Below are 112,666 nucleotides of genomic sequence, written 5' to 3' on the forward strand. Positions count from 1 at the left end.
TCGTTCCCGGTACTGACGCTGCCGCTCTGATCGTCCCCAGCCTGGTCGACTCGCTGACCTCCGTGCTTGACCGGCGCAAACTCCTCGCGGCCAGGATCGAGGAACTGTTGGAGGCCCACCCTCTTTCCCAGGTCCTGACGTCCATGCCCGGCATTGGCGTCAGGACCGGAGCCCGCATCCTCATCGACGTCGGCGACGGATCGAGGTTCCCGTCCGCCGCCCACCTCGCGGCCTACGCAGGCCTGGCACCCGCGACGAGAAGTTCGGGCTCCTCGATCCGAGGCGAACAACCCTCCCGGCGCGGCAACAAGCAGCTCAAGCGAGCGTTCTTCCTGTCCGCGTTCGCAGCCCTGGCCGAACCGGCCTCCAGGACGTACTACGACAAGAAGATCGCCCAGGGAAAGCACCACACCCAAGCCCTCCTCTGCCTCGCGAGACGACGAGCCGACGTGCTCTTCGCCATGCTCCGCGACGGCACCTTCTACGACCCCAAGCCCACCCCCACGGGTTGACGAAACCCATAGGGACACCCCCCGGCGGGGCCGGGTCCAGCAGACGAGTCCCGCCGTGCCCGCCGCGCACGCGCCCCCGTCAGCCGAACTGCCGCTCGATCTCGGCGAGTTTCTCCTCCAGCGAGTCCAGCCGCGGCCCCGCGATACCGGCCGTGCCGTCCTCGCCGCGCACGCCCGCCGCCGTACCGCCGGTCCCTGTCGCGGCGACGGCGCTATCGGCGGTGCCCGGAGCGCCCACGGCACCCGCCGCACCTGCCGCACCTGCCGCACCCACCGCACCTGCCGCACCCGCGGCGACCTCCGCCGCCTGACCCGGCCCCGATTCCACCGCGAGGACTCCGTCCGGCTCGCCGCGGCCTCCGCGGCCCCCGCGGCCTCCGTGTCCGCCGCCACGGGACCCGCGTCCGCGGTGCTGCCTGCCGAGGGCCTTCGCCCTGGCCAGGTCGAGTTTCTGCTGCTCCTTGCGGCGGAGACGTTCCTGCTCGTTCCGGCGCCGGTCCTCCCGTACCTCCTCCACCGCCTGGTCGAGCGACCGTACGCCCTCCAGCAGCATCAGCGACCACGCGCGGAAGGTCTCGCGGGGCGCGCGCAGCCACCGTACGACCCGGATCTGCGGCAACGGCCGCGGAACCAGGCCCTGTTCGCGGAGCGCGGCCCGGCGCGTCTGCTTCAGCGCACGGTCGAAGAGGACGGCCGCCGACAGCGACATCCCGGCGAAGAACTCCGGCGCCCCCGCGTGCGCGTCGCCGCGCGGCGCGTGCACCCAGTTGAACCAGGCCGCGGCGCCCGCGAACGCCCATACCAGCAGCCGCGATCCGAGCGACGCGTCACCGTGGCTCGCCTCCCGTACCGCGATGACGGCCGAGAACATCGCCGCCCCGTCGAGCCCGAACGGGACGAGGTACTCCCAGCCGCCGGCCAGCCGCAGATTCTGCCGTCCGAAACCGACGAGACCGTGGAAGGAGAGCGCCGCGGCCACCGCCGCACAGCAGAAGAGCAGCAGGTAGGCCGCCGTCGCATAGAACGTCTCCTTGCGGCGGCGGCGCTGCTCCGACAGCTCCCAGGAGTCCGAGCCGAAGACCCCCGTACCGCCGCCGTCCGCGCGCTCCGCCCGCCGGCCCGCCCGTCTTGCCCGTACCACCAGCACGACCGCGCAGGCGGCGCCGGCGAGCAGTGCCGCGCCCGCCGCCACTCCGCCCAGCGGTGGATCCGTCAACGTCATCCGATGCCCCTTGCCCCTCGCTGCCCGCCGCCGCGCGCCGGCCGCCCGGTCGCGCCCGCGTGCACGGGCCTGATTTGCGAGGCATCCTGGCCCAGCGGCTGTCGCGGAACGGGGAATTCGCCGTCAATGCATGCCAACGAGGGGCGTCAGCGGGTGAGTTGGGCGTTTCGGGTCGAACTCGTCAGCGAGCCGCGGACAGCCGCGCGACGCGTTCCGAGTCGCACGTACGGGGGCAGGTGACGCAGGTGTCCTCGGGGCGGAGCGTGTAGTAGAGGCAGCAGCTGGCCCGGTCACGGGTGGAGAGCAACTCGCCGTCCGCCCCGGTCAGTTCACGGAATCCGGCGGCCTGTGCGTAGGGGAGCGTGGCGCCTGGAAGCAGCAGCCCGGCCTCGTGCCTGGCGCGCTCCTCCTCGCCGAGCAGATGGCCGAGATACCAGAGCCCCTCGGTGATCTCGTCCGTCGCCATGCCCCACATCGCCCTCGGCCCGCGCCGCATGCGGGGGCGGAAGCCGTCCAGCACCGGCGTGAGGTGCTCCGCGATCGCGGCCCGCACCTCGGCGCGCAGCTCCTCCTCGTCCGCGACGACGCGCGCACCCGGTGCGCCTGCCGCCGAGTCCCCGGGAAGGCACGCGAACTCCTCGATGCATACGGCCAGTTCACCGGGCGTACGGCGGGACGCGACCGCCTCGACGGGCACGCGCGGCACCCGGCGGTGCAGAAACCAGGGGACGGTGACCAGCAGGCACAGCGGCCACGCGTAGCGGTGGAGCCCGAAGGTGGCGACGACGTCCGGACGCGGGCGCCGGCCGTAGTCGCGCAGCGCCTGATCCGCATCCCGGGCGAGGAACTCGTCGAGAAACGGGCCGCCTTCGGCCAGCCGGGTGGCCGGCACCCACTCCGGACCGCCGGGCAGGGCGCCGCCGGGCCCGGTCTCGCGCACCCGCAGCGCCGGGAACACCGCGGTCAGCCGCGCGTACGCCGCCGTGAACGGCGAGACCGCGGCGGGCTCGGCGAAGGCCGGGGTGAACGCGGGCATGGGCATGTGCGGACCACCTATCGAGATCAACAACAGGTTAGGCTTACCTTATCCGATGCCCTGAAGGTTTGATCTCAGGCCCCGCCGCCCTATGGTGCTCAGCGAGACCTGGAGGGCCCATGGAGCAGACCGCAGCGGATGCGCCCGTACGGGCGGAGCGTGCCGCACTCCGAAGCCGAAGCCTCCCTCGTACGGACCCGCCCGTACGGCACCCCGCGGGAGAAGGCGAAGACCAGGTGGCACGGGGCGAGCACGTGCACAGCGAACCCCCGCCGCCGCAGATCCCGGGGGCAGTCGGCACCGGCGCACTCGTGGAGACGGACGGACAGGGGGACGGCCGCGCCGTACCGGACGGGCCGGAGCGGCCGGAAGCGCCCGCCCGCAGGACCCGCGCCGAGGCGAAGCAGCCCGAGCGGCACTCGGTGCGCGCACAGGTGCTCACGGCCCTGCGCGCGGCACTGCTGTCCGGCGAACTCGCCCCGGGCGAGGTCTACTCCGCGCCCGCGCTCGCCGAGCGCCTCGGTGTCTCCGCGACGCCCGTACGGGAGGCGATGCAGCGCCTCGCGTGCGAGGGAGCCGTCAGCACCGTGCCCAACCGCGGCTTCCGCATAGCGCAGTGCAGCGAGCGCGACCTCGCCGAACTGGCCGAGATACGGGTCCTGTTGGAGGTCCCCTCCGTGCTGGAGACGGCCCGCACGATGCCGCCCGAGTGCTGGGAGTGCCTCCGCCCCTACGCGGACGAGGCCCTGGCCGTCGCACGCGGCGGCGACCGTGCCGCCTACGCGGACGCCGACTCCGCCTTCCACCGGGCGCTGCTGGAGCTTACCGGCAACCGCCAACTCGTCGCCGTCTCCGCCGACATACAGCGCCGCACCCAGCGCCGGCCGGCACCCGCCGCCCCCGCGCTGTGCACCGAGGAACTGCTCAGGGACGCCACCGACCACATGGTCCTGCTGGACGCCCTGCGCGCCCGCGACCTCTCCTCCGTCGAAGGCCTCATGCGCGCACACGTGACGGCCTGAAGCGCGGACCCCCTCCAGGGTCCGCGCCTCTCGCGCTCACGGGTGCCGACTGCCGCGTACCGGGTGCCGCGTACCGGGTACCGGGTGTCGACTGCCGCGTACCGGGTGCCGCGTACCGGGTACCGGGTGCCGGCTCCGCGTGCCGCGTGCCGACTGCCGTCAGGCGGCGGGCAGTTGGCCCGCCAGCCAGGTGGGCACACCGCCGAGCAGCCGGAACAGCCGCCCGGCCTCCTCGCGCAGCCGTGTCGCCTCCGGCTCGGGCTCCACGTCCGCGAGCGCCGTGAGCGCGGGCGCCATTCCCACCAGGAAGCCCAACTCCTCGCGCAGCCGCAGCGATTCGGTGAACCCGTGCCGCGCCTCGGCCACTTCGCCGTCCCGCAGCGCGAGCCCCGCCAGATGCCGCCAGGTGAAGGAGCACAGCAGCATGTCGTCGACCGCGGTGGCCGCGGCGTGCGCGCGCCGGTACGCCGCGAGCGCCGACTGCGGGGTGTCACTGAGGTGTTCGGCGAGCAGCCCGCGGCGGTAGTCGAGCATCGCCCGTCCGTGCGCCGTCGGAGGCAGCAGGGCGGCGGCCCTGCCCAGGGCCGCGCGTGCCTCGTCCGATCGGTCGCGTACGTTCAAGACCGTTGCCGTGTAGGCGAGTTGGCCGCGCTCGCAGGCGGCCGCCCCGCGCTCCTCGTCGTCCTGTGCGAGCGCCTCCGCGGCGCGCAGCGCGGACTCCGCCGCGTCCCAGCCGTCGCTCGTGAACATGCACTGCTCGACCAGCAGCGCCGCCCGCCGCAGGGATGCCGCCGTGTCCACCGCCGCATACGGCTCCAGCAGCGCCGCCGCGTCCTCCCAGCAGCCGCGTGAGCGCAACCGCCACACCGCGCCGTCCACCGGCGAGGCCTTGCCGGGTTGGTCAGGCGGTGCGCCACCACCGAACACCGGAGACGGTTCGCCGTCCCCGGTCTCCAGCCGCACCGAACGTGACATGGCGGTTTCCGCCACAGTTGCCCTCCCAAGCGCACCATTGAGCTTCGAGCCGGATGTGAGCGAATCTCAGCACGGAGTGCCGGACCCGGCCAAGGGTTTGCTGTGAATCAGTTCACAAAGTTTTACTCGGCGGGCGTGATTGCCAACCACGGGGCCGTCGCCAGGGCGCCGCCGGGCGACTTCTCCGGTCGCGCGGTCACTCTCCGCATCCATGGGCTCTCTCTCCCCCAGGGAGGCGCGTGCGACCGGCCGGGGCCCGGGCCGCGGTCCGAGACGAGACGGCGCGCAGGAGATCGCCCGCGGTGGAGCCAGTCGCCGCATCCGCGGCCAGGGGTGGTGTCGTAGCTCTCAACACGGGGCAGTACGCGGCAGAAAGCTTGTCGGCCCGTGCCAAATTCCAATGCCTGGAGCGGTATTCCGAACAACGGGCGCTACCGTGACGACGGAAGTGTGAGGGCAATGCCGATCGCAGCCCGGACGGGACGATTCACCCAAAGAGGCGACTGGTTGAACTGCGGAGAACATCGATCGCAGCAGCCGGGCAGAGTCGCACCGGCTGCTCGCTCGAACCGTCCCGGACGGCCCTCTATTGCGGAGCCGGCCACGGAGAAGTGGCGGCCGACCCGTTCGTCAGTGTGTCCGTGGGCTGTCGCACATGACGGCACGCGTTGATCGATGGGGGACATGACCGGATGGAGACAACCGAGCGGTCGTCCGACGCCGAACTGGTTGAACTCGTCCATGTCGGCGGGCAGTCGGCCCGTGCGGCCGTTGGTGAACTGGAAGAGCGTCACTTCGAGGCCGTACGCGATTTCGCCGCCCTGTGCGTGAACAGCTGCCCGGCTGCGGACCAACTGGCCAGGCACGCCTGGCGGTCGGCCCTGAACTCCCATGACGCGAGCGGGGCGGGAGCGGTGCGCCCCCACGCGCTGCGGTCGGTGCTCCACGCCGCCGCCGGATTCGCCGAGACCCATCATCGCGGAGTGCTCGACGCGGGCCTGGCGTCGTGGCTGGCCCCGCATCCGGCCGCGCCGGACGGGAGCTCGCCGGGCGGTGCCCTCCCGGTCTTCTACCGTGACTCCGTCGTCACGCGGGCATTCGACGCGCTGCCGGCCAAATTGCAGACGGTGATGTGGCATCGCCTCGTGGAGGACGCCGGCAACGGCCAGACGGGGCGGCTGCTGGGTTCCGGTTCGGCGGATTCCCAGGAGATCTCCGTACTGATCCGGCGCGCGTACCGGGAGTTCTATCACGCGTACGAGGAAATCCATCAGGACGGAATGGCCGACGAGTGCCGTCGTTTCCATCGCATGCTCATGGCTTACGCCGGGCGCAAGGGCGGCAATTCAGCGGACGTGGTTCCACATCTCCAGCAGTGCGGCTACTGCTCGCGCGCCTTCTCCGATCTCGAGCGCATGGACGGGGATTTGGGAGAGCTTCTGGCAGAGGCGCTGCTTCCGTTCGGAGGGCGCGACTACTTCGCTTCCCGGCGTGCCGAACGGACCGGGGCGACCGTCGCCGTCCCCGGCCAAGCACCGGAGGATCCGCCCCGGGAGCCGGAGGCAGGGCCGAGCGCCCCGCACCCCGGCCGGCACCGCCGCAAGCTCCGCAAGGCGACGCCGGGCGTGCCGGGCGTACCGGGGGAGGGCGTGCCGGTCGCGGCCGCCGCGCCGTCCGGGCAACCTGCCGAGCGGAGGACCGGCGCCCCCGGCAGCATCCGTGCCCGGCGGCTCACGCAGGTCATCGCCTCGCTCGGAGTGTGCTCGCTGGCGGTGGCCTTCGCCTATGCGCAGGGCTTCGGGCAGAGGACGTCCCAACGCACCGGCGGACCGCCGGCGAAGGAGGCCCCCTCCGCTCCGGCACCTTCGAAGTCCGGTGCGTCCGGCCGGTCGGAGTCGCCCACGGACTCACCGTCGCCGAGCGGGTCGTCGGACGGATCGGCGAAGCCGCCTCCCGGCGGCGGCCGGGGCGAGCGCACTCCCGGCCCCGTGGTGCGCGGCGCGGCCCTGGAGTGGCTCTTCGACGGGGTCAAAGACGGTGTGACCGCCGACAGTTCGGGCCACGACAGGGACGGGACCCTTGTGGGCGACCCGCTGCCCAAGCTCCTGAAAAAGGGCGGAATGACGTTCTCCGGGCGGCAGTCGGTGACGTCGGGGAATTCCGTGTTCGACACCGACAGCAGCTTCTCCGTCGCGGCCCGCGTGAAGCTGCGCAACACCGACACGTATCAGACCGTCGCCAGCCAGGACGGCAAGGAGGTCAGCTCCTTCCAGCTCCAGTACGACCCGGTGGAGGAGCGCTGGGAGATGCGCATGCACCGGACCGACGACGGAAGCTCCCGCGCCGACGAGGCCGAATCCGATTCCGCCCCGCGTGCCGGGCGCTGGACCTCGATCGCCGGGATTTACGACGCCGCCGACGAGGAGATCCGGCTGTACGTCGACGGGAAGCTCCAGGACACCGTCCACCGGGACGGAGACCGCAGCTCGGAGGGTGAATTCGCCGTGGGGAGGGCCCGGTTGGGCGACCGGTACATCCGCGGCTTCGAAGGGACCGTCGACACGGTACGGGCGTTCCCCAAGGCGCTCTCGGGCGCGGAAGTCAGGAAGCTCGCGGACGAGGAGTAGCTCGCGCGCGACAGGTGAGGCCTGGGCCCGAACCGGGCGGCGCCTCCGGCCGGTTGCTTGAGCTGCCGCGTGAGAGCAGCGACCGGGGCCGGGGCCGGGACCGGTTGCGTACGGAACGCGTGCCGCGCTCGCCGAGGGCGGCAGCGGCCCGCCCGGCTCTCGATCACGGCCGGTCACGGCCGGCCACGGGTGTGCGGTCAGGTGCCGGCGGGGCTGAAGCCCTCGACGGAGAGCCGGAAGACGTGCTCCGCCTGCGTGGCCGGGTCGGTGTGGTGCTCGGTGGCCAGGGCAATTCCGACGATCAGCGTGAGCAGATCGTGGACGGTGACGTCCGCCCGGACGGCCCGGTCGGCGACGGCCTTGCTCACCAACGGGGCACCGGCTTCCTCGATGTCTGCCGCACAGGAGTCCTGGGTGTCCTCGTCCCCGAGGGGCTCGTAGGACAGAGCGTCGGCCAGGCCTCGTGCGGCGAGCGAGTAGGAGAGCAGCTCGCGCAGCCACTTCAGCAGGGCGCCCCGGCTGTCGTCTTCGCCGGCGAGCGTATGAGCGAGGTCGCACAGGGCGCGGACGCGCTGCTTGAAGACGGCGTCGAGCAGGGCCCTGCGCGAGGAGAAGTGGCGCCGCACGGTCGCCGATCCGACGCCTGCGACGCGGGCGATCTGCTCAAGGGAGGCGTTGGCCCCGTTGGCCGCGACTTCGGCCTCGGCCACGGCGAGGATACGGGCGAAGTTGCGGCGGGCATCCGAGCGCTGGCCGGTCATCGTCTCCCCAACATTGCTAAGTGGCGGGCCCCGCCATATTCTAGCGAACATGAACCGGCGGGCCCCGCCGTTTCTGCGTGCGTGACTGCCGAGGAGATGCACTCATGACCACTGCCGCCACACCCGTCCTCGTCACCGGCGCCACCGGCCGCCAGGGCGGCGCCACCGCCCGCGCCCTGCTCTCGGCGGGAACGCCGGTGCATGCCCTCGTACGGAATCCGCACACGGAGCGGGCACGGGCCGTCGAAGAGCTCGGAGCCCGCCTGATCGTGGGCGACCTGACCGACCCGAGCACTCTTGAGCCCGCAGTGGACGGCGTACGGGCCGTCTTCTCCGTGCAGATGCCCGAATTCACCGAGCAGGGCGTCGACTTCGCCGGTGAGGTCAGGCAGGCGGACAACCTGATGACGGCCGCCAGGGCCGCCGGGGTGGAGCAGTTCGTCCAGTCCTCCACCAGCGGCGTGGGCCAGCACACCCGGGCTCCGGGCTGGACGGAAGGGCGCTGGGCGATGATGGAGGAGCCGCTGGGCACCAAGGCGGCCATCCAGGACCGCCTGCGCGAACTGGACTTCCCCTACTGGACGTTGATCAAGCCGTCGTTCTTCATGGAGAACTTCGAGCCGGCCATGCGGTTCTACTTCCCCCGCGGAGTCGAAGGCGGTCTGGTCACCGTCGTCAAACCCGGCACGCACCTGGCGCTCGTAGCGGCCGCGGACGTGGGCAAGGCAGCGGCGGCCGCCCTCTCCGAGCCCGGCAGGTACCACCGCATGGAACTGGAACTCGCGAGCGACTACCTGACCATGACCCGGATCGCCGAGATCCTCTCGGGCGCTCTCGGCGTCCCGGTGTCGGCGCCGGACATGACCGAGGAGCAGGCCCGTGCCGCAGGCATGCCCGACATGGGCGCCACTCACGAATTCATGGAGGTGGTCGGCCAGCCGGCCCGGCCGCGGTTCGCTCGCGAACTGGGCATCGACCTGACGAGCTTCGAGCAGTGGGCGCACGAACACCTGCGGTCCGCCGCCTGAGCGAGCGTCACGCCGTGGGAGACGTCTCAACTCGCGGGCGGTACAGGTGCGTTCCGGGGAGCGCATCGGGATCGCGGCGCACCTCCGCCGGGTTCGTCTCCGGCAGGAACCAGGCGCTGGCGAAGGTGATGACGCCCATGAGCGCGATGTAGGCCGCGACCAGGGTGGTCGTCCCCGTCTTCGCGATCACGGCGGTCATGAGGATCGGTGTGCCGCCGCTCACGACGATGGCCGACAACTGGTAGGCGAGGGAGGCTCCGGAGTACCGGACGTTCGGCGCGAAGAGCTCACCGAGGAAGGCCGCCGCCGGGCCGTACGTCAGCCCCTGGAAGAGGAATCCCACGGCGACCGCGACGAAGACCCACGGCGCCGACCTTGTCCCCACCAGGGCGAAGTAGGGGAACGCCCAGGCCGCCACCCCGAGCCCGCCCACGAGGATCAGGATCCGCCGCCCGAACCTGTCCGACAGGTGTCCCGAGACGGGAAGGACCGCCGTCATCAGCGCCGCGCTCAGCAGGGTGGCCGTCAGCAGCGAATTCCGCTCCATGTGGAGCGTGGTCGTGCCATAGCTCAGCAGGCCCGTGATGCTCACGTAGAAGAGGCTGTTCGTGGCGGACAGGGTGCCGCAACCCAGCAGGATCCGGCGCCAGTTCTGGCGTACGGCCTGGGTCAGTGGCGCCCGCACCACGGTCTCCTGCTGCTTCCGCGCCGCCTCGTCCTGGAGCCTGCGGAAGTCCGGGGTGTCCTCGACCTTCCGCTGGATGTACAGGACCACCGGGAACATCACCGCGCTGAGCAGGAACGGGATGCGCCAGCCCCAGCTCAGGAAGGCGTCGCTCGGCACGAGGGTGCTGGCCGCGATGAGGATCAGGTTGGCGATGATGACCGCGACCGGGACGCTGGTCTGGCCGAACGTGCCCGCGAAACCCCGGCGTTTGGGAGCGGCCGACTCCGTGAGGAGGAGCGCGATTCCGCCCCACTGGCCGCCGGCCGCGATCCCCTGGAGGAAGCGCAGCGCCACCAGCAGCGTCGGAGCGAGTGCGCCGACGGTCGCGGCGCCCGGCAGGCAGCCGATGAGGAAGGTCGCGGCCGCCATTCCGACGAGGCAGACGACGACCGTGGGCTTGCGCCCGTACTTGTCCCCGAAGTGACCGGCGAGGAGCCCGCCGAGGGGCCGCGCGACGAAGCCCGCCCAGAACGTGCTGAAGGACAGCAACGTGCCCATGAGGGGGGACGAGTGGGGAAAGAAGACGTGCGGGAAGGCCAGCGCCGCCGCCATGCCGTACAGGAAGAAGTCGTACCACTCGATCGAGCTGCCGATCAGCCCGGCGGCGAGCAGCTTCCAGGAGGAGCGACGCGGTGCTGCCGGGGCGGGATCGGAGCCGCTGCCGCTGATGTGCGCCTGCGCGGATGAAGTCATGTGACATTCCTGGGAGTCGGGAAGAGGACGACGGGCGCACGCGGCCGATCGGCCTCTCCGGGTGTTCAGCGGTGCGGTGCCGGGGCGATCGTGACGTGCGTCACGCCTGCGTGACGTGCGCTGAGAGTAGAGCCGCGCGAGCGCTCCCTAGGATGGAAAGTACGTACCCTCCTGGCGACCCCGAGGTGTATGAAAGCTCTACCCCGCCCTTTCCAGAGGGGTATTGATGGCACGCATGGGATACGGCACGCACGGAGCCGCCGACAACGACGAGCTGGCCTCCTACCGGCTGCGGCGCGAGCGCGAGCTGAGCAGCCTCTACGCGACGGCCCGCTCGCTGGCCGCACTCGGCGAGGTCGACGAGGTCCTGCCGTCGATCGTCAAGCAGGCCCACGAGCTGATCGGCAGCGACTTCGTCTACCTGTCGCTCCTGGACGCGGAGGGGAACCTCACCCTCAGAGCCTCGTCCGGCACCATCTCGGCGGAGTTCTCCTCGGCGCGCATGCCTCCGGGGGCCGGTCTGGGCGGGCGCGTGATCGAGTCCAGAGCCCCGTTCTGGGTCAGCAACTACCGTGACGCCCGCGTCCTCCGGCACAGCTCCACCTTCGACCGGCTCGTGCTGAGCGAGGGGCTCACGGCGCTGCTGGGCGTACCTCTCCTGGTCGGCGAGCGGGCGGTCGGTGCCCTCTTCGCCGCCGACCGCACCGAGCGCCCCTTCGAGAATGACGAGGTCGCCCTCTTCAGCGCCTTCGCCGACCACGCCGCGATCGCCCTCAACAACGCGCGGCTGTACGAGGAGAGCCGTTCCTCGCTCCAGCGGCTTCAGAGCGCGTACCGCACGATCGAGGACCAGGTCGCCACGATGGAACGGGCCACCGCCGTCCACGAGGCGCTGACTCACGTGGTGCTGACCGGCGGAGGACCCGGGGACCTCGCACAGTTCCTCGTCGAGCACCTCCAGGGCACGGTGACCGTCCTCGACCGGGACGACAACGTCGTCGCAAGCCGCTCCGCCGACGACGCGGACACCGACCCGGAACCGCCCCGAGCACTGCTCGAGGCGGCACGGAGCACCGGACGGTGCGCCACCGCGGAGGACGGCCACGGGGCCGTCCACAGCGTGGCGGCCATCCAGGCCGGCGGCAGCCACCTCGGTTCGCTGTCCCTGACGCGTAGTGCCGCACCGGTGCCGGCGGACATCCGGATGGTCGAGCGCTCGGCGCAGATCACGGGCCTGCTGATGCTCATGCGCGACGCCCGGGTCGAAGCGGAGGAACGCGTACGCGGCGAGCTGCTGATGGACCTGCTCTCACGTCCGCCGCTCCACCCCGCCCAGCGCGACAGGGCACTCGCCCGAGGGATCGACGTCGACCTCTTCGACGTCCTCGTCGTGGCCGACTGCCCGGGAAAGACCACGAGCGACCTCGCGCGCCAGCTGAACGACCTCTCGCCCGAGTGGTCCGGCCTCGCCGGCGAGTATCTCGGCCGGGCGACGATGCTGCTGCGCGCCGACGACGTGCACGAGGCGGCGAGCGCCGTCCACGATCGGCTGCGCCGCACTCTCGGCACGCCGGTACTCGTGGTCGCCGACCGCATCACGGGGCAGGACCGGTCACGCTCGTTCAGCCTGACGCAGCGCTGCCTCGAAGTGATGCGCTCTCTGGGAGAGACCGACCGCGGCTCGACGACACAGCAGTACGCGATGTACGCGCTCGTCTTCGACCCCGAACGCTCCCACGACCTCGACCGGTTCCTCACCGACACCCTCGGCCCGCTGCTGGCGTACGACCGCCGCCGCTCGACCGACCTCGTCACCACGACCGCCGCGTACTTCGCCAACTCCGGGAACCTGAGCCGGACCGCCCGCTCCCTGCACGTCCACATGAACACCCTGCTGAAGCGCTTGGACCGCATCGGGACCCTGCTCGGCGACGACTGGCGCTCCCCGGACTCCGCCCTGCGCCTCCACATGGCGGTCCGTCTCAATGAACTGCGGGGCGCGCTGGAAGGAGGGGAGGGTCCGGCTCCGGCGCGCTGAATCGAGCGCGTGCTGAGCCGAGTGTGTGCTGAGTCGAGTGCGCCCTGACCGAGCCGAGTGCGCGTTGAACCGGGCCGGTTCGGGGGCCACGCCTGCGGCGGTCCCGGAACGGCCGGGAGCGCGCGTGCTCAACGGCCCTCGTCCCGCCCGTACTCAACAGCCCTCGTGCTCAGCCACCCTCGTCGGCGTTCCGAGTCGCCTTCCGGGCCGCAGTCCGAGCAGCATGCCGGTCCAGAGACAGGGCCGCCGCGTGCAAGTCGTCCAGGGCGGCCAGCGCATGGTGCGCGAGCCCCTTCGTGTCGTCATCCGCGTCGTCATCGCCTTCGGACCACTGGGCGTAGCCCCGCTTGAACGCGAGGACGCCCAACTCGGCGGTGAGCTGTGCGACCGCGTCCGGGAAGCCGCGGGCGGTGAGTGCGGTCGTCATCGCGGCGGCGAGACCGACGCTCTTGAGGGCGTCCCGCTCCTGGAGCTCGGTGCTGGCCGCGACGGCCGCCTTGATCCGCGGGCCGAGCTCGCGGTTGGCCGGTCCCATCGCGCTCGACGCGCGCTCGAGTCCGGCTGCGACCGCCTCCAGCGGGCCGGCATCCGCGGGCGCCTCGGTGATCCCTTCGGCGAGCAGGGTGCTCAGCGTCTCCTGGCCGGCGACGAGGACCTCTCGCTTGTCGGTGAAATGGCGGAAGAAGGTGCTCCTGGTGACCCCGGCACGCTCCGCGATCTGCGCCACCGTCGTGGCGTCGTAGCCCTGCTCGGTGAACAGGTCGACGGCGGCCACGACCATCCGCTCCCGCGCACCCGGTTCCCATCGCGCCATGCGGACATCGTAAGCGATGCGACACATGTACCGTCACTCGGCTAAGGTGATGCGACAGAGGTCCCATCACTGCGAGGAGCAGCCATGTACGTCTTCATCACCGGCGGTACCGGCACCATCGGCTCCGCCGTGGTCGCCGAGCTGATCGGCAACGGCCACACCGTTCTCGCGCTCGCCCGCTCGGACAGTTCGGAGCGGGCCCTGAAGAACGCAGGCGCCGACGTGCTGCGCGGCGAGCTGGCCGACCACGACGTGCTGCGGGCCGGCGTCGCGCAGACCGACGGCGTGATCAGCCTGGCCTTCGGCCGGGACTACAGCACCCCGGAGGCGCTCGCGGCGTCCATCGCCGAGGAGAGCGCCGCGACCGCCACCCTGGGCGAGGCGCTGATCGGCAGCGACCGCCCCGTCGTCACCGTCTCCGGGACGCCCTGGGTGGCAGGCCGTGCCTCCACCGAGTCCGACCCGGTGCCGACCGACGGACCGGTGGGAGGGCGTGGCCGCTCGGTGAACGCGCTGCTGTCGCTGGCCTCGCGCGGGGTGCGCGCCACGGCCGTCCGGATGCCGCGCACGGTCCACAACCGTGGCGAGGGCGGCTTCGCCGGGCTGTTGGCCGACGCCGCCCGCAACTCCGGAATCGCCGGCTACCCGGGCGAAGGCACGCAACGCTGGCCGGCCGTGCACGCCCTGGACGCAGCGGTCCTCTTCCGGCTCGCCCTTGAGTCCGCACCGGCAGGAACGGCATGGCACGCCGTCGCCGACGAGGGGGACGCCGTGCGCGACATCGCAGAGGTCGTGGGCCGGCGGCTCGACCTGCCCGTACGGTCCGTGCCCCAGGAGACCTTCGGGCCGTTCGGCCCCATCTTCGCCATGGACCAGCCGGCATCCAGCGTCCATACCCGCGAAGCCCTCGGGTGGCAGCCGAAGCACCCGGGTCTCCTCGACGACCTGGAGAACCTCCGGCCCTGAGGCGCGCACCGCCGCCGTCGCTGGCCCGAGTATCAGGAACGGCCCGAGCATCGGGAACGGCCCGAGCATCGGGAACGGCCCGAGCATCGGGAACGGCCCGGGCTCGGAGCCGGCGGTGCCGTGCCCGTCGTCGCTCCCTTACGCCTTCTTCTTGGCGCGCTTGACCTCCTGCTTGTACGCGCGGACCTGCTCCAGCGACTCGGGACCCTTGATGTCGGCAGCCGAACGGTGTGCGTCCGCGTCGCCGTACGGGCCCGCCGCCTCGCGCCAGCCCTCCGGGGTCACGCCCATCTGCTTGCCGAGCAGCGCGAGGAAGATCTGCGACTTCTGCTTGCCGTACCCGGGGAGGGCGTTGAGGCGGGCGAGCACCTCCTTGCCGGTCGGCACGTCGCGCCACACCGCGCTCGCGTCGCCGTCGTAGTGGTCGACGAGGTACTGGCACAGCTGCTGTACGCGCTTGGCCATGGAGCCCGGGTAGCGGTGCACCGCGGGCTTCTGCGACAGCAGCGCCGCGAACTCCTCGGGGTCGCGGGCCGCGATCGCGTGTGCGTCGAGATCGTCCTCGCCCATGCGCTGCGCGATGGTGTACGGCCCCGCGAACGCCCACTCCATGGGCACCTGCTGGTCCAGCAGCATGCCCGTCATGGCGGCCAGGGGGCTGCGGCTGAGCAGCTCGTCGGCTTCGGGCTGCTGCGCGAGGCGAAGGGAGATGTTCATGCCCCGATGATCGCGCCCCCGGCGCCTCATCGCACGCCTGCCGCCGCGTCTTTCACAGAGCGTGGCTGATCGATTGTCGTGAGCCAGAGCTGGGATGCCTTGTCGGACGAACTCTGGTGGAGATTCGCTCTACGGCCCTGCGTGCCCTCGGCGGCAAGAGGCACAGGTCATGGGGGCGTTGTACCCGTACCTGTTGATCGGCTCGGAGCACAACATGCAGGGGCCGATCTCCCAGACCCGGCAGCCCAACTCGCGTGCAGCGGTGGCGCGTTCGCTGTCGCTGAGTTGCAGTTGCGCGGGCTGGGACGGGGCGCGCAGCAGGGCAGCGGGGACGGCATCGAAGGTGTGGAGACCGACTGCTGCGTGCCGGTCCCGTTTGCGTTTGGCCGGGCTCTGCGGCTTCGTCGGCTCGCCGTAGCGGCAGGAGCCGTCCACCTCATCGCCGGTGAAGACGACCTCGTCGTCGTCCGGCAATTCCTCTTCGCCTTCTGTCTCTTCGTCGTCTTCGCCCCGGATCTGTCGCCACTGTTCGATGTCGCCCGCTGGCGCCCACAGCCGACTCACGCGGCGGGGGTCGTCAATGTTCCGCGCTATCAGGGGGAGGTGGTGGCGCTCGGCGGTGGAGGCGACGAGTTCGTCCAGCACCGCCGGCGGCTGTGGGGGCAGACACAGTGCGGGTAGGGACCACATCGCGTGGCCGCGTCCGCACCAGCTGCCCTTGTTGTCGCTGCGCGGGCAGGGGCGAGGACTGGACCGGGTGCACTTCCACACCTGTAGGCGCCGCACGCCGCCCCTCTCGAGGAGTTGAAGCCGTGGAGAGAGGAGAGCTTTCCACGGCACGTTGTCGACACGCATCCACGGGGCCCGGTCGATGAGTTCCGATTTCGGGTCCGGAGTCACCCAGAGCGAGGTGATGGTGTTCTCCGCCGCGCGGGTGGTGCGGCGCCGGACCGCGCTGGCGCTGATCGGCGAGTACTGCGCCTCCCAGCCGATCTGGGCGCCGTCCGGTCCGGTGACGAGCACATCGTTGACCACTTTGCGCCGTGACTCGCCTGCTTCGACCCGTACGTCGAGTCCGGCCTGGGACGCAGCGCGAGCGATGCGTTCCTTCATCGCCTTGTGCTTGTCACTCTCTTCCGGAGTCGCGAGGTGAGTGATCGGCAGATGCGCGGGCACCAAGCGCATTCCGTCGGGAAAGCGCTGGCGGCGGATGAACATCCACGGAGTCTTCCCCGCCTCCGCGCAGCGGCAGTCGCCGTTGTTGAAGTCCGTGAGACACCGCAGCAGAGTGCGCTCCCGTTCCGCGACCGGCCGAAGGACTTCCTCCATCAGCCCCGGTTGCAGCTCGGGGTGCCCTAGGTCGGGCTGCGTCAACTTGACGATGATTCCGTATCCGGTGTGATACACCGCGTTGGCCATACACCTGACAATCCAACTCCGGCGCTGACTGGAGGAGGACCGCAAGGGGGGCGCACCCCGTCACCATGGGGGCGCAGCGTCTTCGCCGGTGTGACCCTGGAAAGTACGCAGTTGTTCCCCGGTTGCGGGACCCCACAGCCACATCGTTTCAGCGCGCCCGCCATGCCAACGGAGATCGGGGGTGACTCCGCCGCGTCATGGCGCGTGGACTCGCCCGCCCCGTTGATGCCTTGAGCGGAGACGCGAGTTCAGGGAATTCAACTCGTTTCAGCGGACCGTGACACGTTACGACTTGCGTCCAGTACCGTGGGAAGTCGGCACGGAGTTCGGGACGGTACCTGAGCCACCGCCGGTCTTCTTCGAGGCACGGAGCGTCGGATAGCGCCCTCGCCACCGCCTTCTCACCTTCACCCATGACCGCTGAGCTGTCGGCTGCCAGCGGGCCGAAAGGCATTTCCATGACGATTTACGCCCAGCATGCGAACCGCGGAAAGACACAGATCCTCGCAACCTATGAGGGAGAGGCTGGGGTGGTGGCAGCCACGGTTACCAGCCTCGGTGATCCCGCGCTCACAGCTCCGATTGTGGACGCGCTCAACCAGATCTCCGCGCTCGCCACCGTGCCGGTGAGCGTGCACGATCGCCGAGAGCGGCCCGGGGGCTACTACCCGGCGAAACACCTCGCAGCACTCACCGATCGCACCGCACGCGCTGAGCTCCTGAACGGGGCGCACAGCCTTTGGTACGAGTACGCGTGCCTCGAACTCCATCAAGCACTGGCCGACTTGGACACCGCTCTGGCTGCCGTGCCCGAACCCGTCCGCATAGCAGTGGAAGCGGAACTGGAGACCGAGGCACGTCAGTTGCGAGAGGCTCTCGACGAGTTCTCCGAAGACACTCCTCTTCCCGAGCACCAAGACCGGCGTCGCTGGGACTTCGAGGCCCCCTTCGTGACACCTGACGGGAGGACGGACGACGTGCTCAGCAGCGCTACCCGAGAGCAGCTGGACCACATCGAACGGGGGCTCACTGCCCAGGAGCGTGAGAGGGCGGTCGCGGACTTGAGGGTGATTGGCATGGCCTACGCCCAGTGCTCCGGTGAGGCAGAGGCCCGGATACATCACGACTACGGCGAGGGAATCTTCGCCGAACCATACGATTCGGACGGCCTGTTCGTGTCGATTGATGTACCGAAACCCGGAGGCGAAGGCAACACCTCCTGGACCATCGAGGTCGGCCTCTGGGAACCCGACGACCCGGACGAGGAGGAACTGAGCAGCGCGACCGGTGCCACGATCCGCCGATGCGTCCTTCCCACAGCTCCTGGCGTCGATGAACTCGTCGCTTTCCTGAACCGGATCGCAGACCAGCCGGATGTACTGGCCAAGTGGGCCGAGACTCCCATAGGGCAAGCGCTCGCCGGCACAGACTTCGTCGTCACCCAAGGCCGGGAGGAGTGAGCTGACTCGGCGCACGTGATGTGCTCATGAGGCAACGGCAACCCGCTTCGAACTGTGCTTAAGCACCTTGTTGTGTTGCTACGCGGAGCCAGTCGCCACCGGCGACGGCAGGTGCCCAGAAAGCGCCGGCAAACCGCCGAGCACCGTGCTCGACGCGGTCACGCGCGGGTACGGTCGTCACGTCATGAGCGTGGGAATCGGGCCTGCTGACGGGGATGGAGACGGAAGACCGTGCACGAAGCCGAGACGCTGAGCGGCGACGCCTCGCTGGTGCTGCCGGAGTTCGACGCCCCGCCCGCCGATCCGCTTGTCCTGCTCGGGGAATGGCTGGACGGCGCGGCCCGGCGCGGGGTCCGTGAGCCGTATGCCGCGGTTCTCGCCACGGCTGACGCCGACGGGCACCCGTCGACCCGCGTGTTGCTGGTCAAGGAGTTCGACGGCCGCGGGCTGATCTTCGCCGGCTCCCGCGGCAGCCGTAAGGGCCTCGAACTGGCCGCCAGGCCACGGGCGTCGATGACGTTCTACTGGCGGGAGACGCTTCAGCAGCTCACCCTCGCCGGCCCCGTCGAGCTTCTCGCGGCCGAGGACTCGGACCGGATCTTCGCCGCGCGCCCGCCCGCCGCCCGTGCCGCCTCCGCGACGTCACTTCAGAGCCGGCCGCTGGAGGACGAGGCAGCCCTCAGAGAGCGGGCCGTCGCCCTGCTGGAGAGCCCGGACGAGATCCGGCGCCCGCAGGACTGGACGGGCTGTCGACTGGTGCCGGAGAGCATCGAGTTCTGGCACGGGAGCCCCGACCGCCTGCACCGGCGCCTGCGCTACGACCGCACGGACGCCACGGAATGGACAGCACGACGTCTACAGCCCTGAGGACCGACACATGACCGACGAGACCATCCGTGCCGAACGTCTGCTGCACGCCCAGGCCCAGGCCGCAGAGCTCTTCGGCGAGATAGCGGAGAGGGGCCTGGTCGCCCCGGGCGAGGCCGAGCAGGCGGTCAGCGACCGCGTCCGCGACCTGGCGAACGAGCTGTTCGGCCCCACACGCCACTGGCACAAGCGGATCGTCCGCTCAGGCCCCAACACCCTCCAGCCGTACAAGGAGAACCCGCCGGACCGGGTCATCGGCCAGGACGACATCGCCTTCGCCGACTTCGGCCCCATCTTCGAGGAGTGGGAGGCCGACTTCGGGCGGACCTTCGTCCTCGGCGACGACCCCGTCAAGCACCGGCTGCGCGACGATCTGCCCGAGGTGTTCGCCGCCGGACGTGACGCCTTCGAGGCCGATCCGGACATCACCGGCGCCCGTCTGCACGCCCACGTCGCGCGGCTGGCCGCCGGGCGTGGCTGGGAGCTGGGCGGCTGGCACGCCGGACACCCGGTCGGCGAGTTCCCGCACGAGAAGATCGACGGCGCCGACATCGAGTCGTACATCGCGCCCGGGAACGACACCCCGCTACGGCGGCCGGACCGGGCCGGACGGGTCTGCCACTGGATCCTGGAAGTCCATCTGATCGACCGGGAGCGCGGATTCGGCGGCTTCTACGAGGAGCTTCTCGACCTGCGCTGAACCGCTTGCCGTGCGCTGCATGCGCTACAGAGGCGGTCCGTCGCCGGGCTGCTCCTGGTGGGAGTAGCGCTGTTCCTTCCACGGGTCGGCGAGGTTGTGGTAGCCGCGTTCCTCCCAGAATCCGCGGCGGTCCGCGGTCATGTACTCGATGGCGCGAAGCCACTTGGGGCTCTTGTAGCCGAAGAGTTGGGGCACGACCAGGCGCAGCGGGAAGCCGTGCTCGGCGGTGAGCAGTTCACCGTCGTGGTGCGTGGCCAGGACCGTCCGGTCGGCGGCGAAGTCGGCGAGGCGGAGGTTGGCTGCGAAGCCGTACTCCGCCCACGCCATCACGTGCGTGACCTCCGGCGCCGGCGGCACCAGTTCCAGGACGACCCTGGCGGGGATGCCGAACCACTCGTGGCCGGTCGAGGTGACTCCGGTCGCGCAGTGCAGATCGGCGACGACCGTGACGTGCGGCAGGCCGGGCAGGTCGTCGAAGGACCACAGGGACTCCTCGCCGGACGCCGTGGCCCCGTGGATCCGCAGGTTCCAGCGGTTTGGCCGGAACTTGGGAACGGGACCGTAGTGCGAGACGGGCCATCCCCGTACGTGGCGCTGACCGGGAGGAAGACGCCGGGGCGTGCCCGGTGCGGCAGCGGGCGGGCCGGGCCGGTCGCCTGCCATGGTCTGACCCCTCCTCAGTGTGGACCTGGGTTGCAGGGTAGGTGCCCGGTCCCGGGACCGCCGGGGGAGGGCGTGCTCTGAGACCTCCGTCGACCACGTCCATGGGTTGTGGGTTGCGCGTTGCGGACGGGGCACGGGTCGCGGTCGCGCGCGGGGTGCGGTGGGCTGTGCCGGGCGTGAGCAGCGGGCTGCCGGTGCTCGCCGACGCGACCGCCAGGCGCAGGCCCTGCCCTTGCCCGCCTCTGCCAGGAGTTCCCGGGCCGGAGCGGGTATCTGCGGTGGCCGCTCTGGACTGCGATCGCGCGACAGGCACATGCTGGGGCATGCTGCTTCGCCAGTTGGAATACCTGGTCGCGCTCGCCCGTGAACGGCACTTCGCGCGTGCCGCCGAGGCGTGCTTCGTCTCCCAGCCGGCGCTGTCGGCGGGCATACGGAAGCTGGAGAGCGACCTGGACGTGCCGATCGTCCAGCACGGTGCCCGCTTCGAAGGACTGACCCCTGAAGGAGAGCGGGTCCTGCTCTGGGCGCACCGCATCCTCCGCGAGCGAGACGCGATGCAGCAGGATCTGACAGCCATGCGAGGCCGGCTGACCGGGACTCTGCGCCTGGGCGTCATTCCCACCGCCTCATCCGTAGCGTCCCTGCTCACCACGCCGTTCTGCGAGCAGCATCCGCACGCCAACGTCCGGCTGGAATCGCTGTCTTCGCGCGACATCATGCACCGGCTCACCGAGTTCGAGATCGACGCGGCACTCACTTATCTCGACGACGACGCCTTGCAGGGCGTCCGCAAGATCCCGCTGTACGAGGAGCGGTATCTGCTGCTCACGCCGGCGGACGGACCTCTGGCCGCACAGGAGAAGGTGCGCTGGGCGCAGGTCGCCGGCGTTCCGCTGTGCCTGCTCGACCCGCAGATGCGCAACCGCCGCATCCTGGACGGACTCTTCGCGGCCGACGGGGCCTCGGCCTCGCCCGCCATCGAAGCCGACACGGTCGCCGACCTGTACGCACATCTCGCATCCGGCCGCTGGTCGAGCGTGATCTCCCATGCCTGGCTGCACATGTTCGGCATCCCGGCCGGCATGCGGGTCGTCCGCCTGAGCCTGGACGACACCGGCCAAGGCCCCCGCGTCGGCCTCGTCCTCACCGAGCACGAGCGCGAGTCGGCCATCGTGCGTGCCCTGCTCGAAGTGGCCAGGGGAGCCGGGCTGCGTGATGCGCTGGATGCCCTGCTGGACGCCCATCTGGACTCATAACCCGCCGTTATCCGCGGATTGAAAGTTTTGCTTTGCCCCCCGGCGCCGGCGGCGGGGACCGTGTCGACCATCCCGCACACCCCCTCGACGACGAGGAGCCGTGACATGGCCAAGGTTCTCTGTGTGCTATACGACGACCCGACCGACGGATACCCGGCCTCCTACGCCCGGGACGACCTGCCCCGTATCGACCGCTATCCCGACGGCCAGACCACGCCCACTCCGCAGGGGATCGACTTCACCCCGGACCACCTGCTGGGCAGTGTCTCGGGTGAACTGGGGCTGCGTTCCTTCCTGGAGAGCCGCGGCCACACCCTGGTGGTGACGTCCGACAAGGACGGCGCGGATTCGGAGTTCGACCGCGAACTCGTCGATGCGGACGTGGTGATCTCCCAGCCGTTCTGGCCCGCGTATCTGACGGCCGAGCGCATCGCCAAGGCCCCGAATCTCAAGCTCGCCGTCACCGCGGGCATCGGCTCGGACCATGTCGACCTCGACGCGGCGATCGAGCACGGCGTCACCGTCGCCGAGGTCACCTTCTCCAACAGCATCAGCGTCGCCGAGCACGTGGTGATGATGATCCTCTCCCTGGTGCGCAACTATCTGCCCTCGCACCAGGTCGTCCTGGACGGCGGCTGGAACATCGCCGACTGCGTCCAGCGCGCCTACGACCTGGAGGGGATGCATGTCGGCACGGTCGCCGCGGGCCGTATCGGGCTGGCGGTGCTGCGCAGGCTGGCGCCCTTCGACGTCAAGCTGCACTACACCGACCGTCACCGGCTGCCGGCCGAGGTGGAGGAGGAGCTGGGCCTGACGTTCCACGCATCGGCGGAGGAGATGGCGCCGCGGTGCGATGTGGTGACCATCAACGCTCCGCTGCATCCGGAGACGGAGGGGCTCTTCGGTGACGAGTTGCTGGGCAGCATGAAGCGCGGTGCGTATCTGATCAACACCGCTCGCGGGAAGATCGCCGACCGGGATGCCGTGGTCCGTGCCCTGCGCAGTGGCCAGTTGGCGGGTTACGCGGGTGATGTGTGGTTCCCGCAGCCGGCGCCGCCGGATCATCCGTGGCGGACGATGCCCCACCACGGGATGACGCCGCACATCTCCGGCTCGACTCTGTCGGCTCAGGCGCGTTACGCCGCCGGAACGCGGGAGATCCTCGAGGCCTGGCTGGGCGGGACACCGATCCGCGAGGAGTACCTCATCACGGACGGCAGCGGACTGGCCGGGGCAGGAGCACACTCCTACTCCGTCAACGCGGGCAACAAGTGACACGTAGTCACTAGGGAGCCGGACAGTCTCTTGGCCGGACCCGGCCGGCCGTCCGGGCCGGGTCCGGCCACACCGTCATCGAGGGAGACGCACATGCTGAGCAAGCAGGAAGCCGCCGAAGCCGTACGCCAGGCCAAGGTGAAGACGGGGGTCACGTGGGAGCAACTGGCAGAAGCCGTCGGCAAACCGCTCGCCTGGACCACGGCCGCACTGCTCGGTCAGCACCCGATGGGCAAGGACGAGGCGGCCACAGCGGCGGCACTGCTCGAACTCGGCGCCGACGCGGCACTCGCCTTCCAGCTCCAGCCAACCCGGGGCGCCCTGGACGCGGCGGTCCCCGTGGACCCCACGATCTACCGGCTCTACGAGGTCGTCCAGGTCTACGGGCCGACCATCAAGGAGCTGATCCACGAGCAGTGCGGCGACGGCATCATGAGCGCGATCAACTTCCGGCTCGACGTCCAGCGCGTTCCCGACCCGGCGGGCGACCGGGTCGTGATCACCCTCGACGGTAAGTACCTTCCGTACCAGTGGGACTGAGCGCGACCCGGGCGGGGCGATTCAGCGCCGAGCGGCCCGGGTGCGGTCGAGTGCCGCCAGCCGGTAGGCGTCCATCACGCTGATCGCGTATACGAAGACGCCGCCCGCGTATGTGCCGAGGAACGAGCGGTCCGGGGCGGCGAGATGGGCCGTGATGATGCCGAGCAGCAGGATGTAGAAGACGAACGTCAGCCCGCGGAACGGCCGCCCGATCACCACGTGACCGACGCCGGGCAGCACCGCCGCCGTCAGCAGGACCAGCATCGGCGTGTGCACGAGCCGGCCGAGGGCGCGAGTCAGCACGTTCATGGTGTACGCACCGCCTCATGGGTACGGACGGCGGCGGCAATTGCGTCGCACCGGGCGGTGAGGTGGGTCTCCGCGAGCACCGGCGCGCCGAGATCCGTCCGCCGTCCCACCCGGTACGGCCCGGGGTCCGCCTCTCCGAGGCGGTACACGACGCGGGCGCCGCGAGAGGAGACCGTGACCTCCTTGGTCGACTCCTCTTCCAGCAGTGCCGTCAGCGGACCGAGCACGTGTCCGGCGTCAGCGTCCTGTGACGTGGACGCGGCACGCGCGTGCTCGGGGCACCCCGCGGGCAGCGGCAGTTGGTGCGGGTACTCGCGGTTCCGGGAGAAGAACTCGTTGCCCACCGGCCGCAGCAGCACCGAGACCGGTTCCGGTACGTCCAGGTCGGCGTAGCACGTCACGCACAGCCAGAGCACCGGCAGCTTCCGGAACGTGAGCGAGTCGACGAGCGGTTCCAGCCGCCACCTGTGAGCGTCACGCCGGCCGGTGAGGACGGGGAAGCCGACGTCGTCCTGGGTCACTTCGGCGTCCGTGAACAGGGGCGCGACGTCACGGAACAGCTCGCCGCGAGCACCCCGTACCCGCGCGCGCTTGCGCAGGTGCAGCGCCGCGCCCGCCGCCGCGGTGAGCACGGCGGCGAGCGCGAACGTCAGCAGGTGCGCGTCCATCAGTAGCCACGCGGTCGCGGCAGGGGCGCCGTGAACTGCGCGTCCTTGTCCACGTGCTTGAACCTGCGCAACACGAACCACACGGACGCCAGCAGGTAGAACGCCAGGATGGACAGCAGCGCGACGCCGTACCCGAGGTACGTGGCGAAGAACACCAGCCCGACGAGGAGGATCAGCGTCACCGCCGGCACCGGATGGAACGGCAGCGTGTACTGCCGCGGGACCGAGCCGAGCGGCCAGAGCTTCCTGAACCGGATGAAGTTCGGCCCCATGAACGCGTACATGAGCAGTCCGGACAGGATCGAGAACGTGATGACCGTGGACAGCAGGGTCGGCTTGTTCAGCATGATCGGCAGGATCGCGAACGCGATCGCGATGGGCACGAGGAAGACGATCGAGCGGAACGGCGTGCGGTACCGCGGGTGCACGGCGCCGAACCACTCCGGCAGGTACCGGTCGCGGCCCATCGAGAACCAGGCGCGCGACGCGTCGTTGATGCAGCCGTTCGCGGACGCGAGCGTCGCGAACAGCGTGCCGAACATCAGCAGCAGCATCAGCACGCCGTTGCCCGTCACACGCGCGGCGTCGAACAGCGGCGTGATCGCGGTGCCGAGGTACTGCCAAGGCAGAAGTCCCGCGCACACGTACCAGGTGAGCGTCGCGGCGATGATCAGCGTCATCATGCCCGCCATGCTGCCGAGCGGGATCGAGCGCGGCGCGGACCTGCACTCCTCCGCCGCCTGCGCCGTGCCCTCGATGCCGAGGTAGAACCACATCCCGAACTGGCACGCCGCCACCACGCCGATCCAGCCGTAGGGAAGCCCGTTGGCGATGTGGCCCGACAGCCCCTCCAGCGCCATCGTGCCGGACGGGTTCCAGGCCGCGATGCCTACGAACAGCGCGATGACGGTGAGGAACGCGAAGCCGGTGATCAGGAAGTTCACCGACAGCGTCACGAACACGCCCCGGTAGTTCAGCCACGCCAGCCCGAGGATCGCGAGCACCGCGAACGGGTACGCGCTCAACTCCTGGCCGCTTCCGAGCACTTCCGCCATGGTGGTGAGCAGATAGCCCAGCACGTTGGCGTTCGCGGCCTCCAGCATCGTGTACGCGAGCGTCAGGTACAGCCCGACGTTGAACGCCATCAGCGGGCCGATGGTGTGCTTCGCCTGCGCGTACTGGCCGCCGGCGGCGGGGATGGCGGAGGTGATCTCGGAGTTGATCATCACGATGGACGTGTAGAGCAGGCCGACGACCCAGCACGCCACGAGCGCGCCGTACATGCCGCCCTTCTCCACCGAGAAGTTCCAGCCCATGAACTCGCCGACCAGCACGATGCCGACGCCGAGGCCCCATATGTGGATCGGCGAGAGGACCCGGCGGAGCTGGAGGTGGTCGGTGTTCTCCGTGGCCCGCTCGACGGCGGGCTCGGCGGCTTCGGTGCTCATCCTCCCGCCCCCTCACCCGACAGCTCGTCGATGTCCTCCACCGTGCTGGTGAGGAAGTCCTCGCTGTGCTTGCGGCCCGTGCGCACCAGGTCGGCGACGAGCCACACCGCGATGATCGCGCTGAGGACCCAGGCACCGGACTCGAGCAGAGTGGTCGTACTCATCAACCCACCCCCCTCTTCCCGAATTTGTGATCGATGACCTCGCGGTACTCCTTGAACGACACCCGGTAGACGAAGGCCAGGTAGCCGACGAGCAGCAGCACGGTCGCCAGCAGCGTCAGCGGCTCGATCGGGTACTTGTCCTCGGACGGCGCGTTGTCCGCGACCTGTTGGTTGGCGGTCTTCTTGTCGACCAGCCCTTCGTGGACCATGCTCCGGTACTGCCGCTTCTCGTCCGCGGAGATCGGCAACTCGTGGATCTGCCTGGTCTGCCGGGCGGACGAGCCCGCGTCCTCGGCTGTGGTGCGCTCCACGATCCAGGTGGTCGCGAAGAGCGTGACGAAGAGCAGGACGAGCAGCAGGGCGATGTCGGCGAACTGGCTGCGTCCCGACTGCCGTACGCGTGCGCCGCTCATGAGCTCACCCTCTTCCGGCGTCGCAGGTCGAGGTTGCGCAGGTCCTCGCCGTAGATGGCGACACGGTGCTCCCTGTACCTGCGGACGAGCGCCACCATGGACGCCGTGTTGAACGCGCCGAGCACGGTCATCGCCACGGCGAGCACGACGCGCAGCGCTCCGCCGGGCGCGATCGTCACGACGGTGGCGAAGGTGAAGACCAGGACAAGCCACATGGCACAGGTGAACGTGACGGCACTGGCGATGTCACGCTTCAACATCGCTTCGACTCGTGGGTCAGGATCAGACATCGTCGTCTTCCTTCCTCTGGCCCCCCGCGGTCAGAACAGCGTCAGGTACCTCCTGATCTCCCAGTCGCTGACATCGGCGTGGTACTCGAGGAACTCGCGCCGCTTCACGTCCGCGTAGTAGTCGACGAAGTCGCCGGAACGCACCTTTCCGAGCGCGTCGCGGAGCACCTTGTCCGCGGTCAGCTCCTCCACGGCGTCGGCGAGTGTGGTCGGCAGCCGCTGGATGCCGCGTGCCGCGACCTCCTCCGCGGACAGTGCGAACAGGTCGTCGTTCACCGACTCGCCCGGGTCGAGTCCCCTCTCGACCCCGTCGAGGCCCGCGGCCAGCAGCCCGGCGAAGGCGAGGTACGGGTTGGCGGAGCCGTCCACACCGCGGTGCTCCATGCGCCCGCCCTCGGGGACCCGCAGCATCACCGTGCGGTTGTTACCGCCGTACGCGTTGTAGGCGGGCGCCCACGTGGAGCCGGACTTGGGGGCGCCGACACCGATTCGCTTGTAGGAGTTGACCGTCGGGCAGATCAGCCCCGCCATCGCGGGCCCGTGCTCGATCAGCCCGCCCATGAACTGGTAGGCGCGCTCGCTCAGTCCGAGGCCGCGCTGGTCGTGTTCGGTCTCGAACAGCGGGTTGTCGGCGGTGTCCCACACGCTCAGGTGCGTGTGCATGCCGTTTCCGGTGTTCCACGAGAACGGCTTCGGCATGAACGTCGCCGCCATGCCCGCCTCGTGCGCGACCGTGTGCACCATGTACCGGAAGAAGATCGCACGGTCCGCGGTGGTCAGTGCGTCCGCGTACTCGAAGTTCTGCTCGAACTGCCCGGCGCCGTCCTCGTGGTCGTTGGTGTAGTTGGACCAGCCGAGCCGGTTCATGTAGGTGGAGATCGTGGACAGGTGGTCCCACATGCGGGACAGTCCCTTGGCCTCGTAGCACGGCTTCTCCGCGCCGTCGAGCTCGTCGGCGACCGTGATGCCGCCGTCGGGCGTGCGCCGTACGAGGTTGTACTCGACCTCCACACCGGTCTTCAGCACCCAGCCGCGTTCCTCGCGCAGCCTGTCGAGCTGCCGCTTGAGTATCACGCGCGGGGCATACGGCCAGGGCTCGCCCTCCACATGCGGGTCGCAGTGCAGCACCGCGACCTCGGGTTTCCACGGAAGCCGCGTGTAGGACGAGGGGTCCGGCATGGCGACCAGGTCGGGGTCGGCGGGCGTCTGCCCGATGTCGCCGACGGCGAACCCGGCGAAACCGGCGCCGCCGTCGAGCAGTTGCTCCGCCGCGGAGGCCGGTACCGCCTTCGCGCACGGCTTGCCGTGCATGTCGACGAACATCGCGAGGAAGAACTCGATCCCGTCCTTCTCGGCTTGCTCGAGCATGCTGTCGCGTTCAGCTGCCACTTTGAGTCTCCTTACCAGCCGCTCTTGGGATGTCCCGGGATCCAGTCGGTTCCTGCGAGCGGTACCTGCGCCATCGCCGCCGCCTCCAGGGTGAGCGCCACGAGGTCCTCGGGTTCGAGGTTGTGCACGCTCGACTTCCCGGTGGCCCGCGCCAGCGTCGTGACCTCCATGGTCAGCGCCTTCAGGTAGTTGACGACCCGCTGCGCGCCCCACTCGGGGTCGAGCCGCGACTCCAGCTCGGGGTCCTGGGTGGCGATGCCGACGGGGCAGCGCCCTGTGTGCATGCGGTCGCAGTGCCCCGGGGAGGCACCGATCGCCGCGTAGTCGGCAGTAGCGTCGTGCTCCTTGCCGTCTCTGAAATACGTGCGCGAGTTGCAGCCGAGCGCGACGAGCGGCGCGACGCCGACGGACACCGCGGTGGCGCCTAGTGCCAGCGCCTTGGCCACGTCCGCGCCGGTGCGGATGCCGCCGGAGACGACGAGTTGCACCTCGTCCTCCTTGCCGACCTCGCGCAGCGCCTCGGCCGCCTGCCGGACCGCGGGCAGCGTCGGGATGCCGGCGTGTTCGAGGAAGACGTCCTGCGTCGCGCCCGTACCGCCCTGCATCCCGTCGACCACGACGACGTCGGCGCCGGCCGCGACGGCGAGCTTGACGTCGTTGGCGACCCTGGTGGCGCCGAGCTTGACGTAGATCGGCTTCTCCCACGCCGTCGCCTCGCGCAACTCCTCCAGCTTGATGCGCAGATCGTCCGGGCCCACCCAGTCGGGATGCCGGCTCGCGGAACGCTGGTCGATGCCGGCGGGCAGCGTACGCATGCCGGCGACCCGGTCGCTCACCTTCTGCCCGAGCAGCATGCCGCCCCCGCCGGGCTTGGCGCCCTGGCCGATGACGACCTCGATGGCGTCGGCGGCGCGGACGTCCGCCGGGTTGAACCCGTACCTGGACGGCAGGCACTGGTAGACGAGCGTCTTCGACGCCTTGCGCTCCTCCGGCGTCATGCCGCCGTCGCCGGTCGTCGTCGAGGTGCCCACGGTGGTCGCGGCGCGGCCGAGCGCCTCCTTGGCGTTCGCGGACAGCGCGCCGAAGCTCATGCCGGCGATGGTGACCGGGATGGCCAGCTCCAGCGGCTTGCTCGCGTACCGGCTGCCGAGCACGGTCGTGGTGTCGCAGCGCTCGCGGTAGCCCTCAAGCGGGTAGCGCGACGCGGACGCGGTGAGGAAGACGAGGTCGTCGAAGCCCGGGACGGCGCGCTTGGCGCCCCAGCCGCGGATCTCGTACCTGCCCTCGGTCGCCATCAGGTGGATGTCCCTGATCACGTCCGGCGGGTAGGTGCGGCTGGTGCGTATGCCTTCCGGCGCGCCTTCGTCCATCAGTAGCTCTGTCCCTTCAGCGCGTCGAAGTTGTACAGCTGCTTCGCCGAGGCGACCCTCGTGACGTTCTGCGGGTCGACGTGGTCGAAGCCGGCGGTCTTCAGCAGCCGCTCGACGACGCGCACGTCGTCCTCGGTGAGGTCCTCGACCCGGGCGTCCGACCCGAGGGAGGCGACGCTGCCGGCGACGTAGATGACCGTCTCGTACAGCGAGTCGCCCAGCGCGTGACCTGCGTTCCCGCCGACCAGGACGGTGCCGGCCTGCGCCATGAAACCGCTCATGTGCCCGACGTCGCCGCCGACCACGATCGTGCCGCCCTTCAGCGAGATCCCCGCCCGGGAGGACGCGTCGCCCTCGATGACGAGCAGCCCGCCGTGGCTGGAGGCGCCCGCGCACTCCGAGGCGTTGCCGCGCACCCGGACCGTGCCGCTCATCAGGTTCTCCGCGACCGACCAGCCGACGAAGCCGTCCACGGTGATGTCGGGGCCGTCGCCCAGCCCTCCGAGGTAGTAGCCGGCGTTGCCGTCGACGCGTACGTCGATCCTGTTGGTGAGGCCGACGGCGAGGTTGTGCCGCCCCCAGGGCTCCGTGACGTGCACGACGGAGCCCTCGGGCAGCTCGCCGAGCGCGCGGTTGATCTCCCTCGTGGACAGCTCGCGGCAGTCCAGGGTCAGGGCTTCGGTCACCGCCGCCATACGTGGATCTCCTCCGGCATCGGCTCGAACACGGTCGCGTTCCCGACGTCCGGCAGCGATCCCAGCGCGTGGAACTCCGAACCGAACGCCACGTAGTCGTCGTTCTCCGCCACCACCGCGGGCTTGCAGGCGAACGAGTCGCGCACGACCGCGAATTCGGTCGCCGTCGAGACGAGCAGCGTGTAGAAGCCGTCAAGCTCCTTGAGCACCATCTTGAGCGCGTCCTCGAGGTCCGCGCCGCGGCTCATCTGGAGGGCGATGAACCGCGCGCACACCTCGGAGTCGTTCGCGGTCGTGCACCCGATGCCCTCGCGTTCCAACTTCCTTCGCACGGTGGCGTAGTTGGAGAACGTCCCGTTGTGTACGAGCGCGAGGTCGGAGGCGACGGCGAACGGATGCGAGCCGTCCGTCGTCACGGCGGACTCGGTCGCCATCCTGGTGTGCCCGACGGCCTGGTACGCGGGGCGCTCGGCGATGCCGTACCGGTCGCAGATCGACCGGGGCGACCCGACGTCCTTGAAGACCTCGATCGCGGTGCCGAATCCGACGACCACGGCGTCCATCTCCGCTGCGGTGACCGCCGCTTGAACGGCGTCCTCGTCACCGGCGGAGACGAACGTCGCGCCGTCCGGCCGCACCGACTCGACGAGCACGTCGGAGCCGAGTTCCGCGCCGGCCCTCCGCGCGACGTCGACGGCGTCGGCATGCTCCGGCAGCCGCACCGAGTACCGCTGCCGGCCGGCCGTGAGCGGGTCGGTGTAGAGAGCGAGCCCGGCGGAGTCCGGCCCGCGCGTGGTCATGCACTCCAGCATGGACGCGAGTTGCGCCCCCAGTGGCTGGTGTCCCGAGTCGTTCTTCAGATGGAGACCGACGATCCCACACATGCGGATCGCTCCCCTCAACATAGGACGGACGGCGCCCGCGCATCGCTGAACGGTCTAAGGTACGAACCACGAACCATTGGCATGGGACACCGCGGCCGGTCCGGAGTCAAGGGTTGTGACGCGGAGAGCGGTCCTTGCTCTTGGGGTCCTGTAGGACGATCACGCGGAGCTGTTCCCTGGTGCGTTCGATGTGAGCGGCCATCAGACGGGCCGCTTCCTGGGGGTCCTTCTCCCTGACCGCCTCGTAGATCTCCCTGTGGTCCCGGACGGACTCGGCGATCGGCTCGACGTACTCCAGCAGGTCGTGGGGGCTGAAGAGTTCGCCGCGCACCTGGTCGATGCCGGTCTGGAGCCTGGTGTTCCGCGCGGCCCTGGCGACGGCCGAGTGGAACTGCGAGTCGGACAGCCGGAAGACCGCGCGGCTCTCCGCATTGTCCATCGTGTCTATGGCGTTCCGCAGCTGGTTCAGGTCGTTCCGGTCGCGGCGCTGTGCGGCCAGCCGTGCCGTGTGCTGCTCCAGCGCGATCCTGAAGTCGATGATCTCGTCGACCTCGCCGCGCTGCTGGCGAAGATGCTCGCGCCATTCGCTGAACGGGCGGGACAGCTCGGTGACGAACGTGCCGCCCCGTGCCCCTCGGCGCACGATCACATAGCCGCGTTCCTCAAGCGACTTGATGGCGGCGCGAAGACTGGCACGTGCTACGCCGAGCTCCTCCGCGAGCTCGCGCTCCGGTGGCAGGCGGTCGCCGGGGCCGAGTTCGCCGCGATGAATCATCCCTCTGATGTGCTCGGCGACGCCCTCGGTCAGCTTCATGGAAGTCGGCTGCCGTTCCACCTGGACCCCTCCGTCCCCCTCGGCCTGATCGTCTCCATCAGGCCCTGGACCGACAGACTAAGCCTCGTGCAATAGGCTCCCTCTGACCACCTGGGAGGAGGGGGACGTTGTCGCCGACCCCGCTGGAAGCCGCGCTGGAGAAGGTGATCGCGCAGCGCGTGCGCGAGTTCCGCTCCGGCCTGGGCTGGAGCGTCGCGCACCTGGCGGAACTCAGCGGGCTCTCCAAGAGCATGCTCTCCAAGATCGAGAATGCGAAGTCGTCGGCCAGCCTCAATACGCTCGCCAGGCTCAGCTCCGCGCTCAACGTCCCGGTCACCGCGTTCTTCCGCGGGCTCGACGAGGAGCACGACGTGATCCACATCAAGGCGGGCCGCGGTCTCGACATCGAGCACCGCGGATCGCGGCAGGGATCGCGCTACCAGCTGCTCGGCCGGATGCGGCACCCCTACGACATCCTGGAGCCGGTCCAGGTGACGGTCACCAGACCCACCGAGGTGTTCCCGCTGTTCCAGCACGGCGGCACCGAACTGATCCTCATGCAGGGCGGGATCATGGGTTATTCCGTCGGCGACGACACGTACGTACTGGAGCCCGGCGACTCGCTCCAGTTCGCGGGTGACGTGCCGCACGGGCCGGTCGAACTCCGCGAGCTCCCGGTCGAGTTCGTCACGGTGAAGGCCATCCCCACATCCGGTTGACCGGGCCCACGTCCGGCCCCACGACCGGCCCCACGTCCGGCCGGCCGGACGGGAGCGGCAGCGGAAAAGCACGGGAATCTGTTCACCACCAGTAGACGGCGTTTCCTCTCAGGCATACCCTCGTCCAACCATGAGGGGTTACTCAGCCTGGCGGCTCTTCCGGAACGGCCTGACTCACCGCGAGTGGCCTGCGGCTTGGCGAGCGCACGAGCTCAGGCCGAGCTATGACGTCGTGATCATCGGGGGCGGGGTGCACGGGCTGGCCACGGCCTACTACCTCGCCGTCAACCACGGCATCCGCAACGTCGCGGTGCTCGACAAGAGTTACATCGGCAGTGGCGGATCCGGCCGCAACACCGCGATCATCCGCTCCAACTACCTCACGCCCGAAGGCGTTGCGTTCTACGACCGGTCGCTGCGCCTGTACCAGCAGTTGTCCGCGACGCTGAACTTCAACGTGATGTTCTCCCAGCGCGGCCACATGACGCTGGCGCACAACGACACGTCGCTGCGCACCATGACGTGGCGTGCCGAGGTCAACAAGCTCCAGGACATCGACTCGAAGGTGATCGGCCCGGACGGGGTCAAGCGCCGAGTGCCGTATCTCGACGTCTCGGACGGCGCGCGGTATCCGATCCTCGGCGCGCTCTACCATCCGCCCGGAGGGATCATCAGGCACGACGCCGTCGTGTGGGGCTATGCGCGGGGCGCCGACGCCGCAGGCGTGCACATCCACCAGGAGACCGAGGTCACCGGCATCGAGACGGCCGGCGGCAAGGTGACCGGGGTGCGCACCAACCGCGGCACGATCGCCACCGGCACCGTCGTCAACAGCACGGCGGGCTGGGCGAGCACGGTCTCCGACATGGCCGGCGTGGCGATGCCCGTCCAGACGTTCCCGCTCCAGGCGGCCGTCACCGAGCCGGTGCGCCCGTTCCTCGGGACGGTCATCGTCTCCGGCTCGCTCCACGTGTACGTCAGCCAGACCGACCGCGGTGAGCTGGTGTTCGGCGCGAGCGTCGACCCGTTCGCGTCGTACTCGACCCGCGGGTCGCTCGAGTTCATCGAGGGGCTCGCCGGGCACGTGCTCGAACTGATGCCGTCGCTCGCGAAGATGAGGCTGCTGAGACAGTGGGCCGGGCTCTGCGACATGACGCCGGACTACAGCCCGATCATGGGCTTCACACCGGTCGAGGGCTTCCTCGTCGACGTCGGCTGGGGCACCTACGGGTTCAAGGCGGGTCCGGTGAGCGGCGAGGCGATCGCCGAGTGCATCGCGACGTCCCGCACACCGCAGATCATCGGATCGTTCGGCCTGGAACGCTTCGCGAAGGGCGACCTGGTCGGCGAAAAGGGCGCTGCGGCGGTGGGTCACTGATGATGCTCCTGCCCTGTCCCTGGTGCGGACCGCGCAACGTCTCGGAGTTCACGTACGGCGGCGAGCGCACACCGCGTCCCGACCCGGCGACGGCCACTCCGGCCGAGTGGCGCGACTACCTCTACACCCGGCGCAACACCCGGGGTTGGACGGCCGAGACCTGGTACCACGGCAACGGCTGCCGACAGCACGTCGTCATCGAGCGGCACACCCTGACGAACGAGACCCGGAGCACCTCATGAGCCGACTCGGCAGGCAGCCCGGCGAGCAGATCGACCGCGAATCCCGCCTCTCCTTCACCTGGAACGGCGCCCGCCTGGAGGCCTACGAGGGCGACACGATCGCCTCCGCTCTCGCGGCGTCCGGCGTGCGCCTGATCTCCCGCAGCTTCAAGTACCACCGGCCGCGCGGGCTGCTCACCGCGGACTTCCTCGACCCGGGCTGCGTCGTGCAGGCCGGCGACGAGCCGAACGTCCGCGGCGGCCACCGCCTCGTCACCGACGGGATGCGGGTGAGCTCGCAGAACACCTGGCCGTCGCTGAAGTTCGACGTCAAGGCGGCCAACCGGTTCGCCGGCAGGTTCCTGACCGCCGGCTTCTACTACAAGACCTTCATCAAGCCGCAGCGGCTGTGGCCCGCGTACGAGCGCGTGCTCCAGAGGTTCGTCAACGCCGGCGAGGTCAGTCCGGACACCGAGCACGAGTACTACGACAAGAGGTACGCGCACCCGGACGTGCTGATCGCGGGCGGCGGTCCCGCCGGGCTCGCCGCCGCGGTCTCGGCCGCCGAGGACGGCGCGCGCGTCCTGCTCGTGGAGGAGGAGCACCGGCTGGGCGGGCACCTGCGATGGGGCGGCCGGGAGCAGCTCGACCGGCTCGCCCGACTCCGCCGCCAGATCGCCGAGTTCGACTCGATCGAGGTGATGACCGACGCCACCGTGCTCGGCAGGTACGACGACAACTGGGTCTCGGTCGTGCAGCGCACGGTGCCCGGCGGTGCGCTCGTCCCGACCGAGCGGCTGGTGAAGGCACGCGCCAAGGCGCTCGTCGTCGCCGCGGGCCTGATCGAGCGTCCGTACGTCTTCCAGGGCAACGACCTGCCCGGCGTGATGCTGTCCACGGGCGTACGCAGGCTGATCAACCTGTACGCGGTGAAGCCCGGGCGGCGTGCCGTCGTGCTCACCGCCAACGACGAGGGCGACGCCGCCGCCGAAGACCTCCGCAGGGCCGGTGTCGACGTCGTGCACGTCGAGGACGCCCGCAGCGGCGGGGACATCGTCCGCGCGCACGGCCGCGGCGGGCTGCGCTCCGTCGACCTGGCCGGCGGCGGCAGCGTCGACTGCGACCTGCTGGTCACCGCGACGGGCTGGACCACGCCCACGTCGCTGCTGAACATGGCGGGCGACCGTCCCCAATACGACGCGTCCGCGGCGCGGTTCGTGCCGCAGACCGATGCGCTGCCCGACGGCGTCCTGGCCACGGGAGGCATCGTCGGCGACGGCAACCCCGAGGAGCTGGCGGCCCACGGCGCCGCCGTCGGGCGCGCGGCGGCACGGCAGGCGCGTGCGTTCATGCAGGGCTTCGCGAACGTGCCGACCCGCCCGGACGACGCGTCCCAATTGCCGCCGCCCGGCGACCCGGTGGCGCTCCCGGCGCTCCGGCCCGCCCCGCACCGGGGGATGTTCCTGTCGAAGACGCACGGCTTCGTCGACTTCTCCGAGGACGTCACCACCAAGGACATCAAGCAGGCGGTGGCCGAGGGTTACGACTCGATCGAGCTCGCCAAGCGCTACACCACGGCCACCATGGGCACCATGCAGGGCAAGCTCGAGCTGATGAACACCATCGCCGCGCACGCCCACGTGACCGGGAGCTCCATCGCCGCGACGGGCACGACGACATGGCGGCCCCCGTACGCTCCGGTGAGTCTCGGCGCGCTCGCCGGGCGGGTCTTCGAGCCGGTGCGTCATTCGCCGATGCACGAGTGGCACGAGGAGCACGGGGGCGTGCCGCTGGTCGCCGGCGCATGGATCCGCCCCGACCACTACGGCGATGCCCAGGCCGAGGCGCGCAACGTGCGGGAGAGCGTCGGCGTCATCGACGTCACGCCGATCGGCAAGCTCGACCTGCGCGGTCCCGACGTGCCGAAGCTGCTGGAGCAGCTGTACGTGAACAAGTGGCAGAAGCTCGGCCTGGGGCGTGTGCGGTACGGCGTGATGTGCGCGGAGGACGGCGTCATCCTCGACGACGGGGTCACGGGCCGGCTCGGCGAGGAGCACTACCTGATGAGCACCACCTCCTCGGGTGCTGCGGGCGTCTGGGAGTGGGTCGAGAACTGGCTACAGACCGAGCACCCCGACTGGAGGGTGCACGTCACGCCGGTCACGACCGCGTACGCGAGCATGAACCTCGCCGGTCCCAGGAGCCGCGAGCTGCTGGAACGGCTGGTCGACGACGTCGACCTGTCCACCGAGGCGTTTCCCTACATGCGGGTGCGCACCGGCACCGTCGCCGGCGTGCCGGACTGCGTGTTCTGGCGGATCGGCTTCACCGGCGAGCTCAGCTACGAGCTGCACGTGCCCGCGTCGTACGGACTGCACGTGTGGGAGCAGCTGTTCGCCTACGGCGAGGACCTCGGCATCCGGCCGTTCGGCGTGGAGGCGCAGCGCATCCTGCGCCTGGAGAAGGGGCACTTCATCGTCGGGCAGGACACCGACGGGCTCACCAAGGGCTACAGCGCCGGGCTGGACTGGGCGATCAAGCTCGACAAGGCGGACTTCGCGGGCATGCCCGAGCTGCGCTGGCAGGCGGAGGGCGGCGACTACCCGAAGCTCGTACCGGTGCAGCCCGTCGACCCGGCGGTGGTGCCGGAGGAGGCGTCGCAGATCGTCGAGGGCAGCCGGATCGTCGGCCGCATCACCTCCAGCCGGATGTCGCCGACGCTGCGGCGCTCGATCTGCCTCGCGCAGGTGGAGTCGCGGCTCGCCGAACCCGGCACGCAGTTCACGGTCCTCCTGCCGGACGGCAAGCGCATCGCCGCCCGCGTACACGAAGACCACGCCCACGTCGATCCCGGAGGAGAGAGGCAACGTGTCTGACGCGAAGGCCACGGCGTACGCCGGACCGGCACCCCTGGCGCGCAGCCCGATCCGCGCCCAACACACCGCCGGGGACGGCACGCTGACCCTCACCGACCAGTCGGCGACCGGCAAGCTGCTGGTGCGCGCGCCGGTCGACGGCCCGATGGCGGAGGCCCTGGGCACCAGATTCGGCCGCGCGGGCCGCGAGATCGGCGACGATGCGCTCGTCGTCGGCTCGGGGCCCGGCGAGTGGCTGGTCATCGCACCGCGCGAGGAGCTGCCGAAGTTCACCGCGTGGCTGGAGCAGCGGGGCGAGGCCGGCCCCGGACCCGTATCCGTGGTGGACGTCAGCCACGGCCGGGCCATGATGCGGCTCACCGGGCGCACCGCCGCCGACGTGCTGGCGAAGCTGTGCGCCGTTGACCTGAGCGATGTGGTCGTGCCCGACGGCGGCGCGTTCCGCAGCTCGGTGGCGCGGGTCGCGACCGACGTCGTCCGCGACGACTCAGGTGGCCCCGGTGCGGGTGACTCCGGTGCCGGTGATCCCGGTGCGGGCGACCCAGGTACGGGTGATCCCGGTGCCGGTGACCGGCCCTCGTACGTGCTGCACTGCGAGCGGTCGTCCGGGCAGTACCTGTGGGACGCGGTCGTGGACGCCGGCCGCGAACACGGCGTCACCGTCGCCCCATGAGCCGGCCCTGAGCACGGTTCTCCGCCGCTCCTCCGTGTCCCTCCTCTACTCCTCCGTCTCCCTCTCTCCCCCCCCGTTGCCTCAGCTGCCTCTTCTTCCCAACACCCTTGTAAGGAGCCGATGATGGCGTTTCCCAGCGACCTCGAGATAGCCCGCTCGGCGGCGTTGAAGCCGATCGAGGACGTGGGCAACGCGATGGGCCTGAGCAGCCGGGCGTTGCAGGCCAGCGGCGACGACGTGTGCAAGGTGCGGCTGGAAGCGCTGGACGACCTCGCCGACCGGCCCCGCGGCAAGTACGTGGTCGTCTCCGCGATCACGCCGACGCCGCTGGGCGAGGGCAAGACCACCACGACGGTGGGACTCGGACAGGCCTTCGCGCACATCGGGAAGAAGGCGTCGATCGCGATCCGGCAGCCGTCGATGGGGCCCACGTTCGGAATCAAGGGCGGTGCCGCCGGAGGCGGATACGCCCAAGTCGTGCCCATGGAGCTGCTGAACCTGCATCTGACCGGTGACTCCCACGCGGTGACGGCAGCGCACAACCTCCTGTCGGCCGCTGTCGACAACCACCTCTTCCAGGGCAACGAACTGGACCTGGACCCGCACCAGATCACGTGGCGCCGCGTGCTCGACGTCAACGACCGAGCGCTGCGCAACGTGATCGTCGGGCTGGGCTCGCGGTCGGACGGGGTGCCGCGGCAGACCGGGTTCGACATCACCGCCGCGAGCGAGGTGATGGCGGCGCTGGGGCTGACGACCTCCCTTGCGGATCTGCGGAAGCGCCTGGGGCGGATGGTGGTCGGCTACACCCGCGGCGGCGAGCCGGTCACCGCCGAGGATCTGAACGTGGCCGGGTCGATGGCGGTGATCATGAGGGAGGCGGTAAAGCCCAATCTGCTCCAGACCCTTGAGAACACCCCCGTACTCGTGCACGCCGGCCCGTTCGGCAACATCGCCACCGGCAACTCCTCAGTGGTCGCCGACCTGATCGGCCTGCGCTGTTCCGACTTCCATGTGACCGAGGCCGGGTTCGGCGCGGACATGGGCGCCGAGCGGTTCTTCAACATCAAGTGCCGCGTCTCCGGCCAGGCCCCCGACGCCGCCGTCGTCGTCGCCACCGTCCGCGCCCTCAAAGCGCACTCGGGCAAGTACAAGATCGTCGCCGGGAAGGAGCTGTCCCCGGAACTGCTGGAGGAGAACCCCGACGACGTGCTGCTCGGGGCGGAGAACCTGCGCAAGCAGATCGACAACATCCGGCTGCACGGCGTCCCCGCGGTGGTCGCGATCAACGCGTTCCCCACCGACCACCCCTCCGAGCACCGGGCGATCCAGCAGGTCGCCGAGGAGATGGGCGTGCGGTCGGCCGTGTGCACCCACTTCGCCGACGGCGGACGCGGTGCGACGGGGCTCGCGGAAGCCGTAGCGGAAGCGTGCGAGGAACCGTCGCAGTTCCAGCTGCTCTACCCCGACGACGCCTCGCTGCGGGAGAAGATCGAGGCCGTCGCCACCCGCGTCTACGGAGCCGACGGCGTCGACTACACCCGCGCCGCCCGGCGCCAGCTCGACACCTACGAACGCGCCGGCTTCGGCGAACTGCCCGTCTGCGTCGCGAAGACCCACCTGTCCATCTCCTCGGACCCCACCCTCAAGGGGGCGCCCACCGGCTGGCGGCTTCCCGTACGCGAAGTCCGCGCCTCCGCCGGAGCCGGATTCGTCTACCCCCTGTGCGGAGAGATGCGCACCATGCCCGGCCTCGGCGCCAACCCCGCCGCGGCCCGGATCGATCTCGACGAGAACAGCGACATCGTCGGACTGTCGTGAACGAGCCACATCGTCTGACTGTCGTGAACGCAGGACTGTCGTGAACGAACCGGCCGGCCTCCCGTCCGCGACCGTCCGCGGTTTCCTCGACCAGGTCGCGGCCCGCACCCCCGCGCCGGGCGGCGGCGCGGCGTGTGCCGTCGCGGCCGGTACGGCGGCGGCGCTCGTCGCGATGGCGGCCCGCTTCTCCACGAGGCAACTGCCCGACGCCGCCCGGGTCGCCGCGAGCGCCGACGATCTGCGCGGCGAGGTGCTGCCACTGGCGGACGCCGACGCGGAGGCGTACGGGAAGCTGCTCGCCGCCTTCCGCGACAAGGAGCCGGGCCATCGCGACCGGCTCGCCGACGCATGCCGCGGCGCGTGCGACGTGCCGTTGCGGATCGCGGGTGTGGCCGCCGCCGTCGCCGAACTGGCCGCCCGCGTGGGCACCGACGGCAACTCCAGCCTGCACGGCGACGTGTACACCGCCGTGATGCTCTGCTCCTCGGCCGCGGAGTCGGCGGCTGCCCTGGTGCGGATCAACGTACGGGCGGGCGGGCTCGACGACGGACCGCAGCGCACGGCCGACGGTCACGCGCTCACCGTCGCGGAGGCGGTCGAGGCCTTGCGGCCTATCGGTCACCGCGGCAGAGATCGCTGACGGTGGCTGCCGATCCGCTCGTCGGGACGGGCTGGACGACGTAGCCGGAAGCAGGCCGGTCTCCTCACGCCTTGAGGAGACCGGACAGGGCTGTGACCAGGCGCTCCTTGCCGTACTCCGCCGGTCGTTCGAGCGTGAGCCGGGCGAACTCCTCGATGGTGACGACGAGGACGTGGGCGAGCACGCCGACATCGAGACCGTCGGCGCCCCGTGTCTCCAGGGCTATGGAGAGTCCGCGCTCGATGCGCGCCCTGACGAGGTCACGCGTCTCCTCGATGCGGCGGCGCACCACGGCCGGGGTTCCGTGTACGAGGCCGAGGACCGGCCGCCACACGTCGGGGTCGGCCTGCACGCAGTCCAGGAACCGCGCCACCGACGCCGTCAGCCACTCCTCGAGGTCCTCCGATCCGCTCCCGCTGTTGAGGACCCCGAGCGCCTGCTCGTACGCGCGGTTACGGGTGCGCTCCAGGAGGGCGAGCATCAGCGCCTCCAGTCCGTCGTACGCGCTGTAGACGACGGGTCTGGTCACTCCCGCCTCTTTGGAGATGGCGCCGACGGAGACCTGGTCGTACCCGTCGCGCACCACGATCCGCAGCGCGCAGTCCAGCAGGTGCTCGCGGCGCTGCTCGGGCGGCATGCGGGGGGCGTAGCGGCGTCGGGGCGAGGCGGTGGAGGAGCCGGATGTCATGGGGCGAGGGTACTTCTCACGAAAGCTACTCCCATGTAAATTTCGCGATGCCCCCCGGAGCCGCAAGGAAGCGAGTACGCCCATGCCGGAGAAGACCGCGGAGAAACAGAAGCAGACGAGGCCCCTGCGCTCGTACCTCAAGGTCAAGTCCCGCAAGGGGTGGCAGGAGCACTTCCAGCCCCAGGACGACTACGGGTTCTTCGGACCCGGGTCCGTGTCGTGGAAGGTCTGGGGATACCCGACGTCGTACGTCCTCGGTTTCGCCCGCTCGGTCACCATCGAGCACCTCGACCCGAACCTGGCGGCGGCCGTCGTCCAGTCCGGCGGGGTCAAGTACCGCCCGCACACCCGCTACGGGCGCACCATGCACTACTTCTCCCTGATGGCGTTCGGTGCGTCCCACCCCACGGCGAAGGCGGCCGACGTCCTGGTGAAGGTGCACTCCAAGGCCATCGGCAACGACCCGGTCACCGGCGACACCTACGATGCCAACCGGCCGTCGTCGCAGCTGTGGATCCACATGACGGCCTGGCACTCGATCCTCTACTGCTACGAGAAGTTCGGCCCCGGGCCGCTGAGTTCACAGGAGGAGGCGCAGTACTGGGCCGAGTGCGCGCGCTCCGCCGAACTACAGACCATCGATCCGGAGACGGTGCCGCGCAGCCGTGCCGCCGTCCGCGAGTACCTGGAGGACTGGCGCCCGCACCTCGCCGCATCCGAGGCCGCGCAGGACATGGTGGACTTCATCCTGCCGCTGGACGTCGCCCTGCCGCCGAACCTCAGCCGGGCCGGGCGCATCGCGATCTCACCGATCGTGTGGATGCTCAGCAAGGGCGTGGCCGCCACGTACCCGAAGTACATCCGCAAGATGTTCGGCGTGCGCCAGGGCCGTGCCGTGGATGCGCTGGCCGTGATCCTCAACAAGGGCTACCACGCCCTGATGTACCGGTCGGCCAACATGAAGTTCTTCATGATGAACCTGCTCGCGCCGGGTGCCATGCAGGTCGCCGCGCCCGCGATCCTCGGAATACCGGCGAAGAACCCGGTCACGATGACGCCGCGCGAGGCCCAGGAGAAGTACGGCTTCGCCGAACCGGCCGACGCGCACCCGGACTTCAGGGCCCGGCAGCACGAACGGGTCTTCGGCAAGGGCGAGAAGCCCAGCGACGAGGGTCTCGAGGAGTCCCAGCAGCACTTCGGCGCGATGAACGCCGCGGAGGTCCAGGAGGAGGTCCGCAGGGACGCCGCCGCCTGACGGCCGGGACGAGCGGCCGTCGCCGGGAGACCCACACGCGGAACACGGGGAGGGCAGCCGGTGCCGCCGGCTGCCCTCCCCGCTGTCTTCTTCGCGACCCCGTGCCGGACCGGTGCGGCACGCACGATCTTCGGCGCGGAGCTCGCGGGTTAGGACTGCGTCGGTTCGGCGACCGGCTGCTCCCCGGAAGGCGCTTGCCCGGAGAGATAGCGCGCCGCCACGGCCCTGTTGTACTTGCCGAACATCTCGCCGAGGGTGCGCAGTTCGTCCTCGCCCCAGCCGGCGAGCAGTTCGGCGAGGTCCTCGGCCCGGCGCTGCCGTACGTACGTCATCGTCGCGAGGCCGTCCTGAGTGGCGGTGATCACGCTGCGCCGCCTGTCCGTCTCGCCCGGTGTCCGTAGCACCAGTCCTGCGCCCTGCATCGCGGAGATCTGGCGGCCGGCCGTGGAGGGGTCGACGCCCAGGGTGGCGGCGAGGGTGTTGATGTCCATCGGGCCGCGGTCGTCGAGGGTGCGCAGCAGCAGATAGCCGGCCCGGTCGAGGCTGTCGTGGACGTCGCTGCGGCGGTGCAGCAGCTCGAAGTGCCGTACCAGGACGGCCGCTTGGCGCTCGATGACGTCGATGGCCTCAAAGGTGCTGCTCACGCCGCTCACCAATCAATTACCGGTATCGTACATGCTATTGTATGGAGTCTACATGTATCCCGGCACTCCGTGGGGTCGACGGGTGCACCAGGGGAGGACGGCGTCGGCCCTCGAAGGGTTGGTACGTGGCTGACCTGAGCAGTGGTTCGCGTGGCCGGCTGTCGGAGTTCTGGGACCGGGTGGTGGCCTCCGATCCCGGCTTGAACCGCCTGCGCATGGCGGTGTCGGCGGCTGTGGCGATGAGCAGCACGCTCGCCTTGGAGTACGTCTTCGGGCAGGTCGCCGGTGCGGGCCGGCAGGGCACGACGATCGGGATGCTGCTGGGCGCCATCGTCGCCATGATGGGCTCAATGGCGCTGACCGGCACGGGAGTTCGCACCAAGGCGGTCACGGCGGTGTTCTTCCCGGTGGCCATGGGTGCCGGGATGCTGGCCGGGGTCGTGGTGGCCGGCCACACGGACGTGATGCTGTGCGTTTTCGTGGGCGTCATGTTCGTGGCGGTGTTCGTCCGCAGGTTCGGCATGCGCTTCTTCTTCTACGGATTCATGCTGTGGATGGGCTACTTCTTCGCCGCCTTCCTGAACGCCGAACTCACGATGCTGCCGGGGCTGTTGACGGCCATCGCGGTCGCCAGCGCCTGGGTGCTGCTGCTCTCGGTGACCGTGCTCCGTACGAACGCGCGGCGGACGCTGCGCCGGGTCCGGAGCGCGTTCGGCGCCCGGGCACGGGCGGTCGCCCGGGCGTGCGCCGACCTGCTGGAGGCGGACGAGCAGGACGCCGCACAGCAGGGCCGGCTGCACCGGCGCCTGCATGCGCGTCAACTGCGCCTGGCCGAAGCCGCGTTGATGATCGAGGGCTGGTCGGCCGAGCGGGGCGCGCTGCCGGAGGGCTGGTCGGGCCCCGCGCTGCGGCGGCGGCTCCTCGACGCCCAGCTGGCCATCGACGCGCTGGCCAACGCCGCCGACGCCCTCGCCGGAACGGGGCCGCGGTTCGCGCGGGACGGAGCGCGTATCGCCGCCCACCTGGCGCGCTGGGACTATCGGGCCGCCGAGCAGGCAGCCCGGCCGTTCCTCGACCCGCCCTCCTCCCGTACGGACGGCGGGCCCCACGACAACGCTGACAGGGACAGGGACAGGGACAGGGACAGGGACAAGGACAAGGACGGGGAGGGGGACGGGCAGTGGCCGCTGCACCAACTCGCCTCGGCCGCGGCCGAATTCGTCTCCGTGGTCGCCACATCCGACGTTCCGTCGCTGACCGGGACCGGCCAGAGCGAGGACTTCGAGCCCGTCGTCGCACTTGCTCTGGGCAACCTGCCCGGTTCGGCGTCCGTGGCCGGTGACGTGGCCGCGCGCGGCAGCTGGAATCCGCTGAGCCGTATGAAGCTCACCACCCGCCAGTCGGTTCAGGTGGCCTTCGCCGGTGCGCTGGCGATCGTCCTCGGCCGCCAGATATCCGAGGACCGCTACTACTGGGCGGTCATCGCCGCGTTCATCGCCTTCACCGGGACGGGGACCCGTTCAGAGACCTTCATCAAGGCCACGAACCGTGTGGTGGGCACCGTGGCCGGTCTGGGCGCGGGCATCGGGCTCGCGCATCTGACCGTCGGCCACACGGCGTGGGTGCTGATCGTGATCGTGGTCAGCATGTCCTGCGGCTTCTATCTGGTGCGCGTCTCCTACGCGTTCATGATCTTCTTCGTCACGATCATGGTGAGCCAGCTCTACGGCGTGCTGCACGAGTTGTCCGCCGGGCTGCTGGTGCTGCGGCTGGAGGAGACCGCGGCCGGGGCGGTGGCGGGCATCGTCGTCTCGCTCGTGGTGATACCGACCAGCACCCGGGACACCGCGGGCAGCGCCCAGCGGACCTTCTTCATCGCGCTGGCGGATCTGCTGCGGGCCACGGCGGCGCGGCTCGGGGAAGGCGGCACGGACGAGGCCCCGGCCGGCGCCGCCGCCGGCATCGATACGGGTTCCGGCACCGCCGGGACGGACGAGGAGCACGCGGACCTCGACACGCTGGTCCGGGCGCTGGACCACCGCATGTCCCAACTCGCCCTCGTCTCCCGGCCGTTGACCCGCACTCTGGTGTGGGGCAACGATCCCGGGCTCGTACGGCACCGGCTCACCCTCTGCACCGCAGCGGCCCGCCAGGGCCGAGCCCTCGCGCTGAGCACCGCACGGCTGCCGGCCCCGGTGCCGCCGAACGGGCTCGGACCGATCTGCCACACCCTCGCCGAGGCGGTCACCGCGCTCGCCGGCTCACCGCCGCGCCGCAGCGCGGCCGTCGCCGAGGCCGAACGCCGACTCCAGGACGTGGAGGCGGAGTTGCTCGCCCAGCACCCTCCGTGCGCGGGCCCGTCGCTTCCTCCGGTGACCCGGCCGCTGACGCATCTGCGGCGGCTGGTGCACGAGTTGGCGTGCACGCCGCCCGTGGCACCGGCCAGAGGGCGCCACGCCGGCGGAAGCGGAAGCGGACCGGAGGACCGTCAGCCGCAGGCCGCCGAGGTGATCGTCGCCGACTCCCCGGCCCGCGCGACGCCGGTGCTGGACGCCCGCGCCGAGTTGACGGGACGGTGACGCCGACCGCCGGCGATCCGCCCCGGGAGCCGGCACGTCGAAGTCGGCGGGACCCGGGGCGAGTTCGAGGTCCTTCACGTGCTTCACCGCGGCCGGGGCCTCTGCCCGTGCAACCGCCGCCGTCCCCTGTCCCCATGGCCACGCAGCGGGCTCACTGGCTCGTGGGCCGCTCCAGGGCTTGCAGCGTGCCCGCGGGCAGCCGGTCGTTGCCCCAACTGCGCTCGATGTAGCCGATGATCCGCGCGATGTCCTCGGCGGGCACCCGCTCCGGTTCGCCGCGCTCCAGCGGGTCGGCGTGGAAGATGTAGAGCCGCGAGGCGAACTGGTCGAACGGCAGTGAGGCTTCGCCGAACCGCTCGCCGTTGCCCGCGGTGGAGACGACGACGCCGTCGCCCCAGTCCTGGCCGCTGTCGTTGTTCGGGTTGAAGAAGTAGACGCGCATGACGTCCTGCGGGTCCGGCGCGGCCCGCAGGATCGTGATCGCGTGCCAGCCGACGTAGCGGGCCGCGCTGTCGGTGACGGCGACGCCGGCCGGCTGCGGATGGATCAGCGGCTGCTCGCCGTTGTAGGACGGGTGGTACCCGGCGTGGAACTGCCGCAGGAACCCGTCGAGATCGACCAGGTTCCCGGTCGCGACGTCGACGTTGATGTGGAATCCACGGGCCGCCCACCAGCCGTGGAACTCGGGGTTGACCCACCGGTGCGGGTCTCCCGGCCGCGCGACGCAGTGCCGCCCCATCTCGGCGTAGATCCGGTCCAAGTGCGGTACGACGAGCAGCGATACGGGGTCCAGGTCCATCGGCAGCGTGGTCGCGACTCCGGCCGCGCTGTCCTTCGACGAGATCGGCTGACCCTCGAAGTGCATGAGGATCTCGTCGTCGCGTGCCGCCCAGACCACCATTTGCAGCAGGTAGTCCGGGTCGTTGTAGGACCACATCGACAGCGCGCGGGCCGACTGGCAGGTGGGGTTGTCGCCCTGGCCGACGCCGAGCGGCTGGCCCAGCATCGAGAGCACCCCCGCCACCAGCCGCGCCTGCGGACCCGGCACGTCGCCGAAGACCGTCGTCAACCGCTCCCGCGCGACCGGGGAGAGCTCGAGCCTCAACTGGCGCCACAGCGCGGGCACGATCGGCGGCTCGTAGAGGATGCCGCGGTCGAGCAGCAGCGCCAGCCCGTAGATGCTCTGCGCGGTCTGCGGGTGCACGGCGACATCGATCAGCCGGTGCACCAACTCGCTGTAGCGCAGCAGGCAGTTCCGGCCGGTGTCGGACAGCCCGAGCGCCTCACCGATGAGGTAGTCGCTCTCGCGCAGGAGGAACCGGAGCAGCTCCGCGTGGTACGGCGAGACCAGGCCGGTGTCGTGCATCGCCCGCGCGAACCCCGTCGCCTCGTACTGGAGGCCGCCGGCGTCCATCACCTCCAGCCGGGAGCGGAAGACGTCGACGCCCGGGTCCTCCCGGCACGCCTCGGTCGTCCCGAACAGGCTCGTGATGAGCCGGTCGATGCCCTGCCCCGACGACGCCCCGAGCGCGACGTCCGGGTCGTCGCGGTAGGCCGCGATGCGGGTGATCAGGGACTGCACCGCCTCGACCTGGATCGGGCGCTGGCGCAGGATCCGCCAGATCTCGTCGACGAGGTTGTCCAGGACGCTGTCATAACCGATCTCGTCGGCGAGGTGGCGGAACAGGCCCCGTACGAGCTGCGCGATCCGGCCCTGCTGGGTCCGCTCCGCCTCGCTGGGCGGGGTGAACAGCAGCTCCAGGTTCGTCGCCAGCACCTGGGACAGGAACTGGCGGGCGTCCTCGGCGGGCAGCGTCGGGTGCGCGAAGTCGCCGATGGCGACGGCGAGCATCCGCAGCTCGCTGGTCGCCTCCATGACGACGGTGTCCGCGTCCGCGCTGCGCAGGCCCGGGCTGACCAGCGACGGGATGAGGATCTCCGGTGACGCCCAGTCCGTCTCCTGGAAGAGCCCGGCCTCCTCGAGGGCCTGCGCCCTGGCCTGGACGGCCGCGGCGCCGCCCGGCTGCATGAGCACCCGCCGCAGTGCTTCCAGGACCCGCCGCAGCTTCGTGTGCTTGCCGAAGTCGCGGGTTTCGGCCATGGCCTGGATGGCGTCGTCGAGCGAGGCCACGCGCTTGTCCAGCGTCGTGGACTCACCGCTGACGTCGACGGTCGGTTTCAAAGGGTTTCCCTCGGGTTGGTCTCCTGCGCCCACGGGGTCGTCAGACGTAGAAGTCGAGCTCTTCCTGCCTCTTCAACAGGTCGCGCATCCGGTAAGGGTCTTCACCGAAGAAGTACACCAGGCCCCAGTGGGTGCCGAACGCGGTCCTCTTGGTGACGGTCTCCTCGAGCGGCGTCGAGAGGTCGTGCGACTCGTAGTAGTCGTCGTCCTCGGTCTCCTCCGGGATCTCCAGGCCGCTGACGACGCGGCGGCGCGGATAGACACCGAAGCAGCCGGCGACCCCCGACGCGTCGACGACCTCCTGCGGGAAGAAGGCGTCGATCTCCTCCTCGGTCGTCTTCGGGTCGAAGGCCAGCACCAGCCCATGGTAGGCGTTGAACCCGTACGCCCGCTCCAGCAGTTCGAACACCTTGAAGCCCGGCGGCCGGTAGGCGACCTCGCCGAAGTACATCTCGCCGTCGCTGGTGACGAAGTACTCCGGGTGCACGAAGCCGAACTCGATGTCGAACGTCTTGATGAGCTTCTCGATCTGCGCCGTGATCTGCGGGCGGTACCGCTCCAGTTCGGGGGTCGCCGGCACGAACACCGAGTACCCCAGCGTGACGTACTCGGAGATGTTGAGGAACTTGATCTTCCCGTTGTGCACCCATGCCTCGACGGCGAACTCCCAGCCGTCGAGGTGGGATTCCATGAGGACCGGGAACTCCTCTTCCGGGATCGTGTCGATCTCGTCCGGGGTGCGGATGACGCGGTGCCCGAGGCATCCCGCCTTGTCGAACGCCTTGAGATGGATCGGGTCGTTCGGGTCGCCGTCCAGCTTGAGCAGGGTCTGATTGACGCGCTTGAGGAAGCGGATCACATCGTCCCGGTCGTGGGCCTCCTCGAATATTCCGACCCGGATGCCGCCGAGTTGGGCGCGGCGCTTCATCAGCGCCTTGTCCCGCAGCAGCATGGCCTGGCCGTACAGACGCGGGTTGTCCAGCAGGACGGAGTTGATCGCCCCCGCCCACTCGACCGTCTCCTCGAAGAGCGGGATGGCGACGTCGACGCCCTCGTTCTGAAGGGTCTCGGCGATCTCCATGGAGCGGTCGTTGAGCCGCTCGAAATTCCACGGCACGTAGGGGATGTCGTGCTCGACGCAGTACTCCTCGGCCCACTCCGGCGCCACGACGACGTATCGCCGGTCGAACCGGTCGAGGGCTTCCACCGCGTTGATACTCCAGCCAAGAAGCGCTACGTAGCCTTTGTCCGGGTTCTTGTTGGCGGGCTCGCCCTGTGGCATAGACCGTTTCTCCTTTTTGGCGCGTGCGCGCATCGACGGCGTGGCTGGGATGACCGTACCCGGCGCTTACCCGGCGATCTGCGGCGCAAGCACCTCACTCCCGCAGGCAGGGGTTCGTTGCGAGGGCGGCTTGAACGGCCAAGTCCCTGATCCCGGACGGGCAGACGCGGCATACTCACGAGCCGAACCCGAGACCCCCACCGAAAGGTTCGTTCCGTGTCCCCACGCACGCCTGACCGCCGCGCGCCGTACACCGAATCCGCCGAATCCGCCGAGTCCTCCGCCCGGAGGGTCCGGCGCCGGACGTTCCTCGGAGCGCTCGGGGCGGTCGCCGCCGTCGGCGGGAGCACGGCGGTGGCCTCCGCCGTACTCCCGCCGGAGGAGGGCCGCAAGACCGCCGGGCGTAAGGCCGGCCGTGCCCAACGGCCCCTGTTCGTCGGCACGTCCGGCGGCGGCATCGTCACCGGCTCGTACGACACGTCCAGCGGCGCGATCAGCACGTCCGGTGCGGTGCAGGACGTGACCAGCCCGACGTTCCTCGCGCTGTCCGAGGACGGCAAGGTGCTGTACGCGCTCGATGAGGCGAGCGAGGAGGGCACTGTACGGGCCTACGCGGTGGGCGACGGCGGGAAGTTGAGCCCGCTGGGCGATCCGCAGTCGACCGGCGGGAACGGCGTGACGCATCTGTCCGTGCACGCGAGCGGCAAGTGGCTGCTCAGCGCGAACTACGGCTCGGGCAGCGTCGCCGTGCACCCGGTCAAGGCGGACGGCGCCCTCGGTGCCCGTACCGACCTGGTGCAGCACGAGGGCAAGGGACCGGACCCCGACCGGCAGGAAGGGCCGCACGCGCACCAGATCGTGAGCGACCCGAAGGGCGGCTTCGTGATCGCCGTGGACCTGGGGACCGATTCGCTGTTCTCCTACGAACTGGACACCGGGAAGGGGAAGTTGAAGCGCGTCGCGGAGGCGAAGGCGAAGCCTGGCGCGGGGCCGCGGCATCTGGCGTTCCACCCCGACGGCCGATTCGCCTACGTGACCAACGAGTTGGACAGCACGGTCTCCGTCTACGCCTACGACGCGGGGAGCGGGAAGTTCACGCGCGGGGACAGCATCCCCACGGTGCCCGAGGGCGACGGGTCCGGCGAGCGCAACTATCCGGCGGAGGTGGCCGTCGCGGCCGACGGGCGGACCGTCTACGTCTCCAACCGGGGCCACAACAGCGTCGCCTGGATGTCGGTGGGCGGTGGCGGCGAGTCGCTGAAGATTTCCGGCTCCGTCCCGTGCGGGGGCGACTGGCCGCGGCACATCAGCATCCCGTCCGGCGGGGACGTGCTGTGGGCGGGCAACGAGAAGAGCAGCACGATCGGGGTCTTCTCCGTCGACAAGGAGAGCGGGGCGCTGAAGAAGGCGGGGGAGCCGGTGAAGATGACGAAGCCGGTGTGCGTGCTGCCGGGGTGAGGGCGTGTGCTGGCCGCGGAGGCCCAGCAGAGCGAAGGTGACAGGCGCCGCCTGGTCGGACCGCCGTGATCTCTGCGGGGCTTCGTCCTCACTACGCCATAATGCCGCCATGGATCAGGGGGCGGCAGCGGCGTTCGCGGGGACAGCCGGAGCAGTGGGTGCGGTGGTGGGCGGCCTTGTCACAGGGTTCTTCACACAGCGTGCGGCCCGGCTCGGGGCCCAGAAGACGGGCGAGGCCATGATTGAACAAGTCGAGAGACAAGCAGTGGCCACCCGTGAGGACTGGCTCTTGCAGCACAGACTCGACGCCTACATGGGGCTCATGCAGGCGTACGACCGGTTCGTCGAGCAGGCCAAGCCCTTCATGGAGGCGTTGACCTTCGAGGCCGCGAACCGCTCCGAGCTGTTCGCGATGACCAAAGCGACGGAACTCGCCGTGACGCAGGCGTACTTCAAGGTCCGGGCGTTCGGCCCGGAGGGAGTACGTGAGCCGGCGAATGCGCTGCGGACGGCGGTGAATGAGTTCCGCGGGGCACTGGACGGCTGGGAACTCGCGTTGAGCTCCGGCAGCTTGGACCGAGGGCGGCAGGAGCGGCGTGCTGAAGACCGTCTTCGGACCGCTACTTCGGCGCACGCGGAGTTCGTCACATCCGTCAGGGACGTTGCGGTGTCCGTCGAGAACCGCCCTCGTACGGGAGTCACTTCTTGATCACGAGGTGCGGCCGTTCGCTCGGTCAGGGGCTCCCCGCCGATCCGTCGCTCGGCGTCCGTCGGCGTTCCTCCTACGGGCACGATCCGTTTGTCGACGTCCATCGACACCGTTCGCTAGCCCGGTCCGCCGAAGAGGCCACCGTTGTCGTCACCTCCGCCTTCCGTGTTGCCTTCGGTGTCGTCGGAAGGCGTCTCGGAGGGGGTCTCGCTGGGTTCTCCGGTGGCCTGCCCGGAGCCGTTCCCGCCCGTAGCGCCGCCGTCTCCTCCTCCGTTCACTGACGAGTCGGTGTCCTCCGGGAGAGGCGGGCTGCTCGTCCGGCTTGGGGGAAGCTGCTCCTCGCTCGGAGTCTGCGACTTCTTCGGCTTCTTCGGCTTCTTTTTCGGCTTCTTCGTCGGTGACTCCGAAGAGCTGTCAGCAGGTGCCGTGTTCCGAGGGCTCTCACTCTTGGGCGACTTGGGCTGATCGTCGTACCCGGCCAGGTCGAAGGGTGCGCCCCAGCGAAGGATTGCCATGGTCGCCCCAGCCGCGAGGACGACGAGGACCGCCAGCGCCGCACCCAGCATGGCGCTCTTCGTCGGTGACAGCCGGCGCTTTCCCTCGGCCCCGACGTTCTTCTGATCCTTCTGGGCGGCCTGCTCGTCGACCTCCTGGTCGTCGACGAGGTAGAAGTACCGGGCACGTGACGTGTGGAGTTCGGAAAGGAGCTTGGTGCGCTGCTCCTTCAGTCCGGTGTGCTGCTCTTTCGCATTCTCGTAGCTCTGTTGCAGCACGCGAACGGGAGCTGTCTCAGCGACTTCGGCCGCGGCTGCTTCCGTGCCGGTGCCTGTGTCCACGTCGGCCTCGGAGATCTGCTGGCGCGCCTTCTCGAGCGCGGCGCGGAGATTGTCTCTCTGCTCGCATACGTCCTGTAGTTCCTTCTCTATCTCTTGCAACTCCACCGTCTGCCGGAAGATGCGCAGGAGCAGAGAGTTCTCGTCGCTGCCGTCCTCAGCGGCAACCTGAGCCAGGGTCTCACCGTAGGAGCGGTAGACGTCCTTGGCTTCATCGGCGGTCAGACCTGCCAATCGCGCCTCACGGACAAGGGGATCCAGGAACTCCAAAGGAGGCATCCGCGGTACGTCGCCCCGGCCGTCCTTGTAGTACGAGATCCGCGTGAAGCCGATGTGGTGCCGTGCACCGAACTCCCGCCGGCTCAGGCCCGTCATCGCCACGAGCTCGCTGACCCGCCTGCCGAACGCCCGCAGGGCCAGATCCCTGACCTCCCCTTGATCGAGCTCACTGCTTCCCGGCGCTTCGGGGAGATCCTCGTTGTTCTGCTCCGCTGCCACCTGTTGACCACCGTCACCACTGAAACCGTCAGGAACCCGTATCCTGCCGCACTTCTTCGACATCACGGCAATCGGTCAACGTGAGGCTCAGGCAGCCCAGTTCAGGGGCCGACGAGGTGCCGGCCGCGAAGCGGTCCCTCGTGCTACGTCGCGTCCCCCGTGGTGGATGAGCCGCCGAGGAGCCGCTCCATCGTGGTGAGTTCCTCGGTGAAACCGTCGCGCCGCTGCCGGGTGCCGCAGCCTTCGACCAGGCGCGCGAAGTCCGTTGCCGCGGCGGTGATGCGCTGACCCAGGGCGGTTCCCGCCTGGGCGCCGAAGTCGTCGGTGGCGGCGTAGACGCCGCGCGGCGAGACGATGGCGTGCAGGTAGGAGAACATCGGCCGCAGCGTGTGCTCCAGGACGAGTGAGTGGCGTTCGGTGCCGCCGGTGGCCCCGATCAGCACGGGCATGTCGGAGAAGGTCTCCTCCGGCAGTACGTCGAAGAACGACTTGAACAGCCCGCTGAAGGAGGCGTTGAAGGCGGGCGTGACGGCGATGACGCCGTCCGCTGCGGCGACCGTCTCGAAGGCCTCTTCCAGCGTGTTCGCGGGGAAGCCGGTCAGCATCGCGTCCATGATCGCGCGGCCCAGGGGGCGCAGTTCGACGAACGAGGACCGGACCGTGCGGCCGCGGGCCTCAAGTGCCTTCCGTACGGCGGCCTCCAGGCGGTCGGCGAGGAGGCGGGTCGAGGACGGTTCGCGGATTCCGCCGCTGATGACTGCCAGTTCGGTCATGGTCGTGCTCACTCCCCGGGTCCGTTCGCGGGCCCCGGCCCGGCGTCGGCGGTACCCGGCCCGGCGTCGGCCGTCCCGGTCTCCTGCGCCCGCAGCAGCGAGGCGTGCGTCGGCGCCGCCGGCACCCCGGCGGGCCTGCCGGCGGCGAACTCCTTGCGCAGCACCGGCACCACCTCCTCGCCGAGCAGGTCGAGCTGTTCGAGGACCGTCTTCAGCGGGAGCCCGGCGTGGTCGATGAGGAACAGCTGGCGCTGGTAGTCGCCGGCGTACTCCCGGAACCCCAGCGTCTTCTCCACGACCTGTGCGGGCGAACCGACCGTCAGCGGAGTCAGCGAGGTGAACTCCTCAAGCGACGGGCCGTGACCGTAGACGGGCGCGTTGTCGAAGTACGGCCGGAACTCCTCCACGGCGTCCTGGCTGTTGCGGCGCATGAAGACCTGCCCGCCCAGCCCGACGATCGCCTCTTCCGGCCTGCCGTGGCCGTGGTGCTCGAAGCGGCGGCGGTAGAGGTCCACCATGCGCCGGGTGTGCGAGGAGGGCCAGAAGATGTGGTTCGCGAAGAAGCCGTCCCCGTAGTAGGCCGCCAGCTCGGCGACCTCGGGCGTACGGATGGAGCCGTGCCAGACGAAGGGCGGTACGCCGTCGAGCGGGCGGGGCGCGAGGGTGAAGCCCTGCAACGGAGTGCGGAACTTCCCCTCCCAGTCGACCACTTCCTCACGCCACAGCCGCCGCAGCAGCCCGTAGTGCTCGACGGTCAACGGCACGGCCTGGCGGATGTCCTGGCCGAACCAGGGATAGACCGGGCCCATGTTCCCCCGCCCCAGCATCACGTCGCAGCGGCCGCCGGAGAGGTGCTGAAGCACGCTGAAGTCCTCGGCGATCTTCACCGGGTCGTTCGTCGTGATCAGCGTCGTCGACGTCGAGAGGATCATCCGTTCCGTCCGCGCGGCGATGTAGCCGAGGAGGGTGGTGGGCGAGGAGGGGACGAACGGCGGGTTGTGGTGCTCGCCGGTGGCGAAGACGTCCAGGCCCACCTCCTCGGCCTTCCGGGCGATCGCGAGGGTGTCCCGGATCCGCTGCGCCTCGGTGGGAGTGCCGCCGGTGGTCGGGTCCGGGGTGACGTCACCGACTGTGAAGATGCCGAACTGCATCCCCGTCGCTTCCGCAGGGGCCATGTCTGCCTCCTCCCGTCACCGCCCTGCCGAGGCGCTCTCGGCGCTCGGCACCGGGCGTGCTCTGTCCACCATGGACATGATGCGGTCCGCGACGGGCCGCAGCCCCCCGGACAGCGGTCGGGCGCCGTCCGTCCCGCTCATCGTGGCAGCCATTCAGCGCGGATCTGCTCGACGGCCTCGGCGTCTTCGGCGTCGACTCGGCTCGCCTCGTCGAGGACGCGGGCCAGACTCGCGGCGGGGATGATCACAGCGCCCGCGGCGTCGGCGAATACGTAGTCGCCGGGAGTGACGCAGACTCCCGAGACCTCGACGGCGATGTTCGCCGCGTACGGCATCACGGTGTCCCCGCCCCAGCGGGTCGCCTCTCCTCTGCACCATGCCGCGATGCCCTGGTCTCGCAGCTCGTCGAAGTCCCGAAGCCTGCCGTCCGCCAGCACGCCTGCCAGTCCATGGTTCGCCACGCGGGACAGCTTGGTCCCGCCGCCGTGTGAGGCGTCGGGATACCCGCCGCCGGAAAGGACCAGCACGCGCCCGGCCGGAGAGTCTCCGGCCGCTTCATAGAAGAGCCCGGGGAAGCCGGAACGCGTCTGCGGCAGGTCGTCACGGTAGGGCATGTACGCGATGGTGACCGCCGGGCCGAAAAGCGGCCGCGTGCGGTCCGGGCCGGTGAGGGACAGGATGTGCGCGCGATGGGAGTGGATCCGCCCCATCGCATCAACCAGTGCCGCACAGCCCAGCCGCTTCGCTCTCGCCGCCGGGTCGTCTTCTGCTGTTTCGCTCACTCTTCCTCCAGGTCGAGGATCAAGCCGGCAGCACGCGTTCAGGCCGTACAAGCCGTTCAAGCCGTTCAAGGCGTTCAGGCCGGGTGGTGACGGCGCTTCCAGCGAGCAGGGTCTTGTTCGAGTGCGGAGCGGTCCCAGCCCCCGCCGTCGGCTGCCGCTTCATAGGTGGTCTCCAGGAACCGCAGCAGGTCGTGCTCCGGGTCGGCAGCGGTTCGTACGGCCTCGTACGGCAGCAGGAACTCACCGTATTCCGCGCTGTAGTAGGCCGATTCCGGGGCGATCCGGTGCTCGGCGAATCCAGCGGGGGTGGGGTAGGCGTAGGAGTAGAAGGCGCCCTCCTCCGCTCCGCCCGGCCAGAATCCGCAACTGCTCAGTTCGCGGTCGTAGGCCTCTTCCATGACCCAGTTTGCGAGGTGCGGGGCGCCGCCCGGATGGGGCGGTGCGGTCCTTCCCGAGAAGCGCGTGCAAGCAAGGTCCATGCTTCCCCAGAAGAAGTGCACCGGGCTGGCCTTCCCGACGAAGGAGGACCGGAACTCGTCCATCGTGAGGTGGACCCGCAAGAGCTGACGCCAGAACGTCTGCGCGGCGTCGGGGTCGTACGTCGCGTGGTCGAAGTCGTCGGCGAACTTCACCGCCGGCTCCACCTCGTTCGGGTGCGACTGGATCGCCGCCTCGATTCCCAAGTCGCCCATCGCCCGGAGCACTTCCGCGTGGAAGTCGGCGACCGGCCGGGATGTCAGAGCGATGCTCCGGGAGTCTCCGCCGCTGGTACGGATGCGAAGCCGGTGGTCGAGGAAGTCGAATTCGATGTCGAACACTCCCGAGTGGTACGGAACGGCCGAGGTCGTCAGTCCGCGGGGAGTCACATAGAGACTGACCTGCCACCAGTGGTTCACCATCGGCGCGTGTTTCAGCCGGATCTTTCCGACGATCTGGGCCCACATGTGAAGGGTGTCGCGGGTCGGGGCCCAGTCCGCGACTCGCAGACGCGGCCATACGTCGGAGGAGGTGGCATGTCCTGCGGTCATCTGTCTCCCTCTGGGGCGTCTCGCTGACGGGTACGGGCTGACGGGTACGGGCTGACGGGTACGGAAGGGATCCGGAGGCTCGGTCCCCCATCGTCCGGCCGCCCCGTCGGCCCTTTTCGGGGGCACGCAGACGCACCGGCGATGTTCATCCCACAGGCCCGGTCTCCATCCGCCGTGGCACGACTGCGCCGTTGGCGGCGCATACGTCATCGGTGTTCGGGGTTGGCCGACTCGGGGCGGCAGCCCGCGTCCCATTCGGTGCGCTGGTTTCCGTAGGCGGGAATTCCCCCGGCCCGCCGCAGCATCGCGGCCAGGTGCAGGAGGTTGAAGGTCATGAAGGTGGTGTTGCGGTTGGTGAAGTCGTTGTCCGGACCGCTTGAGCCGGGGTCGAGATAGGAAGGCCCGGGGCCGGCCTCACCGCTCCACCCGGCGTCCGCCTGCGGCGGAATCGTGTATCCCAGGTGCTGCATGCTGTAGAGCAGATTCATGGAGCAGTGCTTGAGGCCGTCCTCGTTGCCGGTGATCAGGCAGCCGCCGACCCGCCCGTAATAGGCGTACTGGCCGGCTTCGTTGAGCAGACTCGAACAGCTGTAGAGACGCTCGATCACCTTCTTCATCACCGAGCTGTTGTCGCCGAGCCAGACCGGGCCGCAGAGCACCAGGATGTCCGCGGCCAGGACGCGTTCGAAGAGAGCCGGCCACGCGTCGTGGGCCCAGCCGTGCTCTGTCATGTCCGGCCACACGCCCGTGGCGATGTCGTGATCGGCCGCCCGGACGACTTCCACCTCGACTCCGTGGTTGCGCATGATTCCGGAACTCAGCCTGACCAGTCCGTCGGTATTGCTGATCTCGGGGGACGGTTTGAGGGAGGCATTGATGAACATCGCGCGCAGCCCCTCGAATTGGGGCGCCGCTGCCGCTTCGGGTTCAGGACTCTCGGGTTCGGACATGACTGCCGCCAATCTGGTGTGGTGAGCCGATACCGCCGCCTCCGGCGCTTGCCGCCTGGAGGGCGATGGGCACGTGTCGTCTCAAGTCGCCTGACGCTGCGGGAGGTTGACGTCGACGTGAGTCATCCGCCGGCCGAGCGCAGGTGGAGCAGGAGCAGGGCGATGTCGTCGCGGGGCGCGGCGGTCTGCGGGCGGTGGCGGATGAGGGCGTCGGCGAGGGCGTCCATGGTCTGGCTCGGGCCCGGTGTGAGCTGTTCGGCGAGTTCGGCTGTGGCCACCTCCAGGTCGCCGCCGGGGGTTTCGATGAGCCCGTCGGTGTACAGAGCCAGCACAGCGCCCGGAGGCAGGGCGACTTCGGCCGCCTCGTAGTCAGCGGTGGGGTCGATGCCGAGCAGGAGCCCGCGCGGCAGGCTGAGGACTTCGGTGGGGGCGTCCGGCGGACGCAGCAGTGGGGGCAGGTGGCCGGCGGAGGCCAGCCGGGCGCGCTGGTTCGCGAGGTCCAGGTGGACGTAGAGACAGCTCGCGAAGAGGCCCGGGTCGAAGTCGGTGAGCAGGCGGTTGGTGCGGGTGAGGACTTCGGCGGGGGAGGCGCCGGCGGTGGCGTGGACGGCGGTGCGGACCTGTCCCATGAGGGCGGCGGCCTTCACGTTGTGGCCCTGGACGTCTCCGATGGCGGCGGCTACGGAGGTGTCGTCGAGGCGGATGAGGTCGTAGAAGTCGCCGCCGACGTCCATGCCACGGGCGGTCGGCAGGTAGCGGGCGGCCACCTCCAGTTCGGGCACCGCCGGGAGGGTGGCCGGGAGCAGGCCCGTCTGTAGCCCGTGGGCGAGTTGGTGCTCGGCGTCGTGGAGAAGGGCGCGGTCGAGGGCCTGGGCGAGCAGTCCGGCGAGCGAGGTGAGGACGGCGCGCTCGTCGGGGGTGAAGGGGTGGGGCTCTTCGTAGGAGATCACGCAGCAGCCGACCGGGCGGCCGGACGCGATCAGCGGCAGGAAGGCCCAGCCTCCCTTCTTCGTCAGCTCCGGGACTTCCGGCTTGAGTTGCCGCATCTCGTGCGGGGAGGCGACGAAGAGCGGCACTCCCGTGGTCAGGACGTGCACGGTGGGGTCTGCTTCGTCCCGGAGGGAGGGAAGGTCGAGACGGTTCATGACCTCGGGCCGGTATCCGCGGTAGCCGACGATACGAAGCCGGCCGCCCTCGGCGACGGACACGACGAAGCCCTGGGAGCCGAAGGCGGGCATGATCTGGTCGGCGGCCAGCTCGACGACGTCCCGCACACCGACCGCCTCGCTCAGCGCGGCCGCCAAGTGCATCAGGTCGAACAGCGAACCCGCCCGGGCCGGCAGGGCGTCGCTCTCACCGTGCCCCGGCACCCGGCGGTCCACGGGGCTGTCGCCGTCGGCCGGAGTGATGACGAGGCTTACGCCGGAGGCGTCCGAGTAGAGCTCGATGTCCAGCCACCGGTCCGGCGGGCACAAGACGGTGGAGGACGTGGGCCGGCGCCCGACCAGCGCCGCCCGGTACTTGTCCTCGAAGGCCGGGTCGTTCAGCCAGGGCAGCGCCTCCCACAGCAGTGCTCCGCGCAGGTTCGGGACGCTGTCACCGACCAGGCCGGCCGCGGCGGCGTTGACGAAAGTGATCCGGCCCTCCGGGTCCAGCGCACAACAGCCCATCGGGAGGCGGTCGACGAAGTCCTGCGCGCCCGGCGCCCGGACGGGCCCCGGCCCGCGGGCAGTCAGCGGGGCCAGCACATGCGGCGCGCGTCCGGGCAGCACCGGGCGCCCGCTCTCGGCGGCGTGCCGGAGGAGCGCACCCATGCGGTCGCTGGCGGCGCGGACCACCTCGCGCTCGTGTGCGCTCAGCTGTGGCGGATGGGAGCCGGGCCACAGCAGCCCCAGCGCGCCCCGGGCCGCGGCGTTCGCGATGACCGGCGTGACCGCCAGGGCGAAGGGGTGGGGCAGCCCGAGTGCCACCCGGGGGTAGTCACGGGCCAGTTCGGCCTGGCTGCCGATCCACACCGAGTGCTCACGTACGGCGTGTGTCATCGGGTTCGCGACCGTCAGCGCCAGCCGGGTCCAGGGCGCGGCGATGTGCGGGGGAACGCCGGTCAGTACCGCCAGCCGCAGCATGTCCTCGCCCGGCGACAGCAGATACAGCAGGCCCGCGGAGGCGTCCGTCTCCCGCATCGCCCGGGCCAGGGCGGGGGCCAGCAGCTCCGGACCGGAGCCCGCGGCGGGGCTGAAGCTGGAGGTGTCGTGGCCATGCACGCTCCAACCCTGCTCGCCGACGTAGGAGGACGGTCTCCGGACACGCCGGGGTCGCCTCCCGGGGGGCTTCTCGCTTCGGCGCCGACCGCACCACCGTCCCCCTGCCGTCGCCTCGTTCCGGCGGACAAAGACCATGGGAAACGACCGGCGCGGGCGGGGAGCGCGACCCGGCGCGCGTGGTGAGCGCGACCCGGCGTGGGCCCGACCGCATCGGTGCCCGCGGACGCCCTCGGAAGCGGGCGGCACCCGGATGGAATGATGGCCCGTGACATGGCGACGGCGGTCCGAGGAAGCCGGTGCGAATCCGGCGCGGTCCCGCCACTGTGATCGGCGAGCGGATCCCGAAAGGCCACTGCCCCGGGCGGGTGGGAAGGCAGGGACGAGCCTCGACCCGAGAGCCAGGAGACTCACGCGGTCGCCTCCTCGACGTACCGGGGCGGATCTCCCCGGAGAGGGGAAGGCTCGGCATGACCGGGACATCGGCCGATCAGGCATCAGACGAAGCGGGGGCAGCGGAGAGGGCGGGCGCTGCGCCGTGCCGGATCGTCGTGTGCCGGGACTGCTGCTGCGGCAGCCCCAAGGTGACCGGGCTGGATCACGCGGCGCAGACGGCTCGCCTGCGTGAAGAGGCACCTGTTCGCGTCTCCGACTGCCTGGACGTATGCGACCAGGCCAACGTCGTCGTCGTACAGCCCTCCGCCGAAGGCCGTGCCGCCGGAGCCCGGCCCGTCTGGCTCGGGCTGGTCAACGACCCGGACGCGACCGAGGACGTCACCGCCTGGGTGCGGGCGGGCGGCCCCGGAGCCGCACCGCTGCCGGACATCCTCGACCTCCACGTCATCGCGCCGCCGCGACGGGGGCTCGCCGCGAATCGCCGCGCTGCGCCGCCGGATCCGTGATCAGGAGCGATGAGACGGCCCCGTCATCGGATATCCGGCGTCACGACTTTCCGTGCAGGACGGGCCGGAACTCAGCCGTCGCTCCGTCCGACTACCTGTCGGCACCCCACGCTCAGGGACCGACGGGAGCACGGAGAGGAACACCATGGCGAGCACCACGGCAACCACGCCGCAGTCGGAGGACCGGCCCGCCGGCGCTCCGGCAGCCGAGCCGACGGACACATGGGCGGGGATACGGGCGCTGTTGCTGCGCCTGCACTTCTACGCCGGAGTCTTCATCGCACCGTTCCTGCTCCTCGCGGCCGTGACCGGTCTCTTCTATACGGCGATGCCTCAGGTGGAGAGGGCCGTGTACCAGCACGAGTTGAAGGTGAGCCCCCGGGGCGAACCGGACTCGCTGGCGGTTCAGGTGCATGCCGCGAAGAAGGCCGTGCCGGACGGCTCTCTGGTCTCCGTGACGACCGGGCCCGGCCCCGGCGACAGCACGCGTGTCGTCTTCGAGGAGCCCGGCCTGAAGGAGGGGTACACGCGGACGGCCTTCGTCGATCCCTACGGCCACTCGGTGCTGGGCACCCTGGAGACCTTCGGGCAGTGGCTCCCGGTGCGCGCCTGGTTCGACGATCTGCACCGCAATCTCCACCTGGGCGAGTTCGGCCGCAACTACAGCGAGATCGCCGCGAGTTGGCTGTGGGTGGAGGTCACCGGCGGGCTCGTGCTGTGGATCGGGATTCGCCGCTCGCGCCGGAGGCTGCGCCGCACCCTGCTTCCGGAGCAGTCGGCTCCCGCCGGGCGCCGGCGGGTGAGGTCCTGGCACGGTGCGGTCGGACTGTGGGCGTCGGCGGCCCTGTTGGGGCTGTCGGCGACGGGGCTGACGTGGTCCGCGCATGCCGGCGCCAACATCACGCAGCTGCGGGAGCAGTTGAACAGCCCAACACCGACGGTGGCGGCCACCGTTCCGCACGCTCACGGCTCCGGGAAGCAGGGCGGCCGGGACATCGGCTTCGACGGCGCCGTACGGGAGGCGCGGCAGGCCGGTCTCGGTGGCGTTCTGGACATCACGCCCCCTGCTGACCGCGGCAGCGGATACGTCGTGAAGGAGAACACGCGCTCCTGGCCGGAGCGGCAGGACTCCGTCGCTGTGGCGCCGGACTCCGGGGAGATCACCGCGACTCTCCGCTTCGACGACTATCCCCTGCTGGCGAAGCTGTCCCGCTGGGGCGTGGACGCCCACATGGGCCTGCTGTTCGGCCTGGTCAACCAGATCGTGCTGGCGCTCGTCGCCCTCGCGCTGATCGGAATGATCGTCTGGGGATACCGGATGTGGTGGCTGCGCCGCCCCACGCGCGGTGCCGCCTCCGCCGGACGGACGCCGCGTCCCGGACGTGCTCCCGCGCGCGGTGCGTGGCGCCGGATCCCGGGACGGGTGCTGGCTCCGGCCGCCCTCGTGACGGCGCTTGTGGCGTACTGGCTTCCGTGGTTCGGTATCCCGCTGCTGCTGTTTCTGGCCGTGGATCTGCTGACGGGCAGGGTGCGCCGGAGGCGGGAGCGCAAGGAGGTGGACGTGTGATCGCCGCTCCCGGTCTGCGCTGGATGTTCACCGCCGCACTGGCTGCGCTGGCGGTCTACGCCCTGTTGCGGGCCGTACGGTCCTCCCGGCCGGCCGGCGGTGTCTCGCACCTGCTGCACGCCACCATGGCGGTGGCGATGGCCGTGATGTGCTGGCCGCAGGGCATGGAGATGCCCGCCGTTCCGCAGGTGGTCTTCTTCGCCGCGGCGGCGCTGTGGTATCCGGTGGCGGCTGCCGCCGGTGGGCCGGGGGGCACGGGCCCGTCCCGTTCGCGGAGGATGCTCGCCGCGCTGCCGCACAGCGCGGTCATGGCGGGGATGGCCTGGATGCTCCACGCGATGAACGAGTCGATGGGCGGCGCCCACCAGGCCTCCGGCGCGACGGGTCACGGCGCGGCGGGCGGCCATCACGGCGCCGCGCCGACGGAGTTGGCGACGATGTCGCTGCACGGCACCGCCCAGCAGACCGTGGCCTGGATCCTGGGCGCCGTCTTCCTGGCCCTGTCGCTGTGGTGGCTGGCCCGGGGACTCGACGCCGCTCGTGGAGCGCTCGGAGCGGCGCCGGTCCCGGCAGGTGGCGGAGGCGGACCGGCCGGCGGGGAGGGACGGGTGTCCGGCGATCTTCTGTGCCACGGAGTGATGGCGCTGGCGATGGCCGTCATGTTCGTACTCGTCACCTGAGCCGCGGTGTACGGGCTGGGAGGACTCCCCCTTTCCCGTTCACGGTGAACGTCGTTCATGGCGAAGGTCGTTCACGGGCGAACCGTGAACGTCCGTTCATGGCGAGGGCGCGTGGCCCGTGTTCGCAGTTTCTGTCCACACGTGAGCGCTTTTCGGCCTCCCGTTTCCGGCCCGCTGAGCAGGTGCGACGATGAGCGGACCATGCATGCGGGAAGCGTCCTCAGAGTGCTGCGCGCCGGAGCGTTCGCGGCCGTCTGCGTGGTGCTCGCGGCATTGGGACATGCGATGACGTCCGGACGTGACGTGCCCGGCTGGATGCTCGTCGTCGGCTGGGCCGGGACCGCGGGCGCCGCCTGGTTCCTGACCGGCAAGGAGCGCGGAGCCCTGCTGGTCGGTGCGCTGACCGTCTTCACACAGGTCTTCCTGCACACGGCGTTCTCGGTCGGCCAGACGTTGAGGGCCCCGATGGCCGCTCCGGCCGGACACGGCCACGGCGCCGGGGAGTCCGCCGGACATGCCGCCTCCCACGGGATGCACGGGATGGATGGAATGCACGGGATGAGTGGGTCGATGTCCGGCCACGCCCACCACATGCAGTCGGCCGTGCACCAGGGCATGGCGGAACACGCGCCGGCGGTGGCGGCGGGCCCGGGTGCGGACGCTCCGATCGCCCTCCACGCCGGGCACGCCGACTCCGCCGGGATGCTCGCCGCCCACCTCCTCGTGGCGCTCCTCAGCGCGTGGTGGATGTGGGGCGGCGAGCGTGCCGTCTTCCAGCTACTGCGCGCCGCGTCCGCGCGGTTCTTCGCGCCACTCGTCTTCGCCCTCGCACCCTCCCTGCCGGCTCCGATTCCCGTACTGCGAGTGGAGCGGTGGGGACAGCGGCGCGCACCGCGGCAGTTGTTCCTGAGCCACGTCATCTGGCTGAGAGGTCCACCGGCAGGACCGGCTGTCTGACGACAGCACGGCCGTAAGCCCCTGCCGGTGCCTGCATGCAGTAAGGCGCCGGCACACCGGGACCGTTCACCGGCTCGCCGCCACCGGCAGCCGGATCACCTGAAGGACCTCAGACGATGACCCCTGCGCATACGCGGGCGCCCGGAGATCGCGGCGCCCCGCCGGGCACGGCACAGAAACAGATCCGTTCAGCAGGCCTCTCGGCCCGAACTCCCCGAACTCCCCGAACTCCCCGAATTCCCCGAACTCCCAGAAACCGTACCGAAGTTGTCGGAGTCCGCCCGCGGAGCGTCCCCCGCGGACTCGGCACCGCCCACGCTCCCGCCGTCGACGGCCCGTTGCAGACGGAGCGCCCCGGCCTCCCACGCACGGCAGCCGGCGCATTCCGCGAGGTGCTCACGCAGCCTTCGCCCGGTGACACCCGGAGGCAGCTCCTCCGCGTCGAGCCGGGCGGAGAGCGCGGTACGGGCGCGGGAGCAGAGCATGCGCCCATCCTCTCCGATCCGTACGAACGGCGGGGATGGGAGCCGCGGCATGGCTGACGACACGGAGGCGACCGCGTTCGCGCTGGCCGCCCGCGCCGGAGACGAGGAGGCCGCGCAGCAGTTCGTCCGGGCGACGCAGCTCGACGTGCGCCGGTTCGTGACGCACCTCAGCGGCGACGCCCAGGCCGCCGACGACCTGGTGCAGGAGACCTATCTGCGGGCGCTGCGGAGTCTGCCGGGGTTCGAGGGCAGGTCCTCGGCCCGTACGTGGCTGCTCACCATCGCCCGGCGGGCCGTGGCCGACCGCATCCGCGCCGGCTCATGCCGTCCCCGTCTCGCGGGTACGGACGACTGGGAGTCGGCGCTGGAGAGGGTGCAGCCGCGTGATCTGCCCGGGTTCGAGGAGGGGATCGCACTGAGCGAACTGCTGGCCGGGATCGACGGCCGGCGGCGCGAGGCGTTCGTCCTCACCCAACTCCTCGGACTGTCCTACGCCCAGGCGGCGGCGGTGCTCGGATGCCCGCTGGGGACCGTGCGCTCCCGGGTCGCCAGGGCGCGCGAGAGCCTGATCTCCTTGCTGGAAGAGGCGGAGCGGGACCGGTCGCCCGGGGACGGGAGCGTCACGGCCCGGACCGGACCGTACGCGGAACCGGATGACTGCCGGGCCGCCTTGGCGGGCTCGGCGGCGTGACGGGAGGGCGGCGGTCCTTGAACGCGCTGTCGCGTGCTCAGGGGCCGCCGCCTCTGCTCTCCGCGGGAGCGGCACCCACCTCTAACCCCCGGCTGCCCATGTCCGTCGCCCGTGGCCGACGACGGGAACCCGCAGCGGTCACAGGCTCCGCTCGGTAGTGTCGCCGCATGGTGCAGAGCAACGCCGAAAGCGTCGACGCGTACCTTGCCGAAGCGGGGGAGGAGCGGCGAGCGGCGCTGCACCGGTTGCGGGAGCTGTGCCGCGAGGAGCTGGACGGATTCACCGAGGTGATGGCGTACGGCATGCCCGCCTATGAACGGGACGGGAAGAGCGAGGTCGCCTTCGCCGGTCAGAAGCAGTACATCTCCTTCTACCTCTTGCGCAGCGATGTCCGCGCGGCCTTCGCCGAGCGGCTCGCCGGGCACGACATGGGCAAGGGCTGTCTGCGGTTCAAGAGGCCCGAGTCGATCGACTTCGACCTCGTACGTGATCTGCTCAGGGCCACTGCGGCAGAGCCGGGGAAGATCTGCTGACCGCCGGGAACCGCCGGCCCCGCAGGCCCCGTCGGGCGACGCGCCTACGGTCTCCGGCCGCCCTTGCGGCTGCGGCTCCGGCCCTGTCCTGACGTGCGCGGCTGTCCCCGCCGTTCCGTGGCCCGCGCCGCGGCCGGTGACAGCAGCTGCGCGACGAGGAGCCCGGCGAGCCAGGTCTCGTAGGCGTCGTCGGTCCATCCGCAGTCGTCGACGCAGCTGAGGTAGAGCTGTGGGCCGGTCAGCACGAAGGCGCGGTCGACGGCCTCCCGCGCGGGCAGCCCCGGCGGCAGGGCGTCCTCGTCCCGCAGGGAATCGATCAGCTCCGACAGGGAGCGGCGGCGGCGCCGGTTCCCCTCCTCGTGCAGCTCTGTCACGGCCGGGTCGCCGGCGCCCCGGTACGCGGCCCGGATCAGCCCGGCTCCGCAGGAGTACAGGTGCCGGCTCCACTGCGCGAAGACGGTGAGCCGCGCGGCGGGGCCGATGCCGGAGTGCAGTCGGGCTCGCCACTCCTCGGCGCCGGCCCGTGCCTCCAGCCCGCTGAGCAGTCTGCGCAGCAGGCCCGCCTTCGACCCGAAGGCCGCGTACACCGTCGGCTGGGCGACTCCGGCGCGCTCCGCGATGGCCGCCACGGAGGTCTCCGCCAGCCCCCGTTCCGTGAACAGCTCCTCCGCGGCCGTGAGGATCGCGCGGCGCGTCCGGGCCGCGCGCTCGGCCCGGCTCGGCGACTCGTACTTCCGGCGGGGGCTTCGTGGAATGTCGCGGCGTGCTGACACGTTCCCAGAGTATTGGATGTAGTCGGCTATAACGAATAGGGGTGGTCGGTGATGGCACGGACGGTCCTCGCCGCGGGCGGCTCTCCGGCTTCCGCGCTGATCGTGGTGGACATGCAGAACGGCTTCATCGCCCCGTACCGCGGTGCCGGTGTGGAAGGCGCCCGGTCGGTGCTCACGGCCGTCAACCGCTGGATCTCCCATGCGCACGAGCGGAGTTGGCCGGTCTTCCTCACCCGTGACATCGATCCGTTCGGCTCCTCCGGGCCCGGGGCGCGGCACGACGTCGCTCTCCATCCCGGACTCGACGCGCGGGGGACGGTCGTCGACAAGGGACCCGGCTCACGGGCGGGCTTCTCCGGCTTCGTCCTCGCCTCCACCGCCACGGAGGGCCCGGGAGCGCCCGGCGGCGGCGGTCTCAGCGAGCTGGCGGGGCTGTTGCTGCGCGAAGGCGTCGAGGACGTGGTCACGGTCGGTCTCGCAGCCGACGTGTGCGTCTCGGCGACCGCGCTCGACGCGCGGCGGCTGGGCTACCGGGTGACCCTGGACCTCGATGCGACGGCGTTCGTGCACGCGCATCCCGACGGCGACGAGGCAGCGGTGGCCGCTCTCGCCGGGGCGGGAGTGACCGTACTCGGCGGGGGGCCCGAGGAGGCGCCATGACCGGCGAGTGGCAGACGGACGCCCTGGACCTGAAGGGCTATCTCGCCCGGATCGGCGAGGAGAGCGGGCCTGCGTCCGGGGCGACTCTGGAGCGGCTGCACCGGGCCCACGTGGCGGCGATACCGTTCGAGAACCTCGATCTCGTACTCGGCCGCGGTGTGAGCGTGGATCTCGAAAGCGTCGAGGCGAAGCTGGTCCACCGCGGCCGCGGCGGCTACTGCTACGAGCACGCGGTGCTCTTCGCCGCGGCGCTGGAACGCCTCGGCTTCGGCGTCGACCGCCTGCTCGCCCGCATCGGCCACCGTCCCGAGCGGCCACGGCCCCGTACGCACATGGCCCTGCACGTGACCGCGCCCGGCGGCGAATGGCTCGCCGACGTCGGCTTCGGTGCGGGGGTGCCGGCGCCCGTCCCGTGGGACGGCCGCGAACATCCGCAGGACGGCTGGGAGTACCGACTGGTCACGGACCGCACCGGCACCCGGCAGCTACAGGAGAGGGGCACCGGGAAGGCCGGGGAGTGGTCCGCGCTCCACAGCTTCACCGACGAACCCCAGCACGCCTCGGACGTGGAGATGGCCAACCACTACACCGCGACCCATCCCGGTTCGCCGTTCCTCGGCCGTGTGGTGGTCATGCAGCGCGCGGACCACCGGCGCACCCGCCTGCTCGGGCGGACGCTGGAGACGAGCCGTCCGGACGGCTCGAAGGACGAGCGCGAGCTCGCGGACGGCGAACTGCCCGGTGTGCTGGGCGGGTTGTTCGGCATCCCGCTCTCCGAGGCGGAGCTGTCGGCTCTCGCGGCACGGCTCCCGCCGGGATGAGTGCACCGAGGGGCGCGGGGTACGGGCGGGGCGGGCGCGGGGTACGGACGGGGCGGTCCAAGGGCTTCTGGGCACCGGCCCGTGCGAGCACAATTCGAGAGCGGAATTCCGTGGACCCCGTCCCCGTACGACGACACAGGAGCGAGCGACGATGAACCGTTTCGAGAAGGGGGTGCACGACTGCATGGTCCCGACCGCCGAGCTTCTCGAGCAGACGGCCAAGCCCCTGCACCGGGCGATCCTGCTCAACTGGTGGCGGCACGTGCACCTGGAGGGTTCCGGCCAGTTCGACAAGATCGTGGCGTCGGACATGATGGTCGACGACCCCGTCTACCGGGTCACTTGGGGAGCCGATCCGGCGGTCATCGAGGGCAAGGAGGGCGTCCTCGGCTTCTACAACAGCGTTGCCGAGACGGTGCTCTGGAACTCCGACGACCGCATCGCCGTCGCCGACTGGGGCGTGGCCGACGAGCTCACGTTCCACCAACTGGCCCGGGGCGCGGACCTCCAGGCCGTCGGCTATGACGTCCCGGACGAGCGGAAGCTCTACCACGCCAGCAGCCGGCAGGTCTTCCTGTGGCCCTACGACGAACGGGCGCGGCTCGCCGGCGAGCACCTCTACGAGGACAAGACCAGCCTCCGGTTCGAGGAGGTCGACCCCGGCGAGGCCATCACCCCGGCACGGGTGCGGGAGATCCACCTGGAGAAGCTGGACGAGCTGGAGGCTGAACGGGGCGAGCGCTTCTGGGTGTTCGAGGGGGCGTGACGCGGGGGCCGCTCCCGCGGGGCGTGACGCGGGGGGCCGCTCCCGCGGCGCGCCCGCCGAACCGAGCCGCGCCGCACCGCGGTTCACCAGCCGATGATCTCCGCGTGCAGTGCGGCGTAGTTGCGCTCGAACCCGGCCGAGAGTTCGAGCATGTGCGCGCGCATCAACTCCTCGGCGTCCGCGCCGTTCCCGTCGAAGATGGCCTGTGCCACGGCCTCGTGCTCGCGGCGGACCTCGGCCCAGCGGGCCGGCGGACGCTCGGCGGCGATCACGCGCTCCGTGTACACCTCTTTCAGCGCCCGGCCGAAGAGGTCCAGCACGCCGTTGCCCGACATCCCGGCGACGACCCCGTGGAAGTCCTGCACCACCGAGAGATACGCCGCCTGGTCGTCGGTGCCCAGTCCCTTGTGGGCTTCCATCGCCTTCGCCAGCTCGGCCAGGCGGTCCTTGTCGCGCCGCTCGGCCGCCAGCCTCGCCATCATGGGCTCCATGATCACGCGTGCCTCGACCAGCTCCCAGAAGCGGGTGCGCCCCATCTGAAGGAAGAGCGTCAGCGTGCGGCCGAAGTTGTACGGGTCGGCCGCACCGACGACCGGTCCGCCGCCCCTGCCGGGCCGCACCCGCACAAGACCGTTGTTCTCCAGGATGCGCAGCGCCTCACGGAGCGTCCCGCGCGCGACGCCGTACATCTCCAGCATCGGCGCCTCGCTGGGCAGGCTCGCACCCGCCGGGAGCTGCCTCTCGACGATGTCCTCGACGATCTCCCTGGCCACGAGCTCGGCCATTTTCGCCGACCGCTGCCGGAACTTCGGCGTCCGCCGGGGTGGGGTGGGCTGCTGCATGAAATCCCCCTCGGCACGGCCCGGCGGGCCACATCCCTGAAAATAGATCCCTGAAAATAGTTAGCAGAGTTTATCACCCGGCATTCCGCCGCCGGCCTGCTCAGCCCGGCAGCAGGATCGTACGGGCAGCGGACGGTTTCCCGCGTGGACCCCGTGCGGATCCGCATGGACCCCGCGTGGATCCACGTGGACCCTTCCCCGCCTCAATTGCCCGCGGGCTGGCTGTACTTGACGGTGGCGCCCCCGTCCACGACGAGCGTCTGCCCGGTGATGAACGCCGCCAGGTCGGAGGCGAGGAATACCGCGGCGTGCGCGACGTCCTGCGGTTCGGCGATCCTGCCCAGCGGGATCGCCGCCCGGTAGACGCCGGCCAGCTCTCCCTCCGCCAGATGCCGGCGGCGCGGAGTGCGAGTGGCGCCCGGAGCCACCGTGTTCACGCGGACCCCCTGCGGAGCCGCCTCGATGGCCAGGCTCCTGGCGAGCGAGACGAGTCCGGCCTTGGCGGCACCGTAGGCGGCGCGCTGCGGTGAGGAACCGAGCGCGTTGATGGAGGAGATGAGCACGATGCTGCCGCGCCCCTGGGCGCTCATCGTGCCGAGGACTTCGCGGGTGACGAGGAACTGCTGGTCGAGGTTGATCTGGAGCACATCCCTCCAGACCTCGTCCGGCATGGTGGCGACGGGCCCGGGCGGCCCCCCGTGTCCCACGACGCTGACGGCCGCGTCGAGGCTTCCGAGCGCGTCCGCCACCTCGGCGACGACGCGCCGCACCTGCTCGGCGCTGCGCAGGTCGCACGTGAACGCGGTCGCCGTGCCGGGGCAGTCCTCGACCGCCTCCGCCGCCTCGGCGGCACGGTCCGGATCGATGTCGACGCAGGCGACATCGGCCCCCAGCCCGGCCAGTACGCGTACGCACGCCAGCCCGATCCCGGGGCCGACCCCGAAGACCACGGCACCCGCGCCTACCAGTCCCGGCGCCCAACCTGCGGTCGGCGCGGGCGAGTCGGTGGGTTCGGGCTCGGGTTCGGGTTCGGGTTCGCTCATGCTGCCTCTCCGGTCCGGGTCCGGGACGGATGCCCGGGGTGCTGCCGGTCGTTGCGGGTCATAGGGCGGGTCATAAGGGAGAGGCCGCTCAGGAGCGGTCGTTCGCAGGGGCCGGGCCCGCGGCCTTCGCGGGACGGTCGCTGTAGAGCACTCCCGCCTTGGAGATGTGCTCCCGGGAGATCTCCTCGATCACGACGGTCACCGTCTCCGGTTCCACGGACAGGGCGTCGACGACCCCGGTGGTGATCGCGCTCACCAGGTGGCGCTTCTGCTCCAGGGACCGGCCCTCGATCGCCTGCACGATGATCCTCGGCATGTGTGCTGCTCCCTTGTCTGTCTGTCGTTCTGTCGTGTGGTGTGCGTGTGCCGTTGCGGGAGACGGACCCGGGTCAGGACAGGGCGCTGGCCAGGACGGTCTCGACGGGGCGGGTGTCGTTGTCGACGCGCCAGGAGGTGTCCTCGTCCCGCCAGCCGCGGCCGATGGGCGCGACGGCGGGCAGCACCTCGCGCGCGAACAGGCAGAGGCTGTCGCGGACTTCGTTGCTGGTCATCTCGCCGGCCTGGTTCATGAGGATGAGGTTGCCGACGCCGGTCCGCTCGTAGAGCCGCTGGATCTGCCGGGTCACCGTGTCCGGGGTGCCGACGAGCATGATGCCCTCGTCGACGAGCCGCTCGAAGCTGTACTTGCGGACCTCGCCGAGCTTGCCGCGCAGCGACGCAACGGCCGCCGCGGTCGAGGAGTACCCGGGCGGATTGGCCGCTCCGAGCCGCAACTTGCCCTGCTTGAGGTACCACAGCAGCTTCCTGCCGGACTCGCGCGCCTGCTCCTCGGTGGGGGCGACATGGCAGAACGCGAGATAGGCGAAGTTCTCCGGAGCGGGCTCCGGAAGGCCCGCCTCCACCGCCGTCTGCCGGTAGAGCCGGAAGGACTTGGCGGTGTCCTCGTGGGTTCCCAGCAGATTGCACAGGGTGTAGCCCTGCCGGGCCGTCCACTCGACGAGCTTCCTCGTGGTGCCGCTGACCCAGATCGGCGGGTGCGGCTGCTGGTAGGGCCGGGGCCAGACGCTCACGTACCGGTAGTGGTAGAAGCGGCCCTCCCAGGAGAAGAGATCACCCCTTGTCCACGCCTCCTTGATGAGGTCGTGGGCCTCGAAGAACATCTCCATGTTGTGGACGGGGTTCTGGTTGGACGGATAGGTCTCGCCCTGGACTCCGCGTACGAAGCCGCAGTTGATGCGCCCCGCGCTGATCGCGTCGAGATAGGCGATCTCTTCGGCCACGCGTACGGGGCTCTCCCTGTGGGGCAGCGGCGTGCCCAGCACGAGAACCCTTCCGTTGCGGGTGCGGGCGAGCACCGACGCGGCGCTGAGGGTCGCGGAGACGTGCAGCGTGGAGGCCGACTGGTGGTGCTCGTTCACCATCAGGTCGAGGCCGAGCTCGTCGGCGAGTTCGTACTCGTCGAGGTAGCGCTGGTAGAGTTCGTAGCCGCGCACGGGATCGTAGTAGCGGCTGGGTATGAAGTACTTCAGGCCGCGGTGCTCCTCCTCGGCCTCCGGTGGGACGTACGGATACGGCATCTCGCTGAAGTGGAAGCACTTCACCGCTCTTCTCCTGTCTTCAGGTGTTCCGACACGAAGGCCGTCACGACGTCGGCGAAGGCCCGGGGCGATTCGAGGTACGGGTAGTGCCCGCTGCCGGGGATCTCCGCGTAGCGCGCCGAGGGGATGAGTTCCGCCAGGGCCCGGCTGTGCTCGGGGGTGACCATCCGGTCCATGCTTCCGGCGACGACCAGCGCCGGCATCGTCAGCACGTGCAGCCAGCGGCGCAGCCGCGGATCGTGGAGGAAGGGCTTCCAGACGAACCGGGAGAGCGCGGCGCGCTCCGCGAACGCCTCCTCGTACTCCCGGTCTTCGAGCCCTGCGGGAAGGCCCGGCATGCGGAGGCCGTGACAGGCCGCCGGGTCGGCCCAGCCCAACTCGACGGTCTCCGCCGGGTCGAGCAGGAGGATGTCCGCGAACTCCCTGTCGGTGGGCCCGAAGAGCTTCACCCCGTACGGTGCGACGAGCGTGAGCGAGGCGAAGCGGTGGCGGGCACGCACGGCCATCTCCAGGGCGATCCAGCCGCCGAAGCCCGCTCCCGCGAGATGCAGGTGACGTGCGTCGTCGTACGCCTCCGCGTGTCCGTCCAGCCGCAGCAGATGGTGCTGTGCCAGATCGGCCACCGAGTCCCATTCCAGCGCCTCGCCCTCCAGCGGGGCGCCGAAGCCGGGGTGCCGCGGCAGGTCCAGATCGAGGCCGAGCGCATCCGACAACTGCCGGATTCCCGCCGCCGGTTGGTCGGTGACGTCCGCGTCGTGCAGGAACAGCATGCGTTCGCCCGTGGTGGTCACGTCGGTCATGTCCGTCCTTCCCAGCGGCGGATTCGGCGCAGCCGAACTGCCTTACATGATAAACATGATGCTGTTTAACGGCAATGGTTCTGTCCTCGCGCACCGGCCCCGACGGACCGGTGTGAGCGGCGAGTGCGAGGGGTTGGGCACTCGGGCCGCGGGCCGCGGCTCGCGGACCGCGGTTGCGAGCCTTCGGACTACGGCTGCGGGCCGTGAACTGCGGGTTGCGGCGCCTGGGTTGGGGACCGGTTCGGGTTCGGGGACTGCCGCTCGGGCGCGTCCGGCTCCGGGGCGGTGGCACCGGCGTGCGAGGCGCCGGTGTGCGAGGCCTCGGCGTGTGCAGCGCCGGAGGGTTCCGGCGCTGCACGGTGTGCGCCGTATCCGACGGGTTGGAGCGGCCCGAGAGCGTCCCGGAAGGCGCCGTCGATCTCCTCGACCTCCCACCGGTCCGCCTCCGCCATCTCCCCGATGTCCGGGTGCCTCATCAGTCCGAGACCGCGGCGTGCCCGGCGTACGACCTGGCCCGTGATGCCGTGCGCCTTGTCGCTGAGCAGGAAGGTCACCACGGCGGCCACCTCCTCGGGGGCGGCGTGGCCCTCGTACGGCGGGAGCTTCATGTCGGTGACGGCGAGCGGGGAGACGGCGTTGACGCGGATCCCGAGCGGCATCAGATCCAGGGCCCAGCCGTACGTCAGCGATGCGACGGCGCCCTTGGTCGCGCCGTAGACGGCGGTCTCCGGATGCCCCAGATGCGTCCCCGACGTCACGTTGACGACCGAGCCGGGGCTGCCCTGCTCTCGCATGCGCGCGACGGCGGCCAGACCGCAGTGCACCGTCCCCAGCACGTTGACCTCGACCACGGAGCGGATCCTGTCCAGGTCCTCCTCCCACGGCCGGGCGCGGTGGAAGATCCCGGCGTTGTTGACCAGCCCGTCGACGCCGCCGAATTCGGCGGTGCACCGGTCGACGATGCGGGCCGCGGCATCCGCGTCCGCCACCGAGCCGGCGGCGCTCACCGCGCTTCCGCCGTCCTCACGGATGCGGGCGGCGACGCTCTCGGCCGCCGCCTCGTCGACGTCGTTGACGACGACGGCCGCGCCCGAGGCGGCGGCGTGCAGTGCGTAGGCACGCCCCAGTCCCCGGCCGGCGCCGGTGACGACCACTGAACGTCCGCTCAGGACACCCATGTTCACCTCTCCTGTCCTCTCCTGTCCGGTCCCGGCCGCGGTCCGCGGCCGTCTAGACCTCGAACGCGTTGTTGACGAAGGCGATGATCTGGTAGTAGCCGGCGGTGACCACCAGCTCGAAGGCGCCCGCCGTCGACCACAGGGCCTCGGCCTGGCGGAAGGTGCTCTCCTCGATCCGGTTCTCGCGCAGCAGCCCCGTGACGAAGCCGTGCACGACGCGGGCGGCGTGCCCGGACAGCGCGGGCGTGTCCGTGTGCAGCGTGCCGATGGTCTCCTCGGGTACGCCCGCGGAGCGCGCCAGTTCCTCGTGGGCGCGCCACTCCACGGGGCAGTCGGTGTGGACGGCGACCGTGAGGATCGCCAACTCCCGTGCCCACAGCGGCAGTCGGGACCGATAGCGCACGGCCACGCCCAGCCGCTCCAGTGGTGCGCCGACTCCCGGGCTGAGCAGCATCGCGCGGTAGGGACCACTGAGCACGCCCTCCTCGTCCGCGACGGGGAAGAACGACGCGTGCTGCTGCCGGGGGCCGCCGACGATGGTGCGGTACAGCTCCTCCTGCTCCGGGGTCAGCTCGTCCGGTGTCAGCCGGGGGAGGCGTACGGAAGGAGCGCCGCCGCCGGCGGTGGAGCTGGCCGCCGTGGAGCCGTCGGCCGTGGGACCGGCCGCCGTCCCCCCGCCGTGCGCCGCCTGCCGCGGCGGATCGCCCGTCACGGTGCGGCGGGGGTGCCGGCCCGGTCCGCCTCGGAGATGAACTCGGCGACCAACCCGGCCGTCGCCTCGGGCTGTTCGACGTTGGGCGCGTGCCGGGCTTCGGGCAGGCGCCGTACGGAGATCCGCGGTGAGAGCCCCTCGAAGTGCTCCGTCCAGCCGGGTTCGAGCAGGGTGTCCCGGTCGCCGCCGACGACCAGCAGCGGTACGGGGCAGTCGCGCAGCGGCTCGGGCCACGGCGGTTCGGCGGGCTTGCCGGAGGACCCGGACGGTGCCGGGGGCGCGGGATGCTTCAGCCGTCCCGCCAGGCAGGCCTCCACGTGGCCGGGCTTGCGGGTGTTGGCATAGCGGGCCCTTGCGTTCTCCTCGAAGCCCGGGCGGTCCTCGTCCATCATCAGCGACAGCAGCCGCCTGACGTCCTCTTCGGTGCCGTCGAAGCGGCCGAGGTCTTCGAGTGCCTGCCGGGAGCGCCACGGGCCGCCGCTTCCCGAGATGCTCACGCCGCTGCGGGCGGGCAGTGCGCCCAGTGCGCCCGGCGTCGACGCGAGCGCCCGCAGCACCAGCGACCCGCCGAAGGAATGGCCCACGAAGTGCGCGCCCTCCGGTTCGGTCACGCCAACGGCCGCGCAGAAGGCGGCGAGATGAGCGGTGCGGTAGGCGTACGGTGACCGGTCCAGGTAGACGACCTTGTCAGTGCCGCCGAAGCCGAGCAGGTCGGGGGCGAGGACGCGGAAGCGCCGGCCCAGGTGCGGAATGACTTCTCCCCACGTGGTCCAGGCGTCGGAGCCGAACGAGCCGTCGTGGACCAGGACCACGGTGGACTCGGGGGAGTCCGGGGCCAGTTCCCAGTAGTGGGTCGCGTAGCCGTGCGCGTCGACGGTGAGCGACTGAGGTGCCGTCATCGTTCCTTCCTCGTGCGGATCGGGGATGAGGGGTGGTGAGGGGAGCGTCGGGGGCAACGGCGGTGTGCGGACGCGCCGTTCACTCGGCGTGCCACGGGGCTAGGTGGTTGCCCAGGCGCGTGATCGCCGCCGAGACCAGCCAGCCGGTCAGCCCCACGATGGCCAGGCCGACGAACATCACGGGCACGTCGAGCACCTGCCAGGAGTTCCAGATGAGGTAGCCGACGCCGCCGTCCCCGGAGACGAACTCCGTGGAGACGAGGATGATCAGGGCCTGCCCGAAGCCGAGACGTATGCCGTCGACGATGGACGGGATGGCGGCCGGGATCGTGATGCTGCGGAGCCTGACGAGGCGCGGGATCTCGAAGGCGGTGGCCACGTCCCCGTAGACGGGGTTGGTGTAGAGCACCCCGGACGTGGTGTTGATGCACACCATGAAGAAGACGCCGAGCGCGATGAGCGCGATCATGCTCACGTTGCCCACGCCGAAGAAGATGATCATCAGCGGGAAGAGCGCGAGCTTGGGCAGCGGATAGACGCCGTTGATGACCGAGCTGAGGGCGTAGCGCGTCACGGGATGCAGGCCCGCGGCGAGCCCCACCACGAGTCCGGCCACCGCACCGATCAGGAAGCCCACGGCGAGGCGCGTCCCGGACTGGCCCAGGGCGGTGAGGAGTTCGTTCCGCATCTGCGCGTCGAACGCGAACTTCAGCGAGTCCCGCAGGATCGCAGTCGGGGGCGGGAAGAAGCGCTCGTCGAGCACGCCGATCCGGGTCGCCGCCTCCCACAGGCCCAGCAGCACAAGCGGCGTGAGAACAGCCCACGCCTGGCGCCGGTGCTTGATACGGGCCCGGTCGCGGCGCAGCCGCTCGACCGACGAGGCGACGTCGCTCTGCGGGGCGGGCGCGGGGGCGCTGCGCACGGGAGCCGTGGTCATCGGGCCACCTCCGCCTTCTGGGACGCGGGTGCCGGCTGGAGCGACGGTGACGTGCCGACCTCCACCGCGATGGACTCCCACAGGTCGACGACGAGGTCGCCGAAGACGCTCTCCCGGCGCATGTCGGTGACGCTCCTGCCGATCGTGGGCACCTGCCGGACCTTCCGTATCCGGCCGGGCCGGGCCGAGAGCACGACCACCCGGTCGGCCACGGTGACGGCCTCCTCGATGTCGTGGGTCACGTACACCACCGTCGAGCGGGTCTTCTGCCAGATGTTGAGGACCTCCTGCTGCATGATCAGGCGGGTCTGGGCGTCCAGCGCTGCCAGCGGCTCGTCCATGAGGAGCAGGTGCGGCCGGGTCGCCAGCGCCCTGGCGATGGCGACCCGCTGCCGCATGCCTCCGGACAGCTCGTGCGGATACGCCTGCGTGAACCCCTCCAGCCCGACGAGGCCGAGGACTTCGGCGACCCGGGCGTCCTGTTCCCCGCGGTCGAGCTGGAGCCTGCACAGCCCGAGCCGGACGTTCTGCCCGACGGTCTGCCAGGGCAGAGTCGAGTCGGACTGGAAGACGGTCGCGCTGGTGAGCCGGCCGCCCCGGTGGGCTTCCGCGCCCGGGGCGGTGCCGGCCGCGCCCGCCTTTCCGTCGACGTTCCGGTCGACCCGCCCGTCGTAGACGTCGTCCAGCCCGGCGAGAATGCGCAGCAGCGAACTCTTCCCGCAGCCGCTGGGCCCGATGACCGCCACCACCTCGCCGCGCTGCACTTCGAGGTCGACGGAGTCCAGGGCCTGCACCGCGTTCCCTTTACGGCTGAGGAAGATCTTCGTCAGGCCTTGGATGCGGACGGCGATTTCATCCGGTGGTTCCATTGCGTCCTCCTTGACGCCGGGCGTGAGATTTCTCGGCTGTTCGTCACGGGGCCCGGTATTCGCCGAGCTTCTTGTCGGCGGATTTCGCGAACGAGGTGTCGATCAGCTTCTTCACGTCGACCGTCTTCTTGAGCGTCCCCTGCTTCACATAGAACTTCTGGAGCTTGTTCAGATAGGCCGCGTCGAGCCGCTGTTCGGGATCGAGCGCGCAGGGACGGGTCTTCTCGATGAGGGAGACGGGCATCTTCGACTCTTTTGCGATCACCTGGAGGACCTTGCGCTTGTTCTTGCCGTGGAAGAGAGCGTCGTTGTACGCCCGGACTCCCTGCATATAGGCGGTCATGAAGGCCTGGGCGGTGTCGCGGTGTTCGAGGAACTGCTTTCCGTACATCAGGCCCGTGAGGACCTCCCCGTCGCGGGGCGTCCCCTCCGTGAGGTCGGAAGCGGGCTTGACGAGCCCGGCCTCGATTCCCTGGGTGAAGAAGGGCTCCAGCATCACGGCCGCGTCGGCCGAACCGCCGCGCAGCGCTCCGATCTGGTCCGGGGAGAGGATGGGCACGATGTCGAAGTCCTTGAGGGACATTCCGTGCCTGCGCAGCATGTTGCGCAGCATGTAGACCTGGATGGACAGCTTGCTGTGCACGGCTATCTTCTTGCCGCGCAGCGCCTTGAGCGTCTTGTCGAGGCTGGAGCGCTTGTACTCGGACTTCACCGCGAAACGGGTGGAGGAGACGCCGGGCCTGATGCTCTGCTTGTCGCCCACCACGCGCAGATCCAGGCCCCTGTCCACGCCCTGGAACACCCCCGGGGCGAGCGAGGCGCCGGCGACCTCCAGATGACCGGTCGCCAGCGCGTTCGTGATGGCGGGCGCGTCCTTGAGCCGGGTGTACTCCACCTTGATCCCGGCCTTGCGGAAATAGCCGAGGTGATCGGCGAGGAAGATGCCGGCGTCCGCGGTCACCTTCTCCGAGCCGATACGGACGGTGGCGGGCTTGTTCTGCGATCTGTCGAGGGAGCCGCCCGCTGAACCGCCGCAGGCGGCCATCAGCGCGCCCGCGACGGAAAGGGCTGTACAGCGCCACAGAGCTCTTTTCATGGAATGTCCTTCGTCGAGCCGGTGGAGGTGGATCGAAGGGATGGGTGCTTGAACTGCCGGCGGTTCCCGCGGCGTTCGGTGGGACGGATGTCCGGACGCTTACTGCGTTTTGCGGCTGCCTTTGCGGCTGCCTTTACGGCTGCCTTTACGGCTGTGCCTCTACGGCTGGGGGGCCGGCTCGACTCCGGCGGGCTCGTGCGGTTCGTGCGGCTCGTGCCGCTCCTGCGGCGCGGCCGCCGCGGGGGCGGGCTGGAATCTCCCGTAGCGCCCCGCCAGGTACAGCAGCGGCTCCGCGTCGGCCTGGAACCGGGCGTGCACCACGGTCCCGCAGAGGATCCAGTGGTCGCCGCCACGGTGGACGTCCGCCGTCCGGCATTCCAGTACGGCCGAGGTCCCGGCCGCAAGGGTCGGTACCGGCGTGCGTCCCGGGACGATCACGGGTGCCAGCGCACCCAGGTCCTGGTCCCGAGTGGAGAACGCACGCGCCCAGGCGGCCCGGTCGGCGGCGAGGAAGTTGACGCTGAAGCGGCCGGCTTCCCGTACGGTCCGCGTCATTCCCGTCTTGTCGTCGACGGTGACCAGAAGCATGGGCGGACGTCCCGACAGGGAGACCACCGAGGTGCAGGTGATGCCGCGCGTGCCGCCCTGCCCGGTACGGGCCAGCAGCACGGCGACGGGGGAGGCGACCTGCCGGAAGGCATGCCGGAAGAGGCCGTGCTCGACCGCACGGTCGCCGCCCGCGATGCTGGGCGCCCCGCCGTCAGTCATCGTGTTCCTCCGTCCTGCTCAGCCACCAGCCGCACACTCCAGGGCGGCCGGTGAGCCACGGCACGACGTCGCTGCCGCCGATCACCAGCGCGGTGCTGGCCCACTCGGCGCACGCCCCCGTCGACGCGATGACCGTCGCCTGCGTGATGTCGGAACGGGACGGTCTGCCCGTCCGCGGATCGATCAAGTGATGCTGTCCGTCGCCCCAACGGCGCTTCGCCGTACCGCTCGTGGCCACCGCGCCGTCCCTGACGACGAGACCGTCTCCGCCGGGGAGCGAGACGGGCCACCCCTCTCCGGTGGGGCCGGGCCCCCGGCAGGAGACGTCGCCGCCCAGCGAGGCCGCCGCGTCGGGGCCGAGCCAGGTGACCACGTCGTCCGCCCACAGGCCCTTCGCCAGCGCCCCGGCGTCCACCGCGTGCCCGGGGAGCAACCGGGCTTCGCCGCGGCGCAGTTCGAGCACGGACGTGAGCGGGGGCACGGGACGCTGCCGCGAGGGCTGTTCGCCCCAGTCCTCCCCGTCGGCCGGCGGCCAGGAGCTGGCGTAACCGGAGGCGAGCAGACTCGGCAGCACCGCGATGTTGACCAGGCCGTCGCTGACCACGGCGGCGTTCAGCGCGACCCGCAGCACGCGGTGCATCTCCTCGGAGACCGCGGACCACCGTCCGGCTTCGGAGTTGAGCCGCGAGAGCTCGCTGTCCGTACGGAATCGGGAGAAGCGGCGGTCCAGTTCGCGGAGGCGCTCCTCAACGGCAGGGAACGGGACGCCGGGGCGGCCGTTGCACGCGAGGGTCACCTCACAGCCGAAGACGGTGCAGCCGTACCGGGCCACGCCGTCCCTTGGACCGCCGTCCCTCGGATCGCCGTCCCTCGGATCACGGGGCGCCGCCCGGGGCGGCCGGGAGTCCGCGGGCACGGGCTTCCGGAGCGTCGGGGGAGTCATCCGCACCAGCTCCTCTTCCGGTGAGCGTGAGAGCGGCGTTTAACATCCCATTCATGATACGAGTTTTCAAGACTGCGTCACCGATGTTTCGAATCGGCGTTCCCGGAGCGGTCCGTGCAGGCCCAGAGCCTCCCGTGATGCCCGAGAGCAACTGCCGGTGAGCTAGGGCGACTTGAGGGCCGAGTCGCTAGGGCGACTTGAGGGCCGAGGCCGCCGCGTTGCGCACGTGCGCGCACCACAGCTCGCTCGCCCGGGCTGCGTCGCGGGCCTCGACGGCCCGTACCACGTCCTCGATCTCCGCGATGCTCTCCGCGGCACGGCCGGGACGGGAGAGGGAGAGCGAGCGCAGCCGTGCCAGCCGCCCCTGGAGCAGACCGGCCTGTGCCTTGAGCGCCGCGTTGCCCGCGCCCGCGTAGAGCACGTCGTAGAACTCCTCTTTCGCCCGGAGCATCGACGGGGTGTCGGCGGACCGGTGTGCCGACGCCAGTTCGCCCAGCCGCTCCCTGAGCCGTCCGACCGCCTCGTCCGAGGCGCGCTCCGCGAACAGGCGGACGGCGAAGCACTCCAGGGCCTCGCGCAGTTCGTACACGTCGCGTGCCTGCTGCTGCGTCAGTACGGCGACGACGGGCCCCTTGTGCGGAGGGATCTCCAGGAAGCCCTCGGCCTCCAGCTGGCGGCACGCCTCGCGCACCGTGTTGCGGGCGACGTCCAGCCGCTCGCACAACTCCCGCTCCACGAGCCGCTGTCCGGGCGCCAGGGAGCCGTCGACGATCTCCGACCGCAGGGCCTCGACCACCTGCGCCCTCACCGGCGCCACCACGCGAGCGACCTTCACCGGACCTCCTCCTGCCGGGACGAGCGGAAGCGTATCCGAACCCGGCCGTCCAACCGACCCATTGACCAATTGTATTACGATCCCTAGTGTCCAGGGACCGGGAGCCCATCGCAGAGCGCACCGCCTGCATAGGGCGCACCCGTCTCCACGCGTCACAGAAGGGCAGGTCATGTCTTCAGCCACGTCCGTCGGCGCGGACCCGCCGGCCGAGCCTCGCCGCTACGGCCTGTTCATCGACAACAAGCAGGCCGAGCCGGACACCGATGCCTTCGTGGAAGTGACCAACCCGGCCACGGGCGAAGTCTGGGCACGGGTCCCCGACGCCTCCGAGGCCGACGTCGGCCGGGCCGTCGCCAGCGCGCGCCGCGCCTTCGAGGAGGGCGAGTGGCCGAAGTACCGGGCCGCCGACCGCGCGCGCTTCCTGATCCGCTTCGGAGAGGCCGTCGCCGACCACGCCGAGGAGCTCGCGAGGCTCCAGGTCGACGAGAACGGCAAGCTGATGCGTGAGATGGCCGGCCAGGCGGAGCTGATGCCGGAGTACTTCAACTACTACGCGGGACTGGCCCAGTTGCCGACCGGCACCACCAACCCGCTGCACGTCACGGACATGCTCAACTACACGGTGCGCGAGCCACTGGGCGTGGTCGGCGCGATCACGCCGTGGAACTCGCCGCTCCTGCTGCTGGCCTGGAAGCTCGGCCCGGCGCTCGCCGCCGGCAACACGGTCGTCGCGAAGCCCTCCGAGGTGACGCCGGTCTCCACGATCCGCTTCGCCGAACTCGCCGCCGAATGCGGGCTGCCGCCCGGCGTCTTCAACGTCGTCACGGGGCTGGGCACACCCTCGGGCACGGCGCTCACGGGCCACCCGGACGTCGACAAGATCGCGTTCACCGGATCGACCGCCACGGGACAGGCCATCGCCTCCCAGGCGGGCGCGACGCTCAAGCGCGTATCCCTCGAACTGGGCGGCAAGTCACCGAACATCGTCTTCGACGACGCCGACCTCACCAGCGCCGTGAACGGCCTCGTCGCCGGGATCTTCGGCGCCAGCGGGCAGACCTGCATGGCCGGTTCACGCATCCTCGTCCAGGAGAGCGTCTACGACGAGGTCGCCGCCGAGCTGGCCGCACGTGCCGACGCCGTCCGGGTCGGCGATCCGCACGACGGGGGCAGCGAGATGGGGACCATCGCCTCGCGCGCCCAGTACGAGAAGGTGCTCCGCTATATCGACCTCGCCGCCGCGGACGGCGCGAGGCTCGCGGCCGGCGGATCCGCGGCGGCCGTCGAGGGCCTGCCCGAGGGCCTGTTCGTCCGCCCCACGGTCTTCGCGGACGTCACCAACGAGATGCGCATCGCCCAGGAGGAGGTCTTCGGTCCCATCGCGGCCGTCATCCCCTTCCGGGACGAGGCGGAGGCCGTACGCATCGCCAACGACACCCCGTTCGGCCTGGCCGCGGGCGTGTGGACCGGCAGCGTGCAGCGCGCCCACCGGGTCGCCGGGAGGCTGCGGGCGGGCACCGTCTGGGTCAACAACTACCGCAAGACCTCGTACGCGACGCCCTTCGGCGGATTCAAGCAGAGCGGGCTCGGACGCGAGAACGGAGCGGACGCGCTGCGCGAGTACACCGAGGAGAAGAGCGTCTGGGTCGACACCGGGCAGGGAGTGAAGGACCCCTTCAACCCCCGTGCCTGACACGTCCGTTCAACGGTGAACTCGACAGCAGGGGACGTCTGATGAGCACAACGGCCAACCGATCGGAACCGACGCCGCCGCGGCAGAGGACCATCGTCGTCGTCGGTTCCGGAATCGCCGGGCTCTCGGCGGCCGTCTCGGCGGCCGAGGCGCTCGAGGGGACGGAGGAGGCCCGCGTCGTCGTGGTGGAGCGGGCCGAACCGCACGAGGCGGGCGGCAACACCCGCTGGACGTCGGCCTATCTGCGCCTCGACGACGTCTACGAACCGGGCGACTCCTTCGTCGAGGACATCCTCGCCTTCTCCGACGGCCGCACCCCGGCCGAGTACGTGGAGACGCTTCTCGACCGGCTGCCCGAGACGATGGAGTGGATCCAGGGGCACGGCGTGCGGTTCCGCAGGCTCCCCACGTACTTCATCAACAGCAGCCGGCGCCGCCTACAGCCCGTCGGCGGAGGCGAGGCGCTGCTGGCCGCGCTCAGGCCCGCGGCCGAACGGCTCGGCGTGCGGTTCCGCTACGGCACCACCGCGCAGCGCCTCGTGCAGGACGCGCACGGAAGGCTCAGCGGCCTGCTCGTGAGCGGCCCCGACGGCGAGGAGACCATCCCCGCCGACAGCGTGATCATCGCCTCCGGCGGCTTCGAAGGCGACGCGGAGGCGCTCTCCGAGGCGCTCGGGAAGGACACGTCCGGGCTCCTGCCGATCGCCCCCGGCGTCCGGTTCAACAAGGGCGAGGGCATCCGCATGGCCCTCGACGCGGGCGCCGGGCGGGGCGGCCAGTGGGACAACTTCCACGCCGAGCCCGTCGACCCCCGCAGCCCCGATCCGGAAGCACTCGTCATGGTCTTCCCGTACGGGATCCTCGTGAACGAGCGCGGCGAGCGCTTCATCGACGAGGGACGCGGCACCGTCGACGAGACGTACGAGTCCACGGCCCGCACCATCTGGTCCCAGCCCTCGGGCACCGCGTACTTCATCACCGACCGCAGCTTCGAGTCCGTCACCAGCCGCGAACGGGGCCTGCTGACCACCGCCAAGCCCGAGGTCGCCGACAGCCTCGCAGACCTCGCAAGCCGCCTGGGCCTTCCTCCGGAGAAGCTGGAGGAGACCGTGGCCTCCTACAACGCCTCCGTGCAGCAGGGCACTTTCGACTGGCGGCGTCCGGACGGAAAGGGCACCGAGGGGCTCGACCCGCCGAAGAGCAACTGGGCCGTGGAGCTGGCCGATCCGCCGTTCCTGGCCTATCCGGTCGTCTGCGCCATCGTCTTCACCTTCGGCGGACTGGAGACGACGGCGCACGGCGAAGTGGTGGACGAGGCCGGTGCGCCCATGCCCGGGCTGTATGCGGCGGGGGAGTGCACGGGCATCTACCACGGCAAGTACCCCGGAGGCACCTCCGTGCTGCGCGGCATGATCTTCGGCCGCATCGCCGGCCGGCACGCAGCCGGCGCCGCGGCCGGTTCCTGAGAACGCCGGATCACCTGGCGCGTCCGTGTGAGGAGGCTCGCGCGCACCGCGATGCCCCCTTGCCGGGCCGGTCCGCGCCGCGTACGTGTAGTGGCGATGCGGCAGTTCAAGGAGACCGGACAAGGATGAGCAGGAGCGCCACGTGTACCGACTGACCGTCCTCTACGGGCACCCCGAGGACCCTCGGGCCTTCGACGAGTACTACACCAGCACCCACATCCCGCTGGCCAAGAAGATGAAGGGCCTCACCGGCTGGACCATCGGCCACTGCGAGGCCGCGGAGGACGGGGGGAAACCGCCGTACTACATGATCGTCGGGCTCTACGGGGAGTCACGTGAGGCCCTGGAGGCGATGCTGACCAGCCCCGAGGGGCAGGCCACCGTGGCCGACGTGGACAACTTCGCCACCGGCGGCGCGTGGTTCTTCTTCGACGACGAGCAGGTGATCGTCCCGGTCCGGCTGGACCGGGGTGCGTGAAGGGGGCACTTGAAGCGGGACCTGCCCTGAAGGGGGCGCCCGAGGCGAGCACGTGAGGGCCGGGCCCGGCGGGTCCGGCCCTCACGTGCGCGCTCCCGCCGGCCGCCCCGTCTGCGGGGTCAGCGGGCGGCGGGCAGCTCCTGCTGGAAGCGTCCGCCGCCGAAGCCGCGCAGCGCGGTCTCCAGTCCCGCCGCCCGGTCGTGCGTCTTCTCCCTGGCGGGCGAGACGATCGAGTACGTCAACACGCCCTCCCCGGTGCTCAGTTGCTGCGGCACTTCCGTGCCGGCTTCCTTCTCCAGGGCGACCGTCAGGGCGAGTTCGCGCATCCGCTTCTCCCTGGTGTACGTGACGGACGCGATGTCCCGCCAGGGCACCGTCAGCATGTGCCGGCCCTGCCGCACATGGAGTCCGTCCGGTCCCACCCGCAGGGCTCTGGCCCGCAGCAGCGGCAGCGCGGCCCGCAGGTTGAGGAACAGGTACACGAGCGCGCCCAGGAACCCGTACAGGGAGAGCAGGGGGAAGGCTCCGAAGCCGCGCCCGACGAGGAGACAGAGCAGGGCGATCGCCGACGCCCGCACGACCGGCCGTCGCATGCGGCGCCAGAAGACGCCGTAGCCCCATTCCTCGACCTCGAACGCCTGGAGGGCGGCCACCGGTTCCGGCTGCGCCCCGGCGGGCGGCCGGCTCTGGTGCGCGGGCGGCGCGGGCCGCCGTGCCGACGTCCCCGTCGTGGCCGTCGGGCTCAGCGAACCGGCGCGCTGCGGCCCGGTGGTCGCGGCCTCCGCATGCGGACCGCCGCCCGTCGCCTCCGGCGGCAGGTCCGTCCCGGTCTCCTGCGCCGGGCCCGTCCCGGTCTCCTGCGCGGGGAGACGCGGATCGGGGGCCGTCGGCGGCTGCCGGCCGGCGAGGCGCGCGATCAGTTCGTCGGCGGAGGGCCGCTCCTCCGGGGACTTCCGCAGGCAGTCGGCCGCCAACTCCCGCAGACCGTACGGCACTTCGCCGAGTTCGGGCGCCTCGTACACGACGCGGAACAGCAGGGCGTGCGAGGATCCGTCGCCGAACGGTCCCGCGCCGGTCGCGGCGTGCACGAGCAGCGAGCCGAGCGAGAAGACGTCCGAGGGCGGACCCGCGGGCCTGCCCAGCGCCTGCTCGGGCGACATGAAGCCGGGCGTGCCCAGGACGGTCCCGGCCCTGGTCAGATCGGCGCCGACGGAAGTATCCAGGGTCTCCAGCGCTTTGGAGATGCCGAAGTCGATGACCCTGGGGCCGTCGTCGAGGAGCAGGACGTTGGAGGGCTTGAGGTCGCGGTGCACGAGGCCGCCCTTGTGGAACGACGCGAGCGCCTCGGCCAGCCCCATGCCGAGCCGGCGCACCTCGCTCTCGTCCAACGGGCCCTGCTGCCTCACGCGTTCGGCGAGGGAGGGCCCGTCCACGTACTGGCTCGCGATCCACGGCACGGCCGCGTCCGGATCCGCGTCGACCACCTGCGCGGCCCAGAAGCCGCCCGCCCGCATCGCGAGCTTGGCCTCCCGCCGGAACCGGTCGCGGAAACCGGGGGCGGACGCCAGGTCCTCCCGTACGACTTTCACCGCGACCCGCCGCCCTGCCGGTGACTCCCCGAGGAACACCCGGCCCATCCCGCCCGAGCCGAGCCGGAAGGTCAGCCGGTACGGTCCGGCCGTCCGCGGGTCTCCGGCTCTCAGCGGTTCCATCGGGCGCCCCCTCTTCGCTGCGGCCTCGCCTGTCACGCCAGTACGCCACACCCTAGCGACGTCGTCCCCTGGGCCTCACAGGTCCTGGGACTCACAGGCTCCGACGCCCGTGGGCGGACGGGCGGTTGCCGCGGACGCGCGTTCAGCGCCGGACGGCCGTCAACCCGGGCCGTACGTCAGCGACTTGAAGGACTCGGTCTGCCGGCGGATGCCGGTCTCGGTGGGCAGCCGCTCGATCGAGCTGGCCCCGAAGAAGCCCACGACGCCCGACGTGCGGGAGAGCACGTACTGCGCGTCCTCCGGCTCCGCGATGGGACCGCCGTGGCACAGCACCAGGATGCCGGGGTCCACGGCGACGGCGGCGTCCCGCATCGTCTGGATCCGCTCCACGCATTCGTCGAGCGTGAGCGCGGTGTCCGCGCCGATGGTGCCCTTGGTGGTGAGGCCCATGTGCGGGACCAGCACGTCCGCCCCGGCCTGCGCCATGGCGGTCGCCTCCGCCTCGTTGAAGACGTACGGGGCGGTCAGCAGCCCGCGCTCGTGCGCGGCGGCGATCATCTCGACCTCCGCGCCGAAACCCATCCCGGTCTCTTCGAGGTTCTGCCGGAAGACGCCGTCGATCAGTCCCACCGTGGGGAAGTTCTGAACTCCGGCGAAGCCCGCCTCCTTCACCTGGTCGAGGAAGCGGCCCATCACCCGGAACGGGTCGGTCCCGTTCACCCCGGCGAGGACAGGGGTGTCCTTCACCACGGGCAGGACCTCGTCGGCCATCTCCATGACGATCGCGTTCGCGTCGCCGTATGCCAGCAGTCCCGCGAGCGAGCCCCGGCCCGCCATGCGGTAACGGCCGGAGTTGTAGATGATGAGCAGGTCGATGCCGCCCGCCTCCGCCGACTTGGCGGACAGGCCCGTGCCGGCCCCGCCGCCGATGACCGGGCGTCCTTCAGCCGCGGTGGCCCTCAGCCGCCGCAGCGCCGTTTCGCGGTCCAAGGCCGCGCTCCCCTCTGCCGTCGGTTCGGTGCGGTCCGGGTGTCCCGCACTCTCGTACTCGCGTGCCGCATCCTCGCCGGGAGCCCCGGTGCCCTCCCGGGAGCCGTGCCCGTTCCGTGAGGCCGTGCCCGTTCCGGGAGCCGCCCCCGCGCGCGGAGCCGCTCCTTCACGCGGAGTCGGTCCCTCACGCCGCGCCGTCGATCAGCCGGTCGAGCCGCCGGGCCGCGTCCCGCCCGAATCCCGGGGAGTTGATGTGCGCGTCCACCTCGACGATCTCGACCCGCGATCCCGCGAGCGCGTCCCGCAGCGCCGAGAACAGCGCCTCGTCCGCCTCGGCGTCCCGGAACGGGCCGCCGTCCTCGTCGATGCCGCTGAGCCCGCGCAGCGGCAGATGCACGGCGACCGGTCCGCGGGCGGCGGCGAGCTTCGCGCCGATGCGCCGTCCCAACTCGGCGTTCTCCTCAGCGGTGGTCCGCATCAGCGTCACCGCCGGGTTGTGGATCACGAACGTACGGTCCCCGAACTCGGCCGGCACCGATTCGCGCGGCCCGAAGTTGGCCATGTCGAGCGCGCCGAGCGAGACGACCTGCGGCACGCCCTTCAAGGCCGCCGCCTCCAGGCGGTGCGGTCCGGCGCTCAGCACTCCGCCGACCAGGTCGTCGGCGAGCTCCGTGGTCGTCAGGTCGAGCACACCGGCGAGCCGGCCGTCGGTCACGAGCTTCTCCATGGCGCGACCGCCGGCCCCGGTGGCATGGAATACCAGCGGCTCGTAGCCGAGGCGCACCAGCTCTTCACGTGCCTCGTCGACGGCCGGCGTGGTCAGGCCGAACATCGACAGGCCGACGAGCGGCCGCTGGTCGCCCTCGGGCGCGGCGGCGCGGGCCTCGTGCTCCACGGCCATGGCGGACACCGCCGCCGCCGCGTTGCCGAAGATCTGCCGGGAGACGGAGTTGATCCCCGCCACGTCCACAACTGCGTGCATGAGCGTCACGTCCACCTCGCCGACGTACGGCGAGACGTCGCCCGAGGCCATCGTCGAGACCAGCAGCTTCGGCACGCCGACCGGCAGCGCCCGCATCGCGCGGGAGGCTACCGACGAGCCGCCGGAGCCGCCGACGCCGAGCACCCCGTCCAACTGGCCCTTTGCATAGAGCCGCAGGACGATCGCGGCCGCACCGGAGGCCATCACCTCCATCGCCGCGCCGCGGTCGCCGGCTTCGCGGAGCGCCGCGAGGTCGCCGCCTCCGGCGCGCGCGACCTCGGCAGCCGTCACATCCGCACCGGACGCCGGATCCTCCGAGAACGAGCCGACGTCGACGGTCAGGGTCTTCACGCCGTGTGCGAGCACGCGGTCGGAGATCCAGGCGTACTCCTCGCCCTTGGTGTCCAGCGTGCCGATGAGAACGACCGTGGCCATCGTGCGCACCTCCTGCTTTCTGCCCTCGCCCTTCGAACCCTGGCTCATCGAGCCCAGGCTCAAGTCTGCTGCCCCAGGGGGCCTGAGACCTCCGTTCGCGCTCGCGCCGATGACGCGTTCCCCGACGGTGACTTCCTTCGAGGACATCCTTCGGGGACTTCCCTCGAACCGGCCCGTACGAGGAGACCGGTTGCCGCCGTAGGCTGAAACTCGCACATGACGGACAGGAGGTCGAGGTGGCCGAGACGACGACGTCGGACGGGACCACGCTCGCCGGGGTGCTCGCCGAGGTGATGGACGAGCTGGCCGGACTCGAGGACCCGAAGGTCCGCGAGGTGAACGAGAAGCACGGTGACGATCACGGTGTGAACCTCGGCAGGCTGCGAGCTGTGGCGAAGCGGCTGAAGACGCAGCACGAACTCGCCCGCCGGCTCTGGGAGACGGACGACACCGCGGCGCGGCTCCTGGCGATGCTGATCTGCCGCCCCAAGGCGTTCGAGCGTGACGAGCTGGACGCCATGCTGCGCGAGGCCCGCACGCCCAAGGTGCACGACTGGCTCGTGAACTACGTGGTGAAGAAGAGCCCGCACGCCGAGGAACTGCGCCTGGCGTGGCAGGCCGATCCGGATCCGGTGGTCGCGAGTGCGGGCTGGGCGCTGACCACGGAACGCGTGGCCAGAAAACCGGAGGGCCTCGACCTCGCCGGGCTGCTCGACGTCGTCGAGGCGGAGATGAAGGACGCCCCCGACCGTCTTCAGTGGGCGATGAACCACTGCCTGGCCCAGATCGGAATCGAGCACGAGCAGCATCGCGCCCGTGCGCTCGACATCGGTGAGCGCCTGGAGGTCCTCAAGGACTACCCGACTTCGCCGGGTTGCACGTCCCCGTACGCGCCGGTCTGGATCGGCGAGATGGTGCGCCGCCGGAACGACGGGTAACGCGACAAGCGGGACACAGCGGCCGGAACGGACGAGGCGGGTTCCGGGGCGGTTCCAGGGTGATTTCGGGACGCCGGGACGGTGCCGCCGGACGCGGTGCGAGGGCCGCCGAGGCCCGGAACGCGGCGGCCGACCGAACATCCTGCGCCAGAAGCGGAATCTGGGGGGATGGCGCGAAGTGGTCTTGACCAGTGCGGATGAGACACGGCGCCGGAACCCCGGGAAATCCCTGGCGATCCCTTTGCGCCAACTGCTGTTGCACTTGGGACAGTTCTGGCACTCTCTTCCGGGTGACAAGAGAGATCCGGTGTGGGCGCGCCGTAAGAGCGTCCACTGACCAGCCGGTGACGCCACCCCCCATCGCTCTGCGTGGCGTGACCAAGTACTTCAAGACGCCGGAGGGCGGAACCCGGGAGGTCCTGAGGGAGACGGACTTCACCGTTGAACCCGGTGCGTTCACCGCGGTCATCGGGCCCACCGGGTGCGGCAAGTCGACAACGCTGTCAATGATCTGTGGCACGGAGCGGCCCACCACGGGCGAAGTCTTCGTCGACGGACGCCACGTGGACGGGATCGGCGAGAACGTCGGCTTCGTTTTCCAGAACGACGCCGTGTTCCCGTGGAAGACCGTGCTGGGCAATGTGGCCGCGGGGCCCCGCTTCCGCGGCATGGCCCGTAAGGACGCACAGGCGGAGGCCGCCGAGTGGGTGCGGAGGGTGGGCCTCAGCGGGTTCGAGCGCTATCACCCCGCCCAGCTCTCCGGGGGCATGCGGAAGCGGGTCGCTCTCGCCCAGACGCTGATCAACAGGCCGCGTGTGCTGCTCATGGACGAGCCGTTCGCGGGTCTCGACGTTCAGACGCGGCAGATCATGTCGGACGAGCTCCTGACCCTGTGGGAACTGACCAGGCCCACCGTGGTGTTCGTGACGCACGATCTGGAGGAGGCCATCGCGCTGGCCGACAAGGTCGTCGTGATGACGGCCGGTCCGGCCACCGTCAAGGAGGAGTTCGTGATCGACCTCCCCCGGCCCCGCCGCGTACGCGAGATCCGGCACGAGCAGGAGTTCGTCAAGCTGCACGAGCGGATCTGGGAGTCCCTGCGGGACGAGGTGCACGCCGCGTACGACCGAAGTATGAGCGTGGCCTGAAGCCGTCGCGGAGCTTCGGCGCTTCTCCCGCCGGAGGCCGTGTCACCCAGAGCCCCGTCCTCAGCCCAGCCGCCACATCCCCGGCCGGTGTGAGTCGCATCCCCTCATGACGTCCCCCGTCATCCGAGACCCACGCCGTCCCAGCACAACCCGCGCGCCCCAAGAGACCAAGACCAGTCCAGAAGAGGCCCGACCCCGAATGAGTTCCAACGGCCCCCGGCCGAGTGCCGGCATCGCCGACCGTCCCCCGCACATACCCGATTCACGCCCGCACGCCGATCCGGGCGAACGCAAGCCGGCCCGCGTCGGCGGACCGCCGAAGGAGCCGTCCCGCACGCGGAGACGAGTGCTGGTCAACCTGATCCGGGTGTCCGTGCTCGTCGCGTTCACCGCGGCGTGGGAGATACTCGCCGCGACGAAGAGCATCGACACGTTCTACTTCGGCAAACCGTCGGGCATCTGGGCGCGGTTGGTGGACTGGTGGCTGAACGGGACGTCACAGGGGGCCCTGGGGGCGCAGGTCTGGGTGACCCTCCAGGAGACGCTGATGGGTTTCGCCATCGGTGTCGTCCTGGGCGTCGTGTGCGGCATCGCGCTCGGCCGGCTGCGCTTCCTGTCGGACGTCTTCGCCCCGTACATCAAGACGCTGAACTCCATACCGCGCATCGTCTTCGGCTCGGTGTTCATCCTCTGGTTCGGTCTGGGCGTGAGCTCCAAGGTCGCGCTCTCGGTGATGCTGGTGTTCTTCGGAGTCTTCTTCAACGCCTTTCAGGGGGCCCGCGAGGTCGACCGGAACCTGGTCGCCAACGCCCGCATCCTCGGCGCCAGTTCCACCAAGGTGACCACTCAGGTCGTCATTCCGTCCGCACTCAGCTGGATCACGACGAGTCTCCACATCGCGTTCGGTTTCGCCATCACGGGAGCGATCGTCGGTGAACTGCTCGGGGCGAAGCAGGGTCTCGGTCTGCTGATCTACCAGTCGCAGAACAATTTCGATCCCAACGGCGTCTACGCGGGTCTGATCATCACTGCCGCCGTCGCGATGGCGGCAGAAGGCCTCATCACGCTCCTGGAGCGGCGCCTGCTCTGGTGGCAACCGCGTCCGCGAAGGTCCGGCGCGGATCTCTGAACATTTCCGGATGTACACAGCCCTGCCTCAGCGGCGTCCGCGGCAGAGCCATTCACTATGCCCGTTTCAGGAGGGAGAAGACTCAACCCATGAGAATCAACAAGATTGCCGTCATAGCCGTGACCATGGCGATGGCGATGCCACTCGCAGCGTGCGCGGACAAGAAATCCGGTGGTAGCGGCGGCGGTTCGGGAACCGTGACCATCGGACTGTCGAACCAGGAGAACCAGAGCTATCTGCCGCTGATCCTCGCCGACCGTCTGGGGCTCTTCAAAAAGCAGGGCCTCAACGTGAAGCTGAACAACCTCAAGGAGACCAGCCAGGTCAGCAATGCGCTGCTCGCCAACCAGGTGCAGGCGGCCGTGGGCTTCTACGACCACTCACTCGACCTCCAGGCGAAGGGCAAGCAGACCCAGGCGGTGATCCAGCTGTTGCAGGCGCCGGGCATGGTCGCGATGGCCCGCCCGAAGGCCGGGATCGAATCGCCCAAGGACTACAAGGGCAAGACGCTCGGCGTGACGGGCATCGGCTCGTCGACGTCGTATCTCGGCCAGTACCTCGCGGTGCACAACGGCGTGCCGGCCAAGGAGGTCCACCTCGCTGCCGTGGCCGCCGGGCCCACCTTCGTCGGGGCCTTCGAGCACAAGCGGGTGGACGCCGGCGTCACGACCGAGCCGACCGTGTCGACCCTGCTGAAGAAGAAGCTCGGGAAGATCACCGCCGACATGCGCACGGCGGCCGGAACCAAGGCGGCGCTGGGCGGCCCCTACCCGGGGACGGCGATGATGGTCGAGAGCTCGTGGGGGAAGAAGCACGAGGCCACCGTGCAGAAGATGGTCAACGCCCTGTACGAGTCCTTGCAGTGGATCGAGTCGCACTCCGCGAAGGAGATCACCGCCAAGGTGCCGCCGGACTTCTACAAGGGCCCCGGCAAGGAGCAGTACACCCAGGCGCTGGCCAACGAGATGGGCATGTACAACCCGAGCGGTCAGATGCCCACCGACGGTCCGCAGAGCGTGCACCGGGTGCTGTCCACGATCGACAAGGAACTGAAGGGGCACAAGATCGACCTGTCCAAGACCTACACGGACAAGTACGTACAGAAGGCCGCGAAGAGCGTGAAGTCCTCTTCCAAGTAGCGCCCGTACGGGCAGCGGGCACCCGGCGGTCCCACGCGCCGCACATGTCCACGGAGCCGTGAAGGTGCGCGATTTGTGCACCCGCGTACTCGCGTACCTTCACAGGCGCCCTGCGCTCCGCGGCAGGCGCTGATTCCCGGGTGCTGATTCCCGCCCTTTTGACGTCAATACACCCTTGCGTACGAGTGCATGGCGCACGAAGCCCGTGCGCGATTTCGACAGCTCCTGGAGGTGGCCGCGGCGCAGGAATTCTCCAACGTCCTTTCATAAAAAGAGAGATTGCTCGTGCCGGGCCGGGGCCGAGGGTGGTCGCGAGTACGGACATGCGGCGGAACGTCTCCTTCCGTTTGGGAATGCCGCTGCTCCGTGCAAAGCGAATGAACCACCGACCACGGCTGCCGAGTTGCGCGCGGAAGAAGGGCGTGATGCGCGGAGTTCAATTTTTCGTCAAGCGGCCAAACGCCCCCTTTGCTCTCGTGAGGAATCTGTGTTGAAATGCGGGACGCGACCGGGCGCAGGCCGTGCAAGACATCATGTACAGACGGAGATGAGTGTCCGTTGCGGTGGCCGGATTCATACGGATGTCGCGGGTTCCTGGCAACGGCGTAATGAGGGTCTGAGAGTTCGTGCTTAATCGACCAGCGACATCAGGGGACCGCGCACCGGACAAGAAGCAGGTCCGGGGGGCCGCGCCGCAGCGGGGGCAGGGGGCCACGGGCGCCTCCGGCAAGAAGGACACGGCCGGCACGCCGTCGTCATCGGGGAGCGGCGGGCGCTGGAGAGTGCTCAACTGGCCGCTGCGCAGCCGGATGTTACTGCTGGTGCTCGTCCCGCTGATCGCGATCATCCCGCTCGCCGGTGTGCGAGTGGTGGAAGAGGCCAAGGCCATCCGGGCCGCGGGCGACATCCACGACCAGTCGCTCATCGCGCAACGGATATCCGGGCTCGTCAGCGCTCTCGCCGACGAACGGGACCACACCGAAGTCGCCCTGTCCGGACGGGGGTTCCGTGCCGACTCCGGTCTCTCGCAGGCGCGCAACACGACGACCGACCGCGTCCGCGCCTTCAACGACGCGATGGAGAAGTACCGCGACAGCGTCAGCGCCCTCCCGCCCAGGACCCGGCAGCTCGGAGAGCGTGCCCAGGGAAGGCTCGGCGACATCGAGCCGCTCCGGGACTCCGTCATACGTCTCCGTTCGGGAGCGCCGACCTTCTCGGCGTACTCCACGATCATCGACAACCTGCTGGCCTTCGACAGCCAGCTCTCCGCGAACACCTCCGACCAGGCACTCGGCAACCTGGTCCGTACGCTCGGCTCCGTCGAGCAGACGCACGAGCACACCTCCAGGGAACGCGGCTACCTCTACGACGTGATGAGCACCGGTCACGCCACGCTGGAGCAGACGGAAGACCTGGAACAGGCGCAGGCACAGTTCAACAGCGCTCTGGAATCGACACTCGACAACGCCCCGACGGGGGTCGTCAACGACTACCAGTCGACCGTCGGCGGCAACCGGATCGCGAGGGCCGACGGCACCATCCAGGCCGTCAGCGCCGCCGCCCAGGAGGGCACCTCGATCCGCGACATCGGAGTCGACGCCTCCACCACCTTCGGGGACCTGACGACCAAGCTCGAAGCGATCCGCGCCGTGAAGGCCCGCGTCAACGAGGACATGTCGAAGCGCGCCTCGGAGCTGCTGTCCGAGGGCCGCATAGACCTCTACGCCAACCTCGGGATCATCCTGGTCGTCGTCCTGCTGTCCCTCGTCGGCGCCCTGGTGCTGGCCAGGTCGGTTGTGCGGCCGCTGCGGACCCTCCAGAGCTCGGCGCTGGAGGTCGCGGACGTCCGGCTGCCGGACGCCGTGCGGAAGTTGCGCGAGTCGAGGTCCCCCGACGGGATGCCGCGCACGGAGCGGATCGGCGTGGACTCGCGGGACGAAGTGGGCCAGGTGGCCCGCGCGTTCGACCGCGTGCACGCCGAGGCCGTGCGGCTGGCCACCGAGCAGGCGTTGATGCGCGACAACGTCAACACGATGTTCACCAACCTCTCCCGGCGCAGTGAGAGCCTCGTACTGCGGCAGCTGTCGCTGATCGACGAGCTCGAGAGCGGCGAGCAGAATCCGACCCAGCTGTCCAGCCTGTTCAAGCTCGACCACCTCGCGACACGCATGCGCCGCAACAACGAGAGCCTCCTGGTACTCGCCGGGGGGGAGCAGGGCCGTCGCTGGGACCGGCAGGTGCTGCTGCTGGACGTGGTGCGCGCCGCGATCGCCGAGATCGAGGAGTACGAGCGGGTCAACACCGGCGAGCTGCCCGACGTCGCCGTGTCCGGCCCTGCCGCGACCGACGTCGTGCACCTGGTGGCCGAACTGATCGAGAACGCCACCTCGTTCTCGGCCCCCGAGACCGAAGTCCTCGTGAACGCCGAGATGCTCAACGGCGAGATCATGCTCACCGTTTCGGACACGGGCCTCGGCATCGGAGCGGACGAGCTGCGCGCGATCAACGAACGGCTGGCGCGGCCGCCGGTCGTCGACGTCACGATCTCGCGCCGCATGGGCCTGTTCGTGGTCGGGCGGCTGGCGCTGAGGCACCGCATACGCGTGTGGCTCACGACATCGGGCACGGGCGGCACGAGCGCCGTCGTCGTACTGCCGGCGCCTCTGGTGAAGCAGGCGACCGATCTGGACAGCGACACGGGTGCGGCGTTCGGCGCCGCCTTGCGTCCCAGCTCGTACGACACCCTCGACATCAGCGACATCCTCTACCCGGGATCCCTGCCGGAGCCGGGGCGGGAGACCGCCTTCGACATGCAGGCGCGGGCCGAGGCGGGGCCGCCGCCGGACGGCTTCGGGTGGTTCACCGACCAGGCCGGTACGGATGAGCTCTCCGGCGGTCCGGGGTGGGGCACGAGCGGCGGCTTCTCGTGGTTCGACGAGCCGAACCCGGGGGACGCTCCGCCGCCGCCGGACATGATGAACGCCGCACCGGTGGAGCGGCTGCCGATCTACGAGGCGATCGAGTCCGAGTGGTTCGATGCCGACGGCCGCGGACCGGGCGGCCTGGGCGGATCGGCTGGACCGGGTGGACCGGGCGGATCGGCTGGACTGGGCGGGCCGGGCGGATCGGCTGGACTGGGCGGGCCGGGCGCCGGACCGGGTACGGGAGCCGCGCCGGGACTCGAACCGGGGCCGGGACCTGAACGGGGGCCGGAGCCGGGCGCCGCCTCGCCCCCGTCCGCCCGGTACGCGCCCGGCGACCCCGGGCTGCCCGAGCGCGGCACGCCGCCCGGCGGCGGGGAGACCGTGCAGGCCGCGACCCGGCCCGCACCCGCACCCGCACCCGCATCCCATGAGACCGGGCGGGAGAGGCACACCGCGGAACAGGGCGGCGAAGGGCAGAGCAGCGAATGGCAGGGCGGTGCCGGACGGGGCGGTGCCGCGACCTCGGCGGCGTCCCGGCCGGCGGACGGTGGCATGACCGCCCGGGGACTGCCAAGGCGCGTGCCGCGCGGCAACCTCAAGCCCGGTTCGGTGGCAGCGGAGCCGCCGCGGGACGTGGCACCGGCGACGGCGCCGCCGAGGTCCCCGGCACAGCTCCAGGACCGGTTGTCCCGCTTCTCCCAAGGCGTTCGCCACGGCAAGGACACGGCCGGCAACGCCGGTGACGGGGTCCGGGCGAACGGACCGGACGCACGATGAGCCAGGCACCCTGTCCGGCTCAAGGCCACGTTTTCGAACCTTCCGAGACCTGAAAAATGGGAGAAGATCATGAGCGGCCTGAGCAAGGCGGCGCAGAACCTCAACTGGCTGGTCGTCAACTTCGCCAACAAGACGCCCGGCGTCGCCCACGCCGTGGTGATCTCCTCGGACGGCTTCCAGCTCGCCGCCTCGGCGGCTCTGCCGGAGGACCGGGCGGAGCAGTTGGCGTCCGTGGCCTCCGGCCTGTCGAGCCTGACGCAGGGTACGTCCGACCTCTTCGACGCGGGCGTCGTACGGCAGACCATCGTCGAGATGGGGCGCGGCTTCCTGTTCCTGATGTCGATCAGCGACGGCTCGGTGCTGGCGGTGCTGGCCTCGCCCAACTGCGACATGAAACTCGTCGGTTACGAGATGTCCCTGCTGGTCGACCGCACGGGCGACGTGCTCACACCCACGGTGCGCGCAGAGCTGCAAGGCGTGCCGGCCCGCTGAATCTCGACACCCGCCGACCGGGCCAGGGGGAAGGATGAGTGCCGGTGAATGAGCCCGACAGATCGTCACCGTTCGTCCGTCCGTACGCCGTCACGCGCGGACGGACCCGGGCCCGCTACGAATTCGCCCTCGAAGCCCTCGTCAGCACAGCCGTGGGCGCCCGGCAGCAACGGCTCAAACTCCCTCCGGAACAGCGGGCGATCTGCGATCTGTGCGTGGAGATCAAGTCGGTGGCGGAAGTGTCCGCGCTCCTCGGCATGCCGCTGGGCGTCGCCCGCATCCTCGTCGCGGACCTCTCCGTGAAGGGGCTCGTCAGCGTGGAACAGCCGGGCAACGTGGAGGGCAGGCCGGACGTCTCGCTGCTGGAGAGGGTCCTCGTCGGGCTCCGGAGCCTGTAGCGTCCCGGGTCACGCTCACGAGGCGACGGCAGGAAGCAACCATCGGCGACCATCGGGAGGGAGGGCCGGGCATGTCGCTCGACGAGGTCGACGATCTGCGCGACTGGCTGACGCTCGCGGAGAAGCTGGGCGAAGTACGCACGATCAACGGCGCGCACTGGGACAAGGAGATCGGCGCCGCCTCGGAGGTGAACTACAAGCGCCCGTCGCCGCCCGCGCTGGTCTTCGACGACATCGTCGGCTACCGCAGCGGGCAGCGCGTCCTGACCGGCAGCACCGCCAACGCACGCAGGCTGGGCATGACCCTCCGGCTCGGCACCGACCTCGACGACCGCCGCCTGGTCGAGGAGTTGCGCACCCGTCCCGGCGAGTGGGTGGCGAACGCGCACCGGTTCGCCCCGCGCGAGGTGGACTCGGGACCCCTGACCGAGAACGTCGTGACCGGTGACGTCAACCTCCTCGACTTCCCCGTACCGCAGTGGCACGAGGCCGACGGCGGCCGCTACATCGGCACCGGATGCGCCGTCTTCACCACCGATCCGGAGTCGGGCACGCTCAACGCCGGCGCGTACCGCATGCAGGTGCAGAACGACGGGCGCGCAGCGAGCATCAACATCGAGGCGGGCAAGCACGGTGCGGCGCACGTACGCGAGTGGTTCGCGCGGGAGGGCCGTGCACCGGTCACCGTCTCGCTCGGACACGACCCGCTGCTCCTCGTCGTCGCCGGCACCGAAGTGCCCAGGGACATGTCCGAACTGGCCTATGCGGGCGCGGTGCTGGGGCGCCCCGTGGAGGTGGTGCGCGGCGAGGCGACGGGGCTTCCGCTGCCCGCGCGCGCCGAACTGGCCGTCGAGGGCTGGCTCTATCCCGAACGGCGGGAGCAGGAGGGCCCGTTCGGCGAGTGGACCGGCTACTACAGCGGCAGCACCGAACCCGTGCTCACCATGGACATCGAGCGCGTCTACCACCGCGACGATCCCATCCAGCTCGGCGCCCCGCCCGGCAAGCCGCCGCACGACTACTCCTACATGCGCAGCGTCATGAAGTCCGCGATGATCCAGGACGCCCTGGTGCGCTCCGGGCTGCCGGGCGTCGAGGGCGTGTGGTCCCACGAGGCGGGCGGCGGGCGGCAGTTGCTGGCGGTCGCGGTCCGTCAGCAGTACGCGGGGCACGCGCGGCAGGCCGGACACCTCACGTCCCAGCTGCCGTCCGCGGCCTACATGAACAAGTTCGTGATCGTCGTGGACCACGACGTCGATCCGCGCAGCCTCAACGAGGTGATGTGGGCCGTCTGCACCCGCAGCGACCCCGTCCAGGACATCGAGACCATCAGCCGCACCTGGGGCAGCCGCGTCGACCCGCTGCGCGCCCCCGGGCTGCCGCCGTTCAACACCCGTGCGGTGATCGACGCCTGCCGCCCCTGGGAACGGCTCGCCGACTTCCCCCGAGTCGCCGAGGCCAGCCGGGAGTTGACCGACCACGTGATGAGCCGCTGGCCGGACGCGCTCGGCGGCGCACGGTGAGCGTGGGGGAGAGAGCCGCCTGGTGCGCTTCGGGCACAGCCCCCTTCCCGCTCCGCTGCGCCGTGCACGGCTCTCGGTGTCGGCGATCTTCTTCGTGCACGGTGCGGTGTTCGCCTCGTGGGCGGCTCGCGTTCCCTCCGTCGAGGACGAACTCCGGCTGTCCGCAGGGGTGCTGGGCCTCGTACTGGCGGGCCCGGGCCTGGGGGCGCTGGCCGGCAGCCAGGCCGGGGGAGTGCTGGTGCACCGGCTCGGAAGCCGCGCCACGAGCGCACTCGCCCCGGTCGGACTCAGCGTTCCGCTGGGCCTGATCCCCGCGGCGGACTCGGCCTGGGAACTGCTGGCACTGCTGGTGCTGTTCGGCGCCGCCGACGGATGCACCTCCGTCGCCATGAACGCCCAGGCGGTGGCCGTACAGAGCCGGTACGGCCGTACGGTGATGAACTCCATGCACGCCGTACGCAGCATCGGCGCCGTGGCGGGCGGCCTGGCGGGGGCGGCGACCGCAGGCGTGGGGCTGACGCTGACGACGCAGTTCGTGCTGACGGCCGTACTGCTGGGCGTCGTCTCGGCGTTCGCCGCCGCCGGGCTGCAACCGGACGAGGAGGGGCGCGAGCCGCGCGCGAAGAACGGGGAGGCGGCGCCGCTTACGGAGCCACCGCCCACGGAGACACCGCCCACGGAGACACCGCCCACGGAGACACCGCCCACGGAGACACCGCCCACGGAAACACCGCCCACGGAGGCGCCGCTCACGGAGGAACGCTCCGTACCGCTCGGCCCGGACCACGGCGCGCGGCCGGGGGCCGGCAGCCGGACCCTCGTGCTGCTGCTCACGGTGATGACGTTCCTCGCCGCGCTGGTGGAGGACGCACCGGCTTCCTGGAGCGGCGTCTATCTGCGGGAGTCGGGAGCCGGCGCCGCGCTGGCCGCCGCCGGTTACGCCGCCTTCTCCGCCGGCGGCGTCGTCACACGGCTGCTCAACGACCGGCTGGTGAACCGGCTGGGATGGGTGCGCCTTATCCGTACCGGCACGCTGTGCTGCGCCGCGGCGCTCGCCGCCGCGCTGCTGCTGGGGCGGCCCGTCGTCATGCTGGCGGCGCTCGTTGTCGCCGGTGCGGGGATCAGCGCGGTCTTCCCCGGCGCGTTCACGGCGGCGGGCGCGCTTCCCCGGCCGGCCCTGGCCATGGGGCAGATCGGCTTCGCCGGCAACCTCGGCTGGCTGCTCGTATCGCCCCTCATCGGAGGGCTCGCGACCCTCGTCGGGCTGCCCGCCGCGCTGGGCGTCCTGGTGCTCGCCTCCGTGATCATCGCCCTGCTCGCCCCGGTCACCGCCCCGGGCACCGCGCCGGTCACCGCATCTGGCACTCCCCGGCAGCGAGGGGAGCGGCGGAGCACGCGCCGCGGCGGTCGTACGTAGCTGCTGTCGTACACAGCCGGCGCGGGGGCGCGCGGTGCGGTTCCAGGAGCCACCGTCCGCCGCTGTACACCAAGATCACGCTGCTCTAATCTTGTGCGCCTGCTTGGCGGTTGACGCCTTGGTCGACGCTTGGTTCGGGAGGTGCGGGTGGTTCCGGAGGAGCAGGAAGCGAGTGCCGGCGGAGCCGGATCCGCGACAGCGCCCGAGTCGGCGTCCGTGGTCGTCGTCGGCGCCGGACCGGCCGGGCTGACGCTCGCGAATCTGCTGCTCGCGGAGGGCATCGACTGCGTCGTCGTGGAGGCGGAGAGCCGCGAGTTCATCGAACAGCTGCCGCGGGCGGGGTTCCTGGAGGAGTGGGCCGTACGCGCGCTGGAGCGGCGCGGGCTCGCCGGGCCCGCGCTGCTCGGTGCGCCCGCGCAGGGTGACTGCGAGTTCCGCATGGGCGGCGCGCGCCATCTCTTCCGCTACGGGGCGCTCTCCGGCCACAGGCACATCGTCTATCCGCAGCAGTACCTCGTGACGGACCTGGTGCGCGCCTACGCGGACGGCGCGGGCGGTGACATCCGCTTCGGCGCCCGCGACGTCGCCGTGCACGGCATACGCACCGAACGTCCGTCGGTGACCTGGACGGACCCGGAGACCGGCCGGGTGCGCACCGTCGCATGCGACTTCGTCGCCGGCTGCGACGGCGCCCGAGGCTCGTCCCGTTCGGCGATACCGGAGGGCGGCGTAGAGGTCTTCCGGCACGATCTGGGCGTGGGCTGGCTCGCGTTGCTCGCCGAGGCGCCGCCCTCCGCGGAGCGGGTCGTCTTCGGGCTGCACCCGCAGGGCTTCGCCGCACACATGGCGCGCAGCCCGCAGATCACCCGCTACTACCTGGAGTGCCCGCAGGGGGACTCCCCGGACAACTGGCCGCACGAGCGCGTCTGGAGCGAACTGCGCACCCGGCTCGCGGCGCACGGCGCCGATCCGGTGAACGAGGGCGAAGTGATCGAGCGCCGCGTGCTCGACATGCACAACTACGTGGTGGAGCCCATGACTTACGGCCGGCTCCACCTCGCCGGAGACGCGGCGCACCTCGTGGCGCCCGTGGCGGCGAAGGGCATGAACCTGGCGCTGAACGACGCGCTGCTGCTGGCCGACGCCTTCCGCGCGTACTACAGGGAGGGCGACGAGAGCGGCCTGGAGGGCTACTCGGACGCCTGCCTCCGCAGGGTGTGGCAGTACCAGGACTTCAACCGGTGGGTCTCCGAGATCGTCCACGGGCCGTCCTGCGGCGACCCGTTCCGCGCGGGAGTGGCGGCGGCGCGGCTGCGCCGCATGACGCGCTCGGAGCGGGCGGGCCGCGCGGTCGCCGCGCTCTACATCGGCAGCGACGCGGACCACTGACGCCGCGCCGGGCCGCCGGTCACCCCTGCCCGGACCCGCCCTCGACGAAGAGCAGCCGCCTGTCCAGCGCCGTGGCACGCAGGGCGAGAGCCTCGGCGTACTCGGGGGAGTCGTACCAGCGCCGCGCCGCCTCCATGTCGGGGAACTCCAGGACGATCAGCATCGCTCCGCCGGGCCACTCGCCCTCGACGGCCTCGGGCCGCTGCCCCCGCGAGAGATACCGGCCGCCGTACGACTCGATGGATGCGGCGGCCAGTTCGCGGTAGACGGCGGCCTTTTCCTCGTCGAGCACGCTGACTTCGGAGATGACGTAGGCGGACATGCGGCCAAGAGTATGGGAGACGGGGCGCGTTCACCGCCGGGGTCAGTCGCGGGGGAAGTTCTCCGTCGTGAGCGTCAGGCCGACCGGGGTGTCGGAGAGGTCGATCTCCTCTCCGAAGTCGACGGTGAGGTCCCTGCCGTACTCGCCGTCCTTCGGGTGCGTGAAGAGGCGGCAGCGGCCGATGTACGGGTCGACGATCAGGTACGAGGGGACGCCGGACGAGGCGTAGACGGCCAGCTTCGGCCCGTAGTCGTTGGCGGCCGTCGAGCGGGAGATCACCTCGACGACGAACTCGACGTCGTGCGGCGAGAAGAGGCCGCGGCTGTCCGGGGTGGCGTCATCCGCGATCTTCACCAGGTCGGGGGCGAAGCCGTTGAGGTGGCCGGGGAAGTCGATCCGGACGTCGGAGTCGATCTCGGCTGTCTCGCCGAAGTGGTCTTCCAGTTGCCGCAGCACCCTGCGGATGATCTTCCAGTGGGTGCGACGCTGTGGCGACATGTGCACGGACCCCTCGACGATCTCGACCTTGTAGCCCTCGGGGACGGGCATCCGCTCCAGTCGCTCGAACAGTTCGTCCAAGGTGAGCTCGTCGGGCTCTGTCATCTCGATCCTGTCGGTCATGACGGTCACGGTGACGCTCCTCCCCGCCGCGCCGGATCGCGCAGCCGCGCGGTACAACGATACGTCCGGGCCGCAGGACACGGGACCGGTCGGCGGGGCCGTCAACTCAGGCGCAGTGCAAGGAAGAAGTCGAGTCTGTCCTCCAGGCTGGACAGGTCGCGGCCCGTGAGCTGCTCTATGCGGCCGATCCGGTAGCGGAGGGTGTTGACGTGCAGATGGAGGCGGTCGGCGCAGCGGGTCCAGGAGCCGTCCGCGTCGAGGAACGCCGTGAGGGTGGCGATGAGTTCGGCCCGGTGGCGGCGGTCGTATTCGTGCAGCGGCGCCAGCAGCCGGGCGGTGAAGGCGCGGCGCACGTCGTCCGGCACGAAGGGCAGCAGCAGGACGTGCGAGGCCAGCTCCTCGTGCCCGGCGGCGCAGACGCGCCCCTCGCGCGCCGCGGCCACCCGTCGTGCGTGGCGGGCCTCTTCGAGCGCGCCGTACAGACCGTCGGCGGAGTGGACGGTGGCGCTGACGCCGAGGGTGAGGCGTTCGCCGTCGGCCAGGCCCGCGGCCAGCGGCTCGTGTACGGCGGCGAGCAGGGCTGCCGCGTCCAGTCCGGAGGCGGGGGAGTCCGGCGGGCCCGCGCCCCCGCCGCTCACTTCGTCCGCGTCGCGCTCCGCGCCCTCCCCGTCCCATCCGGTGCGGCCCGGTGCGGCTGCGTGACCGGGGGAGAGCGCCGGAAGCGGTACGAGGGCGACGGCCTCGCCGCCGGTGTCCGTGACCGCTGCCCGGTCGGCCGTCTCGACGCCGGTGGTACGGGGATCGAGCAGTATCTCCTCGAGCAGCGCCCTGCATTCGGGGCCGTCGGCCCGCACCGAGCCGTCGAGGCGCGCGACGACCACCTGCCAGTGGGGTGCGCTGCCCAGACCGGGCAGCAGCACGGGAGCGGCGACGCGCAGCCGTGCGCCGACCTCGGCGGGCGGCGCCCCGGCGTGCAGCAACTCCAGCACTTCCGTGGCGAGGCGGCGCCGCACCGTGCGGGCGGCGTCGCGGCGGTCGCGTTCGACGGCGATGAGCTGGGTGACGCCGTGCAGCAGGTCGAGGCGTTCGGCGGGCCAGTCGCCGGCGTCGTCCTCCACCGCGAGGAACCAGTCGGCGAGCGCGGGCGCGTCAGCCGCCTCGTGCACCGGGAAGAGCGAGTACGTGGTGCCGTCGGCGTCGACCCGGTGCGGGTGGCCCGCGGGCCGGGCGCCGTGACCGCGCGGCCGGTGTCCGGACTGGCCCGGTGTGCGTCCCCTGCGCAGGGACGCGAGGTGTTCGCCCGCGAGGCGGGAGCGCACCTGGGGGGAGAGACCTCCGCAGCCGGCGCCGGCGCCCCTGCTCCTTCCCCTGCCCGCGGCAGTGGCCGTGAACGGGCCCGGACCGGGGGCCGCGGGTGCGCCCGAACCCGTACGCGAACCGGATCCCGTACCCGAACCGGCACCCGAACCCGCACCGGAGCCCGTACCCGCCCCCGAACCCGTACCCCCGCCCGGCTCCGGCCCGGCCCCCGCCCCCGCGCCCGCCACCGTACGGCCCGTGACGGACAGGACCCACGCCCGCAGATCCAGGTCCGAGCCGAGCATGTCGAGCACGACGTCGGGTCCGCCGCCCGCCGGGCCGGACGACATCATCCGCCGGTGCCGGTCGACCACGGCCGCGAGGTCGCCCGCCCGGCCCGTGGAGACCTGCCGCAGCACGTGCTCGGTGACGGTCGCGAACGCCACGTCCTCGGTGACCCCGAAGAGCGGCATCCCGTGCTCCGCGCACGCGCTCACCACGGGCTCGGGCACCAGGCCCAACTCGGCCTCGCCCGCCGCCAGTCCGGCCACCCCGGCCGCCGCGAGGACGCGTACGAAGGGCTCGGCGTCCTCCGGGGCCCGGTACCAGGCCAGCCCGGTCAGCACGAGTTCGCCGCCGGAGAGATAGCGGCCCGGGTCGCGCAGGTCGGTGGTCATGACGCCCCGCACCGCACGGTCCAGCTCGTCCTCCCCTGTGAGGAGGCGCAGACCGAGGGTGCCGGTCTCCAGGAGTGCGCGCAGACGCATGGTCTTTCGCCGCCGTTCCGGGACATATGGGGCGTGGGGCGAAGGGTCGCGGAGGTACGGCTGCCGGCTTCCCCGCCCGGCCCGTGTCCCCGTGTCCCCGTACGGCCCGTGTGATGCCGCGAGCAGGTCGTCCCGCGGTGTTCGTGCGAATCTACAAGACGCCCCGGGCGGGTAGGCAAGAGCTTCATGGTTTCGGTGACTGCCCGCGACGGGGGATGCATCGGTGTACTGAACCCCACCGGCCGCCCCAGGGCATGTCCGCTGCCCCCTGCCGGAGCGCGGACCCCGGCGTACGGCCGCGCACACCGCGTGCGCCGGCACCTGAGCGAATCGATGAGCGAACCAAGAGGAGCCCATGGACTTCCTGCGTCCCGCCCGGTGGGAGGATGCGCTCGCCGCGAAGGCCGAGCATCCCTCCGCCGTGCCGATCGCGGGCGGCACAGACGTCATGGTCGAGCTCAACTTCGACCAGCGCCGCCCCGCACAGCTGCTGGACCTGAACCGGATCCCCGAGCTGTACGAGTGGGACACCGGCGAGGAGGAGGTCGCGCTCGGCGCCTGCGTGCCGTACACGAGGATCATCGAGCACCTGCGCCGTGAGCTGCCGGGGCTCGCGCTCGCGGCGCACACGGTCGGCTCCCCGCAGATCCGCAACCGCGGCAGCGTCGGCGGCAACCTCGGCGCGGCCTCGCCCGCCGGCGACTCGCATCCGCCGCTGCTGACGGCCGGCGCCGAGGTCGAGGCGGAGTCCGTACGGGGCTCACGCCGCATCCCCGTCGAGGAGTTCTTCACGGGCGTCAAGCGGAACGCGCTCGCCGACGACGAGCTGATCAAGCGCGTGCACATCAGGAAGGCGAGCGGGCCGCAGCAGTTCTCCAAGATCGGCACCCGCAACGCCATGGTCATCGCCGTGTGCGGGTTCTCCGTCGCGCTGCGTCCGGAGAGCCGCCGGGTGCGGGCCGCCGTGGGGTCCGCGGGGCCGACGCCGTTCCGCGCCACGGCCGCCGAGGACTTCCTCGGCGCGGCCCTGGAGGAGGCGGGGCTGTGGGAGAGCGGCGGACCCGTTCCGGCGTCCGTGGCCAAGGAGTTCGCGGGGCTGTGCTCCGCGGCGTGCAGCCCCATCGACGACGTGCGGGGCAGCGCCGCCTACCGCCGGCACGCGGTCGGCGTGATGGCACGGCGGACCCTGGGCTGGGCCTGGGAGGAGTACCGGAGCGGCGGCGACGGCGCCGGCGCGGGCACCGACGACAGCGCGGGAGGTTCCCGATGCGCGTGACGTTCACCGTCAACGGAAGGCGGCACGAGGCCGACGACGTGTGGGAGGGCGAGTCCCTGCTGTACGTGCTGCGCGAACGAATGGGCCTGCCCGGCTCCAAGAACGCGTGCGAGCAAGGCGAATGCGGCTCCTGCACGGTGCGGCTCGACGGCGAGTCCGTGTGCGCGTGCCTCGTGGCCGCGGGCCAGGTGCAGGGGCGGGACGTCGTGACCGTCGAAGGGCTCGCCGAGCACGCGCGGCAGCGTGCCGAGGGCGCAGCCGCGGTGGGCGCCGCCGCTGCGTCCGCCGACGAGCGCCGCTGGGAGCCCGCGCCCGCCGCCGGCGCGGGCGTCCGGCTCTCGCCCGTACAGCAGGCGTTCATCGACGCGGGCGCCGTACAGTGCGGCTTCTGCACCCCCGGACTGCTCGTCGCCGCCGACGAACTCATCGAGCACAACGCACGGCCGTCCGACGCCGACATCCGCGAGGCCCTGTCCGGGAACCTGTGCCGCTGCACCGGCTACGAGAAGATCCTCGACGCGGTGCGGCTCGCCGCCGCCCGTACGGACGACGCCGTGGGCGGCCCGCCCTCGGGCCCCGCCGGGGCGCCCGCCGGCGGAGAGGTGGCCTGACATGGCGAACCCGGCCCGCGTTCCCACCGCACTCACCCAGGGCAGCGCCACGAGGGGCGGCATCGGGGAGTCGACGCTGCGTCCCGACGGGACGCTGAAGGTCACCGGCGAGTTCGCCTACGCCTCCGACCTGTGGCACGAGGACATGCTGTGGGGCTGCACCCTGCGCAGCCCGCACGCGCACGCCGAGATCCGCTCCGTGGACGTGTCGGAGGCGCTGAAGACCCCCGGCGTGTACAGCGTGATGACGCACGACGACCTGCCCGCGAAGACGCACTACGGACTGGAGATCCACGACCAGCCGGTGCTCGCCAAGGACCGGGTGCGCTACCACGGCGAGGCCGTCGCCGTCGTCGCCGCCGACCATCCCGAGACCGCGCGCCGCGCCGCCGCGAAGATCCGTGTCGACTACGCCGAACTGCCGCCCGTGCACGACGAGTCGAGCGCCACCGCGCCCGGCGCGCCCGTGCTGCACCCCGGGCGCGACGACCATCACGCGCCCCATGTGGCGCACCCCAACATCGTCCACCGGCAGCCCATCGTGCGCGGCGACGTCGCCGCGGCGAAGGCGCGGGCCGACGTCGTCGTGCGCGGCGAGTACGAAGTCGGCATGCAGGACCAGGCGTTCCTCGGGCCCGAGTCGGGGCTCGCGGTGCCCGCCGAGGACGGCGGCATCGACCTGTACATCGCCACGCAGTGGCTGCACGTCGACCGCGACCAGCTCGCACCCGTGCTGGGGCTGCCGCAGGAGAAGGTGCGGCTGACGCTCTCCGGGGTGGGCGGCGCCTTCGGGGCGCGCGAGGACCTGTCGATGCAGGCGCACGCGTGCCTGCTGGCGATGGCCACCGGCAAGCCGGTGAAGATCGTCTACAACCGCTACGAGTCCTTCTTCGGGCACGTGCACCGCCACCCCGCGAAGCTCACCTACGAGCACGGCGCCGACCGCGACGGCAGGCTGCTCTACATGACGTGCCGCATCGTGCTGGACGGCGGCGCGTACGCCTCGTCCTCGCCGGCCGTCGTCGGCAACGCGGCGTCTCTGGGCGCCGGCCCGTACGAGATCGAGAACGTCGACATCGAGGCGCTCGCCCTCTACACCAACAACCCGCCGTGCGGCGCGATGCGCGGCTTCGGCGCCGTGCAGGCCTGCTTCGCCTACGAGGCGCAGATGGACCGCCTCGCCGCCGAACTCGGCATGGACCCCGTCGAGTTGAGGCAGCGGAACGCCATGTCGCAGGGCTCGCTGCTGCCCACGGGACAGCAGGTCGACGCCCCCGCCCCGGTCGCCGAGATCCTCCGCCGCGTGAAGGCGATGCCGATGCCGCCGGAGCGGCAGTGGGAGAGCTCCGGCGAGCCGGGCGGCGGCACCGGCGTGGACGTACGGGCGCTGCCGGGCGGCCTGTCCAACACCACGCACGGCGAAGGCGTGGTGCGCGGCGTCGGCTACGCCGTCGGCATCAAGAACGTCGGCTTCTCCGAAGGCTTCGACGACTACTCGACGGCCCGCGTGCGGCTGGAGCCGACGGGCGGCGAGCCCGTCGCCGTCGTGCACACCGCGATGGCCGAGGTCGGGCAGGGCGGCGTGACCGTGCATGCGCAGATCGCGCGCACCGAGCTCGGCGTCTCCGGCGTGAGCATCCTGCCCGCCGACACCCAGGTCGGCTCGGCCGGTTCGACGTCGGCGTCCCGGCAGACGTATATGACGGGCGGCGCGGTCAAGAAGGCGTGCGAGGCCGTACGGGAGAAGGTGCTGCGGCTCGGCCGCGAGAAGTACGCCGGGCAGCACCCCGCCTGGGCGGACGGCGCCGAACTCCTGCTGGAGGGCGGCAAGGTCGTCACCGGGAGCGGCGAGGCGCTCGCCGCGCTGACCGACCTCCTCGACGGCGAAGTCGTGGAGGAGGAAGTGGAGTTCAGGCACCGGCCGACCCAGCCGTTCGACCTGCGCACCGGACAGGGCTTCGGCCACGTCCAGTATTCCTTCGCCGCCCACCGTGCCGTCGTCGAGGTCGACACCGAGCTCGGCCTCGTCAAGGTCGTCGAACTCGCCTGCGCACAGGACGTGGGCAAGGCACTCAACCCGCTGTCGACCGTCGGCCAGATCCAGGGCGGCACGACACAGGGCCTGGGCCTGGCCGTCATGGAGGAGATCCTCGTCGACCCCGGCGGGAAGGTGCGCAACCCCTCCTTCACCGACTATCTGATCCCCACCATCCTGGACACCCCGGCGATCCCGGTGGACGTCCTCGAACTGGCCGACGAGCACGCCCCGTACGGGCTGCGCGGTGTCGGCGAGGCGCCGACGCTCTCCTCCACCCCCGCGGTCGTCGCCGCCATCCGCAACGCGACCGGACTCGCCCTCAGCAGGGTCCCGGTACGCCCCGAGCATCTGACCGCCACCCTCTAGGCGCCCGGCCGGTGCGGTGCGCCCGCACCGGCCGCGGGCGCGCTCCGTATCGTCTCGGGCCGTCCCCCGGGTCGTGCATCCCCGAATCCCCCGCTGTGCCACGGCACTTCGGGGTGCCCGCCGAACCTGGGAGAGCACACATGACCCAGCAGCACACACAGGAGAACAAGGCCCGAGAGGCCGCAGGGGCCGCAGGCGCCGAAGGGGCCGACAGCACCGCTCGCACCACCGGAACCGAAGGCACCGCCGGGCCCCCGGACGGCACGCCCGCGGGCCGTTCCCGGCTCGACCGGTACTTCCGCATATCGCAGCGCCGCTCCACCGTCGCGCGCGAAGTGCGCGGCGGCGCCACGACGTTCATGGCGATGGCCTACATCGTCCTGCTCAACCCCGTGATCCTCTCCGTGCCGGACGCGCACAAGGCGACCCTCGACGGCGGCCAGGTCACCACCGCGACGGCGTTCGCCGCCGCGGTCACCACGCTGGTGATGGGGGTGCTCGGCAACGTGCCGCTGGCGCTGGCCGCGGGGCTCAGCGTCTCCGCGGTGCTCGCCTATCAGGTCGCGCCGGTGATGACCTGGCCGAACGCGTTCGGCATGTGCGTCGTGTACGGAGCGGTGATCATCCTGCTCGTCGTCACGGGACTGCGGCGGCTGATCATGGACGCGATACCGCTGGCCATGAAGCACGCCATCACCATGGGCATCGGCCTGTTCGTCACCCTCATCGGCCTCGTACAGGCGGGTTTCGTCACCGGCATGCCGGGGCCCGGCGGCGTCGCCGGCGCCAAGCCGGTGCAGCTGGGCACCCACGACATGCTCACCGGCTGGCCCGTGCTGTGCTTCGCCGTCACGCTGCTGCTCGTCTTCGTGCTCCAGGTGCGGAGGGTGCCGGGCGCGATCCTCACCGGCATCGTCGGCGGCACGGTCGTGGCCGGTCTCGTACACCACTTCGCGGGCCTGGACAAGAAGGACTGGGGCGGGCGGAACGTACCGGAGATCTCCGGCGGCATCGTGAGCACGCCCGACTTCGGCCTGTTCGGAAAGGTCTCCTTCGACGGCATCGCCGACGTCGGCGCCGTCACGGTCGGCGTCATCGTCTTCACGCTCGTGCTCGCGGGCTTCTTCGACGCGATCGGCACGATCATCGGCATCGGCCAGCAGGCCGGGCTCGCCGACGACGACGGGCGCATGCCCGGCCTGAACAAGGCACTCGCCATCGACGGCGCCGGCGGGGTCGCCGGAGGAGTCGCGGGCGCCTCCGGCCAGACCGTCTTCGTGGAGTCGACGGCCGGAGTCGGCGACGGTGCGCGCACGGGGCTCGCGAGCGTCGTCACCGGGCTCGGCTTCACGCTCTGCCTGTTCTTCACGCCGCTCGCGCAGGTCATCCCCACCCAGGTCGCGGCGGCAGCGCTCGTCGTCATCGGCTCGATGATGATGACCAACGCCCGGCACATCGACTGGAACGACGCCGCCACCACGGTGCCGGTCTTCCTGACGATGGTGCTGATGCCCTTCACGTACTCCATCACCGCAGGCATCGCCGCCGGGAGCATCTCGTACGTCGTGATCAAGACCGCTCAGGGAAGGTGGCGGGACGTCGGTGCGTTGATGTGGGGGCTGGCCGCGGTCTTCCTCGTCTATTTCGCGCTGAGCCCGCTCGAAGGATGGCTGGGCATGGGGTGAAAGCGGACGGGGCGGCAACCACGGACGGCGGGGCGGCACGCCCGCTGTCCTGTACGCCCGCGGTCCCTGTACGTTCGCGGCCCGCACCCCGGTCCCGCATGCTCGCCCGTGTCCCGACGCCAGTGAGGAGCCACCGATGCTCGACATCGCCGCCGAACTGCACCGCTGGTGCGAAGAGGAGCGCGACTTCGCCGTCGCGACCGTCGTCGCGGTCAGCGGCAGCGCGCCCCGCCGGCCGGGTGCCGCGCTCGCCGTCGACGCGGACGGCGAGGCGGTCGGCAGCGTCTCCGGCGGCTGCGTCGAGGGCGCGGTCTACGAGCTGTGCCAGGAGGCGATGGTCTCCGGGCGCAGCGTGGCCGAGCGCTTCGGCTACAGCGACGAGGACGCCTTCGCGGTGGGGCTGACCTGCGGCGGAGTCATCGACGTACTCGTGACGCCGGTGCGCCGCGGCACGGACGCCTACCCGGTGTACGCGGCGGCGGTGGCCGCCGCCGCCGAGGGCCGGGCCGTCGCGCTCACCCGCGTCGTGGAGGGCCCGGAGGAGCTGCTCGGGGGCGCGATGTACGTACGGGCGGACGGCGAGGGCGGCAGGGACCTCGGCGGCGTCTCCGGCACCCTCGGCGGCTCCGCCGCGCTCGACGCGACCGCCGTCGCACAGACCCGGGCGCTGCTGGACGCGGGCCGCACCGCCACCGTCGAGACCGGCACGGAGGGCGGCCCGCCCGGCGCCGGCGGGCACGCCGCCGCGGGCGACGGCGACCCGCTGTGCGGTCCGGCGGTGACGCTGCTGGTCGAGTCGAGCGCGCCGCCGCCGCGGATGCTGGTCTTCGGCGCGATCGACTTCGCGAGCGCGCTGGCGCGCACCGGCGCCTTCCTCGGCTACCGGGTCACCGTGTGCGACGCCCGTCCCGTCTTCGCCACGGCCGCCCGCTTCCCCGACGCGGACGAGGTCGTCGTCGACTGGCCGCACCGCTATCTCGACTCCCAGGAGCTGGACGCCCGTACGGTCGTGTGCGTGCTGACGCACGACGCCAAGTTCGACGTGCCGCTGCTGGAGCGTGCGCTCCGGCTGCCCATCGCGTACGTGGGGGCCATGGGGTCGCGCCGCACCCATCTGGCCCGGCTGGAGCAGCTGCGCGAGGCGGGCGTGAGCGATGCCGAACTGGCGCGCCTGCACTCGCCGATCGGCCTCGACCTGGGTGCCCGTACGCCCGAGGAGACGGCGCTGTCGATCGCGGCCGAGATCGTCGCCGTACGGCACGGCGGCACCGGCGTCCCCCTCACCGGCGCGCACACGCCGATCCACCGCGAGGGCGCCGGTGCGGCGGAGCATGTGGAGCGACGGCTCGGCGAAGTGGCCTGAACGGGCCCGTCACCGGCCGTCCCACGGAGGCCGCCCGGCGCATGGAGCGGCCTTACGGATGGCTCGCCGGAGCCCGTCGCTCCGCGCGTCGTTGCGGCTCCGGACACGGACTCCCGCAGGTGGGCGGCGAGTTCAGAACAGCTTGACGTCCGCCAGGACCGCGAGGTGGTCGGAGCCGTCGAGTTCGAGGAACTGGGCCTCGACGGCCGTCAGCGGATCGCTGACCAGCACGTGGTCGATCTGCGCGCCCATCGGGCGCAGCGGGGTGCCGTTGGGCCACGTCGGGGTGCGGGACTGCCCGGTCAGGCGGGCGGAATCGTTCAGTCCCGTCCTCAGTACGGAGCGGAACGCGGCGTGGTCCTGGGAGGAGTTGAAGTCGCCGGCGACGATCGTCGGGGTGCCGTCGCGCGAAGCGCCGTACGAGCGGAGCGTGCCGAGCTCCTGGCGCCAGCTGTCCAGCGCGTCGGGCCGCGGCGGCATCGGGTGTGCGACTTGAATCTTCACACGTGTTCCGGCGACGTCCGCCACCGCGTTCGGCATGGCCAGCCGCCCCGGCAGCGACCCCCGCTCCTGAAGCGGGAACGTGCTCAGCAGCGCCGAACCGCCCGCGCCCGGGGCGTCGATGATGTGCCGGTAGGGATAGGACTCGTTCATCCGCACGCTGCGCAGCGCCTCGGCGCACCGCCCGTCGCACTCCTGCACCGAGACGAGCTGAGGGCGCTCGCGGCGCACCGTGCGCAGCAGAG

At 70.8% G+C, this 112,666-nt stretch carries 104 protein-coding genes and 1 riboswitch (1 of these 105 cut by a window edge); of the genes, 50 read left to right on the top strand and 54 right to left on the bottom strand.

The window, feature by feature from the left end:
* Positions 1-512 (top strand): transposase (locus tag HCC61_RS08015; protein ID WP_169134611.1); only part of this gene is annotated, 512 nt, incomplete at its 5' end.
* A gap of 79 nt (positions 513-591) precedes the next feature.
* On the opposite strand, the gene HCC61_RS08020 is transcribed toward HCC61_RS08015, so the two are convergent.
* Together HCC61_RS08020 and HCC61_RS08025 are read right to left on the bottom strand one after the other, a co-directional pair.
* Positions 592-1,734 (bottom strand): DUF2637 domain-containing protein, encoded by a 1,143-nt coding sequence (locus tag HCC61_RS08020; protein ID WP_169134612.1) that lies wholly within the window; start codon positions 1,732-1,734, stop codon positions 592-594.
* A gap of 181 nt (positions 1,735-1,915) precedes the next feature.
* Positions 1,916-2,770 (bottom strand): (2Fe-2S)-binding protein, encoded by an 855-nt coding sequence (locus HCC61_RS08025; RefSeq protein ID WP_240968785.1) that lies wholly within the window; start codon positions 2,768-2,770, stop codon positions 1,916-1,918.
* Between the two features lie 119 nt (positions 2,771-2,889).
* Between HCC61_RS08025 and HCC61_RS08030 the strand changes: the two genes are divergently transcribed.
* Positions 2,890-3,792 carry a GntR family transcriptional regulator gene (locus tag HCC61_RS08030; protein WP_169134614.1) on the top strand — a complete coding sequence of 301 codons (903 nt, stop codon included), beginning with the start codon at positions 2,890-2,892 and terminating at the stop codon, positions 3,790-3,792.
* 159 nt (positions 3,793-3,951) lie between these two features.
* Here the strand turns inward: HCC61_RS08030 and HCC61_RS08035 are convergent, their stop codons facing one another.
* The gene (locus HCC61_RS08035; RefSeq protein ID WP_206322275.1) at positions 3,952-4,767 is read right to left on the bottom strand and encodes a hypothetical protein; all 816 of its coding nucleotides are present in this window, start codon (positions 4,765-4,767) and stop codon (positions 3,952-3,954) included.
* Positions 4,768-5,459: 692 nt separating this feature from the next.
* Here HCC61_RS08035 and HCC61_RS08040 point away from each other — a divergent pair.
* On the top strand, positions 5,460-7,394 hold the full coding sequence (locus tag HCC61_RS08040) for a LamG domain-containing protein (protein ID WP_169134615.1): 1,935 nt from the start codon (positions 5,460-5,462) through the stop codon (positions 7,392-7,394).
* 197 nt (positions 7,395-7,591) lie between these two features.
* Here HCC61_RS08040 and HCC61_RS08045 read toward each other — a convergent pair whose 3' ends face one another.
* The gene (locus tag HCC61_RS08045; protein WP_169134616.1) at positions 7,592-8,155 is read right to left on the bottom strand and encodes a TetR/AcrR family transcriptional regulator; all 564 of its coding nucleotides are present in this window, start codon (positions 8,153-8,155) and stop codon (positions 7,592-7,594) included.
* A gap of 104 nt (positions 8,156-8,259) precedes the next feature.
* On the opposite strand from HCC61_RS08045, the gene HCC61_RS08050 reads away from it, so the two are divergent.
* Complete coding sequence (locus HCC61_RS08050; RefSeq protein WP_169134617.1) at positions 8,260-9,183, top strand: NmrA family NAD(P)-binding protein; 924 nt, start codon at positions 8,260-8,262, stop codon at positions 9,181-9,183.
* Between the two features lie 7 nt (positions 9,184-9,190).
* Here HCC61_RS08050 and HCC61_RS08055 read toward each other — a convergent pair whose 3' ends face one another.
* Positions 9,191-10,603, bottom strand: a complete 1,413-nt coding sequence (locus HCC61_RS08055) for an MFS transporter (protein WP_169134618.1) — start codon at positions 10,601-10,603, stop codon at positions 9,191-9,193.
* A 226-nt stretch (positions 10,604-10,829) separates the two neighbouring features.
* On the opposite strand from HCC61_RS08055, the gene HCC61_RS08060 reads away from it, so the two are divergent.
* Positions 10,830-12,641 (top strand): GAF domain-containing protein, encoded by a 1,812-nt coding sequence (locus HCC61_RS08060; RefSeq protein ID WP_206322276.1) that lies wholly within the window; start codon positions 10,830-10,832, stop codon positions 12,639-12,641.
* Between the two features lie 169 nt (positions 12,642-12,810).
* Here the strand turns inward: HCC61_RS08060 and HCC61_RS08065 are convergent, their stop codons facing one another.
* Entirely contained in the window at positions 12,811-13,455 is a 645-nt protein-coding gene (locus tag HCC61_RS08065; protein ID WP_169134619.1) for a helix-turn-helix domain-containing protein, read from the bottom strand.
* Positions 13,456-13,539: 84 nt separating this feature from the next.
* On the opposite strand from HCC61_RS08065, the gene HCC61_RS08070 reads away from it, so the two are divergent.
* Positions 13,540-14,421 (top strand): SDR family oxidoreductase, encoded by an 882-nt coding sequence (locus HCC61_RS08070; protein ID WP_169134620.1) that lies wholly within the window; start codon positions 13,540-13,542, stop codon positions 14,419-14,421.
* A 138-nt stretch (positions 14,422-14,559) separates the two neighbouring features.
* Here the strand turns inward: HCC61_RS08070 and HCC61_RS08075 are convergent, their stop codons facing one another.
* Positions 14,560-15,138 carry an HhH-GPD-type base excision DNA repair protein gene (locus tag HCC61_RS08075; RefSeq protein ID WP_169134621.1) on the bottom strand — a complete coding sequence of 193 codons (579 nt, stop codon included), beginning with the start codon at positions 15,136-15,138 and terminating at the stop codon, positions 14,560-14,562.
* A gap of 129 nt (positions 15,139-15,267) precedes the next feature.
* A complete protein-coding gene (locus tag HCC61_RS08080) occupies positions 15,268-16,557 on the bottom strand; it encodes a hypothetical protein (protein WP_169134622.1) in 1,290 nt (429 codons plus the stop codon).
* Between the two features lie 413 nt (positions 16,558-16,970).
* Here HCC61_RS08080 and HCC61_RS08085 point away from each other — a divergent pair, with 413 nt between their 5' ends.
* The 3 genes from HCC61_RS08085 to HCC61_RS08095 all read left to right on the top strand — a co-directional run bounded on the left by HCC61_RS08085 (position 16,971) and on the right by HCC61_RS08095 (position 19,584).
* Positions 16,971-18,017: a hypothetical protein gene (locus HCC61_RS08085; RefSeq protein ID WP_240968710.1), complete on the top strand. Its 1,047-nt coding sequence runs from the start codon at positions 16,971-16,973 to the stop codon at positions 18,015-18,017.
* Between the two features lie 231 nt (positions 18,018-18,248).
* Positions 18,249-18,884, top strand: coding sequence for a phenazine biosynthesis FMN-dependent oxidase PhzG (phzG, locus tag HCC61_RS08090; RefSeq protein WP_169134623.1), 636 nt, complete (start codon positions 18,249-18,251; stop codon positions 18,882-18,884).
* Between the two features lie 10 nt (positions 18,885-18,894).
* On the top strand, positions 18,895-19,584 hold the full coding sequence (locus HCC61_RS08095) for a M24 family metallopeptidase (RefSeq protein ID WP_169134624.1): 690 nt from the start codon (positions 18,895-18,897) through the stop codon (positions 19,582-19,584).
* Positions 19,585-19,608: 24 nt separating this feature from the next.
* Here the strand turns inward: HCC61_RS08095 and HCC61_RS08100 are convergent, their stop codons facing one another.
* Positions 19,609-20,247 (bottom strand): molybdopterin-dependent oxidoreductase, encoded by a 639-nt coding sequence (locus tag HCC61_RS08100; RefSeq protein ID WP_169134625.1) that lies wholly within the window; start codon positions 20,245-20,247, stop codon positions 19,609-19,611.
* Positions 20,248-20,570: 323 nt separating this feature from the next.
* On the opposite strand from HCC61_RS08100, the gene HCC61_RS08105 reads away from it, so the two are divergent.
* The 3 genes from HCC61_RS08105 (at position 20,571) to cynS (ending at position 23,318) form a co-directional block, all read left to right on the top strand.
* Positions 20,571-21,503: a LysR family transcriptional regulator gene (locus HCC61_RS08105; RefSeq protein ID WP_169134626.1), complete on the top strand. Its 933-nt coding sequence runs from the start codon at positions 20,571-20,573 to the stop codon at positions 21,501-21,503.
* 105 nt (positions 21,504-21,608) lie between these two features.
* Positions 21,609-22,778, top strand: a complete 1,170-nt coding sequence (locus HCC61_RS08110; RefSeq protein ID WP_169134627.1) for an NAD-dependent formate dehydrogenase — start codon at positions 21,609-21,611, stop codon at positions 22,776-22,778.
* Positions 22,779-22,871: 93 nt separating this feature from the next.
* A complete protein-coding gene (cynS, locus tag HCC61_RS08115; RefSeq protein WP_169134628.1) occupies positions 22,872-23,318 on the top strand; it encodes a cyanase in 447 nt (148 codons plus the stop codon).
* Positions 23,319-23,339: 21 nt separating this feature from the next.
* On the opposite strand, the gene HCC61_RS08120 is transcribed toward cynS, so the two are convergent.
* The 11 genes from HCC61_RS08120 to HCC61_RS08170 all read right to left on the bottom strand — a co-directional run bounded on the left by HCC61_RS08120 (position 23,340) and on the right by HCC61_RS08170 (position 31,762).
* Positions 23,340-23,627 (bottom strand): hypothetical protein, encoded by a 288-nt coding sequence (locus HCC61_RS08120; protein WP_169134629.1) that lies wholly within the window; start codon positions 23,625-23,627, stop codon positions 23,340-23,342.
* Positions 23,624-24,295 carry a hypothetical protein gene (locus HCC61_RS08125; protein ID WP_169134630.1) on the bottom strand — a complete coding sequence of 224 codons (672 nt, stop codon included), beginning with the start codon at positions 24,293-24,295 and terminating at the stop codon, positions 23,624-23,626. The genes HCC61_RS08120 and HCC61_RS08125 overlap by 4 nt, the downstream gene beginning before the upstream one ends.
* Complete coding sequence (locus tag HCC61_RS08130) at positions 24,295-25,743, bottom strand: amino acid permease (protein WP_169134631.1); 1,449 nt, start codon at positions 25,741-25,743, stop codon at positions 24,295-24,297. Before HCC61_RS08130 ends, HCC61_RS08125 begins: the two co-directional genes overlap by 1 nt.
* Positions 25,740-25,907: a hypothetical protein gene (locus HCC61_RS08135; protein ID WP_169134632.1), complete on the bottom strand. Its 168-nt coding sequence runs from the start codon at positions 25,905-25,907 to the stop codon at positions 25,740-25,742. The genes HCC61_RS08130 and HCC61_RS08135 overlap by 4 nt, the downstream gene beginning before the upstream one ends.
* Positions 25,907-26,320, bottom strand: coding sequence for a hypothetical protein (locus HCC61_RS08140; RefSeq protein WP_169134633.1), 414 nt, complete (start codon positions 26,318-26,320; stop codon positions 25,907-25,909). The genes HCC61_RS08135 and HCC61_RS08140 overlap by 1 nt, the downstream gene beginning before the upstream one ends.
* A complete protein-coding gene (locus HCC61_RS08145) occupies positions 26,317-26,610 on the bottom strand; it encodes a hypothetical protein (protein ID WP_169134634.1) in 294 nt (97 codons plus the stop codon). Before HCC61_RS08145 ends, HCC61_RS08140 begins: the two co-directional genes overlap by 4 nt.
* Positions 26,611-26,640: 30 nt before the next feature.
* The gene (glnT, locus tag HCC61_RS08150; protein ID WP_346777087.1) at positions 26,641-27,999 is read right to left on the bottom strand and encodes a type III glutamate--ammonia ligase; all 1,359 of its coding nucleotides are present in this window, start codon (positions 27,997-27,999) and stop codon (positions 26,641-26,643) included.
* 11 nt (positions 28,000-28,010) lie between these two features.
* On the bottom strand, positions 28,011-29,369 hold the full coding sequence (locus HCC61_RS08155) for an FMN-binding glutamate synthase family protein (RefSeq protein WP_169134635.1): 1,359 nt from the start codon (positions 29,367-29,369) through the stop codon (positions 28,011-28,013).
* Positions 29,369-30,064, bottom strand: coding sequence for a glutamate synthase (locus HCC61_RS08160; protein WP_169134636.1), 696 nt, complete (start codon positions 30,062-30,064; stop codon positions 29,369-29,371). The genes HCC61_RS08155 and HCC61_RS08160 overlap by 1 nt, the downstream gene beginning before the upstream one ends.
* Positions 30,052-30,948: a glutamine amidotransferase gene (locus HCC61_RS08165; protein ID WP_169134637.1), complete on the bottom strand. Its 897-nt coding sequence runs from the start codon at positions 30,946-30,948 to the stop codon at positions 30,052-30,054. The genes HCC61_RS08160 and HCC61_RS08165 overlap by 13 nt, the downstream gene beginning before the upstream one ends.
* A gap of 106 nt (positions 30,949-31,054) precedes the next feature.
* Complete coding sequence (locus HCC61_RS08170; RefSeq protein WP_169134638.1) at positions 31,055-31,762, bottom strand: FadR/GntR family transcriptional regulator; 708 nt, start codon at positions 31,760-31,762, stop codon at positions 31,055-31,057.
* A 128-nt stretch (positions 31,763-31,890) separates the two neighbouring features.
* Here HCC61_RS08170 and HCC61_RS08175 point away from each other — a divergent pair, with 128 nt between their 5' ends.
* The 7 genes from HCC61_RS08175 (at position 31,891) to HCC61_RS08205 (ending at position 40,090) form a co-directional block, all read left to right on the top strand.
* A complete protein-coding gene (locus HCC61_RS08175) occupies positions 31,891-32,481 on the top strand; it encodes an XRE family transcriptional regulator (RefSeq protein WP_169134639.1) in 591 nt (196 codons plus the stop codon).
* Positions 32,482-32,611: 130 nt separating this feature from the next.
* On the top strand, positions 32,612-33,859 hold the full coding sequence (locus HCC61_RS08180) for an FAD-dependent oxidoreductase (RefSeq protein WP_169134640.1): 1,248 nt from the start codon (positions 32,612-32,614) through the stop codon (positions 33,857-33,859).
* Positions 33,859-34,101 carry a sarcosine oxidase subunit delta gene (locus tag HCC61_RS08185; protein WP_169134641.1) on the top strand — a complete coding sequence of 81 codons (243 nt, stop codon included), beginning with the start codon at positions 33,859-33,861 and terminating at the stop codon, positions 34,099-34,101. The genes HCC61_RS08180 and HCC61_RS08185 overlap by 1 nt, the downstream gene beginning before the upstream one ends.
* The gene (locus HCC61_RS08190) at positions 34,098-36,956 is read left to right on the top strand and encodes a 2Fe-2S iron-sulfur cluster-binding protein (protein ID WP_169134642.1); all 2,859 of its coding nucleotides are present in this window, start codon (positions 34,098-34,100) and stop codon (positions 36,954-36,956) included. Before HCC61_RS08185 ends, HCC61_RS08190 begins: the two co-directional genes overlap by 4 nt.
* Positions 36,949-37,629, top strand: a complete 681-nt coding sequence (locus tag HCC61_RS08195; protein ID WP_169134643.1) for a hypothetical protein — start codon at positions 36,949-36,951, stop codon at positions 37,627-37,629. The genes HCC61_RS08190 and HCC61_RS08195 overlap by 8 nt, the downstream gene beginning before the upstream one ends.
* A gap of 123 nt (positions 37,630-37,752) precedes the next feature.
* Positions 37,753-39,450 carry a formate--tetrahydrofolate ligase gene (locus tag HCC61_RS08200; RefSeq protein ID WP_169134644.1) on the top strand — a complete coding sequence of 566 codons (1,698 nt, stop codon included), beginning with the start codon at positions 37,753-37,755 and terminating at the stop codon, positions 39,448-39,450.
* Positions 39,451-39,490: 40 nt separating this feature from the next.
* Positions 39,491-40,090, top strand: a complete 600-nt coding sequence (locus HCC61_RS08205; protein ID WP_169134645.1) for a cyclodeaminase/cyclohydrolase family protein — start codon at positions 39,491-39,493, stop codon at positions 40,088-40,090.
* 64 nt (positions 40,091-40,154) lie between these two features.
* Here the strand turns inward: HCC61_RS08205 and HCC61_RS08210 are convergent, their stop codons facing one another.
* Complete coding sequence (locus HCC61_RS08210) at positions 40,155-40,778, bottom strand: TetR/AcrR family transcriptional regulator (RefSeq protein ID WP_169134646.1); 624 nt, start codon at positions 40,776-40,778, stop codon at positions 40,155-40,157.
* Positions 40,779-40,860: 82 nt separating this feature from the next.
* Between HCC61_RS08210 and HCC61_RS08215 the strand changes: the two genes are divergently transcribed.
* On the top strand, positions 40,861-42,033 hold the full coding sequence (locus HCC61_RS08215; protein WP_169134647.1) for an oxygenase MpaB family protein: 1,173 nt from the start codon (positions 40,861-40,863) through the stop codon (positions 42,031-42,033).
* A gap of 149 nt (positions 42,034-42,182) precedes the next feature.
* Here HCC61_RS08215 and HCC61_RS08220 read toward each other — a convergent pair whose 3' ends face one another.
* Positions 42,183-42,677 carry a MarR family transcriptional regulator gene (locus HCC61_RS08220; RefSeq protein WP_346777088.1) on the bottom strand — a complete coding sequence of 165 codons (495 nt, stop codon included), beginning with the start codon at positions 42,675-42,677 and terminating at the stop codon, positions 42,183-42,185.
* Between the two features lie 125 nt (positions 42,678-42,802).
* Here HCC61_RS08220 and HCC61_RS08225 point away from each other — a divergent pair, with 125 nt between their 5' ends.
* The gene (locus HCC61_RS08225) at positions 42,803-45,256 is read left to right on the top strand and encodes an FUSC family protein (RefSeq protein WP_169134649.1); all 2,454 of its coding nucleotides are present in this window, start codon (positions 42,803-42,805) and stop codon (positions 45,254-45,256) included.
* Positions 45,257-45,407: 151 nt separating this feature from the next.
* Here HCC61_RS08225 and HCC61_RS08230 read toward each other — a convergent pair whose 3' ends face one another.
* Both HCC61_RS08230 and HCC61_RS08235 read right to left on the bottom strand, forming a co-directional pair.
* On the bottom strand, positions 45,408-47,438 hold the full coding sequence (locus tag HCC61_RS08230) for a hypothetical protein (protein WP_169134650.1): 2,031 nt from the start codon (positions 47,436-47,438) through the stop codon (positions 45,408-45,410).
* Positions 47,439-47,478: 40 nt separating this feature from the next.
* Positions 47,479-48,720: a carboxylate--amine ligase gene (locus tag HCC61_RS08235; protein WP_169134651.1), complete on the bottom strand. Its 1,242-nt coding sequence runs from the start codon at positions 48,718-48,720 to the stop codon at positions 47,479-47,481.
* A 216-nt stretch (positions 48,721-48,936) separates the two neighbouring features.
* On the opposite strand from HCC61_RS08235, the gene HCC61_RS08240 reads away from it, so the two are divergent.
* Entirely contained in the window at positions 48,937-50,178 is a 1,242-nt protein-coding gene (locus tag HCC61_RS08240; RefSeq protein ID WP_169134652.1) for a lactonase family protein, read from the top strand.
* A 109-nt stretch (positions 50,179-50,287) separates the two neighbouring features.
* Complete coding sequence (locus HCC61_RS08245; protein WP_169134653.1) at positions 50,288-50,887, top strand: hypothetical protein; 600 nt, start codon at positions 50,288-50,290, stop codon at positions 50,885-50,887.
* A gap of 116 nt (positions 50,888-51,003) precedes the next feature.
* On the opposite strand, the gene HCC61_RS08250 is transcribed toward HCC61_RS08245, so the two are convergent.
* From HCC61_RS08250 to HCC61_RS08280, 7 genes are all read right to left on the bottom strand, one after another.
* A complete protein-coding gene (locus tag HCC61_RS08250) occupies positions 51,004-52,218 on the bottom strand; it encodes a hypothetical protein (RefSeq protein WP_169134654.1) in 1,215 nt (404 codons plus the stop codon).
* A gap of 143 nt (positions 52,219-52,361) precedes the next feature.
* Positions 52,362-52,991, bottom strand: coding sequence for a CE1759 family FMN reductase (locus tag HCC61_RS08255; RefSeq protein ID WP_169134655.1), 630 nt, complete (start codon positions 52,989-52,991; stop codon positions 52,362-52,364).
* 8 nt (positions 52,992-52,999) lie between these two features.
* On the bottom strand, positions 53,000-54,142 hold the full coding sequence (locus tag HCC61_RS08260; RefSeq protein ID WP_169135178.1) for an LLM class flavin-dependent oxidoreductase: 1,143 nt from the start codon (positions 54,140-54,142) through the stop codon (positions 53,000-53,002).
* Between the two features lie 161 nt (positions 54,143-54,303).
* Positions 54,304-54,948, bottom strand: a complete 645-nt coding sequence (locus HCC61_RS08265; RefSeq protein ID WP_346777089.1) for an RraA family protein — start codon at positions 54,946-54,948, stop codon at positions 54,304-54,306.
* Between the two features lie 74 nt (positions 54,949-55,022).
* Complete coding sequence (locus HCC61_RS08270; protein WP_169134656.1) at positions 55,023-55,976, bottom strand: DUF5996 family protein; 954 nt, start codon at positions 55,974-55,976, stop codon at positions 55,023-55,025.
* 206 nt (positions 55,977-56,182) lie between these two features.
* Positions 56,183-56,926: a flavodoxin family protein gene (locus HCC61_RS08275; RefSeq protein WP_169134657.1), complete on the bottom strand. Its 744-nt coding sequence runs from the start codon at positions 56,924-56,926 to the stop codon at positions 56,183-56,185.
* Positions 56,927-57,048: 122 nt separating this feature from the next.
* Entirely contained in the window at positions 57,049-59,190 is a 2,142-nt protein-coding gene (locus HCC61_RS08280) for a SpoIIE family protein phosphatase (protein ID WP_346777090.1), read from the bottom strand.
* A 286-nt stretch (positions 59,191-59,476) separates the two neighbouring features.
* Positions 59,477-59,599: riboswitch (cobalamin riboswitch) on the top strand.
* A gap of 58 nt (positions 59,600-59,657) precedes the next feature.
* Here HCC61_RS08280 and HCC61_RS08285 point away from each other — a divergent pair.
* From HCC61_RS08285 to HCC61_RS08300, 4 genes are all read left to right on the top strand, one after another.
* Complete coding sequence (locus tag HCC61_RS08285; protein WP_169134659.1) at positions 59,658-60,089, top strand: (2Fe-2S) ferredoxin domain-containing protein; 432 nt, start codon at positions 59,658-59,660, stop codon at positions 60,087-60,089.
* 145 nt (positions 60,090-60,234) lie between these two features.
* Positions 60,235-61,656 carry a PepSY-associated TM helix domain-containing protein gene (locus tag HCC61_RS08290; RefSeq protein WP_169134660.1) on the top strand — a complete coding sequence of 474 codons (1,422 nt, stop codon included), beginning with the start codon at positions 60,235-60,237 and terminating at the stop codon, positions 61,654-61,656.
* The gene (locus HCC61_RS08295) at positions 61,653-62,336 is read left to right on the top strand and encodes a DUF5134 domain-containing protein (RefSeq protein WP_169134661.1); all 684 of its coding nucleotides are present in this window, start codon (positions 61,653-61,655) and stop codon (positions 62,334-62,336) included. Before HCC61_RS08290 ends, HCC61_RS08295 begins: the two co-directional genes overlap by 4 nt.
* A gap of 201 nt (positions 62,337-62,537) precedes the next feature.
* On the top strand, positions 62,538-63,293 hold the full coding sequence (locus tag HCC61_RS08300; RefSeq protein ID WP_169134662.1) for a PE-PGRS family protein: 756 nt from the start codon (positions 62,538-62,540) through the stop codon (positions 63,291-63,293).
* 188 nt (positions 63,294-63,481) lie between these two features.
* Here the strand turns inward: HCC61_RS08300 and HCC61_RS08305 are convergent, their stop codons facing one another.
* Positions 63,482-63,778 carry a zf-HC2 domain-containing protein gene (locus tag HCC61_RS08305; protein ID WP_169134663.1) on the bottom strand — a complete coding sequence of 99 codons (297 nt, stop codon included), beginning with the start codon at positions 63,776-63,778 and terminating at the stop codon, positions 63,482-63,484.
* 49 nt (positions 63,779-63,827) lie between these two features.
* Between HCC61_RS08305 and HCC61_RS08310 the strand changes: the two genes are divergently transcribed.
* Entirely contained in the window at positions 63,828-64,469 is a 642-nt protein-coding gene (locus HCC61_RS08310) for a sigma-70 family RNA polymerase sigma factor (RefSeq protein WP_169134664.1), read from the top strand.
* A 167-nt stretch (positions 64,470-64,636) separates the two neighbouring features.
* A complete protein-coding gene (locus HCC61_RS08315; protein ID WP_169134665.1) occupies positions 64,637-65,002 on the top strand; it encodes a DUF1801 domain-containing protein in 366 nt (121 codons plus the stop codon).
* Between the two features lie 44 nt (positions 65,003-65,046).
* Here HCC61_RS08315 and HCC61_RS08320 read toward each other — a convergent pair whose 3' ends face one another.
* Positions 65,047-65,775 (bottom strand): TetR/AcrR family transcriptional regulator, encoded by a 729-nt coding sequence (locus HCC61_RS08320; protein WP_169134666.1) that lies wholly within the window; start codon positions 65,773-65,775, stop codon positions 65,047-65,049.
* 51 nt (positions 65,776-65,826) lie between these two features.
* On the opposite strand from HCC61_RS08320, the gene HCC61_RS08325 reads away from it, so the two are divergent.
* The 3 genes from HCC61_RS08325 to HCC61_RS08335 all read left to right on the top strand — a co-directional run bounded on the left by HCC61_RS08325 (position 65,827) and on the right by HCC61_RS08335 (position 68,022).
* A complete protein-coding gene (locus HCC61_RS08325; protein ID WP_169134667.1) occupies positions 65,827-66,435 on the top strand; it encodes an isochorismatase family cysteine hydrolase in 609 nt (202 codons plus the stop codon).
* On the top strand, positions 66,432-67,256 hold the full coding sequence (locus tag HCC61_RS08330) for an arylamine N-acetyltransferase (protein ID WP_169134668.1): 825 nt from the start codon (positions 66,432-66,434) through the stop codon (positions 67,254-67,256). Before HCC61_RS08325 ends, HCC61_RS08330 begins: the two co-directional genes overlap by 4 nt.
* Before the next feature lie 151 nt (positions 67,257-67,407).
* Complete coding sequence (locus HCC61_RS08335; RefSeq protein ID WP_169134669.1) at positions 67,408-68,022, top strand: hypothetical protein; 615 nt, start codon at positions 67,408-67,410, stop codon at positions 68,020-68,022.
* An 83-nt stretch (positions 68,023-68,105) separates the two neighbouring features.
* Here HCC61_RS08335 and HCC61_RS08340 read toward each other — a convergent pair whose 3' ends face one another.
* The 14 genes from HCC61_RS08340 to HCC61_RS08405 all read right to left on the bottom strand — a co-directional run bounded on the left by HCC61_RS08340 (position 68,106) and on the right by HCC61_RS08405 (position 80,542).
* Entirely contained in the window at positions 68,106-68,864 is a 759-nt protein-coding gene (locus tag HCC61_RS08340) for an FCD domain-containing protein (protein ID WP_169134670.1), read from the bottom strand.
* Between the two features lie 203 nt (positions 68,865-69,067).
* Positions 69,068-69,907, bottom strand: a complete 840-nt coding sequence (locus HCC61_RS08345; RefSeq protein ID WP_169134671.1) for an SDR family NAD(P)-dependent oxidoreductase — start codon at positions 69,905-69,907, stop codon at positions 69,068-69,070.
* Positions 69,908-69,995: 88 nt separating this feature from the next.
* Positions 69,996-70,223 (bottom strand): tautomerase family protein, encoded by a 228-nt coding sequence (locus tag HCC61_RS08350; RefSeq protein WP_169134672.1) that lies wholly within the window; start codon positions 70,221-70,223, stop codon positions 69,996-69,998.
* Between the two features lie 73 nt (positions 70,224-70,296).
* Positions 70,297-71,508: an LLM class flavin-dependent oxidoreductase gene (locus HCC61_RS08355; protein ID WP_169134673.1), complete on the bottom strand. Its 1,212-nt coding sequence runs from the start codon at positions 71,506-71,508 to the stop codon at positions 70,297-70,299.
* Positions 71,505-72,305: an alpha/beta fold hydrolase gene (locus HCC61_RS08360; RefSeq protein WP_169134674.1), complete on the bottom strand. Its 801-nt coding sequence runs from the start codon at positions 72,303-72,305 to the stop codon at positions 71,505-71,507. Before HCC61_RS08360 ends, HCC61_RS08355 begins: the two co-directional genes overlap by 4 nt.
* Before the next feature lie 188 nt (positions 72,306-72,493).
* Positions 72,494-73,483: an SDR family oxidoreductase gene (locus tag HCC61_RS08365; RefSeq protein WP_206322277.1), complete on the bottom strand. Its 990-nt coding sequence runs from the start codon at positions 73,481-73,483 to the stop codon at positions 72,494-72,496.
* Between the two features lie 52 nt (positions 73,484-73,535).
* Positions 73,536-74,195, bottom strand: coding sequence for a carboxymuconolactone decarboxylase family protein (locus HCC61_RS31465; protein WP_169134676.1), 660 nt, complete (start codon positions 74,193-74,195; stop codon positions 73,536-73,538).
* Positions 74,192-75,094, bottom strand: a complete 903-nt coding sequence (locus tag HCC61_RS08375) for an alpha/beta hydrolase (RefSeq protein ID WP_169134677.1) — start codon at positions 75,092-75,094, stop codon at positions 74,192-74,194. The genes HCC61_RS31465 and HCC61_RS08375 overlap by 4 nt, the downstream gene beginning before the upstream one ends.
* A gap of 79 nt (positions 75,095-75,173) precedes the next feature.
* Entirely contained in the window at positions 75,174-76,031 is an 858-nt protein-coding gene (locus HCC61_RS08380; RefSeq protein WP_169134678.1) for an ABC transporter permease, read from the bottom strand.
* Positions 76,028-76,900, bottom strand: a complete 873-nt coding sequence (locus tag HCC61_RS08385; RefSeq protein ID WP_169134679.1) for an ABC transporter ATP-binding protein — start codon at positions 76,898-76,900, stop codon at positions 76,028-76,030. Before HCC61_RS08385 ends, HCC61_RS08380 begins: the two co-directional genes overlap by 4 nt.
* Positions 76,901-76,943: 43 nt before the next feature.
* Entirely contained in the window at positions 76,944-77,996 is a 1,053-nt protein-coding gene (locus HCC61_RS08390; RefSeq protein WP_169134680.1) for an ABC transporter substrate-binding protein, read from the bottom strand.
* 159 nt (positions 77,997-78,155) lie between these two features.
* Complete coding sequence (locus HCC61_RS08395) at positions 78,156-78,764, bottom strand: flavin reductase family protein (protein WP_169134681.1); 609 nt, start codon at positions 78,762-78,764, stop codon at positions 78,156-78,158.
* The gene (locus tag HCC61_RS08400) at positions 78,757-79,707 is read right to left on the bottom strand and encodes an FAD:protein FMN transferase (protein WP_169134682.1); all 951 of its coding nucleotides are present in this window, start codon (positions 79,705-79,707) and stop codon (positions 78,757-78,759) included. Before HCC61_RS08400 ends, HCC61_RS08395 begins: the two co-directional genes overlap by 8 nt.
* Positions 79,708-79,894: 187 nt before the next feature.
* The gene (locus tag HCC61_RS08405; protein ID WP_169134683.1) at positions 79,895-80,542 is read right to left on the bottom strand and encodes a GntR family transcriptional regulator; all 648 of its coding nucleotides are present in this window, start codon (positions 80,540-80,542) and stop codon (positions 79,895-79,897) included.
* Positions 80,543-80,711: 169 nt separating this feature from the next.
* Between HCC61_RS08405 and HCC61_RS08410 the strand changes: the two genes are divergently transcribed.
* The 3 genes from HCC61_RS08410 (at position 80,712) to HCC61_RS08420 (ending at position 84,179) form a co-directional block, all read left to right on the top strand.
* Positions 80,712-82,235: an aldehyde dehydrogenase gene (locus HCC61_RS08410; RefSeq protein ID WP_169134684.1), complete on the top strand. Its 1,524-nt coding sequence runs from the start codon at positions 80,712-80,714 to the stop codon at positions 82,233-82,235.
* 41 nt (positions 82,236-82,276) lie between these two features.
* Positions 82,277-83,701, top strand: a complete 1,425-nt coding sequence (gene tcuA / locus HCC61_RS08415; RefSeq protein ID WP_169134685.1) for an FAD-dependent tricarballylate dehydrogenase TcuA — start codon at positions 82,277-82,279, stop codon at positions 83,699-83,701.
* A gap of 142 nt (positions 83,702-83,843) precedes the next feature.
* The gene (locus tag HCC61_RS08420) at positions 83,844-84,179 is read left to right on the top strand and encodes an EthD family reductase (RefSeq protein WP_169134686.1); all 336 of its coding nucleotides are present in this window, start codon (positions 83,844-83,846) and stop codon (positions 84,177-84,179) included.
* 119 nt (positions 84,180-84,298) lie between these two features.
* Here the strand turns inward: HCC61_RS08420 and HCC61_RS30100 are convergent, their stop codons facing one another.
* The 3 genes from HCC61_RS30100 to HCC61_RS08435 all read right to left on the bottom strand — a co-directional run bounded on the left by HCC61_RS30100 (position 84,299) and on the right by HCC61_RS08435 (position 88,298).
* Positions 84,299-85,891 (bottom strand): serine/threonine-protein kinase, encoded by a 1,593-nt coding sequence (locus HCC61_RS30100; protein ID WP_206322278.1) that lies wholly within the window; start codon positions 85,889-85,891, stop codon positions 84,299-84,301.
* Positions 85,892-86,050: 159 nt separating this feature from the next.
* Entirely contained in the window at positions 86,051-86,881 is an 831-nt protein-coding gene (locus HCC61_RS08430; protein WP_169134687.1) for a phosphoenolpyruvate hydrolase family protein, read from the bottom strand.
* Between the two features lie 184 nt (positions 86,882-87,065).
* Positions 87,066-88,298 carry a Tm-1-like ATP-binding domain-containing protein gene (locus HCC61_RS08435; protein ID WP_169135180.1) on the bottom strand — a complete coding sequence of 411 codons (1,233 nt, stop codon included), beginning with the start codon at positions 88,296-88,298 and terminating at the stop codon, positions 87,066-87,068.
* 293 nt (positions 88,299-88,591) lie between these two features.
* On the opposite strand from HCC61_RS08435, the gene HCC61_RS08440 reads away from it, so the two are divergent.
* The 10 genes from HCC61_RS08440 to HCC61_RS08485 all read left to right on the top strand — a co-directional run bounded on the left by HCC61_RS08440 (position 88,592) and on the right by HCC61_RS08485 (position 101,572).
* On the top strand, positions 88,592-89,236 hold the full coding sequence (locus HCC61_RS08440) for a DNA alkylation repair protein (protein ID WP_169135181.1): 645 nt from the start codon (positions 88,592-88,594) through the stop codon (positions 89,234-89,236).
* A gap of 374 nt (positions 89,237-89,610) precedes the next feature.
* The gene (locus HCC61_RS08445; protein ID WP_346777091.1) at positions 89,611-90,384 is read left to right on the top strand and encodes an ABC transporter ATP-binding protein; all 774 of its coding nucleotides are present in this window, start codon (positions 89,611-89,613) and stop codon (positions 90,382-90,384) included.
* Positions 90,385-90,583: 199 nt separating this feature from the next.
* Complete coding sequence (locus HCC61_RS08450) at positions 90,584-91,513, top strand: ABC transporter permease (protein WP_169134688.1); 930 nt, start codon at positions 90,584-90,586, stop codon at positions 91,511-91,513.
* An 89-nt stretch (positions 91,514-91,602) separates the two neighbouring features.
* Entirely contained in the window at positions 91,603-92,652 is a 1,050-nt protein-coding gene (locus tag HCC61_RS08455) for an ABC transporter substrate-binding protein (RefSeq protein WP_169134689.1), read from the top strand.
* Between the two features lie 626 nt (positions 92,653-93,278).
* The gene (locus HCC61_RS08460) at positions 93,279-96,353 is read left to right on the top strand and encodes a nitrate- and nitrite sensing domain-containing protein (protein WP_169134690.1); all 3,075 of its coding nucleotides are present in this window, start codon (positions 93,279-93,281) and stop codon (positions 96,351-96,353) included.
* Between the two features lie 69 nt (positions 96,354-96,422).
* On the top strand, positions 96,423-96,845 hold the full coding sequence (locus tag HCC61_RS08465) for a roadblock/LC7 domain-containing protein (protein ID WP_169134691.1): 423 nt from the start codon (positions 96,423-96,425) through the stop codon (positions 96,843-96,845).
* Between the two features lie 44 nt (positions 96,846-96,889).
* Positions 96,890-97,243 (top strand): DUF742 domain-containing protein, encoded by a 354-nt coding sequence (locus HCC61_RS08470; protein WP_346777092.1) that lies wholly within the window; start codon positions 96,890-96,892, stop codon positions 97,241-97,243.
* Positions 97,244-97,314: 71 nt separating this feature from the next.
* On the top strand, positions 97,315-98,766 hold the full coding sequence (locus tag HCC61_RS08475; RefSeq protein WP_169134693.1) for a UbiD family decarboxylase: 1,452 nt from the start codon (positions 97,315-97,317) through the stop codon (positions 98,764-98,766).
* 22 nt (positions 98,767-98,788) lie between these two features.
* Positions 98,789-100,183 (top strand): MFS transporter, encoded by a 1,395-nt coding sequence (locus HCC61_RS08480; RefSeq protein ID WP_169134694.1) that lies wholly within the window; start codon positions 98,789-98,791, stop codon positions 100,181-100,183.
* 216 nt (positions 100,184-100,399) lie between these two features.
* Positions 100,400-101,572 carry a 4-hydroxybenzoate 3-monooxygenase gene (locus tag HCC61_RS08485; RefSeq protein ID WP_169135183.1) on the top strand — a complete coding sequence of 391 codons (1,173 nt, stop codon included), beginning with the start codon at positions 100,400-100,402 and terminating at the stop codon, positions 101,570-101,572.
* Positions 101,573-101,591: 19 nt separating this feature from the next.
* Here the strand turns inward: HCC61_RS08485 and HCC61_RS08490 are convergent, their stop codons facing one another.
* From HCC61_RS08490 to HCC61_RS08500, 3 genes are all read right to left on the bottom strand, one after another.
* Positions 101,592-101,894, bottom strand: coding sequence for a DUF1330 domain-containing protein (locus HCC61_RS08490; protein ID WP_169134695.1), 303 nt, complete (start codon positions 101,892-101,894; stop codon positions 101,592-101,594).
* Between the two features lie 42 nt (positions 101,895-101,936).
* Positions 101,937-102,524 (bottom strand): Uma2 family endonuclease, encoded by a 588-nt coding sequence (locus HCC61_RS08495; RefSeq protein ID WP_169134696.1) that lies wholly within the window; start codon positions 102,522-102,524, stop codon positions 101,937-101,939.
* Positions 102,525-102,616: 92 nt separating this feature from the next.
* Positions 102,617-104,581: a PucR family transcriptional regulator ligand-binding domain-containing protein gene (locus tag HCC61_RS08500; protein WP_169134697.1), complete on the bottom strand. Its 1,965-nt coding sequence runs from the start codon at positions 104,579-104,581 to the stop codon at positions 102,617-102,619.
* Positions 104,582-104,936: 355 nt separating this feature from the next.
* On the opposite strand from HCC61_RS08500, the gene HCC61_RS08505 reads away from it, so the two are divergent.
* The 5 genes from HCC61_RS08505 (at position 104,937) to HCC61_RS08525 (ending at position 111,920) form a co-directional block, all read left to right on the top strand.
* Complete coding sequence (locus tag HCC61_RS08505; RefSeq protein WP_169134698.1) at positions 104,937-105,857, top strand: xanthine dehydrogenase family protein subunit M; 921 nt, start codon at positions 104,937-104,939, stop codon at positions 105,855-105,857.
* Positions 105,848-106,468 carry a (2Fe-2S)-binding protein gene (locus tag HCC61_RS08510; RefSeq protein ID WP_169134699.1) on the top strand — a complete coding sequence of 207 codons (621 nt, stop codon included), beginning with the start codon at positions 105,848-105,850 and terminating at the stop codon, positions 106,466-106,468. The genes HCC61_RS08505 and HCC61_RS08510 overlap by 10 nt, the downstream gene beginning before the upstream one ends.
* Before the next feature lies 1 nt (position 106,469).
* Complete coding sequence (gene pucD, locus HCC61_RS08515; RefSeq protein WP_169134700.1) at positions 106,470-108,872, top strand: xanthine dehydrogenase subunit D; 2,403 nt, start codon at positions 106,470-106,472, stop codon at positions 108,870-108,872.
* Positions 108,873-109,012: 140 nt separating this feature from the next.
* Positions 109,013-110,557 carry an NCS2 family permease gene (locus HCC61_RS08520; protein ID WP_169134701.1) on the top strand — a complete coding sequence of 515 codons (1,545 nt, stop codon included), beginning with the start codon at positions 109,013-109,015 and terminating at the stop codon, positions 110,555-110,557.
* Positions 110,558-110,693: 136 nt separating this feature from the next.
* Entirely contained in the window at positions 110,694-111,920 is a 1,227-nt protein-coding gene (locus tag HCC61_RS08525) for an XdhC/CoxI family protein (protein ID WP_169134702.1), read from the top strand.
* 132 nt (positions 111,921-112,052) lie between these two features.
* On the opposite strand, the gene HCC61_RS08530 is transcribed toward HCC61_RS08525, so the two are convergent.
* Positions 112,053-112,666: the 3' portion of an endonuclease/exonuclease/phosphatase family protein gene (locus tag HCC61_RS08530; RefSeq protein WP_346777093.1), read on the bottom strand. It continues 421 nt past the right edge of the window; only the last 614 of its 1,035 coding nucleotides appear in the window; its start codon lies beyond the right edge, outside the window; it ends in the stop codon at positions 112,053-112,055.

The organism is Streptomyces sp. HNM0575, from assembly GCF_012726265.1.
Classification (GTDB): domain Bacteria; phylum Actinomycetota; class Actinomycetes; order Streptomycetales; family Streptomycetaceae; genus Streptomyces.

Excerpts from the sequence above, each read along its gene's own strand:
- HCC61_RS08275 (WP_169134657.1), bottom strand. The coding sequence starts at position 56,926 with ATGTCCGAACCCGAGAGTCCTGAACCCGAAGCGGCAGCGGCGCCCCAA.
- HCC61_RS08170 (WP_169134638.1), bottom strand. The coding sequence starts at position 31,762 with ATGAAGCTGACCGAGGGCGTCGCCGAGCACATCAGAGGGATGATTCAT.
- HCC61_RS08340 (WP_169134670.1), bottom strand. The coding sequence starts at position 68,864 with ATGCAGCAGCCCACCCCACCCCGGCGGACGCCGAAGTTCCGGCAGCGG.
- HCC61_RS08155 (WP_169134635.1), bottom strand. The coding sequence starts at position 29,369 with ATGGACGAAGGCGCGCCGGAAGGCATACGCACCAGCCGCACCTACCCG.
- HCC61_RS08060 (WP_206322276.1), top strand. The coding sequence starts at position 10,830 with ATGGCACGCATGGGATACGGCACGCACGGAGCCGCCGACAACGACGAG.
- HCC61_RS08120 (WP_169134629.1), bottom strand. The coding sequence starts at position 23,627 with ATGAACGTGCTGACTCGCGCCCTCGGCCGGCTCGTGCACACGCCGATG.
- HCC61_RS08065 (WP_169134619.1), bottom strand. The coding sequence starts at position 13,455 with ATGGCGCGATGGGAACCGGGTGCGCGGGAGCGGATGGTCGTGGCCGCC.
- HCC61_RS08055 (WP_169134618.1), bottom strand. The coding sequence starts at position 10,603 with ATGACTTCATCCGCGCAGGCGCACATCAGCGGCAGCGGCTCCGATCCC.
- HCC61_RS08185 (WP_169134641.1), top strand. The coding sequence starts at position 33,859 with ATGATGCTCCTGCCCTGTCCCTGGTGCGGACCGCGCAACGTCTCGGAG.
- HCC61_RS08290 (WP_169134660.1), top strand. The coding sequence starts at position 60,235 with ATGGCGAGCACCACGGCAACCACGCCGCAGTCGGAGGACCGGCCCGCC.
- HCC61_RS08085 (WP_240968710.1), top strand. The coding sequence starts at position 16,971 with ATGACCGCTGAGCTGTCGGCTGCCAGCGGGCCGAAAGGCATTTCCATG.
- HCC61_RS08045 (WP_169134616.1), bottom strand. The coding sequence starts at position 8,155 with ATGACCGGCCAGCGCTCGGATGCCCGCCGCAACTTCGCCCGTATCCTC.
- HCC61_RS08385 (WP_169134679.1), bottom strand. The coding sequence starts at position 76,900 with ATGGAACCACCGGATGAAATCGCCGTCCGCATCCAAGGCCTGACGAAG.
- HCC61_RS08450 (WP_169134688.1), top strand. The coding sequence starts at position 90,584 with ATGAGTTCCAACGGCCCCCGGCCGAGTGCCGGCATCGCCGACCGTCCC.
- HCC61_RS08070 (WP_169134620.1), top strand. The coding sequence starts at position 13,540 with ATGTACGTCTTCATCACCGGCGGTACCGGCACCATCGGCTCCGCCGTG.
- HCC61_RS08030 (WP_169134614.1), top strand. The coding sequence starts at position 2,890 with ATGGAGCAGACCGCAGCGGATGCGCCCGTACGGGCGGAGCGTGCCGCA.
- HCC61_RS08110 (WP_169134627.1), top strand. The coding sequence starts at position 21,609 with ATGGCCAAGGTTCTCTGTGTGCTATACGACGACCCGACCGACGGATAC.
- HCC61_RS08180 (WP_169134640.1), top strand. The coding sequence starts at position 32,612 with ATGAGGGGTTACTCAGCCTGGCGGCTCTTCCGGAACGGCCTGACTCAC.
- HCC61_RS08380 (WP_169134678.1), bottom strand. The coding sequence starts at position 76,031 with ATGACCACGGCTCCCGTGCGCAGCGCCCCCGCGCCCGCCCCGCAGAGC.
- HCC61_RS08095 (WP_169134624.1), top strand. The coding sequence starts at position 18,895 with ATGACCGACGAGACCATCCGTGCCGAACGTCTGCTGCACGCCCAGGCC.
- HCC61_RS08305 (WP_169134663.1), bottom strand. The coding sequence starts at position 63,778 with ATGCTCTGCTCCCGCGCCCGTACCGCGCTCTCCGCCCGGCTCGACGCG.
- HCC61_RS08130 (WP_169134631.1), bottom strand. The coding sequence starts at position 25,743 with ATGAGCACCGAAGCCGCCGAGCCCGCCGTCGAGCGGGCCACGGAGAAC.
- HCC61_RS08215 (WP_169134647.1), top strand. The coding sequence starts at position 40,861 with ATGCCGGAGAAGACCGCGGAGAAACAGAAGCAGACGAGGCCCCTGCGC.
- HCC61_RS08245 (WP_169134653.1), top strand. The coding sequence starts at position 50,288 with ATGGATCAGGGGGCGGCAGCGGCGTTCGCGGGGACAGCCGGAGCAGTG.
- HCC61_RS08080 (WP_169134622.1), bottom strand. The coding sequence starts at position 16,557 with ATGGCCAACGCGGTGTATCACACCGGATACGGAATCATCGTCAAGTTG.
- HCC61_RS08165 (WP_169134637.1), bottom strand. The coding sequence starts at position 30,948 with ATGTGTGGGATCGTCGGTCTCCATCTGAAGAACGACTCGGGACACCAG.
- HCC61_RS08435 (WP_169135180.1), bottom strand. The coding sequence starts at position 88,298 with ATGGCCACGGTCGTTCTCATCGGCACGCTGGACACCAAGGGCGAGGAG.
- HCC61_RS08025 (WP_240968785.1), bottom strand. The coding sequence starts at position 2,770 with ATGCCCGCGTTCACCCCGGCCTTCGCCGAGCCCGCCGCGGTCTCGCCG.
- HCC61_RS08300 (WP_169134662.1), top strand. The coding sequence starts at position 62,538 with ATGCATGCGGGAAGCGTCCTCAGAGTGCTGCGCGCCGGAGCGTTCGCG.
- HCC61_RS08510 (WP_169134699.1), top strand. The coding sequence starts at position 105,848 with ATGCGCGTGACGTTCACCGTCAACGGAAGGCGGCACGAGGCCGACGAC.
- HCC61_RS08260 (WP_169135178.1), bottom strand. The coding sequence starts at position 54,142 with ATGCAGTTCGGCATCTTCACAGTCGGTGACGTCACCCCGGACCCGACC.
- HCC61_RS08160 (WP_169134636.1), bottom strand. The coding sequence starts at position 30,064 with ATGGCGGCGGTGACCGAAGCCCTGACCCTGGACTGCCGCGAGCTGTCC.
- HCC61_RS08255 (WP_169134655.1), bottom strand. The coding sequence starts at position 52,991 with ATGACCGAACTGGCAGTCATCAGCGGCGGAATCCGCGAACCGTCCTCG.
- tcuA (WP_169134685.1), top strand. The coding sequence starts at position 82,277 with ATGAGCACAACGGCCAACCGATCGGAACCGACGCCGCCGCGGCAGAGG.
- HCC61_RS08315 (WP_169134665.1), top strand. The coding sequence starts at position 64,637 with ATGGTGCAGAGCAACGCCGAAAGCGTCGACGCGTACCTTGCCGAAGCG.
- HCC61_RS08505 (WP_169134698.1), top strand. The coding sequence starts at position 104,937 with ATGGACTTCCTGCGTCCCGCCCGGTGGGAGGATGCGCTCGCCGCGAAG.
- cynS (WP_169134628.1), top strand. The coding sequence starts at position 22,872 with ATGCTGAGCAAGCAGGAAGCCGCCGAAGCCGTACGCCAGGCCAAGGTG.
- HCC61_RS08105 (WP_169134626.1), top strand. The coding sequence starts at position 20,571 with ATGCTGCTTCGCCAGTTGGAATACCTGGTCGCGCTCGCCCGTGAACGG.
- HCC61_RS08285 (WP_169134659.1), top strand. The coding sequence starts at position 59,658 with ATGACCGGGACATCGGCCGATCAGGCATCAGACGAAGCGGGGGCAGCG.
- HCC61_RS08375 (WP_169134677.1), bottom strand. The coding sequence starts at position 75,094 with ATGACGGCACCTCAGTCGCTCACCGTCGACGCGCACGGCTACGCGACC.
- HCC61_RS08440 (WP_169135181.1), top strand. The coding sequence starts at position 88,592 with ATGGACGAGCTGGCCGGACTCGAGGACCCGAAGGTCCGCGAGGTGAAC.
- HCC61_RS08475 (WP_169134693.1), top strand. The coding sequence starts at position 97,315 with ATGTCGCTCGACGAGGTCGACGATCTGCGCGACTGGCTGACGCTCGCG.
- HCC61_RS08140 (WP_169134633.1), bottom strand. The coding sequence starts at position 26,320 with ATGAGCGGCGCACGCGTACGGCAGTCGGGACGCAGCCAGTTCGCCGAC.
- HCC61_RS08035 (WP_206322275.1), bottom strand. The coding sequence starts at position 4,767 with ATGTCACGTTCGGTGCGGCTGGAGACCGGGGACGGCGAACCGTCTCCG.
- HCC61_RS08210 (WP_169134646.1), bottom strand. The coding sequence starts at position 40,778 with ATGACATCCGGCTCCTCCACCGCCTCGCCCCGACGCCGCTACGCCCCC.
- HCC61_RS08040 (WP_169134615.1), top strand. The coding sequence starts at position 5,460 with ATGGAGACAACCGAGCGGTCGTCCGACGCCGAACTGGTTGAACTCGTC.
- HCC61_RS08235 (WP_169134651.1), bottom strand. The coding sequence starts at position 48,720 with ATGCCACAGGGCGAGCCCGCCAACAAGAACCCGGACAAAGGCTACGTA.
- pucD (WP_169134700.1), top strand. The coding sequence starts at position 106,470 with ATGGCGAACCCGGCCCGCGTTCCCACCGCACTCACCCAGGGCAGCGCC.
- HCC61_RS08325 (WP_169134667.1), top strand. The coding sequence starts at position 65,827 with ATGGCACGGACGGTCCTCGCCGCGGGCGGCTCTCCGGCTTCCGCGCTG.
- HCC61_RS08190 (WP_169134642.1), top strand. The coding sequence starts at position 34,098 with ATGAGCCGACTCGGCAGGCAGCCCGGCGAGCAGATCGACCGCGAATCC.
- HCC61_RS08345 (WP_169134671.1), bottom strand. The coding sequence starts at position 69,907 with ATGAGCGAACCCGAACCCGAACCCGAGCCCGAACCCACCGACTCGCCC.
- HCC61_RS08145 (WP_169134634.1), bottom strand. The coding sequence starts at position 26,610 with ATGTCTGATCCTGACCCACGAGTCGAAGCGATGTTGAAGCGTGACATC.
- HCC61_RS08360 (WP_169134674.1), bottom strand. The coding sequence starts at position 72,305 with ATGACCGACGTGACCACCACGGGCGAACGCATGCTGTTCCTGCACGAC.
- HCC61_RS08310 (WP_169134664.1), top strand. The coding sequence starts at position 63,828 with ATGGCTGACGACACGGAGGCGACCGCGTTCGCGCTGGCCGCCCGCGCC.
- HCC61_RS08270 (WP_169134656.1), bottom strand. The coding sequence starts at position 55,976 with ATGACCGCAGGACATGCCACCTCCTCCGACGTATGGCCGCGTCTGCGA.
- HCC61_RS08365 (WP_206322277.1), bottom strand. The coding sequence starts at position 73,483 with ATGGGTGTCCTGAGCGGACGTTCAGTGGTCGTCACCGGCGCCGGCCGG.
- HCC61_RS08500 (WP_169134697.1), bottom strand. The coding sequence starts at position 104,581 with ATGCGTCTGCGCGCACTCCTGGAGACCGGCACCCTCGGTCTGCGCCTC.
- HCC61_RS08350 (WP_169134672.1), bottom strand. The coding sequence starts at position 70,223 with ATGCCGAGGATCATCGTGCAGGCGATCGAGGGCCGGTCCCTGGAGCAG.
- HCC61_RS08135 (WP_169134632.1), bottom strand. The coding sequence starts at position 25,907 with ATGAGTACGACCACTCTGCTCGAGTCCGGTGCCTGGGTCCTCAGCGCG.
- HCC61_RS08335 (WP_169134669.1), top strand. The coding sequence starts at position 67,408 with ATGAACCGTTTCGAGAAGGGGGTGCACGACTGCATGGTCCCGACCGCC.
- HCC61_RS30100 (WP_206322278.1), bottom strand. The coding sequence starts at position 85,891 with ATGGAACCGCTGAGAGCCGGAGACCCGCGGACGGCCGGACCGTACCGG.
- HCC61_RS08075 (WP_169134621.1), bottom strand. The coding sequence starts at position 15,138 with ATGAACATCTCCCTTCGCCTCGCGCAGCAGCCCGAAGCCGACGAGCTG.
- HCC61_RS08200 (WP_169134644.1), top strand. The coding sequence starts at position 37,753 with ATGGCGTTTCCCAGCGACCTCGAGATAGCCCGCTCGGCGGCGTTGAAG.
- HCC61_RS08400 (WP_169134682.1), bottom strand. The coding sequence starts at position 79,707 with ATGACTCCCCCGACGCTCCGGAAGCCCGTGCCCGCGGACTCCCGGCCG.
- HCC61_RS08410 (WP_169134684.1), top strand. The coding sequence starts at position 80,712 with ATGTCTTCAGCCACGTCCGTCGGCGCGGACCCGCCGGCCGAGCCTCGC.
- HCC61_RS08125 (WP_169134630.1), bottom strand. The coding sequence starts at position 24,295 with ATGGACGCGCACCTGCTGACGTTCGCGCTCGCCGCCGTGCTCACCGCG.
- HCC61_RS08050 (WP_169134617.1), top strand. The coding sequence starts at position 8,260 with ATGACCACTGCCGCCACACCCGTCCTCGTCACCGGCGCCACCGGCCGC.
- HCC61_RS08100 (WP_169134625.1), bottom strand. The coding sequence starts at position 20,247 with ATGGCAGGCGACCGGCCCGGCCCGCCCGCTGCCGCACCGGGCACGCCC.
- HCC61_RS08390 (WP_169134680.1), bottom strand. The coding sequence starts at position 77,996 with ATGAAAAGAGCTCTGTGGCGCTGTACAGCCCTTTCCGTCGCGGGCGCG.
- HCC61_RS08020 (WP_169134612.1), bottom strand. The coding sequence starts at position 1,734 with ATGACGTTGACGGATCCACCGCTGGGCGGAGTGGCGGCGGGCGCGGCA.
- HCC61_RS08490 (WP_169134695.1), bottom strand. The coding sequence starts at position 101,894 with ATGTCCGCCTACGTCATCTCCGAAGTCAGCGTGCTCGACGAGGAAAAG.
- HCC61_RS08520 (WP_169134701.1), top strand. The coding sequence starts at position 109,013 with ATGACCCAGCAGCACACACAGGAGAACAAGGCCCGAGAGGCCGCAGGG.
- HCC61_RS08330 (WP_169134668.1), top strand. The coding sequence starts at position 66,432 with ATGACCGGCGAGTGGCAGACGGACGCCCTGGACCTGAAGGGCTATCTC.
- HCC61_RS08395 (WP_169134681.1), bottom strand. The coding sequence starts at position 78,764 with ATGACTGACGGCGGGGCGCCCAGCATCGCGGGCGGCGACCGTGCGGTC.
- HCC61_RS08525 (WP_169134702.1), top strand. The coding sequence starts at position 110,694 with ATGCTCGACATCGCCGCCGAACTGCACCGCTGGTGCGAAGAGGAGCGC.
- HCC61_RS08455 (WP_169134689.1), top strand. The coding sequence starts at position 91,603 with ATGAGAATCAACAAGATTGCCGTCATAGCCGTGACCATGGCGATGGCG.
- HCC61_RS08465 (WP_169134691.1), top strand. The coding sequence starts at position 96,423 with ATGAGCGGCCTGAGCAAGGCGGCGCAGAACCTCAACTGGCTGGTCGTC.